Genomic DNA, 115343 nt, shown 5'->3' on the forward strand with positions numbered 1-115343 from the left:
TAACTTTTTTCACTGTCAGCGACATCGACATCAAACAAATGAATTTTTTGATAATCGTTTACCAACTCACCCTGCGGCGAAAATAACAAACTACTGGCAGTAAATTTATCAGCTTGAGCTGATTGTAAAGGGATGGTACCAGCAAGCAGAAAAACATTATATTTTTCGGCTAACTCGGCCAGTCGTTTCTGCATAAAACCTTTGCCTAGCGGCTCTGCAAACTCAATTTGTTTGCCATCTTTTCCGCCAAAGTATAAACAGGCCTCAGGTAATACAACTAAATGCTCATCGGACGTTGGCAATGTCGAAAGAATGGTTTCGATACAGGTTAAGTTCTCGACTACATCAGGAACCGATTGCAGCTGTATAGCTGTTAGTCTAGCCATTTTTAGCATCCTGTTTTTTTTCAGGTAATGCTTTATTTTCAACGTCACTGGATTGCAATTTATTTTCAGCGCCAGTTACACCGGAAGCATCTGCTTCAGATTTTCCTTCAACTGCCTTTGGTTTATCAGGCTTACTTTTTCCGACACTGACATCGCGGCTTTTTCGGTCAACTTCTTTGAAAATAGGTTCATCAACGCTACCGGTTAATTCAAAATTGATCACTGAAATCACTTCAGCTTTTTGTATAGCTTCATCTGCGACCATAATAGCCGCCCCCATTAATGGGTTAACCAGCCAACCGACAATAATAGGAAGACTAGAGGTTACTTTCGGGGCGAATGACATTTTATAATCAAGCTTATTAGTGACAAGGTTAGTATTACCTTTAACCGTAAGGTTACCAGCAGCGCCGTTCATTTTTGTATTATCGGTATAGGCAACGCCATTAACTAAGGTAATTTTACCTTTAATGTCGTCATAGAACATGCCTTCGGAAAATATGTCTCTAAAGTCCAAGGTCAGTTTTCGAACCAATGACTGAAAGCTAAAGATCGATAATAACCGAGCACCTTTGTCACTCACATCGGCTAGATAACCATCATCAAATTTAAAATTGTATTGACCATTTAGGCTGGCTAAATTAAATTCGTGAGGCCCACCTTGCCAGTTAAAATCGTAACTGCTTTTTAAACCACTGTCCTTTATTCCAGATTCCATATCGAATTTATTGATTTCTTTTTCAATATCTTTGGAATTAAAAGCTCCTGAAATAGAAGTTTTGTTCTGTTCATCATCTTTTTGCCAAACGCCAGAAAGGCTTAAATCAGAATTTTTACGTTTCGCTGAAAATGAACGTAAAGTCGCCACGGTAGAACTGGTATTTTCCAATTCAAACAATACTTTGCCAAAGTCCAACTGTTGGTACTTACAACTATCACAATTAAATTTAACCTTAGGAATATCAGCGGGTGAAATTTGTGATGCCGTTTCTTCTTCATCACTTACTTCGTTCGTCTCAGGCACATCAGTTAAATGGATGAAGTCCGCATCAACCTCAAGGCCATTCTGTTGAAAATCATGGAAGAATTTCATTCGACTTCGGGCTTGGTCTGCATTTAACTGTAACAACCACCATTGTTCTTTAGCTAATAAATTGAAATCAACGTCGGTTAAGGTTTGGCCAAACAAGTCGACATTTTTAATATTACCTCTAATTCGTTCAGGAGCTTGTAAAAAAGCCAGTTTTTCTTCCGCCGGTTCAGAGCTAGAGTCAACACCTGAGCCATCAGGTATGGAATTTATGATATCAAAAATAAACTCATGCCATGGCTGATAAACAATACTGTCAAGGTCAGTAGTAATATGAAAACCATCTGTAGGCAGTAACATTTTCTCTTTACCTAACACCAGTTGTGTTCTCAGAAAGGCTATTTTTTGATGATCCAGTTCACCATAAAAACGTAGATTTTCATCTAAGGTAGCTTCTATAGTCGATTTATTAGCACCGCCTTTAGCCGAAGCTTTGAGTAGGGCTTGCTTTTCAGCCGGTTTAAAATACGGCTCAGGTAAGGATAAAATAGCGTTTTCTAGATTCGAATCTAAATTAAAGTCGTAACTGAGCTCACCTTCTTCCGGGATAAACAGTGATAATTTACCCTGCCAATCTAATTGACCATTAACATAAGAGCGTAAGTTTTCAGGTATTTGCGGATCGTAGTGTTGTTTTTGCCAATTAGCGAGCAAATCAATATCCACTTGATAATAGTCATCCTCAATCCGCCCGTCGACGTTCAGGTTTATCGGCATTCCACGCCAATTTAGTGAGATATCTTTAGTTGTTATTAACTCATTATTAAAACTTAATTGGCCATTAACATGGGAAAAATTCATTTCAGGTGCTTGTAAGAACACCTCATTATTAGCAAAATTAATTATTCCTTTGGCGACAACTTTTTCAGTATCACCTAAAGGTAAATCTAACGAGAATGTCCCCTTTACTTGTCCTTTAGGATTTATCAACGTTAATGTCTCGCCAACGCTTTCAGCCATTGGACTTGCGACCATTAAGTTAGTTACGTTAGTTACTTCGGTTGTTACCGGCGTGCGCACGGTGAGTATCGAGTCACCGCTAAGAGATTCGATACCAACAACAACGTCTTTTGTTTGAATCCCCATCAAATCACCATCATAAGCAGTGATCAACATGGAGTCATTGGTGAAATTCAGGTTTAAATGCGCTTTTTCAATTGCAGGCCATGATTGCTCAAATTGATATTTAGCTTGTTCAACGTCGGCATCAACAATAAAAATCCCACTATTATCTGTAAACGGGAATGTCGCGACAGGGCCATTAAATAACACACCGGCCTGTTTCACGTCCCCATGAAATATAGCAGCAGTTAAATACTCAACTAAGCTTTCACTCATTACAGGTAACGGTAAGTAATACTGGGCTTTACTGGCATCGCCTTGCTCTGCATAGGCATAAAGGCTCAACACGCCACTTTGGTCAACTTCCTGTAAAAATTGAACATTGGCTGTTACCGAGAGCTCATCAGAGGATAAGAAAACGTCACTAACGGCTAACTTCCAAAAGCGCTCACTCCAATTGGCATTTACTGTTGCCTTTAAGTCATTAAATGGTATCGGTCTAGAGAATCCACCATCAAAATCGATTTCATTATTTTCAGAAGTAACATCAAGTTGAATTTGGTCATTATCAAATAATAAGCGTCCTGAAATCTGTTCAATTCCCGGAATACCATTAGCAGCATTCCAACCAACATCATCAAGGTTTAACGCTAATTGAAGTTTTTCGGCTGAAGTGCGGATTTGAATATTGGTTAAGTCACCACTTAATTGCAGACTTGAATATTTTTCAAACTCAGGAATATTATCCTTAATGATAGGGAATAATTGCCATAAGTTGTCTAACGAAACTGTCGATATATTGGTCAAAGACTCTGTTGGAGTACTTGTCGCTTGTAATTGAAATTCTGTCCATGGAGCTTCATTAAACAACACTTCAATGTTACTGGTTTGCATGCTGTAATTAGAAGATTGACCGTCTCTGTAGATACTTACATTACCCTCAGGTATTTTAAGAACATGCTGTTGTTCAAAGCTATCCCAAGCAAATGTATTTTCGCCCAAGTTAATGTGAAGATCAGTAAAGTAACCACCAGCTACATTCATCCAAGAACTAAAGTTTACTTCGGTACTAAATTGATCAGCTTTTTCTTTTAAGTGTTTATCAAACCAAGGGGCAAGGTTTATATTATTCCCTTCTATATAGATTTTCCCCTTAAGGTTTTCTCTTTTATCACCTTGTAAGTCAATAAGTAACTTGGCGCTGTTGCTTGAAAATCCTTCAATTTCTAACTTGCCAATACCTTTGTGATTATTGCCGTCGTTGTGCCAAGCCAGTTTGTTCAATAAAATGGTGCGCTCTCGGCGTAAAGTCTTAATTAAAATTTTACTATCGCGAACAGAAAAGCGCTTAAATTGGTTAAGTATTAGATCAGAAAATGCGTCAATATCTGCTTCTTCAGAAGTTTGCTTTTTTGTGCCTGCATCAATAATAACCGTTTGATCAATTTTTATGCTGGCACCAACAAGAGTAAAGTTATTCGCTTTTACTTGTTGAGTTTTTAAGGTTCCCCAAAAATCTAAACCAATGTCAATTTCATCAATTTCAACTTTCAGTGCCTCTGAATCTGACAGGACTACCTGTTTTACCACTAAGGTGGGGCCAAACTTATGCCAACCGGCAGAAAGCTCTCCAATTTCAATTTCACCTTGATAGACACTGTTAATATAGTCTTCAAGATTATTTTTAAAGGTGTGCGCATGTGGTAAAAATATTCGGGCAGAGGTAAGCAACACCGCCATTAACACTAGCAAGACTGCTAGTGTTTTATAGAGGCGATTTAGCCAAGTATTTAAATATGCCCAAAACGTTTTTTTCACTACATCATTACCACGTCAAATTGTTCTTGGTTATACATAGTTTCAGTTTGCACTTTAATATGTTTGCCAATAAATACTTCTAACTCGGCTAAATGATGTAATTCATCGTCATTTAGAGACTCACTAACTTTAGGTGAAGCATATACAATAAATTTATCTGCATCATAGGCGCGGTTCACTCGAACTATTTCACGCAAGATTTCAAAGCAAACAGTTTCAACCGTTTTTAAATTACCCCGACCGTCACAAACAGGGCACTCACCACAAAGAATATGTTCAAGTGATTCACGAGTACGTTTTCGAGTCATTTCGACCAAGCCTAACGATGAAAAGTTACTGATACTGTATTTCACCTTATCTTTGGCCATAGCAACATCTAAAGAGTGCAGCACTCGTTTTTTATGCTCCGCATTAGACATATCGATAAAGTCGACGATTATAATACCACCAAGATTTCTAAGTCTTAACTGACGAGCAATTGCCTGGGTTGCTTCAATATTGGTATTAAATATTGTTTCTTCTAAGTTGCGGTGACCGACAAATGCCCCGGTATTTATATCAACCGTGGTCATCGCTTCAGTTTGATCAATGATTAATGATCCACCCGACTTTAATTCAACTTTACGCTTTAACGCTCTTTGAATTTCATTTTCCACATCGAATAAATCGAAAATTGGTCGTTCACCAGGATAATATTCAATGATAGGTTTAATTTCAGGAACAAACTCATCTGTAAACTCAATAAGCTCATCAAAAGATAAACGCGAATCCACGCGTATTCGTTCAAGTCCGCTACCTACAAAGTCACGAATGATACGACATGCTAAATACAAGTCCTGATATAACGCCAAGTTTGTTTGCTTACGTTGTTTACGCTCAACGACCTTTTTCCAAACACGACGTAAAAACTCAGCGTCATGGGCTAACTCTTCTTCGCCTGCGCCTTCAGCAACGGTTCTAACAATAAACCCGCTTTCATCGTCACAATACGGTACCACTATTTTCTTTAAACGCGCCCGCTCTTGTTCATCTTCAATACGTTGAGAAACACCAGCGTGACTTGAGTTTGGCATCAATACTAAATACCGTGAAGCGATGGTTAAGTCAGTCGTTAAACGAGCACCTTTCGTCCCTAAAGGATCTTTAACAACTTGCACCATAATGTGCTGACCTTCATGAACTAAAGTTCGAATATCAGGAACTTCATTTTCATTTGTATCATTATTGGTAATTAACTTTGTACGAATATCTGACGCGTGAAGAAAGGCAGCTTTATCCAAACCAATATCAACAAAAGCAGCTTGCATGCCAGGTAACACACGGATAACTTTGCCTAAATAAATATTACCAACGATGCCACGCTTTAAATTTCGTTCTACATGAACTTCTTGTAAAGTACCATTTTCGATTAGCGCAACACGGGTTTCACTTGGCGTAACGTTAATTAATAATTCACCGCTCATTTAGCACCTTCGAGAGTTAATTTTTTTGATTGTGCTTTTGCCGTTAACAAAAGCTGCTCGGTTTCATATAAAGGCAAACCTACTACTGAAGAATAGCTGCCTTCGATGCGTTTCACGAATTTTCCTGCAAGTCCTTGAATGCCATAACTACCAGCTTTATCTTGAGGCTCACCCGACTGCCAATAATCCTTTATTTCAACATCAGTAATCGCTCTAAATACAACGTCGGTAACGACGACTTCTGACAATACGGTATCGGCGTTAATCACGGCAATTGCGGTCATTACTTGATGTTTCTTATTCGATAACCCTGACAGCATCTGCAAGCAATCTTCAAAGTCTTTAGGTTTGCCAAGTATATTATTATTGTTAACTACTATTGTATCTGAGCCAAGCACCCAATCTGATGGATTAATTGTTACAACATTTTTCAAACCGGCTTGCGCTTTTTCTATCGCCATTCTCAGCACAAACTTCTCAGCAACTTCATCTTTAAAAGCCACTTCATTTATATCGGCGCTTACGAGTTCAAATTGCTCGGCAATTTGCTTTAGTAATTCTTGTCTTCGAGGTGACTTAGACGCTAAATAAAACATATCAGCGTACCTGCAATTGACGACGAACTTTTCTTAATAACAAAAACACCACCGGCCAAATAGCCGCACTGGTTATTACTGGCTTTAAATAACTAATTGAAAAATCAACATCCAAAATAAAGCGTTGAATCCAGAAAATAATCAAATGATACAGGGCTGTTAGTAAACCGATGATCAGTGACTGTTGCCAGAGAGAAAAGTTACGGATTTTCTGAAAATTATTAACAATCACATAAGCAACCAATGCCGTTGCAAATGCATTAATGCCAAGTACAGAGCCAAGCAATACATCAAGAATAAAACCAACCAGCCAGGCAAATATAACATTAACTCGATTGGGTAGCGCCAAGCTCCAGTATGCAATAACCAACAAAGCCCAGTTAGGCCTAAATGCATCTGCACCAATCGGCATAGGCATAATAGTTAACATTAGAGAAATAATGATGGTAATAAATATCACCAGGTTATTGCTTCTAGCTTTCATTGTTTGCCCCCTTACTTTCAGGAGGTAATGGCTGTAGATTACTGCCTTGCTGGTTAGGCCAAATTAATAGCAAATATCGTAACCGGTTCATTTCAACTAATGGGGTAATTTTAATTCGAGCAAATTCTTTATTTGGGTTTTCCGACACATAAGAAACTTCTGCCACAGGATAACCTTCAGGAAATTTCCCACCTAACCCAGAAGTCACTAATAAGTCTCCAACTTTAATATCAGTTGAATTTGGGATATGGCTGACTTCCATCTGACTGACACTACCTGTACCTTTAGCAATCACCCTAATTCCGTTACGGTGTACTCTTAATGGTATTGCATGGGTAATATCGGTCATTAACAATACTCGTGAATTATTAACACCAACATGCAAAATTTGTCCAACAACCCCTGTTTCATCAATAACAGGTTGACCTTCGTATATACCATCAGATAACCCGCGGTTTATGACGACTTGTTGTGAATAAGGGTCACTATCTACGGCTAGGATCTCCGCAACGATTTTTCGGTAGTCACTTCGCAATGGCGAAGCAAGTAATTTACGTAATCGGTCGTTTTCTTGTTGCAAAATATCGAGTTGTAATAACTTCTCATTCAGCAGTAGTTCATTCATTTTCAAACGTTCGTTATCAACCATTAACTGCTTGCGAGAAACGATGTTTTCAGAAGCGTAGTCCATTACTTTTTTAGGAGTATTTGCTAAATATTGTAATGGGCTAACCAACGACTGGAGGTAACCCCTTGCCACTTCAAAACTTGCTAATTTATGATCGAAATATATGAATACACAAGACAACGCAAGCGCGAATAAAATGCGCCTGTGACTGGAATATCCTTCTAAAAAAATTGGAGTCATAAAAACCGCAAAGGCAGCTTATGCTGCCTGTTGTTTAAGTTATTTAAAAATTTAATTATTCGTAGGCAAATAAGTCGCCGCCGTGCATATCGATCATTTCAAGAGCTTTACCACCACCACGAGCAACACAGGTAAGCGGGTCGTCCGCAACAATTACCGGAATACCTGTTTCTTCTGCTAATAAGCGATCTAAATCTTTAAGTAATGCACCACCACCGGTTAATACCATACCGCGCTCTGAAATATCAGACGCTAACTCTGGTGGTGCTTGTTCAAGTGCAACCATAATTGCACTTACAATGCCTGATAGCGGCTCCTGTAATGCTTCTAAAATTTCGTTGCTGTTTAACGTAAAGCTTCTTGGTACACCTTCAGCAAGGTTACGACCACGAACTTCGATTTCAACGAGTGACTCACCTGGGTAAGCACTGCCAATTTCTTGCTTAATACGCTCAGCTGTCGCTTCACCAATTAAGCTACCAAAGTTACGACGTACATAGTTGATGATTGCATCATCAAATTTGTCACCACCAATTCGAACTGAAGAAGAGTAAACTAGGCCGTTTAAGGAAATAATACCAACTTCAGTGGTACCACCACCAATATCAACAACCATTGAACCAGTCGCGGCAGATACCGGTAGGTCTGCACCAATGGCCGCAGCCATAGGTTCATCAATTAAGTAAACGTCACGAGCACCAGCACCTAATGCTGATTCTTTAATTGCTCTGCGCTCAACTTGAGTTGAACCACAAGGAACACAAACAAGTACACGAGGGCTAGGACGTAAGAAGTTATTTGAGTGCACTTGTTTAATAAAGTGCTGAAGCATTTTTTCAGTAACAAAAAAATTAGCGATAACACCATCTTTCATTGGGCGAATCGCTTCAATGTTTCCTGGTGTACGACCAAGCATTTGTTTTGCCGCGGTACCTACTGCGGCAACGCTTTTGTTACCACCGGCTCTGTCTTGGCGAATGGCAACTACTGAAGGTTCGTCAAGAACAATTCCTTGATCTTTAACATAAATTAGAGTGTTAGCTGTACCTAAATCGATTGATAAATCGTTTGAGAACATGCCACGTAAAAGTTTGAACATTGGGAGAAAGATCCTATCGCTAAATTTTTTATTTTCTTTCAGTGCACCTTACAAATGAACTGATATTTTTCAATTTCTACCAAAAGTCAATTTTGGGGTAAATTATTAGAAGATATAATACCCTAGTAACGACAAAAATGTACCGTGAAAATAATAAAAATGCTCAAAAAAATCTGCTTTTTTGAGAAAAACTTGTTTTTTCAAAGTTATAGGTTAGTTCGACAGAGCAATCACTAATATTATTTGTCTATTTCTCGTTTATTTATGATCCTGCCACTATTGTTATAACGCCCAAAAGTTGCGACTGCAGTAGGATTTTCTGTAAATGTACCATCATTTATTCCTGACCAATCAAATTTGAACCAAGTTGGCACATCATAAGTCACATTCATCTCACCTTGATTACCTACACCAGGTGCGACTATTTGTAAGGATCTATTTTCTCCTTCGGTAAAAGTACTAATGCCTCCGACGACAGAAGTAGGATCAAGAGTCAGACGACTTAAACTCATTAGTGCTTGGTCAACGATGGTGCAATTGCCATTTTCTGCGACAACAAAACTTCCCTCATCGAAGTACTGCAGCTGCATTGGTTGAGTTAAATTGGACGTTTCAGGGCCAAAGCTGTTTTGAATACGCCAACGAGCAAATCTAATTTCGATATCAGTTACTGTCGTATTCTCTACAGAACTGATATCACTGCCACTTAAATCAGTGTAGGTTGTAGAGATGCCATTACTATCTTTAATTTCGTTAACATTAAATTCTAATTCTGCGATGAATGGTGAAACTAACGAATTTTGATCTCGAACATAGACAAAGTCATCCAAGGTAGATAACTGATAATTTACAATGCCAGAGTCTACAGCTTCTGTTTTGGGAACAAACACTCCATTATTCAGTTGAGCACTGACAGCGAGTAATGTATTTTGGCTACCTAGCTGACTTGCATCAGAAGTTGGCGCATCAATATTAACTTCATCGGTAATGTCAGCAGACTGCAATGGAAAAGCCATAAATTCATTTATATAATTTTTGGTTATCACTCCTTGGGCATTTTTTGGCGTAATACGTAGTTCAGGATTTACCAAATAATGAATTGCTCCCAGAGTAGGTGCTGCATTTACCATTTGTCCTGTATAGGCGTATGCATTACACAATGTTGTTAAGGTTCCCTGAACGTTAGGATCAGATATTTGTTCAAAATGATGTGGGGTGAAATCACCTACAGAAATTGCATCACCCGTAATCATCATTCCCTGATAATTTGAATCTCTAAACTCTACCGACAAAGTCCCAACTTCAGAATATATTGCAGCCGAATCAGTAAACTGGCCTAAATTAAAGCTAGCCGGTAAAATTTCAGCACTACGCCAATTATCGGTTGTACTCGCTAGTTGCGTTACATTATTGAAGGTTAGAGTGCCATCACCGCCTAATATGGGATCAATAGGCGCTAAGCGTTTTGAATTTATTTCGATTGAGTTATTTGTTTCTGGAAGATAATTTTCAGTGATACTTCCATCAGCACATTGTGCTTCTACCGACAAATTAAAAGCCAACCCTGATTTTTCGGTGTTACTTCCATCTAAAGGCAAAGCTGAAGACGTTGTTGCAACTGCGGTTAATTTTGCCGGATAAAATAAAATATCCTCGCTGCCATTGAGTACAAGCCCTGACAGGTCACCAGATGATTCAACGTAGTTAGCGTTTAAAGCAAGTAAACCACTATCACGATAATTAAAGTCATTTATGATAGCTGCACTGTTACTATTAAAATTCACTACAAAGCTTTTATCAACGCCAGCAACAGCCATATCAACCCCATTAATAGAGGGCAATGTGGAGCCTGTTATAGGATTACTGTAGTTAAAACTAAAATTGATATTTTTATTACCAACTAACGCGCCAACGCATTGCTTAGTAACTTCATCTTTTTTAACTGCTTTTATTAACACTTGTGTACTCAAACAAGACGTTGCATCTAACGCCTCAAGCACAAAACCAGCATCGGCAAAAGTTAATTGGCAAGAATCTGAATTATCTGATGTATTCAAACAAAGGTAATCATCAGACAAAGATAATATTGCTGGAGTAATAGGGTCGACATGAACAAAACTGGCATTATCACTGATGCCATCTACAATACTCACCGTTTGTCCCACACCGTTAACGGATAAAATTACATCGGTCGTTATTGAAGTATCGATGGTTGTACAAGTTGCATCTGTACAAGCAATAATCTCTATCGGCTCTGCTTCGCACGTTAGGCCTTGTCCATCATGTTTAATTTGATAAATACCGCTTAAAGTGGCAGGCAAAATAGTTATATCACTAATGCCTTCACCTACATTTGCAGCTGAAGAGCCAAATACGACACCTTGAAAGTATCTTGTCACCAAGTCAGGCACAAGCACAGAATCAACTTCTACTTCGGTACTTGATTCACCGATAAAAATATTAAACGTATCCACCCTGCCAATGTAGTGATCATCGACAAGGGCAGTACCATCTTCCGTTCGAAAGTCAAAACTTACAATTTGATCAAATGTTGTACTATTTCCATTTTTATCGACCATAGAGACAGTTAGAGTTGCAGTTTCTCCTTGAGTAACCTCAACACTATCAATAATCAAATAAGGGAAACTAGGATCATCATTGCCATCACCTGGAGAGCTACAACTAGGTGAATTACATACAACTGGTACCCAAAAACCTGTTCCATCACCAATTCGATGGATAGATTTAGTACTATTATCTGATATCGCTAACTTAGGGTAAGGATAAGGGCAATCTGCGACAGGAAACTGATTTAATACGCCATTTACTGTTAAGTAATCAACATCAGCACCGTTTTCATCCAGAAGCCTTAAATCAAAGCCATTAGTGAAATCAACAAGCTCAGCATTATACTCTTGTGGATCTATGCCATCTTCTGCGAGAAATATCCAAGGACAATCATCACAAAGCTTACCGGCGTTCGTTAACGGGATTAACTCACAAGTATTTGTACTATCACAAAGTGATAGCTGCCATGTATTCACTGGAAATGCATCGAGATCTTCACCAATAATCTTAACTTCTATAAAGCCTGTTGTAGGATTATTACCTTGACCTGGTATTCGATAAACTTCATTAATAGTTACTTCACCGATATAAGGTGAACATGTTGCGTATACGTTTTGAATAAGCAACATTAAAGCTAAACCCAAAAAGTAAATGGCAACATTGCTTTTATATTTATTATTAACAACCAAAGTTATAAATTCCTAGCATCTATCTGTAAAGTTCTGCTCGTAGTAATATCGCCACTTGTACATGTTCCTGTGCTTGTGATTGTATAATAACGTGTATCGCCCTCGACAAAATCACTACATTGCAAACTTTCTATTTGGCATTGCTCTAGCCCTGCCACCTGTAGAATAGGAACATTATTAAAATCAACATTAGCACACTCTATAACTCCAGATGAAAGAGGGAATATTTGCTGTAGCCCCCATTGTAAACCTGAATCTGCTGCCGCATATGCTCGTAAGCCAATCACTTCATAAGAAATATTCTCTGTTGAGCTACCAACCATTCTCACCAGAACTGCTGCGAACAAACTAAAAATGACCAGCATGAAAACCGCCATTATTAAACTCGCTCCTTTCTGCTTGGTTAACAGTAATGGGTTTCTAGGGTACATTGGTTATGTGCACTCCATTACTAAAGAATATGGTTTCATTATTACGAGTGAAACTAAGGTCAATTTGCGCGATAGCCTTAGTTGAATTATACGAAAATGGTAAACAACTACCGTTACATACATCAATATGTTCCGCCATTAAAACGCCATCAGTATAAATTGATTGGTTATTCAAAAAGCCTTGATCATCTTTTCTTAATAATCTGCTATTGATAACACAATAACTTACCGGTTCAGCAACAATAAACAACCTATTATTGGGCGAGTCGGCAGCAAATGTCATTGGATTAGCTAGAGTAATATCCCAAGAAAAATCACAATTGGGCTCACAACTGCTTTCATTTGTATCTGTAGTAGTATCAACATTACTAATTAAAGACGATTTACTTACACTTAAGTTATATACGTCATTAGCCTCTATCGGATAAACAACAACCCGATCAGAATTAATAAAAGTGTATGGTGTGCTCGCTTTAACAACTTCAATAGCATCGCTTACAGGGTCGGTAATTGTTGCTAGAGATAAGTAAACATTATTACTTTTAATGGGTACAAACTCCAAGCATTGGCTGGTGCCATTAGCTAAAATCCGTATTGAATTTGGTAAAGCATCTCGTAGCTCTCGGTTCAGTCGTTCTACTGCAAAACGAGCATCTGAAATTAGCTCATCTCGATTTGAAACATTGTTATAAACATTTGAGCCAATATTGATAACACCAATAAAGCCTACAGAAATAATTCCTAAAATAGCAATAACCAAAACCAATTCAATTAGTGTAAAGCCCTTGCATTGTTTATTAGTAACACTAGTCATCATTCAAAGTTAGCCTTATAGGTTGCCAGTGTTATAGGAGTCCCTAAAGGAGTCGTTACCGTTATCGTGATCAATTTTGCTAAAGCAGAATTGTCGATCACGCCACTATAGCTGTCTGATGAGCCACCATCATAATCATTATCATATTGCACACTAACCAGAACAGAAAAATTCCTATAGCGCTCTGAAACATCATTACCTAAAGCATCTTCAATACTTGTAAGACCGTTGTAATCATCGACATCATTAAAGGTAGTCCTGTTTTCACCTTCTTTGCCTAAAACGGTTGAACATGGTTGAAAACCGGTTTCATTACAGCGCAAAAAACCACCGCTTAGATCTGAGTTTTGATCAAACGCTTTTGACGTTATCTCATTCATTAAGGATTGCCCCAGCTCTGCGGCTCTGATCAAATGAATTTGATCGGCACTTTCTTTTTCTTTAGGCAACATGGCCGCCATCATAAAACCAATGGCGACTACCATTACGGTCATACCAATGACTAGCTCAATAAGGGTAAAGCCTTGCTGATATTTAGTTGATTTTAGATTAACAATCATGGATATAGCCCTGACTTTCAATACAGAGTAATGCACTATCATCACTGCTTAATTCAATAATACAACCACTGCCACATTCAGCTACCCTACCTAAAGAATCAAATGTTAACGTGCTTGCGCCAGATAATTGCACAGTGGAATCTATAGGAATAGCAAAGCCGGTATATTCATTCTGCCAATTGGGGATTAATGTGTGAGTTGAACAATTTGATGATGCACCATAGCCATCACTATTAACGATTATTTGATGACATGAGTTGCTATCGGTTTGTTGCATGGCTTGCTGTTGCATTAACCGTAAACTTGAGATCATCTGGTCGCGATAAACGAAGGAGTCAAAACTGCCACTGCCAATCATTTTAGGCACAACAGTAATAGCCAAAATACTGATAATCAGTACGACTACAACGAGTTCAATTAATGTAAAACCACTACCGAAGGATTTACTTTTTTCCAATGTTCAGCCTTAACTGTTTACTACAACAATCACTATCTAGAGAAAGTTTAAAGATTTATAAAAAATATAGTGTTATTAATAATATAGCATAACAAAGATTAAACTTTTTTTATTGGCTATACTGAGGTTATTCGTAATAAAAATAAATTAAAATGTTAAGCCTTTACCCTAGATTCCGTTTCGTATTATTACTGTTTTTTATTTTTGCCATGCACTTCACCCTACTCACACCGGGTGGCTCAGGTTTATATTTACCATTTAATGTAATGAGCTGGATATTTGTATCCATATTAATCGCCCTTGGACTTTGGCAAATTGCTGTTCAGAAAGAGATCCGACTTCACAAATTACACATTTTTATATGCATCGGCTTTGCACTTATGTGCATACCGATGTTTTATGAAGGAGAATTTAGCGATTATGCCATTCCTAGACTGTTAGGCTTATTGACAGGCTTAGTATTTTTAGTTGCGATAAATCAATTTCAACTTTCTCAAAAACAAAACAATGATGTGCTGTTTCTCATTCTAATCGGGGTATCAATATCGGCATTGGTCAGCTTGGTGCAATATTATTTCGTTACAGAGCCTAGCACTTGGCCAGGTTATACACCTGGTGCTACTAGACCAATAGGTTTATTTTTACAGCCCAATGTTATTGCCAGCTTTTTAGCCACAGGGTTAATTTTAGCCGCGTATTTATTTACAACAATTACGCCAACTGAACAAGAAAAATGGCATAAGCCACTTTTAGTGTTTATCTTGTTTTCAACACCTTTATTACTTGTTCTTTTACAGTCTCGAGTAGGTTTTTTAGGTGTGATAGTTGCTCTAATTCTACTACTACCATTTATATGTAAACAAAGCGTCAAAAAAACACTATTGGTATTATTAATCATTATCAGTGGCATAAGCGCAGCATTTATATCAACCACATTTATTGATACTCAAGACAGAGGCGCCGAAATCTATAAAGATGCTGGCGCGCGTTCAGACATATATCGTGTATCTGCTCATATGATATACAACAAACCTTTAACAGGGGTAGGTTACGGTGATTTTGAACGAAAATATAGAGAATTTCATCTTGCCATAATGAACGAAAACCCTGACTTGCTTATGCCGCTCGATAAATTAGACCATCCTCATAATGAAATTTTACTCTGGGGCGTAGAAGGAGGCATTGTCGCAATATTGGGGTTGTTGATATTCGCATTAGGCTATTTTTATTTGTTTGCCAATATTAAGGCTAGAACAGCATTTGCCTATATTGCTCTGCTCACCCCTATATTGTTACATACTCAAACCGAGTACCCTTTTTATCACTCAGTACCACATTGGGTGGTGTTTCTATTGTTGATTAATTTTACTCAACAAGGTTTAACCTCGTTTTCGCTTAAGCCAGTGCCGCAAACGTTTTTAGTTAAATTTATCGCAGTAATCAATTTAGCAATCATCATCCCATTTATGCTAACCACGTTTCATACCGGTTATTTATTAAAGGAATATGCTAAGTCTGAACCCCATGATGAAGCGTTTATTCACAGGATTATTAATCCGCTACCATGGAAAGCTCTGACAGAACGTGTGACCTACAATCACAGGCTAGAGGTTGGCTTTGCTAATCACGACCCACAAGCTTTGATAGATTATATTGAATGGGGTCGAACATTCGTATTGCTAACACCTAGAGAAGAAGTTTATCAGAATATGATCACCGCAATTCAAACGTTGCATAATATTGGTAAGCCAGTAGATGATAACGTATCAATATCATTAATCTTAGACGCTGAAAAATTGTATCCTGAAAAAGAGGTATGGGGCTTGGATGCTGTTAAGAAAGTTGTACTTGAAAATAACCAAGATCAAAAAAGCCTACCGAAGTAGGCTTTATTTCAAGTTCTGGTTTAGGGTATTAACAACCGGTTGTTGTTGCTACAACACCTGGTCGAACTTCTGAATCACTAGTTTCACTGTAAACAACCTGACATTCCGCTAGCGTTTCAGCATCTTCATGTTGGAAAGTTCCTGCTGCACCTGATGCCTCAACAATACCACTGTCAGTACTTAGTTCAATTAACTCACTAATAGAATTATTTGTAGGCCAGCCAAAAGCAAGTGCTATAGAAGCTCCACCAACATCAATGTTACCCGTGTCTGAAGTCTCACCTTCAATTAATGCTTTAGCATGCGCTATATCAGCAGCAGAATTAATCGAACCTTGTACACCTTTGATCACTGATTCACGAGCATCGCCAGTTAAGTCGATAAACTTCGGTGCAGCCGTTGCGGCTAAAATACCTAAAATTACGATTACGATTACTAATTCGATTAGTGTAAAACCTTTATTGTTGTTCATTCAGAACCCCTTGATAAATATTTAAATTCGTTGTTAATTAAGTTAATAGCGCCATTGTAAAAGAAAAGTTAACCCTAAGTTGTACTCAATTGTAACAATAGAGTAACAGCTGGTACTTACCATTAACTAATTTTGGTTTATGTTTATCACTACTGAACTTGTAGCTGGTTGATAAGAAAAATTATTACCAACATTCTCATCGGCAGGTGCTGTGTAGTCGTCACCATTTTTAGCTAGTGTCTCTTTTAAAAAGTATACACAAGAGCTCAGAGGACCCGCACCACCTACTGCAGCGAAGTATTTATAGCTATCAGTATCGACACCATTTAACTCACTTAAGTCACTGGTAAGCAACGGTGGTTGTTGTAAGATGTTGTTCCAAATATCTACACAGTCAGCTAATTCCAAAGAATCATTTGGGTTATTACCATCGGATAAGCCGATAGGATAGCCAGGACGTACGCCATTATTTTGATTTTCAGTTGTTAAAATTAAATTACTACCATCATAATTTACGACATTAAATTGACCATCACTGGTTCGCCCTTCAGCTTCCCATTGGGCGCGGGCAAGTGAGACACCAGTTGCAAAACCACCAGCCATGCCTTCAATATTCGCTTGTTGAGCTTGCTCTGTTAAGTCGATAAATTTAGGTATCGCGGTTACGGCTAATAAACCAAGTAATACCACAACGATAACTAATTCAATTAAGGTGAAACCTTTGTTAAGGTTTAGGCGTTGGTTTAATTTGTAGTTTTTCATAATTCCCTCAAACTATCTGTATAATTCTAACTGTAATAGAGATTGAGTTTAAATCAACATAAATCTCATTAACCTGCTAATTTTTATTGGTTATTTTGCCATTAGAGCTATTGTACTCTATATATATTCGCTCATTTAATTGGTATCTGCAAATTCGTGCTTTTTGCTTTGTATTATTCTTTAGCTCTACAGCAAATAACGGTTTATTCAACACTTTCATTTCAGCACCTGTGACTTTGTTCCAAATTCGTTCACAAGCGTCATGATCCAAAACTAAATCTGGCCAACCAAATTCATTTAAATTAAAAACCTTCGAATCAAACTGTTCACTAGAACCTGGTAACCGCTCTTTAATCGTGACACTGTCTGGCTTGCCGGTCATAAACCATTGCGAATGAATTAACAGTACCTTACTGGTAAATTCAGCTGCTGAAGCTGCCATACTGGTTTTATATAGGTCTTCTTCATTTTTATGAAAATAACTTAAAAATGTCGCCATCAATACAAAAACAATAACCACGATAAGTAATACTTTTATCTGGCTAACATTACGTATTGCCATAGTTAGTTAAGCCTGTATTTCACAATGCATAATCATTTACCCCTGCACCGCCGAGTACATATCCCACATTGGCGTGAAAATGCCCAGTGCAAGTATTAATACCAATCCGGCCATAAAGCTGATTAAAATAGGCTCTATTCGATCGGTTAATGTTTTTAAGTCATAATCAACTTCACGTTCATAATACTCAGCCACTTCTTCAAGTAGTTCATCAATTTTACCGGTTTCTTCACCAACTGAAATCATTTGTAATACTAACGGTGTAAAAAGTTCACTCGACTTAGAAGTGCGCAGTAAAGTTTCTCCAGTTTCAACCTGTTGACGCATTCTTCTAACTTTATCGGTCATAAAACTGTTGCCAATTGCATCTGCGGTTAAGCTCAGTCCGGTGGTAATTGGGATACCAGCCTTTAACACAATTGAAAAACTATGGGAAAATCTCGCTAACAGCGAACGTTCAATAATTTCTCCAACGAGAGGAATACTTAATTTACGTTTATCCCAATTATATAAACCATGCTCAGTCGCAACGTACCGTTTAAAAGAGAATACGCTGATAAACATAACTGCTAAAATCAGCCACCAATAGTTAGTGAAGAAGTTTGAACTGGCAATTAGCCATTGTGTGGCCCAAGGAAGTTCTGTTTGAAATTGCTTAAACATGTCAGCAAAAATAGGAATTACCCAAATATTTAGAATAAACATAGCGATAACAATGGCGATTATAACAAAGCTTGGATAGCGCATTGCTTGTTTTATATTTTTTTTAGTTTCTTCTTCTCGCTCTAAATACTGAGCAAGTTTGGCGAATGACTCATCCAACTGACCTGTGTTTTCACCAACATGAACAACCGACACCATTAACTTACCAAACACTTCTGGATAGTTTGACATTGATGATGACAAGCTGAAGCCTTTTTCTAATTTTTCATGAATGGCAAATAACACATCCTGTAATGCTTTTGATTTTGTCGTATCTGCCAAGCCTCGCATTGCACTTAATATTGGCACGCCTGAACGCATTAATGCATACATTTGCCGACAAAACATGATCATGTCTATAGGAGATACATGCTTTGAAACCAACCAACCAGACAATTTTACAGATGTTGTTGCTGATTCAGTGGTAGCAGCTTTAATAGTGATGGGGATGATACTTTGCTTATTTAATTGTTCAGCCACAGCAGTGCTTGAGCTTGCATCAATAGTGCCCGAAACTTGCTTGCCGTGACTACTGCGGCCAATGTAATGAAATGCTGCCATAAGTTATCTACTAGTTTATATCTATCACTTCTGTTAATCGTAATACTTCGTCTACCGTGGTTACACCTTGTACAGCATAATCGTAGGCTGCAACAGCTAAAGGGCGATACCCTTCACTCTGTTTAGCTACGCGACTAAATTCTACTGTATCTTCATTTTTCAATGCATCCATCATAGGGGTATTTAGCTCTAATAGCTCAAATACACCAATTCGACCTCGGTAACCACTGTAGTTACACGACTGGCAACCGCTGCCTTTATAAAATTTTGCGGTAGGCTTGCCTGCAGTCAAATTTTCTAACCAGATACTTTCTTGCGGCTCTAATTGGTGTTCGATAGTACAACTTGGACAAATTCGACGGACCAATCTTTGCGCAACAATGGCTCTTAATGCACTGCTCACTAAAAATCCTGGAGCCCCCATGTCAATTAACCGAATTGCCGAGGTAATGGCATCATTAGTATGAAGTGTTGAAAGTACCATATGACCAGTTAACGCACCTCGCATACCAATATCGACAGTATCCGAGTCTCGCATTTCACCAACCATCAATACGTCAGGATCCTGGCGTAATGCAGTTCTTAATACCCGAGCAAAACTTAAATCAATTTTTTCACTCACCTGCACTTGATTGATACGTGGTATTCGATACTCAACCGGGTCTTCAACAGTAATAATTTTAGTTTCAGGTTTGTTTAATTCTGCCAGTGCGGCGTAAAGCGTCGTTGTTTTACCGCTACCTGTAGGTCCGGTTACTAAAACCATACCGTTGGAACGAGTTATTTGTAATCTTAAGCGTTTAATTAAGTCGTCAGGTAGACCTGTTTGTTCCAATCTAACTATGCCGCCGGTTTGATCCAGTAAACGCATAACTACAGATTCACCAAACTGTACAGGCATGGTCGACATACGTACGTCTATTTCATGGCCTTTGATACGTAAATGAAAACGCCCATCTTGCGGTAACCGTTTTTCAGAAATGTCCAAGCTTGCCATCAGTTTTAATTTCAATACTAAAGCATTGGCTATTTTTGCCTGATTAATGACGCTTTCTTGCAAAATACCATCAACGCGCTGACGAATACGTAAACGGTCTTTTTCTGGTTCAATATGTACATCTGAGGCCCGCATTTGTACTGCGTCTTCAAAAACCGATTGCAAAAGTTTATCAACGGTTGCATCACTGCCTTCACTTTCTGCTGCAAAATCTACTTCCTTAGCATCTACATACTCTTCTTCAAGTTGGCTGGCAAAAGATTCAATTTCCGCAGTACGTCGATATAAATTATCAAACGCTGTAAATATTTGCGATTCTGCAACCGCAGCAAGCTTTAGCTCTCTTGGTGCAAGGTATATTTCTAATTGATCTAATGCGTTCAGATCTGCTGGGTCGCTCATGCCTAATAAGACTGTATCGTCATCATATTCGAGCACCAAAGCTCTTAAACGACGAGCATGTACTTCTGGTAAAATCTCAACTACATTTGGTGCAATATAGCGCTGAGTAATATCAATGAACGGTAAACTCATCTGCTTCGCTAAAAATTGCAATAATTGCCTTTCACTAATAAAGCCTAATTCAATTAATGAATCACCTAATTTACGATGAGTAGTATTTTGCAGTTTCAGAGCATGGGAAAGTTGATCCTCAGAGATTATATTCTCTTCAACTAACAGATCGCCCAAACGTAATTTTAATTTAGGTGTAGCCATAATTACCCCTCCAACTCAGCAAGTCGTTGTTTGGCAAACTGTAATGAATTACTGGACAGCCTTCCTAAAGCAATTGCTTTTTGATAAGCCGAAGTAGCAGGTTGGTATTGTTCATTACTGTCATAAGAAATCGCTAAAGCAAGCCACCATCTACTTTGCTCTGGGCGCATCACCAAAAGTTTATTGTAGGCATTAATAGCAGCGACATGATGATCGCTTTGTGAAGCCATTGACGCTAACGCCAATTGATACTCTAAAAGCCTACTTGTAGATAGCTCACTTAATACTTTGAATGCTTTTTCATTGTTACCTTCAATCGAATAAATTCGCGCTAACATCATGCGAAAATCTTCATTGTCAGGCATTAACATTACGCCTTGTGATAACAAATTTTTTGCCGGTTGATACGTTTTACGTCCAAACCATAACGCGGCAAGCTCTTTTCGAGCCTCAACATAATAAGGTTGTAAAATAATCGCTTCTTCCAATAGCGTTTCAGCTTTTTTCAACTGGCCATTTTGTAAAGCCCGCATTGCAATATTTAGTTTTTTATCTGCTAACTTGGCCGGAGTTAATTCAACTTTAGAAATCACTAACGATGATGTTTTTGCAACATCCTCTTTAGTCGGTATCGCAGTGGGTACTTCTTTTGATAAATGTGTACTTTGCACAGCTGAAACAGTTACAACCTCTGGGTCAGTTTTTGCTAACACTACAGCCGCAGTTGGCTCTTTCTGCGCAGCTTCTTTCGGCGTAACATTTACATCAGTATTGGTCGCAATTTCACTGGTAGTATTTTTATTATTGTTAGCTGGCACAGTGTCATCTTTTCGTGTTTTAACAATGGCAGGCTTAGCTTGTTTATTTTCAGCATTTAGCGTTTTTTCAACTACAGAGTTATCAACAATTAAGGGGGTTGAAGATATTGTTTGCGCATTAGGGAATAAAAAATACATTGAGGCAATACAAATACTCGCCGTGATCAATATTGCGATTAAAACCATTCCAAAGTTTTTGTTAGTAGCAGTCGCCGGCATACGACTTTGATAATGACCATTAGCAATTGCTTGTTCGTCTGCTTTACGCTTATCCAGATCTTTAAGCATTTCATTGATAACACTCATCGTAAAACCTCGAAATAAACCATACTCATCATAGTTATTATTGCCGATCCGCTTACCAATAAGGGCCAACCAAAGCGGCGGGATTCTTTTACCGACTCAGTATCTTTAATTGCCAGGGCAACATCTTTGGCAGATGCCGCATACTTGCCTTGACCATAACAAAGCATCAAAATTTTATGACAAAGTACATTCACTAATCTTGGTGTACCACAGCTCACTTTGGCAATACGTTTGTATAAGGACTCTGAAAACAAACTTTGCCCTTTATAGCCAGCAATCTTTAATCGATGTTCGATGTAATGCTGTACCTCATTACGATCCATGGTTCTTAATTTATATGCAAACGTAATGCGTTGTTTAAGCTGCCTAAATTTATTCTCATTTAAACGCAGGTCTAACTCTGGTTGTGCAAACAATACAACTTGTAATAATTTACGTGTTTCTGTTTCTAAATTTGTAAATAATCTCAGCGCTTCTAAGCTTTCTTCAGGCAGTGCCTGCGCCTCATCAAGAATCAACACCACAGAATGGCCTTTGCTATGAAGTTCTAACAACCTTTTTTGAATTCGCTCACTAAGTAAGTTTACATTCATCCGTTGCGCTTGCTTAATGCCCAATTCAGTAGCTAAGGCCCGGCGTAACTCATCAGGTTTCAAATATGGATTCGGAATATATGCGGTAACAAAATGCTCCGGTATATCGTTTAATAATTTTCGGCAAATTAAGGTTTTACCCGTTCCAACTTCGCCAATGACTTTAATAAAGCCTTCACCATTTTTTAGCGCAACCAATAAAACATCAAGGGCTTCATCATGTGGTTGAAGCCCTAAATAAAAATTGGTGTTTGGCGTCAGAGTAAAAGGCAACTCTGACAATCCATAATGGTACAAATACATTGTTTACTCGCTTTCAGGAAACCACTTTTGTAACAATGAACGCGCTTCTTTGATTTGATCCTGCCAAGTTTCTTTACCAATAACCACTGGCTTTAACAAGATCACTAATTCTTTTTTCACAATTGATTCGCTGCGATTGGTGAATAACTCACCTAAATATGGAATATCGCCTAAGAATGGTGTTTTTGATTCAATTTCAGATTTAGTCGACTCAATCAAGCCACCTAAGACAATAACTTCACCAGATTTAGCCTTAACTATAGTGTCTGATTCTCTCACTCTAGACTTGGCTAATGGCAGTAAAATATCTTCTTGGCTAAAGGTTAAACTTTTAAGTTGCTCGCTAGTTACCGTTACTGAAGGGTGAACGTGTAAAATCACTTCGCCTGATTCATTAATTTGTGGAGTCACATCTAAGGCAATACCAGAGAAAAACGGTGTTAATTCTATTTCAGGAGTTACCGTTGTGGCGTTGCCCGTTATTGTAGTACTTGAAACTTCTGTAACAAAGTACTCATCTTCACCAACTTTAATCACCGCTTTTTGATTATTCGTTGCGGTTACTCTTGGACTCGATAATACCTGTACTTTACCTTGAGTAGACAACAAGGTTATTAAGCCTGAAAAATCAGTGCCTGATATAGCTAAATTGCCACCACCGCCAATAATGGAAGAGATACCATTACCAGCAATATTACCGTTACTGGTAAAACCAACATTGCCGCTATCCACATCACCAATGGCGGCCCAAGAGATGCCTTGTTGATAATCATCGTTTAGGGTAACTTCTAAGATTTTCGCTTCAATAATAACTTGTCTACGTAAATGCTGTTGCGATTGTTCAATAAAGCTTTCTATCGCTTTAATTTCATTAGGCAGAGCTTTTACAGTAATTAAACCAGCTTGTGGTGAAACGATTACCGTTCGTCCATCTTCAGTGCCGATTAGAGCTTGCAAGGTTTCTTCTAGCTCTGACCAATAATCAGATTCATTCTCCGTAAATATATTGATGCCACTACGCTGAGATTGATTATTGCCCTGGCTGTTGTTATTTGAAGAGCCGTTATTATTCGAGGAGCTATTGTTGTTTGAACCATTACTACCGTTTTGGTTGTTATTACCTGAATTTGGATCGTTGCTGGACACACCACCAGAATTAATGCTGGTAGAAGATAAACCCGACCGTTTTAAAAACAAATAGTCAAGAGCGATTGTTTGAGTTCGCATTCCCGCAGGATATACTTGAATCACCTTATTGGTTTTCTTGATGTCAAAACCGTAAATATCTTGAACGATATCTAAAATTTCAGACAACGTCACTTCTGTTAAGTTTAGCGTTATTTCACCTTCAACCTCTGGATGTATGGCAATTGAATAATCACTGTCACCAACAATTGCAGAAAAGAAATCTTTTGCCGGTATTTGATTCGCAGCAATATCCATGCGTTTTTCAATCATTAGCGAATCACGAGCGGCAGCTAACCCTTGTTGCATAATGTCTTGCTGAACAGCTAACGGAACTTCAGACAGAGGCTTTGTTTTTGCCGGCTTATTACTCTTTATCGAGTCATCCAGTACATCTTTTGGCTCTTCTTGCTTAGCCGTTGTCTCTTTGGGCTGCTCAGCAGTGGATGAACATCCAGACAAGGTCATTGCCGTGGTACAGAATAAACTTAACAACAAATGCTTTTTCATATTATTTCTACTTATTTGGTCAAAGCGTTAGTAAACAAAACCAGCTCAATCGTTTCGGAAGAGCTTTGGAGTACCACTTTTTGTTTTTCTATTTTAATTACTTTAAATTCATCAAGACGGTCACCAACAACCATAGCTTTTTTATTAATAATGGCTTTTCGTGAGTTGCCTGAAATTATAATCGAATACAGTTTCAAGTTTTGCTTTATTGATTCTCTATCAGTAATCGATTTTGAAAATGGTCTTGTTGGATCAAGTTGTTCAGCATTAATGTTAAAAGAGAACAACGTCAGTAAAATAACAAATGAAATTTTAAACACCGATAAACTCCTTCGTCGTACTTAAACTGTACATTTCTATATTCAAGGTCGCTGAAGGGTAATCGTCAACACTATAGTCAAACTCATGCCAATAAAAAGACCAAGAAAGCTGCTCTACATTTTTTAAATAGTCCCGTAATTGAAAATAATTTCCCTGCAAACTAATTCGAATGGTATGGCGATATAAGTCAATCGTGTCAGAAGAGCTGTCTGTTAGTGTTTTTTCAGTATTTAGTTCATCTTTTATTAACGGCTCAGGTGCAACTGCATCAAATGAAATCAACTTAACACCGGGTGACAATTGCAGCATGTCTTGTAATGCACTGCGCATTTTACTTGGCGAAATAAGCTCATTTGTTAACGAGCGCAACTCATTATCTATATCACCTAACTTACTACGATACTGTGCTATTTTCTTATCAAGCTCTTTATTGGGATCTTTAGCTAACTTAACTTGTGCTTTGGCTGATTCAAGGCTGATTTTACTATTTTGACTTTTCAGTTGGGCGATCGAGTTTGTTACTCGTTTACTTTTGTTTTGTGCTGTTTCAAATGCAAACATATTAAACAATAAAAATAATACAATTACACCTGCTAACAATATCATATACTGCTCGCGCACACTTAATTTGGAGAATTTCTCGGAATACACAAACCATTGTTTTTGCATTATTTACCCCCCCCCTTCTTGAGCAAACTTAGAACTAACAATAAAGGATGTATTGCCGTCTTCGTTTACACTTAAATTAAATTGCGCAAAGCTCTTTCCAGCCATAAACGTAGAATTTTGAAATCCTGATAACCAAAGTGGAACGGAATCTGCGTTTCGAGCTAGACCATGCATACTAATGTTATCATCATTAATTTTTACTGCGGTTAAGCTTACTTCACGATTATGATGTTCGGCTATTTCCGACATGATGTCAGCAAAACCACTTAATCTAACCTGAGTTTGATCGGTAAGTTGGCGATGTAAAACCTGTTTGTTTTGAAAGATAAATTTGAGTGTAGATAAGCGGTTTTCTTTTCTAGGATCGACCACGCGAGAGCTTAATATATCTTCGTACTGCTCCAGCTGGTTCGATAATTGCACATTTTTCTTTTTTAGAGCGCTATATTGCTGATTTAATTTTGTTTCATTTACATTGAAATAGGCAGTAATAAGTATGCATATTAAGGCAAAACCTGCCCATACCCGTACCGCATTAGTTAACGTTAACCAATTTTGAACTGCAACCAATTCATCTGTTAATAAATTAATGCGAGCCTTAGTCATTTTCGGCTCCTTTTCTTTCAAACTCAATTAACGCACCAACACTGGCCGCGCAACTGCGCATTTGTTCAAACTGAGCTGGTAAATCTAATTTAGAAACTTGCACATTGGTATTTTTATCTAGGTTTTCAATGATAAAATCTTCATGCTTTACCGGTAGCAATATTTTGATTTCTTTCACCGGCGTTTGTTTTAATAAACGCTCAAAGTAATCCAGTGATTTCTGTACTTCTATGCTTAACGAATCACATACGCCTTTATTAAGCTGCTCAGTCGAAAAGCCACCAATATCGCTAAAACCACGCAATCGCCTCGAAAAGTGGATCTGCCCTTCTTTCACAATAATGATAAACAACTCTTCAAACGGTTGCTGACAAACAAGTAACGTAGAATGTTCGCTAACAGGTAATAAGTTTGCGAAGGCAAATTCGTCAGTAATAATGCCTTCAAGATCTATTTGATAACGCTTAAAACTGTCAGTATATTTTTTTAAACTGGTTAAATGACTGCACACCACATTGATTTTTTGGGTACCAGAGACAATTATCGGAGAATCATAATAGTCAGCGATCATTTCATCAGGATCGATAGGAACAATGTCTTTAACAAGCCATTTTATTGCTGCAGGAATTTCATTATCTGGCAAATCAGGTTTATTTATTTGCACATTGTAGTAATGACTGGCTGAAAGAACTAGATGTCCAGAGCCTTGAAAATCATGAGTTGATAGCAATTCTTCTAACCATTCACCTGCACTTTCACTTGTTTCAGTAAAAAACTCACCAGCTTTTACTTCATTAATTTCGGTTTTATCGAAAGCGTACGAACCTGCTTGGCCTCTGAGTGCGATACCAAATTTGCTATTAGTAGATTTTTTATTAAAAAGTGTTTTTAATCCGTTCAACATCTTATTTTTATTACCTTTACCTGAGTAAAAAAGTCATAATGCCTAAAGCACTACTACCCAAGTCTTAAACCATTATCGCCTATTTACTCTTTGGTGCAAGATATTTATTACATTATCATATACTCAATATATGAAGAAAATCAGTAATTTGCTATGTTTGGAAAAATTAGATGAATTTAAGTCCAGTAAACCAAATTTTTCATCCCCGCTTTAAGGAACACTCGGTAGAGGTGTTTGTTAAACGCGATGATCTAATTCATCCAATTATTTCTGGCAATAAATGGCGCAAACTAAAATACAATTTACTTTCTGCTCAAGAATTAGGTTATCAACAAATTCTAAGTTTTGGCGGAGCCTTTTCAAACCACATTCACGCATTAGCTTTTGCCTGTTCACAACATAATTTGCAAAGTGTAGGCATTATTCGAGGTGAAGAGCAGTATCAGCATAATTTCACCTTAAGTTGGGCAAAACACTGGCAGATGGAGTTGAAATTTGTTGATCGGCTGACTTATAAACAACGTAGTAATACGGAGTACTTAGAACAGCTACAATCTGAATATCCTAATGCATTTATTGTTCCTGAAGGAGGAAGTAATCAATTAGCGCTGCCAGGAATGGGAGAGGTAATTACTGAATTAAATGAACAAATTGAATATGACTATTTATTCACCCCTGTTGGCAGTGGAGGCACTATTGCTGGCTTAGTTAAAGCAGATAAAAATCAGCATAAAATACTTGGCGTGGCCGTTTTAAAACAACAAGGCTATTTAACCGATGAAGTTAATACGTTATTAGAAGATTCAGCCGAGGAATATAACAAATGGCAGATATTGAACCAATTTCATCGTGGCGGTTACGGAAAATACATGCCTGAAGATGCGGCTCGAATAATAGAATTTAGCCAAACTACAGGTGTGCCCTTTGAGCCGGTATATTCAGGTAAAATGGTATTGGCGTTGTTAGATTTATTAGAGCAAGGATATTTTGAGGCCGGCGCAAAAATAATGCTGCTACATACTGGAGGGTTGCAAGGCCTTGGCGGCATGGCTGAACGAGGCTTATTAAACCCCGCTGATTGGCCCGTACCTAAACATGCTCCTTCTCAAAGTAGATAAAAGCAACGATATCAAACTGAGGAACGATATTTATCTTCGTTCCTCGTTTCTATTTTCTCTTACCTATGGTCTACAACATTCCTGATAACGAATTAATCAACCCTTGGCGTAACGGTGGCTCAGCTTCAGCAAACTCTAAATTCGCTTTATTAGCAAGTGACACTATACGAGTTTGATACTTCTTACGATCAACCACTTCTGAGCTGGTTTGTGTTTTCGAACCTGATTCACCTTGTTTCAATACGGCTTTTTCCGACTGATTTACTCTGACCCCGTCTTTAACTTTTTCAGAGATTTGAATGTCTGTGATCATGGTAAACAGATTATCATCAACCATGGCATCAAAAATCACACCTAAACCAGCGCCAGCGACACCAGCTGCTACTTGACCACTACCGCCGCCAAACTGTGCTCCGGCTGCTGCGCCAGCAACTGCTGAGCCAAATGAACCAAATGAATCACCCGCTCTTAAATCAGTACGACCAACTTGTAATACATTAACTTGTAACCAGTAATGAGCAATATCGGGGTTATCAATAATTTGATAGCCCTTTGCCGCAATTGCTGCCCTTACTTCATTTTCATAAGTTAGGCCTTGTTTATCAGATGTATTTCTAAGCTGTAAAAATACTGTTCGTTTTTCAGCAGGTACCGGATCAAGCCAAACCGTTGAGGACATTTTAGTTTGCACATCTAAATTGCGCTTTTTAATAGAGGTGTGCAAAGCGCCACAACCAACAAGCGACAAGGTAAAGAACACCATAAATAAACTGGTAAAGTATCTATTAAATTTTTTCATAAGCAATCCTTATATGGGCCTACTGCCCTATCTTTTATAATATTCCTGACATCGATTGAATTAAACCTTCAAGCAGCTGTTGTTCGGCTTCTTCAAACGTTAAATTTACTTGATTCGCGGTAGACGTAATACGCGTCTGGTATTTTTTTCTATCAACAGTTTCTACGCTTTGTTGAGTTTGCTCACCTGAATCGCCTTGTTTGAGGGTAGCATTATTAGATTCAGTAACATCAACGCCCTGTTTAGCTTTTTCAGATATTTGTAAATCGGTAACCATTACATAAACAATATCGTCTACCATGGCATCGGTGATAATACCTATCAAGCCACCAACGACGGTGGCTGCTAATTGACCATCACCATCACCAAACATCGATCCTATTTTAGCACCTTGAATTGCTGCACCGTAACCTTGATCGGTTTTGCCATTAACCGTTCTCAAGTCTGACTTACCCACTTGTAAAATATTGGCTTGAATCCAAAAGTGTGCTTTTTCAGGGTCTTCTACAATAGTATAGCCCTTAGCCTTAATCGCAGCGGCTACGGGCGTTTGGTAATCTAAACTTTGTTTGTCTGAAGTATTTCGCAGCTGTAGGTAAACCGTTCTTTTATCACTCGTTACCGGATCTAAAACTATCGTAGCTGACATCTTAGTTTCAACGGCCAAATCCTTCTTTTTAACTGACGTACTTAACGCACTGCAACCAGACAAACCTAGCGACAATGCAAAAATTACTGTAATTATTAGTCCATTAAACCGAATCACTAATACTCCTAAAGACATCCTTAATAGTTAAATAATAAAGTATCTATGCGAAAAAGTGTCTGTTTTTATAAAATAAATTGTAAACAATAGTGCCAAACCATTTTAGTAAAAAAAATAATTTAATTTTTCAGTGTTCAATTTGGTAATTTAAGATGACCGGAGAGGTACATTTATATACTATTAGCGTAATAAAATAGTATTTGAGAAATAACATGAAGCGATTAAAGTCGGCCAGTTTAATTACCGCGATAAAAACACCTTATAATCATGAAGGTAATATCGATATTTCTACTTATGACAAGTTAGTAGAGCAACAAATATCAGCAGGTGTAGACGGCATAGTTGTTGGTGGTACCACAGGTGAAGGTCACTTACTTAATTGGGAAGAACATTTAATGCTGATTGGCCACAGTGCCAACAAATTTAGTGACCGATTAATCATTGTTGGTAATACTGGCAGTAATAATACCCGAGAAGCAGTAAATGCCACAGAAAAAGGCTTTGCTATGGGGATGGATGCTGCGCTGCAAATAAACCCATATTACGGCAGAACATCTACCGCTGGTGTACTCGATCATTTTAATCGCGTTCTTGATGTTGGCCCAGCGTTTATTTATAACGTCCCCGGCAGAACAGGCCAAGATTTAACCCCTGATATCATCGAGCCATTATCTACGCATAAAAATTTCATTGGTGTGAAAGAATGTACCGGTAATGAACGTATTAGTTACTATGAAAAACAAGGGATTGCTTGTTGGTCAGGAAATGATGATGAAAGCTTTGCAGGACGTCATCAGTTTGGTTCACATGGTGTTATCTCGGTTAGCTCAAATATCATCCCAGGGTTAATGCGCACCTTAATGGATGAGAATAATGTTGAGCTTAATAACGAATTACAGGGATTAATGAAATGGCTATTCTGTGAGCCAAATCCTATCGCTTTAAATACTGCCTTAATGATGACTAACGCAGTTGAGAAAATATTCCGAGTGCCGTATCACGCTTTAAATCTAGAACAGCGTCAACAAGGCTTTGAACTATTATCTAAACTTGATAGTAAAAACTATGTTGGAGATGGCTTATCGTTATTAGATGATAGTGACTTTATTTATAAAATTTAATCATTGCCATTTGAATAGCGCTTAGCTTGTAAACACAGACTTAATTGCCACCCATGGTGGTTTGCATTGATTCATCCATGTCTTTACAAACCTAATACCGTTTTCAACAGGGACGTTGTATATGCCGAGAGCGCATGGATGCTTAGGAACGGTCCATGGTGGTTTGCATTGATTCATCCATGTCTTTACAAACCTAATACCATCCATGGTGGTTTGCATTGATTCATCCATGTCTTTACAAACCTAATACCATCCATGGTGGTTTGCATTGATTCATCCATGAATCAAAAAAAAAGCCTGCATAAGCAGGCTTTTTTATAATCAAAAATTATTTTTGATTAAGCTTCAGCGATAACAACAACGTTGATAGTTGTGTCTACGTCTGCGTGAAGGTGAATAACGATTTCGTTAGTACCTGTTTCACGGATTGAACCTAAAGGAAGACGAACTTCTGCTTTAGCAACTTCAACACCAGCTTCAGTAATTGCAGTAGCAATATCGTTAGTACCGATAGAACCGAACAATTTACCTTCGTCACCAGCTTTAGAAGCGATAGTAACTTCAGCTAGTTCTACTAATTTAGCAGCACGAGCTTCAGCAGTTGCTAGAACGCCAGCTAATTTAGCTTCAAGTTCAGCACGACGTGCTTCGAAGTGTTCAACGTTAGCTTTTGATGCGATAACTGCTTTACCTTGAGGTAATAAGTAGTTACGAGCATAGCCAGACTTAACTGTTACCTGATCACCCAGGCCGCCTAATTTGGCAATTTTATCAAGAAGAATTACTTGCATTTTAATAGCCCCTTTAGGTTACTTGTGTAAATCAGTATATGGTAATAAAGATAAGTAACGAGCACGCTTGATCGCACGACCAAGTTGACGTTGATACTTAGCTGATGTACCAGTGATACGGCTAGGAACGATTTTACCACTTTCAGTGATATAGTTTTTTAACGTTGCGATATCTTTGTAATCGATCTCAGCAACGCCCTCTGCGCTAAAGCGACAGAATTTACGACGTCTAAAAAAACGTGACATGGATTTCTCCTAATATACGGTGTTACATTCTTAGCACAAAAACGCGCTAATATGTGTTCACCTATTTAATCATTTCAATTTGCGAAGCATGTAACACTAAAATTGGGTTACCATTTCTAGTTTCGTGACGATTAATAAAACCATTCACTCTTACGTTACTGCCCGCTATTAATTCACGAGATATTTTTTGTGACCATTGACCTGTTGCCACTACTTGCATTCTTACGAACACTTGACGGTTTAGTCCATCTTCCATTTGCATTGAGCGATGCTCTAATGAAAACTTAATATGGGCAATCCCCGCGGGGCTAATTGATACATCCGGAGCCTTAACTACCGAGCCTACCAAAGTCAGACAATTTTCAGTCACTAAAATTACTATTCTGCGCTTGCAGCTTCTTCAGCAACTGGTGCTGGTGCAGCTGGAGCTTCTTTAGTAACTTCTTTTTTCTCGCGGCGATCTTCGCGACGGTCATCTTTAGCAGCAGCCATAGGTGATGCTTCAGTTACCGCGCCTTTAGTGCGCATGATCATGTTACGAATAACAACATCGTTATAACGGAAAGAAGTTTCTAACTCATCAATAACTGACTGAGGCGCTTCAATGTTCATAAGAACATAGTGTGCTTTGTGTAGTTTATTGATTGGGTATGCTAATTGACGACGACCCCAGTCTTCAAGACGGTGGATTGTGCCTTCAGCAGCAGTGATCATGTCTGAGTAACGTTGGATCATACCAGTTACTTGTTCACTCTGATCAGGGTGAACCATAAATACGATTTCGTAATGACGCATTACGAGCTCCTTACGGTAGTAGCCTTATAGCTGGCTCAGCCAAACACCAGGTAAGGCAAGGAACAAAAAAGTTCAGGCTGAATTAAGGACGCGTATTGTAGGGAAAATAAGCAACTAAAGCAAGTATCTTTGCCTGTTCGCTTAAATTTAGCTAAAAACCCGCCAAAAGATACAATTAATTACAGGCGAAAACAAAATAATCACAACTCAAAAATGTAGATAACCTTATGATTAATAGATAATAAAAATCTTAAATCAGTTTCTATGTTTACATATCTAAGCAACATTCTTCAGTGCGTTAAATTCAACAATAGTTTTCTGCTCTTCACTGCGTTTCTGTTCTATAGTTTTTCAACGCAAGCCGAAGAAACATTTCACCCCAACTTTAATGGCACCGAAATAAATGAGTTTATCGACATTGTCGGTAAAAATTTACAAAAATCGATGATCATTGATCCAAAAGTAGAGGGCTTGGTGAATGTACGCAGTTATCAACGCCTAAACAAAAAGCAGTACTTTCAGTTTTTTCAAAATGTACTTAATGTTTATGGCTATGCTGCTGTTGCAGAGGGCGACGTGATCAAAGTATTACCTAATAGTGATGCAAAGAAGACCAATGTTCGCATCAGTGACAAAAATAGCCCTGGTAAAGGTGATGAAATTGTTCATCGAATTGTAAAAGTCAAAAACATTACAGTACGAGAATTATCGCCTTTACTGCGCCAATTAAACGATCAATCGGGTAATGGTAATGTCGTCAGTTATGATCCAGCAAATGTTGTGGTGCTAACCGGTAGTGCCAGTTCAGTACAACAATTAACAAAATTAATCGAAAATATTGATAAGTTTGGGGCGACAGGAACAGAAATAATTCAACTGGCGCACGCCTCTGCAAGTGAGTTAGTGGTAATTATTGAAACCACATTAATGAGCCAAAATAAAAAAGCTAACAACGCACTATTGAACACCAAAATTGTCGCAGATAACCGTAGTAACGCTATCGTCGTTTCAGGTCCAGAGCAAAACAGAGTCGCGATCATAAAACTAATAAATCAGTTAGATAAAAAACTGCAACTGGCCGGTAATACCAGAATTTACTATCTAAAGTACGCAAACGCCGAAGAACTAGTAGAAATTTTGCAAGGGGTGAGTAATTCAAGTACTCAAACAACCAGTGATAAACCAGCAAAAGCTAACATAAACATTGATGCTCACCCTGATACTAATGCCTTAATTATTACCGCTAAACAGTCTTTATTTCCCGCACTTGAAACGGTTATTCGAAAATTAGATATTCGCCGTGCACAAGTGTTGGTAGAAGCAATAATCGTCGAAATTCTTGAAACAGATGGCATGGACTTGGGGGTGCAATGGTATGGTGAAAATGGTCTTGTGCAGTTTAACAATGCCCAAGTTCCCATTGGTTCTATAATACATGGCAAAAATAATGATCAGGATGAAGCATCTACCACTTCTGATGATGACGATCTTGCGCAAATGTTAAGCGGTGCTAAAGGTGCCATAGTTGGTATCGGTAATGATGATTGGGGCGCGCTTTTACAGGCCGTGGCGGTAAATACTAATTCTAATATTTTAGCGACACCAAGCATTACCACGGTAGACAATGAAGAAGCATCGTTTTTAGTTGGACAAGAGATCCCAATTATTACCGGCTCTGCAGCAGGAGATAATAATTCCAACCCCTTTCAAACAGTAGAACGCCAAGAAGTAGGCATTAAACTGACCGTGACTCCACAAATTAACGAAGGTACAGCAGTACAGTTGATTATTGCCCAAGAAGTATCATCGGTTAGTGGGACATCGGGTGTCGATGTCAGTTTAAATAAGCGCACCATAAATACTACAGTATTAGCCGAAGATGGCGATACCATTGTGCTTGGCGGCTTAATCGATGAAGACGTGCAAGAGGTAGAACAAAAAGTGCCCTTTTTAGGTGATATTCCTTATTTGGGCAGGTTATTCAGCTCTACCAGTACCACTGTAAGAAAGCGTAATTTAATGGTGTTTATCAAGCCGACAATTTTGCGTCTAGCCAGTGATGCTGATTACATGAGTCAGTTAAAATATCACAGCATCAGAAACAAAAGCCTGGAGCGAAGAGATAAAGGTTTAAGCCTAATGCCAGTAGAAAACATACCGGTATTGCCAAAAATTGAAGAAAGTGAGTAATACCTAATCTATCAAATACAGTTTTAACGACTAAACTAATATATAACTATCTGAAACAACAAATAGCTCATGGTAAACACTTTTAAGTCAATATTACTATTTACTGTAGCGCTCCTCTATTCTAGCGTTAGTTATGCGCATTCCTTTGATATCGCTTTAACTCTTACTGATGGAACAACTGTAGGTGAAGGTGATTATTTTAGTGAAAATAATAATGAAGTAGGCCTGTCTACAACAGCCTATTTAACCATGGCTGAGAATGCGATATTGTTCGGTGCAGAATTTACTACATCCGATAAGCGCGACAGCCAACAATTCAAACTAGGTATAAGTCGTCATTTTCAGCAGAGTCATCAGTTTGCCGTTTATTTACACTCTATAGATGCCGAGGAAAAGTACTTTTTCACCAATCCGGTAATCGATGGCATGCATAGACAAGCATTGACTAATGCTGAATGGGGGCTGTTTGCAAAGATAAAGTATCAATATCAAATACAAAATGTTGGCTTGGGGCTTCTAGCATCTACAGATATAGAAAGCACTCAGTTAATTCAAGATGAATTATCCGCAATTATTGCCTATAAAAAGTCAAACTTCTTTGCCCAAGTTATCGCAGGTGATGAACAACAACAGCTCTCTATCGGGGTTAACTTATCCCTATAGAGAGCTAAATTAAAACCTAAGATGCGAGTCGTTGACGAACAATTTCAAACAAGCAAATACCTGACGCTACCGACACATTTAGGCTGGATACTTCGCCAGCCATTGGCAGCTTTACTAAGTCATCACAAGTTTCGCGAGTTAAGCGGCGCATGCCTTTACCTTCAGCCCCCATTACCAGTGCCATTGGACCTGTTAATTTACAATCATAAAGAGACTGCGTAGCTTCACCGGCTGTGCCAATTATCCAAATACCCATTTCTTGCAGGGCTTTCATCGAACGAGCAAGGTTAGTAACTTGAATTAATGGAATACTTTCAGCAGCGCCTACGGCTACTTTACGCACAGTAGAAGTAATCCGGGCAGCATTGTCTTTAGGTACCACAATAGCTTGAACACCTGCAGCATCAGCATTGCGCAAACAGGCGCCAAGATTATGTGGGTCAGTAACACCATCTAATATTAATAAGAATGGCTGCTCATTTTTAGCCTGTGTTTGCTCTACAATGTCGGTTAAATCATGTTCAGTAAATACTTTACCCGGCTTTACTTTAGCAATAACGCCCTGATGTTGCTCACCTTCACTCTTATCATCCAAGGCTTTGCGGTGCATCATCTGTACAGATACACCATATTTTCTGGCAAGGTTTATAATTGGTAACAAGCGTTCATCTTCACGCCCTTTTAAACACCAAAGTTCAATAAAACGCTCCGGGCTTTTGTTCATTAAAGCCGTTACTGCGTGAATACCAAAAACTAATTCGTCGTGCTTTGCCATGTGTTCTCTTCTTTGGGTTTTATATATTTCAGAAATTTTCATATTTCTGGATTTAACATTTTCGTCTTCCTGAATTTATTTCAGGATCTAGTATTAAATAACATGAGATCCTGAAACTAGTTCAGGAAATGTTGCTAAGAGAGGTGATTTCCTAGCTTTTTGCTTTTTTACGAGCGTTTTTACCTGGGCGGCCTTTGGCTTTTTGCCTCTTTCCTGCTTTAGATTTGCCTTTATCTTTTGTTTTACTCTTACTTTTGCCCGGTTCGAATGGCTTTCGCTCACCAGCTTTGCTTTTAGTTTTGTTTTCAGCTTTATATTGAGTACTTTTAACTTTCTTTTTTTGCTTTTTGTTCAAGTCAGTAACAGAGCTTTCACCTCCTAGGATGAGATCTATTTTCTTTTCCTCAAGGTTAACGGCAGCAACTTGTACTTCAAGAATATCACCAACGTGATATTTCTTTTTCGAATTTTCACCGACCAAGCACATGCGCACTTCATCGTGAGAATAATAATCTTTACCAAGCGAACTAATATGCACTAAACCTTCAATATGAAAATCTTGCAAACGAACAAAGAAACCAAAATTGGTAACTGTCGCAATAACACCAGTGAACGTATCACCAACATGGTCTTGCATAAATTCACATTTTAGCCAATCAGATACTTCACGGGTGGCATCGTCTGCACGGCGTTCTGTCATTGAACAGTGTTCACCCAACTCAGAGGCTTCTTGCTGGTCATATTCATAGAAACCGGCATTAACAGTACTGTTTTCCTGGTTTTCTAATATCGCTTTAATTACCCGATGAATGACTAAATCAGGATAACGTCTAATAGGTGACGTAAAGTGAGAATATGCTGGCAGCGCTAAACCAAAGTGCCCTAAATTCTCACATTGATATACCGCTTGTTTCATTGAACGTAATAGCATGGTTTGGATCAATTCATGATCAGGTCTATCAGCAACTTTCTCTATAATTTCGCCAAAATCGGCAGAGGTTGGCTCATCTTTTTTGGTTAATTCAATACCAAGTTCGGCAAGGTACTTCACTAAATTGTTATATTTCTCTTCATTGGGTTTATCATGTACACGATACAAACCCGGTTTTTCATGTTTAGTAACAAACTCTGCAGTAGCAACATTGGCCAAAATCATACATTCTTCAATGATTTTATGGGCATCATTTCGAATAACAGGCTCAACAGAATCAATTTTTCTATCGGCATTAAAAATAAAACGGACTTCTTCAGTTTCAAACTCAATGGCACCACGACCACGTCTGGCAACAACTAAGCTATGATATAAACGATGCAATTCTTCAAGATCGCCAACACGTTCTTTATATTGCTCTCGAAGGTCAACATCACCTTCTAAAATGGCTGCTACTTTGGTGTAAGTAAAACGCGCATGAGAATTCATTACTGCCGGATAAAATTTAGCATCCTGTAATTTACCATTTGCGCTAATGCTCATTTCTGAAACCATACACAAACGGTCAACGTCAGGGTTTAATGAACATAACCCATTTGATAATACTTCTGGCAGCATAGGAATAACTTGATTAGGGAAATAAACCGAGTTACCACGTTTAATCGCCTCACCATCCAATGCAGTACCAGGGCGAACATAATAACTAACATCGGCAATTGCTACCCATAAACGCCAACCACCATCTTTCTCTGGACGACAATACACTGCATCATCAAAATCACGGGCGTCTTCACCATCAATGGTAACCAATGGTAGTTCACGCAAATCTATACGCCCTTTTTTGGCGTCTTCATCTACTTCAGGGGTAAGTGAACTAATTTCTTTTAATAGCTCTTCAGACCATGAATGGGGTAAATCGTGTTGATGTAAAGCAACCTGTATTTCCATACCCGGCGCCATATGCTCACCAAGTACTTCCGTAATTTTGCCTAAAGGGGTTGTTCGTTTGGTTGGACGTTGAATGATATCAACAATCACCATTTGCCCTTGTCGCGCACCTAAACGTTTGTCACTTGGGATAATTATCTCATGACTAATACGAGCATCTTCAGGAATAACAGTAATTACCGATTTTTCAACAAAAATTCGTCCGATAATTTTATCTTTACGCGGCTGTAAAATATCTAGAATTCGAACTTCTTGACGCCCTTTTGCATCAGAGCTTTCCGTCACTCTTGCTTCAACAACGTCGCCATGAATCAGTTTTCGCATTTCATGATAAGGAATATATAAGTCTTTATCACCTTCGTCCGGTTTTAAAAATCCAAAGCCGTCACGATGACCGATCACCACACCGGTAATTACCGATGATTTACTAGCAATTGCATACTGTTTAAATTTAGTAAATACCAGTTGACCAGCATTTTCCATTGCTCGTAAACGTCGTTTAACACCAACCTTTTGATCTTCATCTTTATAACCAAGCTCTTTGCAAACTTGCACAAACGTCATCGGATGACCTTTTTGCTCTAACAAAGATAAAAGAAATTCACGACTGGCCACAGGGTTATCGTATTTGGCTGATTCACGTTGATGGTGGGGGTCTTTATGCTTCACTGATGCTTTTTATTCCTAGCTAAAATTATTATTAGTGTCCGAATTAACATTAACTCTCACTAATAACCTGAGTATATCTTAGTTATTAACTGAACACCTAACAATCGGTTAGTGTAATACTTGAAAAGCTATTATTAATCATTACAATGCTGATATTCCTTTCAATAATAAAGAACAATTATGAAAAAATTATTACTAAGCACTATTTTATCAATCAGCTTCATCTCATCTGCTTTTGCAGCCCACCCACAATGTGGCGAAACTGAACTTGCCAACATCATGGGCAATATGAAAGACAACATGAAAGCGATTAAAGGCGCAGCTAAAGCCGATGATTTTGAAAAAATCAATGCTATTGCTAAACAATTATTAGTTGATGTTCAAAAGGCTGAGCAATACGTACCTCTCGCTATTAGCGATAAAAAAGAGCTTAACCAAGAGCAACAAAAAGAGTTTGATGATTACAAAAACGGCATTGCCAACCTAGAGAAAGCGGTTACCTCATTAACTACTGCAACAAATATCGAAGAACAAAAAGCGGCACTAGGAAAAATAGGCAAAGCGGCTAAAAAAGGTCATAAAGCATTTAAAATGGATTGTGACGAATAATCGCGATGCAAACAGTTAAAGTTTGGGATAATTTCACCCGAATTTACCATTTAAGCCAGCTAATATTGCTGGCTTTATTATGGTATACCGGTGAAAACGCTGAGTTTGAATGGCATTTTATCTGTGGATTCACTCTCGCAGGTTTATGGCTTACTCGCTTGGCTTGGGGGTTTATCGGTAGTGACACATCCAAGTTTATTCATTTCGTTAAAACGCCGATATCAGTGTTAAAAGCATGGAAAAGCAATTCCATTGCTACTCCACATCATGGTCATAACCCTGTTGGTGGCTATATGGTGATGTTTCTTTTGTTTTGCTTAGGTATGCAACTCATTACTGGGTTATTTGCCAGCGACGATGTTTTAGCAGAAGGGCCTTTATACATGTCTGTTAGCGAATCGTTTGCCGAAACCATGGATTCATTACACCATCAAACATTTAATGTATTGTTAGTATTGGTAGGGCTACACGCGCTTGCTGGCATTTTACATGTGCTTAGAGGTGATAATGTAATTCTTGCAATATTCACAGGTAAAAAGAAAACCAAACAGAGCGTTGAGCCATTAAAACTTAAATCCGCAATGTTCCCTTTAGCTATTTGGACAGTGTTCTCTTATGTTATATACAGTTGGGGCATGACTGCCGCGAGTTTTTAGTTAAGATCCCTAAAGCAGATCCCGGACCAAGTCCGGGACGACGCGAGTGCGTCGGTTAGGAAGATTTAAATCGATTATAGCTGCTTAATTGTATACCCTTTAGCTTTTAGTTGGCTTAACACGCCCTCTTCGCCGACTAAATGCATTGCCCCTACTAATACAAACTCGACTTCCTTAGTGTTAAAATATCCCTCAACTGCAGGCATCCAATTATTATTACGTTCAACTAGAAGTTCATTATACGACTTAGGAAAGCTTTCCTGCCATTCTTTGCCGGCAACATTATAAAGTTCTTCATTATCACCTTTTCGCCAAGCGTCTTTCATTTGCTGCATGACTGTTGGCAATTTTTTCATATCATCAAGCGTGTAATTGATGAGTTCATCTTCATAGCCTTTACCCATATTAGCGAGATAGGAAATTTGCTGTTCCGGTAACTCTAGGTATTTAAATGATTTTTTATCCGCAATACCTTTAGTATTAAAGAATGCATCAACCCCAGTACCACCTAAACCTAGACGCTGAAGCTCTACCATAGTTAATGTAATTGAAAGCATAGAAGGCTTGAACATTTGCAAATTTGCAACAGGAATACCTTTGCTTTCCATATAAGCATTTAACTTTTTAACCGTTTCAGGTTTTAAATCATCAGCATAAGTTCTGCCATCCTGATAAGTCATCTGCTGTAGCATTTGTTGTTGAAACGCCATTGTTTGAGTCAGGCTCATATCCATTTCAAACACTAAAACAGCTGATTGTTGATACGCTTTATCAAATGCAGCGGGCAATGGATAATCACTCTCACTAAGTACATGAACCGTACCGCCAAAAAAAACTGTTTCACCATTTTTACTCACCTGCCAAACAGGTGCATCGGCAAAACTTATAAAACTAATTGCGAGAAGGGTGAATGTTGAGAGGATTTTCCCTAATGTTGACATAATATTTCCTTTATTAAACAAGTAACTCTGTATCATCTTAGACTAAAGAACAAAAAATTGCTCCTGCATTTTTGTCATAAAGTCCATCCATGGCCAAAAACAAAAAATTGCTCCTGCATTTTTGTCATAAAGTCCATCCATGGCGATTTGCATTGATTCATCCTCTTTACAAATCTAATGCCATCCATGGCGATTTGCATTGATTCATCCTCTTTACAAATCTATTGCCATCCATGGCGATTTGCATTGATTCATCCTCTTTACAAATCTAATGCCATCCATGGCGATTTGCATTGATTCATCCTCTTTACAAATCTAATGCCATCCATGGCGATTTGCATTGATTCATCCTTGAATCAAAAAAAAAGGTTAGCCAATGGCTAACCTTATTATATACACCTAACATGTTGGTTTACTTTCTAAAATCAACACCCGCCTGAGCAGCAAAGTAAGCGAAAACTGTATAAACAGCGGTATTTTGCTGTAAATCTTCTGCATTAACTTTGTCTAACGTGTCATTCTCAGTATGGTGAATATCAAAATAGGTTGTACCATCTGGTGAGAAGTTCATTGCCGGTACGCCTTTATCTGTTACTGCGCCCATATCCGATTGACCGCGTGCTTTATTACCTTTGTTATAGGCGACACCTAAAGATTCAAGGTATGTTGCTAATTCAGCAATAGCTGGTACAGAAGCTTCACCTACACCAGATTGCATTGAATAAATTTTACCTAAACCAAAATCCCACTCTGCAGCAATGGTATGGTTTTTAAGTTCGTCTTTATGATCGATAATATATTGCTTAGCACCTAACAAACCAACTTCTTCGCCAGCAAACAAAATAACGCGAATTGTACGTTTAGGACGTTGTGGTAATTTAGCGATATGTGCAGTAGCAGCCATAACCATAGACACACCTAACCCATCATCAATTGCGCCAGTGCCAACATCCCAGCTATCCAAATGTGCGCCTAACGCAACCACTTGCTCAGGTAATTCACTGCCAGTAATTTCACCAATAACATTAGCGCCTTTAGTAGCAACAATCTCATTACGCAGGGCAGTAACCTTTAAGTAAAACTCAACCGGTTTGTTACGTTTAAATATATTTACCATCACATCAGCATCTGGGTTTGATAATGCAACCGCAGGTATACGTTTTACTTCTTCTTTATAGCGAGTAACACCGGTGTGACCTAAACGGTTATTGTCAGTACCAACAGAGCGCATGATAAACCCAATCGCACCTTTTTCTGCAGCAACAGAAGCACCATTAACTCTAGCGCCAACTGCTTTGCCGTAGCCTTTACCAGTTTTAAAACGTTCCATACGATAAGAAACAAATGCAATTTTTCCTGTTAAGCTCCCAGGTTTTGCAGCTTCAAGATCTGCCATTGTTTTAAAGTGAACAACTTCAGCTTGAATGCCTTTTTCGCCAGTACCAACCGACTCGCCTAAAGCGATGGCTTTAATGTCATGAGGAAAAGGAGCAAGCACTTGTGCTTCTACATCACCGCGAATCCACTGATAATGGCCAACTTCTTCGGTCCAAACTTTATCAAAACCCAGCGAATTCATTTTCTCTACTGCCCAGGCAATAGCTCGTTTATCACCTTCAGTACCAATCATACGGGCACCAACTTCAGTGGTTAGTGATTCTTCTATTTGGTAGGCAAGATCTGAACTGAGGGCAGTTTGTTTTAACGTGTTTATTTGTTTTTGCTGTGCTTCATCTAAGTATGCAGCCTGCACAGTAAAGGTAGAAAGCGCTACAACAGATAATACAACGCTTTTTAATGTTGCTTTCAACATGATTAATTCCTAGGACTTGATATGGGAGTTTATTATTTCGAGATTATACTTCTTCATAGACAGGTGCAGCAACCCATTGTTGCTTGGATTTCTTCTCTTGTTTATAGTCTCTTAACGCTAATAAACATGGCGTAAGTACTAAGGTAAGGATTGTGGCGAACGCTAAACCGCCAGCCACAGCTGTTGCCAGTTGTGCCCACCACTGAGTAGAAGGAGAGCCGAAACTGATATCTCGGCTAACAAAATCAATATTCATTTGTAACACCATCGGCATTAAACCCAAAATGGTGGTTATTGTTGTTAATAGCACCGGTCGTAAACGTTGTGCCCCGGTTCTTAAAATAGCTTCTTTGGCATTTAACCCTGTCGCTTTCAACACATTGTAAGTATCAATGAGTACAATATTGTTGTTTACGACAATACCTGCTAACGCAATTACGCCTAATCCAGACATCACTATTCCAAACGGTTTGCCAGCAACTAATAACGCTAAGAACACCCCTACCGTTGAAAACAACACAGCAGAAAGTATCAACATCGCTTGATAAAAACTATTAAATTGAGTGACTAAAATAATCGCCATAACAAATAGCGCTACCGCAAAGGCATTGCCTAAAAAGTCTTCCGACTCTTGTTGATCTTCTGTTTGACCTTTTACATCAACGGTAACTGTGCGCCAATCAATATCGAGTGATTGCATTTGCGCTTGTAACAAAGGTAATTCTGTTGGCAATTGTGCGCCGGGAATTAAATCTGCTTGGATAGTAATAACCCGTTTAGAATCAACACGTTTAATGGTATCAATTTTTTGTGCGGCATTTTTATCCACAAAATTTGTCATTGGTACCAGGCCATCTTTGGTTTTTAAACGCAATTCATCTAGGCGGCTAATACTGCGTTTTTCAGCAGGAAAACGTACTCGAATATCTAATTCGTCATCAACATCATCGGGGCGATACTCACCCAGTTTTAAACCATTAGTCACCATTTGTACCGAAGTACCGACTAGAGTAGCATCGGCATTGAAGGTTGCCGCAAGAGCACGGTTAACTTTAAGTTGCCACTCAATGCCAGGTTTTGAGCCGCCGTCTTCAACATTGGTAAATTTAGGGTTTAGTTGCAATGCTGTTCGTACTTTACGCACCGCATCCTGTAATTTATCAGGAAACCTAGAAGATAACTCGAGGATCAAATCTTTTCCTTGCTGTGGCCCCATTTCATCTTTGCGAACTTCAACCTCTACTCCGGCATAACTATCAAGACGACGATGTAATTCAGTAACGAGTTCATTGGCTGGCGCTCTAAATTGCCAGTTAATTAAATTTATACGTAGTTTGCCAACCAGATCGTTACCACCGGTTTTCGAATACAATGATTTAATGGCTTTTAGGTCTAACACTCGGCGTTCGATTTCTTTCATGATCAAATCTTTTTCATCAATCGATAAATCACCATATGAGCGCACAGTTAAGTTAATGCCCTCTGGTTCAATTTCGGGGAAGAATTCACTGCCTAAACCTGAACCAACATAATTTCCCATCACCGCAATGGCGAAAACCAAAGTGACCAACAACACTTTAACAGGGTGAGTGATCGCAACAGCAAGCATTGAAACATATTTACCCATCAATCCTTTAAGTTTGGTTATATCGCCCTCTTCTGCTTGAATAAGTTGCTGCTTTTCTTGCTCTGTAATTAAACGACTTTTGCCCCACAATGTACCCATGGTAGGCACAAAAATAAGCGCCATAAATAAAGACGCGCTAAGCACGGCAATTAACGTAATAGGCATGAACTTCATAAACTCACCCATCATGCCAGGCCAAAACAGTAATGGCGCAAATGCTGCCAAGGTAGTTGCGGTAGAAGCAATGATAGGCCATGCCATGCGTTTTGCTGCTAGTGAATATGCCTGCTGTTTGGGTACGCCTTCACTCATTTGCCTATCTGCAAATTCTGTCACTACTATCGCGCCGTCTACCAGCATTCCAACGGCCATAATCAAAGCGAATAGCACCACAATATTTACGGTTAAACCAAATATAGACAGGACTAAAATACCAGTAAGAAATGCACCAGGAATTGATAAGCCAACCAGTACAGCAGTTCTAGCCCCTAAGGCAGCAACAATAACAATAACAACAAGCAATACGGCTGAAATAACATTGTTTTGCAAATCACTAAGCATAGTTTTCACTTGCTTGGATTGATCGCCGGTATAATTCACCAGAATATGTTCCGGCCAAAGTTTGCGCTCACTTTCTATCAAGGCTTTTACATTATTTACCGTATCAATAATGTTTTGTCCTGGACGCTTTTTCACTTCAATGGAAATAGCACGCTCACCATTTAAGCGAGCGTAAGTGGTTGGGTCTTTATATGCCCTACGAACTATTGATACATCTTGAAAGGTAACAACCCTTTCACCGTCTACCTTAATCGGTAACTCAAGCAAGTCTTTTACCGTTTCAAATACTGACGGTACTTTAATCGCGAAACGTCCTTTACCGGTATCCATAGTACCAGCAGGTACTAGGCGGTTATTACGCTCAACTAAATTATAGATATCATTTTGATCAAGTCCGTAACTTTCCATCAGCAATGGATCGACGATGATTTCGACCATATCTTCTCGATCGCCGCCAATGTCTACTTCCAGCACTTGTGGCATGCTCGCTATTTTATCTTCTAAATCTCGAGCGATAGTAATTAAGCCGCGCTCACTTACCGGCCCAGATAAAAATACCGTTACTGCGGGTTGTTGATTTGCCATTGTCACCTGTTTAACTTCAGGCTCTTCAGACTCATCTGGGAGTTTTGCTTTTGCTAATATGACTTTATCACGCACCGAAGATAGGGCTTCTTTGGCATCAAAACCCGCGATAAATTCCAAACGAATGCTGGCATGACCTTCGCTGGCCGAGGCATGCATAGCTTTAATACCTTCAATCGATTTAAGTTCATTTTCCATGGGACGAACTAACATGCGCTCAGCATCTTCTGGTGAAATGCCATCATGTACGATAGAAATATAAATTTGCGGAATAGTAATGTCAGGGTTCGACTCTTTCGGAATATTATTGTAGGTAATACCACCGGAGACTAGCAATAAAATAAAGATCATCATAACCGAACGAGTTCGGTATAAAGCTGAGTCGATAAGCGCTAACATACTCGCTTATTGTTCCACTGAAATTGGGTTAACTGTGTCGCCAGGGCGAACGAAGCCTTGTCCCAGAGTGATAATTTGTTCTTTTTCGCCAAGGCCTCTTAACCAAACACCTGACTCGTCACTTTTGACAATATTTATCTGTGTAAATACCACTTTATTATCAACGACCGACTTAACCCCGATATTGCCTTTTTCATCCAACGCAAGTAATGCTGGTGATACCTTAATGGCCGACACCATAGCAAGTGGTAATTCAACTTCAGAACTAATTCCAGCAAAGTAGCGATAATCTTGGTTTTCAATGGCGATTTCGGCTTTAAAGGTATTGGTTTTTTCATTAGCGACGCTGGCGATATATCGCAATTTACCTTTTATTTCACGTTCACCAAGTAAAGTAATCTCTGCAAATTGCCCTTCTTTAATCATGCTGACTTGATTTTCAGTAACATGAGCTCGAATGACTAATGGATCTAAATCGGCGATCATGGCGATATCATCACCGACACCAACGTAATCACCCACTTCAACATAGCGTTCGTTTAAGACACCATCAAAAGGAGCTTTTATTGTGGTATTAGCAATATCCGTCTCTATGCGGGCAAGTTCAGCTTTGGCATCGGTAACATCTGACAATCTTTGCGCTAACGCTGACTCGCCTTGATAGCCGCCCTGCAGTAATTTTTTTGCACCGTAATAATCTACTCGTCGTTGTCTTAATAACTGTTGGAAGTGCTCTAATTTGGCGGGTAAATCGTTAAGGGCAATGGTTGCGATCACATCCCCTTTTTTTACAAAGCTGCCTCGCTGGGCAAACACTTTAGTTATGGCGCCTTTAACCTCTGCTTGCAAGGTAACCAATCGATCGGGCTCGGTACGACCATATAAGGTTACAGTGTTAGCAATTTGCTCGGCAAAAAGTGTTTCCACCTTAACTTTCGGAACAGGAGCTGTTTTTTCAGCAACGACATCGGGGTTTATTTTACTATTAACTAAGCCTGTCGCTAACCAAACGATCAGTAACAAAGAAATAGCTAAAGCAATTACATACGGACGCTGTGCCAGCCATTGGCTGTTTAAACGCATACCTTCCCCAAAATAAAAAAATCTTTTTATGTTATGAAGTTAGTATAAAACGAAGTGAGGGATTTTAGCAGCAATTAATTTACATAATTGCTACTTTTTTTGGCTTTTCGAGGAATTTTAAATAGAAAAAGAAGAGCCACAGCCACAAGTGGTTTCTGCATTTGGATTGTCAACTAAGAAACGACTGCCTTCTAAGCCTTCGATGTAATCAACTGTGCCACCAACAAGATATTGTAAGCTCATTGGATCGACCACCATAGTTACGCCTTCTTTAACGATAGTCATGTCGCCATCATTTACTTTTTCATCAAAAGTAAAACCGTATTGAAAACCAGAACAGCCTCCACCGGTAACGTAAACACGAAGTTTTAATTCCGGGTTTTCTTCTTCGCTAATGAGTACTTTTACTTTATTAGCGGCAGCGTCACTGAATTGAATTGGTAATTGGGTATCTGACATAGGTTACTTCTTAAAAATTACGGCAATAAATCTTGAGCAGATTAGTATCTGCGGATTATCTTAAACCTGAGCAATTTAATCAAGTATTATTGCTAATCATGCCGCTATTAACCAGTTTTAACCGTTTTCCAAGGGTAACTTTCGTCTAAACGATGGGACTTTTGCCACTTACCTGCAGGCAATATTGCTGAAACATCAATTTTTTCAGGGACAAAATCTTTTGGCAAGGCAAACTCGGCCTCAATAACCTGAAAGTATTGAAAGCTAAACGCTAGTGAGTTTTTATCAAGCTCGGTCATTTTAGCAATGTTAATAGTGGCAGGACGATTAACTAAACTGCCGGCAAAAGTAATGTCTACTCGCCCCTTGGCAAAGCGTTTACTTTTCTGTTGTTGTACTAGCACAACGCGAATTCGATAATGATTGTCACTTGCGCTTGGCGTAACCTCTACTTCATCAATAATAATGCCATTCGCCTGTTTTTCAGGAGCCATTATTTTTTCATAAAATGCCAGTTCTTTTTTCAACGAAAAGTGATCATCTTCAATGCTTCTAAGCGCTTGTTGCGCTTTTTGGTTTGCCAGACGTTCAATTTCAAGCTCTACCTGCAAGGTATTAAGTCTACTTTTTGCTTGTTCGTTTTTTTGATACAACTTTTCTAAACGTTCAGATTGCTCTGCGATGAGTTGATTTTGATGTTTTTGATAAAAATTACCGGCCTTATACGAAAGTATAATAACCACAAATAACACTAAGCCACTGGTTATTAGTAATTTAAATGCACCATATCGCTGGTGTAGGTCTGATATTGTTATTTTTTTTAACCAATTCATTTTTAAGGTATTATCTATTTTAAGTATGTTAAACTTGTACAACCAATCTATAAAACCAACAAAAATAATAGTAACAAAGGTAACACATGTCTTTAGTGTCGTTTAGAACCAAATTAGCTAAGCCGGAGCCTTCCTGGCAATTATGCCTGATAGGTATAATTGGCGGCACATTAGCGTCACTATGTATTATTTTATTTCGTTTAAGTGTCGAGTCTTTACAATTATTGTATCTGGAAAATATTGATGACTACACCACTGTATCAGAATTTTACCGATTTATAACCCCTGTTATCGCCGTACTTTTTATTTTAGCCTTGGCTTGGATATCAAAATTTAAGTATTCCAGAATGGGCATACCATTTGTGATACATCGCTTGAAAGCCAATTATGGCTTTATTCCGTTTAAAAATACCCTTACTCAATTTTTTGGCGGTATTTTTGCCCTGGCGGGTGGTTTTTCTGTAGGTCGAGAAGGGCCTGCTGTACATATTGGCGCAGCTTCGAGTAGCTTTTTAGGTAGTAAATTGGCACTACCGCATAATTCCATTAGAACTCTGTGTGCCTGTGGGGTTGCAGCTGGCATATCGGCAAGTTTCAATACGCCTTTAGCGGCAGTTATTTTCGTTATGGAAGTGATATTGCGTGAATACAAATTGCACATATTCATTCCGGTAATTCTAGCGTCTATCATTGGCTCAATGATGACCCATGCGGCGTTTGGCCCTTATCATGAATTTGAGTTTTTTGCCTACATCGTTATCGACTTTTGGCATTACCCTTTGTTGATCATTTTTGGCGTAGGTCTAGGTTTTTTAGCCAAGTTATTTAATACCAGTTTAATCGCAACGTTAAGAGTTTCTTCAAAGTACCATATGGCTAAACGGTTAGTGTTAGCGGCATTAATTATGGGTACTATCGGGTTATTAGTACCGCAAAGTATGGGGGCGAGTTTAAGCGCTATCGGCTCAATGCTCGACCAAAACTCTCACTTACTGATAATAATATCAATATTAGTCGCTAAATTTATCGCTACAGTGGCTGTACTTGGCTTAGGTGTACCGGGTGGGATCATTGGACCAACCTTAGCTATTGGAGCAATTGCCGGCGCCTTAATGGCATTTTTTGTTAGCTTTTTATACCCTGAAGTCAGCTTTGCAGGTGATTATGCGTTAATGGGTATGGCCGGCATGTTAGCAGCAACATTGAATGCACCGCTTGCAGCGTTATTAACCGTAATAGAATTATCTAATCAATTACAATTAGCCTTACCCGCGATGGTGGTTATTACTTCGGCTTATTTAACCTCAGCCCAATTTTTAAAGAATCGTTCGATATTCTTACAACAATTAGAATTTCAAAAGCTGCCCTACCTTGCCTCTCCGGTAGAAAGGGTGTTACAAAAACATGGCGTGTTATCGCAAATGGATACTAATTTCAAAGTTCTTAATGCGCCTGATAGCAATCAAATAAAGTGGTTACTTGCAGGACAAAATCACGGCGAAAAGTTGATCATTAAACCAGATAACAACGAATCCATTTATAAATTAGTACAAATTGACATGAACATTCATCCATTAGATGGTGAAGATCAAGCAATTAAGTCCACCTTTATGCCTGCGATAGACAGCCAAGCAACGTTATCTGAAGCCTATTTTGCACTATACAAACAACGCGAAGGCGCGGTGTATATTTATCACAGGTCAAAGGATAAAATTATTGGTGTGTTAGCATTTGAAAAAATTCGGAAAATATTAACTCAAGGTAACGTTTAAAATGAGCAGTTTATTATGGATTAAAGCCTTACATGTGGCGTTTATGGTTGCCTGGTTCGCCGGTATTTTTTACTTACCAAGACTGTTTGTTTATCATGCCGAGTCTAAAAATAAGGACGTGCATGAGCAATTAAAAATCATGGAACGTCGACTACTGTATTTCGTTACACCGTTTGCTCTATTAACACTAATTTTTGGCTTAATACTTATCTATATGATGGGCAGTAATTGGTTTATCCACAGCACTTGGCTTCACATAAAATTAGTGTTGGTGGCTTTATTATTTGTGTATCACGGCTATTGCTTTAAATTACTTAACGACTTTAAAACCGACCAAAATACTCGCTCGGGCAAGTTTTTTCGACTATTTAATGAACTACCGGTATTTATCTTATTTGCCGTTATCATTTTAGCGATTGTTAAACCGGTCATTTATTAACAAAATAGCGATTCTGTGTTAAAGTTGCGCGCATAATGAACTAGGTAATATTTAAGCTGTATCAACTTACGCTTTACCCTAGTAAATAACCAATATATTTAATAATAATATCAGGCAGTTAACCATGATGAATTTTCAAGGCAGCCATATTTTATCGGTATCACAATTTGATCGTGAATCGGTATCTCGCATTCTTGAAGTTGCGCAAGCAATGATCCCTTATGCCAGCAGACAAAAACGTTGTCATGTGCTTGAAGGGGCGATTTTAAATAATCTTTTTTTTGAACCGAGTACTCGTACTCGTATTTCGTTTGGCACAGCCTTTCAATTGCTCGGCGGCTTTGTTCACGAAACGGTCGGTCAAGAAAGCTCATCATTATCCAAAGGCGAGTCATTATTTGATACTGCACGGGTGATCAGCGGTTATTCTGATGTAATTGCCATGCGCCACCCTGACATGCATTCGGTAGCTGAATTTTCTACCGGCAGCACTGTACCAGTAATTAACGGTGGCGATGGTGCGAACGAACACCCTACTCAAGCGCTATTAGACTTATTCACCATTCAGGCTGAAATGAGCCGTTTTGGTAAAGGCATCGATAACTTAAACATTGTGCTAATGGGCGACTTGAAACACGGACGCACAGTACATTCATTATCAAGATTATTAAGCTTATATAAAAACTTAACCATTACCTTATTGTCGCCAAAAGAATTACAAATGCCAGCCTACATTGTAGATGTATTAACTAATGCAGGCCATAAAGTAAATATTACCGAAACGATGGCGGGCAATTTAGAAAGCGATGTGGTTTATCAAACCCGTATCCAGCAAGAACGATTTGCAAGTATTGCTGAAGCCGAACAATACCGCGGTCACTTTAGCCTAAATAAAAGTGTTTATGAGCAGTACTGTAAAGATCATACGGTGATAATGCACCCGCTACCAAGAGATGCTCGCCCTGAAGCGAACGAACTCGACATAGATTTAAATGACAACAACAATTTAGCAATTTTCCGTCAAGCCCAAAATGGCGTTTTAGTACGCATGGCATTATTTGCCTTAACCCTTGGAGTTGATGAGAAACTTACCCAATATGAAAAAGAAGTAACTTGGTTTACGAATAAATAAGCCAACTATTTAAAAGATCACAAGGCAACCAAATGTCACATTCACAACAATTATTTGAACAAGCTCAACAAACCATTCCAGGCGGTGTTAACTCACCAGTACGTGCTTTCACGGGCGTTGGTGGAACTCCGCTATTTATTGAACGAGCTGAAGGCGCATATACCTTTGATGCTGATGGTAAACAGTACATCGATTATGTAGGTTCTTGGGGACCTATGATCTTAGGTCATAACCACCCGGCCATTCTAGATGCGGTAATTACTACTGCACAAAAAGGTTTAAGTTTTGGTGCACCAACTGAACTTGAAATTACCATGGCAGAAAAAGTACGTGAATTAGTTCCATCAATGGAAAAACTGCGTATGGTAAGCTCAGGTACAGAAGCAACAATGAGTGCTATTCGTTTAGCTCGTGGTTACACTGGACGTGACAAAATTTTGAAATTTGAAGGCTGTTACCACGGCCATGCCGACTCTTTATTGGTTAAAGCAGGCTCGGGCGCATTAACTTTAGGTGTACCAAACTCACCTGGTATTCCAGCTGATTTAGCTCAGCATACGTTAACGGTTAACTACAACGACATTCAGTCAGTAAAAGACGTGTTCAAAGAACTTGGCGATCAAATAGCCTGTATTATTGTTGAACCAGTTGCCGGTAACATGAACTGTATTCCACCAATTGCTGGATTCCTAGAAGGCTTACGCAGTATTTGTGATGAATACAAATCAGTATTTATTATCGACGAAGTAATGACGGGTTTCCGTGTTGCCCTTGGCGGCGCACAAGCGCACTACAATGTTAAGCCTGACTTAACCACACTGGGTAAAGTTATTGGTGGTGGTATGCCAGTTGGTGCATTTGGTGGTAAAGCTGAAATTATGGATTTCATTGCACCTGTTGGCCCGGTTTACCAAGCGGGTACATTATCGGGCAACCCAATTGCAATGGCCGCAGGTCTTGCAGCACTTAATGAGTTAAGTAGCAAAGATTACCACGCTGATTTAACAGCAAAAACAAAGCAGATTGCTGAAGGTTTTAAAGCCGCTGCCGATCGTCAAAATGTTCCATTAGCAATAAACTACGTTGGCGCTATGTTTGGTTTCTTCTTTACCGATCAAGAACAAGTAAACACATTTGCACAAGTGATGAAATGTGATACCGCTAAGTTCAATAAGTTCTTTCATTTAATGCTAGAAGAAGGCGTTTACCTTGCACCTTCAGCGTTTGAAGCAGGTTTCTTATCAACAGCACATTCAGATGCCGACATACAAGCAACGCTTGACGCTGCAGAACGTTGTTTCGCAAAGTTATAACTTAACGACAATTTAAATCCAAAAAGCCCGTGTTTATCACGGGCTTTTTTTTGACCAAATAAGAGTTAATGCAATATATTCTGCCGCTATTAGACCACTAAGACCCTCTCATCTACCAAACAACTTCGGTTGCCTTTTTCCTTCCTTAAAACTACCTCTTTGAATTTTTCAACGAAAACGATATATTGGATTGATTAGTTTTTAGACTGAAAATGTCTGCATGTAGTAGTCTAGGTATTATCACTCTAATAAGCTGTTTTATTTATAGTTGTTTTAGTAACTTTGAATAATCTTTAATTTCACCTAAACCCCTTATTTTACTTGCTTTTTATCCTTTATTACGTTTTAAATAGTACACCACTTTTTTAAACAGCGTGACTACACTGTGTCTACACGTAAAATTACTAAGTCTTTTGTAGACAAGCTTGGATTTCCTGAAACGGGACAAGCTTTTCATCGAGATAACACCTTAAAAGGCTTTGCCATCCGTGTAACTTCGGGCGGAAGTAAGGCTTTCATTCTTGAAAAACGTATCAATCGAAAAGTACGTAGAATAACGTTAGGTCGATATCCTGAAATCACCGTTGAAATGGCTCGTAAAGAAGCCCTTAAATATTTAGGTGAAATTGCGACAGGTGTAGATCCAATTGCAAAAAGGCAACAGCAAGAAGCTGAAACTCTTACCTTATGGCAAGTGTGGCAAGAATATCGAAGAGTTAAATCAAATTTAAAAGATAAAACCTATGTGCAATACGAAATGTACTTTAATGGTGAACTCAAAGATTGGAAAAATAAACGCATTGTAGATATCACTAAAGATATGATTGTTACTCGACACAATCGTTTGTTATCAACTCATAGCCCTTCATATGCTAATACTGCTATGAGAATATTAAGCGCTATTTATAAGTTCGCTAAAGGGCAATACGAAGATAACTCAGGTAATAGTTTATTCCCCCACAACCCTATTGATAGGTTAGGTCAATTAAAAGCGTGGGCAAAAGAGCCAAGACGACAAACTCTTATAAAACCACATCAACTAAAACCTTTATATATCGCATTACAAGATATGAAATTCAATACAGGTGCAGAATCAGATCACGTGGCGGCTGACTATATTTTATTTATTTTATTAACAGGACTTAGAAAAAATGAAGCCGCTACATTGACGTGGGATAATGTCGATCTACAAGAAGGGACAATTCATATTCCCGATACTAAAAATAAAGAGCCTTTAACATTGCCACTTACCGATGTTCTTAGTGCTATTTTAAGTTATCGCTATAGATTTAGAATTAATGACTATGTGTTTTCATCAAGAAAGAAGGGATATTTTGCCTACCCTGAACATTCACTAAAATATTTAGTTGAACAATCAAAAATTAAGTTTACCTTCCACGATCTCCGTAGAACGTTTATAACGGTTGCTGAGTCATTAGATATATCATCTTATGCAATAAAGCGTTTAGTGAACCATAAAAGCGGCTCAGACGTTACTGAGGGCTATATTATTTCAAATCATGATAGGTTAAGAGCTCCTATGCAACGCATTACGGATTTTTTTAAGGTGCAATGTGAAATAAACAAGGATGATATTAATGGAAACTGAGCTAACTGATTTAGCACAAGCATTAACACAGTCAGAAAAACAAAAACGTATAGAATTGATAAAAGAAGTTATTAACGACTCTAGTGCACTATTTAATAATTTAAATGACCATATTGATATATCACACTTTCAAAAACTGTTCGCTATCGTTAATAGCACGATATCTGATGATAATTTATTAAGCCAAAGTATAACGAAATCATTTTGGGTATTAGAACTACTGTTAGCCGCCAATACCAATCAACCTAACTATCATGGCAAACTATTGTTCGAGTACATGGACATTTTTGACATAAGTCCAAAAGAGTCATTATCACTTAGTTGGTCAACCATCTTTGCTATTACTGCAATTGATAGATTATGTGAATTATGTGCTTCGTTTGACAATGAAGTGAACCTAGAAAAAGCGCTTGCACATCAAGCGAAGCAAAGTGCAGAAAGACTTCATTTAGATGCAATTGATTGTGGGTCAAAAGCAATGGTTTTCACCAAGCTTATCGATGAGAATTGGGCGAGTTCATATTTAAGTAAATTACAAACAGCTAAAAGAGTAGCTAAAACGGACAAGCTTAAAGGAATCGTACTAATTCGTTATATTCGAGAGCATACCGATGTAGATGTTACGTCTGCTGCAAATGCTATAGAAAGCCAGTTAGTTTCAGAAAATTGTCCTGAACTTTCTTCATTAAGATCAGAAGCTAGAAGAGCAAAAACATTCGCCGAATGGATCAATAAACATAAAGAAGGTGAACTTAAAATCCCTATTTTTTAGCTGTCCGTTATCAGGATAACGGGACGCTAGTCCTCTAATTCTCTTTTAATTCATTCAAATTTCCTCCAACATAATAAGCGACTTTATGGTCATTAACTTTTAAATTTAACCGCCGCTGTGAAGCGTAAGTGAATAACATGATAAACAAACTATTAAATACAAAAGAAACCGCTGAAATTTTAAATGTCAGTGAAGCGTTTTTAGAACGTGACCGTTGGGCTGGTGCTCGAATTCCATTTATCAAAGTGGGCGCACGAGCTATCCGTTATCGTTCGCAAGATATAGAAAAATACCTCGAAGACAATTTATGTTACTCCACCAGTGAAGGGGTTGCATAATGAAAATCACTCCCTCTATTAGTCCATGCTTAAAATGGTTTTTGAACGGGCATCATTTAGATTTTTGCGTAGACGTTTGTGGTCAATTTGGTCATACCTTACCTTCCGTACCTGATGGAAATTTCATCAAGAAGGGTAACCTTAGGGATTTGCAAGCGAAGGGTTATATTACTAAAGAAAACACATACATATTTGGAGTTCAATATTCGCGATTCACTATAACTGAGTTTGCTAAAAAGTTTTTTAAAGGTAATGTAAATGATTTCACAAGATAGCGAGATTAATCATGAACTAAACAAGCGAGCACCAGTTTTTCGTGACTATGATTTTTTAACTGCGGAGTGGCATAAATGCCCTGCTGACAGAGCTGATGTAGAGTTTATTTTTCATCATCTGTCTAAACTGCCGGATCAGTTAAAAAGATTAGTGCTTAACAATGCTTTAAAGATAGAAAGTAGACGAGATAGAAATTTATATATTCTAAATACCACTAAAAGAATAGTGGATTTTCTACCTGCAAAACTTCGTTATTCATTAACGGTTGATGATGAAGAAATTAGAAAAATTGCGGAAGAGTCTGCGGATAGGTGCAGAAGGTTAGCAACCCTTCATAATGTTAAGTTTCGCTATAGTGCATCAATGCCTCAATCCGTTAAAGGGTTTGATAATAGCGTTACGAAAGGCACAAATCCGTTAAGGAGTAATCACATTAATAGAAATCCCGTTAACGTAACGGGGAGTAATAGCCCGTTAACGGAAATTTCCGTAACGGACACATCCGAAACTTACCGAGTATTGACAGAGTACATTGAAACTTTTCGAATTGATCCTATTGCTGTTACGAGTCATGGCGTAACGGAGCTAGGTGCAATTAAGCGCATGTGCAATAAAAATTGGTGGATTCGAAGATTACGTAAAATCTTTAACCAAGCGTATGAACAAGCCGCCATAGAGTTAATTTTGGTGAATAAATATAAGCAGATATACGCCAGTGATTTAACCGTAACGAAAAGGAAACAACAACTTTTCCGTAACGAACAAATCATGAGTTCAATGCTTGTTATAAATGATATTGGTCAACAATATTCATTAAAGGATTTGTCTGACTTAAACGTTTCCAATCCTCAAGTGCGAAAAGCTGAGTTAATGGTTCGTATGCGTGGCTTTGAAGAACTGTCTCAAGAGCATGGTCATAAAGGTATATTCATTACCATTACCTGCCCTTCAAAATATCATGCTACCTACGCAAAATCAGGTCAGAGGAACGTGAAATATGAGAACTTAACCCCTTATCAGGGAAATCAATATTTATGCTCTGTATGGTCTCGTATTCGCGCAGAATGGAATCGACAAGAGATTAAGCCTTACGGTTTTAGGGTTGCTGAACCCCAACATGACGGAACACCACATTGGCACATATTACTTTTTGTTGAAGAAAAACATATTACAACTGTGAAAAACGTTGTTAGCCATTATGGCTTGCAAGAAGATGGAGACGAAAAAGGGGCGTTAGAGAATCGATGTGATTTTAAATTGATAGACCCCAAAAAAGGTAGCGCGACTGGCTATATTGCTAAATATGTATCAAAAAACATTGACGGAAAAGGGCTAGACGTTGGTGTTTATGGTGAAGACCCAATCACTGCTGCACAACGAGTAGATGCTTGGTCCTCATGTTGGTGTATACGTCAGTTTCAACAAATTGGTGGCGCATCAGTATCCGTATGGAGAGAATTAAGGCGTTTAAAGCAGTCAATGGGTAAAGACACATTAATAGAAAAAGCAAGACAAGCTGCTGATGAAAGCAAATGGAATGATTATATTAATGTTATGGGTGGCGTCTTTGTTAAAAGAAAAGACCAACCACTAACGCTTGCGTATGAGCTTGCATCGAATATAGAAACAGGCGAATGCAAACTCGGTTATTACGATGGTAATTTTATTAAAAACATTAAAGGTATACTTTACAAAGGGCAGATGATTATCACGCGATTCTTTAGTTGGAGAATGGAAAAGACAGGAACTGACTTTTCTAACTTGGAGTTCTGTAAATAACTGTACTAAAGAAATGAAATTAATAAAAAAAGCAATTAAAAACCATGAAAAAACAAAATATAACAGGGTTGTTTGTGAGGGCGTGACCGTCTCAAAAGTGCCATTAGCTGCCTATTAGGAGCTTCTAATATAACTAGGTTATTGGTTAAGCTGAATTTGATAATCAATAAACACGGTTACTTGTTTATCGTTTTTTTGCCTAACTATTACAGGGTTCTCTATGCCAGAAATTGACACTTTGTATTCGGTTCCCAGAACTTCCTTAGTGGAATTGATTTCAGCTTTAATTTTGTTAAGCAATTGACTTCTGTATTGCTCTGGGGAGGCTAACGCTAGAGAAGTATTACCAAGTCTCAAGTTAGTGTCTTCTGGAATTTCTATCTGAGAAATAAAGTTATAAATTTCTTGGGTAGCACTGTATATATCTTTTGAATCATCTAGCTTAGCTAATATATAAAACTTAGATTCAGAATTTCGACCGTAAGACCTTGAAATTGAAAAAGAAGATTTTTCTCTTGGAGATAGTGAAATTACGCCCTGTTGAAAGTCTATGTTAGTTGCTTGAGATGCCTTTGAATTGATTATATTTTGGAGTTTGTTAATTAACTTAGCTCTTTCAGCAGGCATTTTAGCATCAGCGGTAATTGTAACCGATAACGCTACAAAGTCTGCATCAACGTCTATCGAGCTATTAACTGGAACATCACCTGTCCCATACGCAATGACTACTTTTAACAGTCCAGCATTAGCACTAACTGAAATTACTAGCAAAAAAACACCAAGAAGTTTATACATCCTAATTCCTTTTAAATTATTTTTATTAGCCTTTATAACTATTCGTTTGTCACAGATATCTTCCGTCAGCAATTCGCTCTTAACCGCCGCTGGGTAAGTTAATTATTTGTAAACCTACAATACATGATGTTATTGTAATTACACAAGTTTTTTAGCAGCAGTTACAGTCCGTTATGAGCGAAACAACGGACGTGAAAACTCAATAACCTGATGCTCTCCTACAAGCTCATATAAGTAGTTTCTTATTTAAACATATATAACTAAGTATTTAACCAATCTTACAGACATATTAAATATGTCCTTTTACATGGTAATTTGAATATAACATTAGGGAAGATCATGAAAATAGATGTAAGCGACGAAAAAATAAATAAATTTAGAGAGTTAGTTAACGATAATTCTAGCTTTGTTTGCAAACAATATAAAAACAAAAACGGTAAAAATTTATGGCACCCAATTTGTTCTTGTATGGATTGGATAACGGTCTCAATTAGATTTCTTCAGGATGCACCTGAATTAAGCGATAACATTGATGTTAGAGTTATGCAGATGTATTCATTTATTTCTGCCATTGATATTGTCGCTGAATCAATCACGCAACTTCACCGTGTTTTTATTAGCCACAAAAATTTACCCTTTAAAGGTGATGAATCTATTTTTAAATACAAGCTGTTTGAAAATGACGATAACGATTATTTTAAACAAATTAGAGCTTGCTATGGTGCTCACCCTGTAAATTTAAACCCTCATAATTCGAACCAGCAAAGATACTTTGCAAGTTGGCCCTTTGATGGTTTTAATACTGGAAAAACAGATCTTGATGTTCGCTTATATAGTAACAGTCCTGAAGAAGAAGATTTAACACTTTCATTAAAATCAGATGAACTTATCTCTTTTCTTAAAAGTAGATATGAGTATTTAGATGTGATTTTTGATGAAATTAATAAACAGTTTTTAGACTTTAAAGAAGATCAAAGCAAAAAATCAATAACTGCTAATGGTTCACCGCTGGAAGTTCTTCATGAGCTTTCTAAAGAGTCCTCTATTCGTCTTGATAATGACTACTATCAAGGAATGATAAACGATTTAATTATTATCTTCAGAACAACATTAGATGATGAATATCAAATTGAAGAAGTTGAATTTAAAGAAAGCTTGCTCCCATTAATTGAGGAAATAAAAGTAAACTTACAAGCAGTTGAAATCAAAGATTTAGAACTTCATTCACTGGTATATATTGACTCAACTATTGATTCAGAATTAAGTTATGAATTACCTAAGTTTTATTCTTGGCTTTACCGTGGGGAATATGATCCCCTATTAGATTACTATATCAGAAAGCTAAACAAGGTATCAGATAACAAATATAAATTTAGTGAATCAGATGGTTGTGATAAATCATTTTTAAAATTAAAGCTTATGCTTAAAATGCATTCAACTAGATTGTAGTAAACGACTATATCTGTCACAAATTTGACGTTAACTATCTGAAAAGGTTAATGTCTCATAAGAGCAATTAATCGACACTTTGTTTGACTAGCAAGCTAAAATTTATGAAGTCCAAGGATTTGTGATGAAACATATTTTAACCATTCTTACTGCTCTATTTTTAATTAGTTGTAGTGAAAGAACTGATTATTCTCAACCACATGAATACATTAAACCTTTATCATACGGAGGTGGTTATGTCTCTTTAGAAGGTAATGATTATCAGTATTCAGGTATAGGTGTAATACCTAAAACCAATAGGTTTCCTATAAATGAAGGAAAGTGCGAGTCGTATATAAAAAACATTAAGAAAAAGAAAGTAGACTTATCAATTCAAGGCTTTAACTATTATATAAGAACCGATCACTTAAACGATAAATTTGTTAGGCACGCTAAATTTGTATGTGTGCAATATAAAGGTGAAAAAAAAGGTTGCAGAGAACATTATCAAAAGGAAACTCAGAGGTATATAAAAGAAAATAAATTAACAGGTGCTGAAGCGGCACGAGCAATACTGTTAATTGATATGGAAACATACTCTCGTTGCAGAAATGAAGAGGTCATAGGGGAAACTGAGATGTTCCATACGTATGGTTATGAAGATGATTCATATATAGATTAAGATATTTAGGTCGCTCAATCCAATCTAACAAAATGATGATTTAATAAACACAATCTAACAATATATACTAAGCTTTCGTTGCTCTCGGTCATATTCAGGGTCGATATTAGTGAGTAGCACTTAATAACTCGACTTCCGCTATTGGCACTTATGAGACGGTCAGAACTGAAAAAAAGATTTTATGTTTTTATTGATTTGAATGACTACATAAGGTCTACATTTTAAAGTGGTATATCGACAACCTATTGATTTTAAAGATGTTGGTGTGATTTAAATGATAATAAGCTGTTATGTTCATTGGCGAATTGCGGAGAATATATTATGAGCAAACCAGAACGTGCTTCAGATATTCCATATGCGGTAGAGGTCGAATCAGGCAAGAATTATTTTTGGTGTTCTTGCGGAAAAAGTGACACCCAGCCCTTTTGTGATGGCTCTCATAAAGGCTCAGAATTTACACCTGTAAAGTTCACGGCTACAGAATCTTGTAAAGTGTTCTTTTGTGGCTGTAAGTCAACAAGAACTAAGCCGGTATGTGACGGTAGTCATAAACAAACATAACATCTTTTCAAGCTGGAATTTTTGTTAATTAGTAAAATGGACATCATCCATTTTTCGAGAAAGATCGATAAAAAGGACGTTATGATCATCAATAATCTAAAAAAAATACTGTCTGATGAAGTTAAACTGTTGACCTTCAGAGCGATTAAGCTAGATTTTGCAATGTTTAATTGGTATTTGGCTTTTGGGATTTTCTTTACTTGGTTGTGTGGAATAGGAAGATATTGGGATAACCCTAAAGCCGAGTTGTGGCAGTATCTTGGTTTGGGTTCAGTCGCTTATATTTTTATTTTGGCATTTATACTTTGGGTCGTTATTGCTCCGCTAAAACCTAATAACTGGAGCTACAAAAATGTTCTTCTTTTTATTTCTTTAACATCACCACCAGCTATTTTATATGCGATACCAGTTGAACAATTTATGTCGTTAAAGTCAGCTCAGAGCGCGAATGTATGGTTTCTTGCCATTGTTGCTATATGGCGAGTTGCTTTGCTACTTAAATACCTTAAAGATGTTGCAGGTTTGTCCGGCTTTTGTGTTTTAGTCGCCACCCTTTTGCCATTAACACTTATCGTAAGTGGGTTAACCGCTCTTAACTTAGAGCATGTTGTTTTCAAAATCATGGCAGGTTTGGAAGAACATGAAAAATCAGCTAACGACAACGCTTATTTTGTGCTTATATTAATAACAACATTTTCTGTTGTAGCTTCACCGGTATTATTAAGTATGTACGGATGGTTTGTTTATGAAAAGCGTGTCAAAAACATCTAATAAGAATTTCAACTAAGCTACAAAAAGTTTGCTCAGTTTCTCTTCACATTCTCGCAAACTATTATCAACCAATTAATTGGGCGTAATGCCTCAGTAGGGTTATGATGAATTTATCTGACGATCAAAGATTAGAAATAATAAAAATAGAAATGGGACTTATACAGTCTACTTTGGATAAATATGATGACTTGATTTTTAGAAATAGAAATTGGTTTATTACACTTTGGATGGGAACTATGGGGGCAACATTTACAATCAAAGAACCATTATTCCCTCTATTTGCTACTATGTTAGCCTTACTCTACTGGTTTACCGAAGGAATGATGCGTCACCAATATTGGTATAAGTATGTATTGAGATATCGAACTCTTAGAGAGAACTTTAATTCTAAAAGTGCCATTATTTCAAATATATCACTTTATGATTTAACAAATCGCTATATGGATGAGCACGGAACTTCCAATGAAAGACTCAAAAAGTCCTTTTTTAAATTAGAGCCTTCTGTAATCTATGGTCTCATGGCTTTATGCTCGTTAATTATTTGGCTATTACTAATAAATGGTACTGTAGTGTTCAGTACAAACGAATGACAAATAATAGTTGGTTTTTCCCCTTTAATAGGTGTTAGAGCACACTCAGGCTATGTATTTATATCCACATAACAATCAATGGAAATTTGAGTTTGAACATGAAAAAGACTCCATTATTTCTAACTATGAAGGGAAAATTGATATTTTTCATATTGGCTCTACAGCAATAAAGGGCCTGTATGCAAAAGATTGCATTGACCTTCTGGGGGTTGTAAGAGATATATCTGAGGTTTCAATTTTAAAGCAGAACCTTATTGATCTTGGCTATGATTATAAAGGTGAATACGGTATTTCTGGCCGGGAGTACTTCTCGAAAAAACAAAGAAAAGTTCATTTTCATATTTTCCAGTCTGGAGATTTGAATATAGAAAAACACTTAAATTTTGTTAAAGTCATGCAAGGTAACTCAGAATTGATTGCTGAATTAAATCAGATCAAACAACAGTTGCAGGCAAAGTACCCAAAGGATAAAAACTACTATCAAAGTGAGAAAGAATTTTTTTATAATCGAATCAATAAAGAGAAGTAACAAGGGGAATTGTAAAAGAAACAAATGCAATTGATATAGAGTTAAAAACAGCTGTAAACAACACTACAGCCAGAAGTCTTTATAAATCTATGAATTTTCAAATAGATGCTGATAATATTTATTACAGAGTTCCATGTTAATTAGCGAAAAAGGCTCCCTTAATAGTCAAAACAGTAGGTTTTAATGAGTATATCAATGCGACAACAACTGAAAGAAGCGTTTAATTTAGAAATGGATAAAGCGGCTCATCTATATGAGAAAAATGAGTTTGACTCTGCATTTGTTCACCTAGAGCGAGCTCATATTCTGGGGCAGTCTTATATTATTCCTCATACAAAATCCCACTGGTGGATGCTAAAGATTGGCTTTAAAAAGCATAAATTTAGAGACGTTTTAGGTCAGATAACAAGAATTATAGCGTCCATATTGTTTTCCAGGATTTGGGTTCCTTTAGGTAATACTGGAGGGACAAATGTTAACCCATTGAAGCCTATGCCAATTCCTGAGGATCTAAAAAACATTTTGGATGAACGACCAAAAACGTGATCGTATCAGTAGTATATCTATTTCAGAAAAACGCCCTCTGATAGATGCCACAGGAAATGTGTAACAAACGAATTTAAATCGCGGAACATTATGGCAATAACGGAGTAGTAATATGGAAGAAGTTACAGATTTTATATCGAGTATTGATAACGAAACCCGAAAATTAGACTCAATCGCTTTGCTAGCTATTCTGGAAAAAGTGTCAGGGTATAAGCCTTATTTAAGTGGCAGTATTATTGGTTTTGGCAGCTACCACTATAAATATGATAGTGGGCGAGAAGGAGACTCAGCAGTCATCGCATTCTCACCGAGAAAGCAAAATTTAGTAGTTTATATAATGCCCGGCTTTGAAAAGCTAGAAAGTTTATTACAAGATTTGGGGAAACATAAACTGGGTAAATCCTGCTTGTACATTAATAAACTTTCCGATCTCAACCTTGATATACTCGAACAGATTGCAAAATTATCAGTGCAATTTATGCAACAAAAATATAAATGTATAAATACTTAACAAGGCATTCAAATTTACTAAATTCATTTGATTATTAGGTAAATTATGTGTTCATAAATTTTTGGAAATTAAATGAATAGTAAACTAATCGTAGTACTTTCTGTTTTTGCCGTGTTGACTTTATTAGCAGGTAATACCCACCGGTATTTATCTGCTTCTTCAGATCCTTGCCAACAAGATATTTCGCATCTAAATCATGTAAATGAGTTACCTATGTTTCACTGTATAGGTCACACAGAGTTTGCCGTTGCTCCAGGTAAAAGTGGCTTGCTTCGTGTTGCTAAATGGGATCATATTCACCCTTGGATGACTCTTGACTGGCATTTAGAGCAAGGGTTTAACAAAGAGCATGCGTTAGAGTTGATTTCACATCAATAGCAGATAATGCATCTCTAAATTTTTCAAAATAGGTTAGCTAAGGATTTAAATTGAGCAGAACTTTAATTGCAAGTACAAGCCCCTACGCATCTAAATTGGGCTTTTCCAGAGCTGTAAAAGTGGGTAATTTTATCTGTATTGGCGGCACGGCTCCTATTGATGAAAATGGAAATACCGTAGGCGTTAATGATCCTACAGCGCAAACAAGACAATGCTTTAAAACCATTATTGCCGCGTTAGAAGAAGCTGGCGCATCATTAAATGATGTTGTTAGAACGCGAATGCTACTTACGAATATTGATATTTGGAAAGAAGTTGCCGAAGTTAGAGGCGAATACTTTAAAGACATACGCCCGGTAGATACGGTAATGGAAGTTAGCCAATTTATAAATCCAGAATGGCTCATTGAAATAGAAGTCGATGCGGTTGTAGACGATTAATTTAAACGTTGAAAACGGATTTATCAGACACGTAATTTATGAAGTGATGAATCAATGCAGTATTAGCTATAGTAAAGTCTTACAATCAACTAAACAGGAATTGAAATGTCATTAGGAATGAGTGCGGCATGGCGTTCAATGCAACCAAAGAAAAAGCGCTGTAAGAGATGTGGCCTTTTCTACACTAAAGCATTAGGGAAATGTAATAACTGCTCACATCTGAATGAGTCACAATTGGCTCAGCTTAAAAAACAACACCAGAAGAGTCTATCTGCAAACTCTGCCTTAGGTAAAACTATGCTACTGTGTGCCGTCATTATTGGCTTACTTTTATTAGCAAGTTTTTTATAAGCATTAAAACCTAACACCAATTACTGCTCAAGGAAGTGTCATATTAGTATTATTATTGTTTCAGATGTGTTCGGAAAAACGCCGGCACTTATTAATCTGAGTGAACAGTTAAAAGCAGACGTTATTGTCGACCCTTACGGAGGTATAGACATGGAGTTTAACAGTGAAACCGAAGCGTATTCTCATTTTATCAAAAACGTCGGACTTGATGCGTATTTGGCAAAATTACTCAATGTGATTGAAACAGAAGCGTCTATCTGCACGTTAATTGGATTCAGTGTTGGTGCTTCCATAGTTTGGAAAATATCTGAACAAGTTTCAACAAATAGTGTTAAACAGGCAGTTTGTTATTATGGCTCGCAAATTAGGCACTTCTCAGGTGTAAAACCACGGTTTAAAATAGAATTAGTATTTCCAAAAAGTGAGCCTGGCTTTAATGTTTCTGCACTGCAAGCAGAGCTTGCTAAAAAGCATAATGTAAAAGCATTTAACGTCGATTACTTACATGGTTTTATGAATTATCATTCAAACAATTACAATCATTCAGCGTATCAAGAACAAATACGTAGGCTGAATGATAGCCAATAAAAATAGTAAGTTAATTAACGAATTTGAACCAGTACCTACTAATCGCTATCTAATCCAAACAGTTTTTCTAACCAATTTGGTGGGTCTTTACGTTTTTCTAGACATTGATCTGAATAGAAAACGCCATCACTAATTGCCGGAAAATCTGCAACATTAGCGCAATCACCAATTACCGCGTTACCTGTTGCCAATTCAAACGTGGTAAATTCTACGCCGTCCGGCACTAAATCGAAGCGACTATTGCTACCTTGCTTTTTAAGATAATTAGCAAAAACAGTTAACGCGCCACTGCTACCGGTTAATCCGGTAGGTAAATTATCATCACGGCCTACCCAGGTTGTTACAACACTTTCTCTATCGTAACCTACAAACCATGAATCACGGGAATCATTGCTAGTACCTGTTTTTCCGGCGAGAATTTGTTCTGGGAAGCGCCAAGCCAATGATTTAGCGGTCCCTTCTTGAGCGACCTTGGCTAAGGCATAGTCAATTAAATAAGCGCCTTGTTGCGATAACCTGACATCAACAACATTCGCTTTACTCCACAATACATCACCTTGCGAAGACACTACTTTTATAATGGCATAAGACTTGTTATATAAGCCGCCATTGGCAATGGTGTTATACCATTGGTTCACTTCAAGGGCAGACATGTTTATTGCGCCAAGTAACATACTAGGCACTTTCGGCACCTTCCCCTTAAAACCAAGTGTGGCAAGCGTAATAGCGACATTATCAACGCCAACTTTTAGCCCTAAATTTACTGTAGGTACGTTTAATGATTTTACTAAGCCGTCAAGTAATGGCACTTGCCCTCTAAACTTACCATCGTAATTTTTCGGCTGCCATAGCTTCCCTTTTGAGCTCTTCAATGAGATAGGTTCATCTTTTAATGGCGTTGCCAGGTTATACTGTTCAAAACGTTCAAGTGCAGCTAGATAAACTACCGGTTTAATTAACGAGCCTATCGGGCGCTTAGCATCTAATGCACGATTAAAGCCTGAATATTTGACTTCTTTGCCACCCACTACCGCTTGAATTTCGCCGGTACGAATGTCGCTCACCAGCACCGATGCTTCAAGCTGATCATTGTCTTTAGCTTTTTCAAGGGTTGTAAGTTGTTCAATTACGGCACGTTCCGCATGAGTTTGGCGCTGTAAATCAAAACCAGTAAAAATACGAATGCCAGATTGCATAGCACTGTTAGCACCCATATTTTTCAATTCACGGCGTACCAATTGCATATAACCTGGGTAGGTTTGCTTGGCAAAGCGGCGATCTGGTCGGATATTTAATGGCGTCGATAGCGCTTGCTTGTATTGTTCGGTATCAATACTGTGGTTTTCAAACATCACTCTTAGTACTAGATCTCGACGCTGGATGGCACGCTCTGGTTTGCGCCATGGATCATAAAACGATGGTCCTTTAATTTGCGCGACTAATAGGGCAACTTCAGCATTGTCTAATTGCTTTATCGGCTTACCAAAATAAAATTGAGAGGCTAAACCGACACCGTGAATACCATTAGCATAGTGCTGGCCTAAATATACTTCATTCAAGTACGCTTCTAAAATTTGATCTTTTGAATAACGTATTTCAAGAATGATAGACATAATTGCTTCATTCACTTTTCGCCATAAAGTTTTATGACGAGTTAAGTACATATTTTTAGCGAGTTGTTGAGTTAAGGTACTGCCACCTTGTACTGTTTGACCAGCGAGTAAATTTTTCCAAAATGCGCGTAATATCCCCGTTGGAGACAAGCCATGGTGGTGATAAAAATCTTTATCTTCAATCAGTAATAACGTATCTATAACTTGCTGTGGGATTTGGTCTAACGGAATAACCACCCTATCTTCACCTTCAGCCGACAAAATACGATCAATTAAAATCGGCTCAAGTTTAACTTGATGAACAGGTTGATTATCTTGAACTAAGCGGAATACTTCACCACTTTTTTTCTCTATGGTAATTAATGAGGCCGGCTCTAACCCTGAGCCAAAATCAAATTCACGTCGATAAATAATCAGTTTTGTTGATTTTCGGGTAAATTCACCTGGAGATTTAACAATCGATACGCGTTTATAATTGAGGTGCTTTAATTCTTCTTCAAGAAAATCAAAATTAACTTTTTGATCATTAAAAATTGTTGGGACTCGAGCAAACACCTGAGCAGGAACTTGCCAGCGTTGCCCTTCAAACGTTTGTCTGACTTTACCATCTAAATAAATACTGTATAAACCAATGCTAACAATGAAAATGATGGAAAGCTTAATTGATGTAATCGCACACCAATGAGCAAAGCCTTTATTTGGAGCTTTATTGCTTTTAGCTTTACCTTTGGTAAAACCCTTTTCTTGTTTTTTTATTATTTTTCTAGTTGCCATCGTCGGTATGTATTATTGCCGCTTAATTATTTATTGGTTAAATGCTTTTTCAATTTTGTTGTTGCTTGCGCATTAGCCGGATCGTCAGGCCAAAAATGTTTCGGGTAGTTGGCTTTCATATCTTTTTGCACATCCTTGTAGCTACCCTGCCAAAACCTTGCTAAGTCTTGCGTTACCTGTATTGGCCTTTTAGCCGGGGAGAGTAATTCTAATAATACCGCAACTTGCCCATTAGCAACATAGGGTGAGCTACTTAAACCATACACTTGTTGCATAGGTAAAGCCAACTTTGGCTGAGGTTGTTCACTATACTGATAAGTGAATTCTCTGCCTACCGGGCTAGTGTAGCTTTTAGGTGCCCATTGTTTAACTAAATTTTGCTGTTCAAAATCTAATGAATTATTCAATATTTCTTTAAAATCAAGTTTTTGCAATGCCGATAACTTCTTTACATCAAACACATAAGGAGCAAGCCATGCTTCTAATGCATCTGTTAAGCCTTGCTCAGAAAAGTCAGGCAGATTCAGCTCACTGCAATAGCTGTTAAGCCAGCGTACGCGGGTAATGAAGTTTTCGGTGTAGTTATTAAATTTTAATACGGACAAACCTTTTTGACGAATAAAGTCGCACCATAATGCAGTTAACGTTTCGCTATTTATCGCCGTTTTTGTCCGCTCTTGTTTGAGCGTTAAGTTAAATAGACGGGTTTGTTTTTCACTGGAAATTTTTTGTTGTTTATCATCATAATTCAGCACATCAATAGTAGCAATATGCGAATTAAAATACTGATAAATATACTGTTCTTCAATTGTTGAAGCTAATGTGATTTGTAACTTCTGTTGATAGCTATGCAGCTTGGCACACACTAGGTACGGTTCACCATTTAATTTATCATTATTAGCTAACTCAGCGCCTTTGCCATTAGCACACAAATAACTGCCTAAGGATTTTCGAGCCATCGCTATTCGCTCAGGATAGGCAAACGCGAGTAATAATCCACAGAACTCCATGGGCCAGTCGTTCTCATTTACACTCAATGAAAACTTAGTTGCGCTAATATTGTTCAACTTTTTAGCCAGGCTTTGTGCTTGTTTAATAATGCGATATTCAATGCCTGTCGGCTTATTTTTGCTGCTATTAGAAAGTTGATATAAGCGAGCTTGAATATCACAGTGTTCATTAGCTCTGTCGCGGTTGAAAATATCACGCTCTTCAAGCATCGCTGCCAATATACACGCCAGCGATAAGCAGTGCTTAGCGTGAGTATTATCTGCAACGACATCTAATGCTTTAATCATCATATGGGCAAACCTTGGGTGGCAAGGAAAATTCGCCACCAATTGCCCATGTTTCGTTAACCTATTTTTGCTATCGACGATGTCCAGCGCTTGCAACGATTGCCAGTTTTGTTGCTCTCGCGAATTAACCGGCAATTCAAGAAAGCTCAATTGTTTAAATTGACTTACCCCCCAATTCGCCACATCTATGGTTAATGGTAATAAATCCGCTTGGCTTATCTCACTGGCTGCGTGTTCAGATCGGCGTTGAAAATCATCATTTGCATATAGTCGTATACATTTGCCCGCTTGTACACGACCCGCTCGGCCCGCTCGCTGTATTGCCGATGCTTTGCTAATTTTTTGCATCGTTAATTCATTAATTAAACTGTCATGATTAAAGCGTGCGACCTTTTCATAACCGCTATCAATCACCATTGAAATACCATCTATGGTTAACGACGTTTCGGCAATATTGGTTGCCAACACCAATTTTCGCCGCCCAGATATTGCCGGATTAATTGCTTGTTGTTGTTGCTTAATATCTAAGTCGCCATACAAGGCAAACAAATCGACATCGGCAGGTAGCTGTTCAATTAAGGCATTGTAAATAAAGCGAATATCTGCAGTGCCTGGCAAGAAAACTAAAATAGAGCCGACTTCATTGACAGTATGTTGACGTATTACACTTATTGCATGTTGGCGCCAATTACGTTCAATATTTGGCGCTTGATAGCTCACTTCAATTGGAAAACTGCGGCCTTCACAACCAAGTACTTTAGCATCAGGTAAAAATCGAGCGAGGTAGTCATTATCTAACGTGGCAGACATTAACAACAGCTGTAAATCGTCACGAAGACCTTGTTGAATATCTAATGCTAAGGCAAAGGCTAAATCAGCATGAATTGAGCGTTCATGAAACTCATCAAAAATAATCAAGCCAACATCAGCAAGTTCATTATCAGCTTGAATGAGTCGAGTCAGTATACCTTCGGTCACCACTTCTAACCGAGTATGTTTAGATACCTTGGTATCATTACGCATACGATACCCTACAGTTTCTCCAACGTTCTCATCTAGTTGTCCAGCCAACCGATTTGCCACTGATTTAGCTGCAATGCGGCGCGGTTGCAGCATAATGATTTTTTTCTGTTTGAATAAATCAGCTTCTAATAGCCATAAAGGCAGTTGCGTTGATTTGCCTGCTCCGGGCGGAGCAGACAATATGATAGCCGGATAAGTTTCTAGTGCCGTTAGCATTGGAGATTTTACGGTTTGAATCGGTAATACTGTATTCATATTAGGCTAATATACAAGAGCTAGGCTCTGGTATATTTTGATAAAACGTAAATTATTAATGCGTTATTTATACCACAGTTTTCATTGCTAATTCAGCAGTATTTCCAACTTCACTGTCCAGTGGTTGCTTATCCTTATTGAACACAATGTATAAAGAAGGCAAAACTAATAAGCAGACAATAGTTGTGAATAAAATCCCAAAACCTAACGACACGGCCATTGGCACAACAAATTGCGCTTGTCGTGAGGTTTCAAATACCATAGGAGCTAAACCACCAAATGTAGTCAATGTGGTAAGGATTATCGGTCGAAAGCGACGCTGACACGCAAGAGTGATTGCCTGCAAGGAACTAACTCCTTGTGCCGTTTTTTTATTGGCATACTCAACTAAAATCAAACTGTCGTTAACAACAACCCCGGCAAGTGCCAGCATGCCCATTAAACTAACCACACTCAAACTAAGCCCTAAAACCATATGACCTAATATGGCGCCTATCGCACCAAAGGGGATAACAGCCATAATGAGTAACGGTTGGGCATAACTTTTAAACGCAATAGCCAATAAAATATATATCGCAGCTAATGCAAAACCAGTACCTAACTCTAAACTCGACACGCTTTCTGCTATTTGTTCTTGGTTACCACCAAAATGAACTGTTAAGCCTGGGTAGCGACCTTCTAACTCGGTTACTAAATGCGCGTGAACAGCTTGTGTTACCGCAGGTATGGCCTCTTCAGGTAACACTTCGGCGCCAACGGTTTCGATACGTTGTCCTTTGCGTCGATTTATTCTTGAAGGTGCTAATACTTTTTCAATGGTCGCGACACTCCCTAAAGGCGCATAACCGCCACCTTTAGTATGTATAAGCAAACTTTCAATGTTGTTAGCAACCTCTCGTTCCTCTCTAGGTAAGCGTACCAAGGTAGTTACTTCGTTTCTCAGGCGGTGTTGTCTTTGCGCTCTTGCACCATATAGTGATGCGCGCATTTGTGCCGCTAAATCAGCTGCATCTAATCCTAACGAACGTCCATTTTCATTGAGTTTTAATTTCCATTCTGGCTTACCTTCTTCCATGGAGTTGACGGTAGCAACAACATTGTCTATCCCTTCAAAAAATAAAGCAGCATCTTGCGTTGCAGCAAGTAACACATCGGCGTCACTATGACGCAACTCTATGGTTACCGAAGTAGCGGCTACTGCGCTACTACCACGACGAGCACCACTAAAGCGTAACTTACCTTTTTTATTAAGTTCGGCAGAGCTTTCTCGCCACCACATGCGAACCTGCTCGGTACTAACGTCTCGTTCTTCACTCTCAACCAACAGTAAGCTCACTTCTACCCCAGTATCGATGATAATACTGCGAGTGCTAACCAATATATCTTCCGCGTCATGCCGTTTTAGCATTTCTTGGCTGCTTCTTTCTAATATATCCCTCAGTTTTATTGCTTGTTCAAGAGGTTCACTCTCTGATATTTCAAAGCTGGCTTTAACCCAGCGACCATCCATTTTAGGGTATAAACCAAAGCCCATTTTGCCACTAAATGCATAAGCCATAACTAACACAAAACATAAAACAGCAATGGCTAACGTTAAACTTGGCCAAGCTAAACACTTCTTTAATAACGGCGTATAATAATGAGAAATGAGCTTTTGTAAGCCTTTATCACAGTGCTTTTGCAGCGCCTTAAATTTGGCGGTAATTACATTGGGTTTCTTTTCTTTTATGTTTGCAAGATGCGCCGGCAAAATAAATAACGCTTCAACCCAAGAAACAACAAAACAAAGCACGACCACTACCGGTATTGCCCCGAACAATAACTTCATAAAACCAGGCAATAACAACAAGGGCAAGAAGGCAACAATGTTGGTTAAAATGGCAAAGGTTAAGGGTTTAGCAACTTCTTTGGCGCCCAGAATGGCAGCATCGGAATAGGACATTCCCTCTTCCATATGGGCATAAATATTTTCACCGGCAATAATAGCGTCATCAACCACAATACCGAGTGCAATAATAAAACCAAACATCGACACCATATTGATCGAAACATCAAAACTCGGCATTAATAAAATAGCACCTAAAAAAGCGCTTGGTATACCTGCAACAACCCAAAAGGCTAATTTGAACTCTAAAAATAGGCTCATTAAAATTAGAACTAGCAATAGTCCCATAAACGCATTATTAAGTAATAATCCCAAACGCTTTTGATAATTTGTCGCATCATCATCAACAATAGAAAGGCCAGCATTAGGGGGGAGCATAGCCTCGAGTTCAGGCCACATACTTTTTACTGAATCAGCAATGTCGCTAGGGCTTTGATCACCTACGCGGTAAATATTTAATCTCGCCGATAACTGTTTATTATATGTGACTAAATAGCGCTCATCCGCAAAGCCTTCGCTAACTTGTGCGATATCACCTAGTACTAATTGGTCACCCTGCTCTGATGATAATAAAGGCATTTTTTCGAGTTCGTCAGCCCAATAAGTCCGTTCATCAATAGATAATAAAATATCACCATTATCCGCTTTAATTTTTCCTGCTGATTGCTCAATAACGCCACGTTTAATTTTAGATGACACTTGCGATAGCGTTAAATTATAGGCTTGCAGTGTACTTTGCGGTATTTCAACATGTATCTCTTCACGAGGAATACCACTTAATTTAACTTGAGAAATATAAGGAGATTGTAAAATACGATCGCGTATTTGTTCAGCCACTCTCTTAACATTGAATTTATCAAGATCAGCATGGACAACAATCTCCATCACATCGATGATGCGTTTTCCTAAATTTACTTTAGGACGTTCCATTCCCGATGGAAACGATGAAATACGATTTACCGCCTGCTGTGCGTCTTGATACACTTGTTGAGCGTCTGCACCAGCCTCAAGCTCGCCCTTAATTCGAACCCATCCTGCGAATATTGAGGTTCGTATACTTCGTATACCCGATAAGCTATCAAGGGAGTCTTCAATGGGGACAGCAATAGAATTTTCCATTTCACTGGGCGAGGCACCTGGATAAGCAACAGTAACAGATATGCTATCAAGGGTAGTTTCTGGCATATATTCTTTGCGAATAACTACCGACATAACCAGGCCACCAAGCAACAACGCAAACATTAATAAATTAGGAGCAATACCGTGGCGGATCATCCATGTCATTGGATTAAAGCTCATTAAAATTTACCTCTTTCACGGCGCTGTTGCTTTTTTTTATCAATTAAATCATGTTCATTTGTAGATACTTGTTTTATTTTTCTGGGTTTATTTATATTTATTGGTCTAACTTCTAACCCGACACTGGCAATGCCTGGTTTTTCGCTTAATGCTCTGTCACCTTTAATAAAGTCAGCTCTGATATAAATAGAATCTCGGCTTTTGAATAACACGTCGACAAAGCGTTTTTGCAGTGTATTAGCTCTATCAACGACCCAAATAGAATCATCTGCTTGTAGCCAATTACTTTTAATAACCCAAGCATCATTAATAGCCTCACCCTGTAATTCAATACTCAAAAAGTCATTGATAAATATTGGCGGTTTATTAGCATCAACTATATTGTCTGCATTTAATGATAAAGGGTTATCAATCGCTAATAATACTTTGACCTGACGGTCTCGAGTATCCAACTCAGGTAACACTGACACAAACTTTGCGGTTCGGGTTACGTCTTCACCCCAAAGTTTAGGTTGCGTTATCACGGCAGCTTTTGTGCTATCAAACAGCCCAAGAAAGGTACGTGGGATCTTCACTTCAACCCAGAAAGTATCAACATTTACAATTTTAAATAAATTACTGTTTTGTCCGACTCTGCTGCCTCGGCCAATCGACTTACTCACTATTTTGCCTTTGAATGGCATAACTATATTCGTGCGTTGTAAGGCAATTTCTGCTTTTTCTACATTTGCTTTAGCAATATCTAATTTTGCTTGCGCCATTAATAATTGTGGTTCGCGTAAGACGAGTGCGGTTTCTAAGCTATTTTGGTCAACACCTTCTAATAAAGCTAATTCTTCCTTAGCCAATATTTGATCGCCACGTTCTAATTCTAAGCTCGCCTGAGCCTGCACTAATTGGCTTTGCTGAGAGCGCAACGCTAATACATAGTCTATGTCATCAACTTTAGCTAACAACTCACCACGCTCTAACAAGGCACCCGGTCTGGCGATAGCGTTAACCTGAGTGACTTTACCCGAGACTTGAGCCAAAACGTTAACGGTTTCATTAGCTTTAACCATACCTGAAGACTGCCACTTAGGTATAACCGATCCTTTTTGCAAATCAACAACTCGTACTATTCGCTGTTTTGGCTTACCTCCCTTTTTCCATTGTGGTTTTTCCATTTTTCCAGAATCTAAAAGATACATTGCCAGAGGGATGCTGATGATTACGAGAGCTAACGGTATTGATTTTTTCAGCAGAGGGGTAATTTTATTCATTAGGTATTTTCATCGATTATTGTTTTAGCAGAAAAGTCTGTCTGTTTTTCTTTATCACTTTCTTGAGCAAAGTCGCCATGACTTAATTCTCGATATAAAGAAATTCGATTATTTATTAAGGTAAATTGCGCATCAACAACTTGTCGCTCAAGATTCAGACTGGTTTCTTGCGCTTTTAGTAGATTTAAGTAATTAGATTTACCATTTAAATATTTCATCGATATAACCCGCTCTGTTTTTTTAGCAAGGCCCATTTGAAGTGAAATATTATCTGCCACTTTGGCTAATTGTTGCTCAGTAATAAGTGACTTTTCAACGTCAAAAATTGCATCAAACCAAGTTTGTTTATAGTCAGCAAATGATGCTTCAAGTTGGTATTCTTGCTGCTTAATTTTTGACTGTATTGCACCAGCATCAAATATTGGCATAGCAAGGGATGAAATAAGCGAGCCACTCCAATCATCAAATAGATCCTTAACGCTATTTTTATTGGTTGAATAGTTTGCTCTCAGCGATAACCTTGGAAATCGCTCTGTTGATGCTGCAGCTAAACTTGCATTAGATGCTTGTAAGTTAGCGTATGCTTGTTGAATATCCGGTCTAAATTGCAATATTTGTATCGGCAAACCCATTTTAGGTAAACCTGAAATTTGTGGCAAAGAGGCTTTGGTTAATTGTGGTAAATCGGAATTTTTAACACCAGCCCATAAAGCTAATTGTTTACGATATATCGCTAAGCGTGCATCATTCACAGCCTGCTGAGCAACAATTGATTCTAACAATCGTTGTTGCTGCCAAATGTCAGTAATTGAATTCTTTCCCAAAGCAAAACGACGATTGATGACTTTTAAAGCAGAACTGGTACGTTTGTGTTGATCAGCAAATAAACGCTGTTTATCAACTTCGGCAAGCCAACCAAACCACGCGGTGCTAATGGCGCCGGCAACGCTGTTTGCGCGAGCCTTGTATAATGCTTTTTTGGCTTCTAAGTCCCACGTTGCTTTTTGTTCAAGCGCTGCTATTTGTCCCCAAACATCCAATTCCCAACTGGTTGTAAAGCCGACATAAGCAGTATCTGCACCATCTAACTTTTCAATATCGGTATTAGTACCGGCCGTAAGATTTAGGTCGGGATATTTTTTTGACTGGCTAATGCCAAGGCTGGCTTTAGCGCGATTAACATTGGCAAGTGACGCGCGTAATGATTGATTTTGCTGTAGCCCCAGCGCGATTAATTCATTAAGCTGTTCGTCTTCAAATGCAAGCCACCACTGTGCTGACTGGGCAAGTTCTCCTTCACTAAAGAATGACTCATCAATATCAGGGGATAAATTAAGTGGCTTAGTTTGTACGCTACAAGATTGAACAATTATGATCAGCGCAAAATAGCCAAGATACTTAAACAATATTTTACTTACTTCCATAAAAACTTAACGGTAAACCTTTGTATCAACGGACAAAAAAACTATCAATGTTATATCATGTTACAGAGTCTTATTGACATTCTTTACAAAAGATTTACGTTGTACTTCATTCACTTTTGGCAATAATTATGCAAGTTTATAACCTATGAAGTCGGCACTTAAATTGCCAACATATAGAGACTTGGACATTGTATGAAACCAACTAAAAACTCTTCTGCTGTTAAACAGCTCATTATATTATTTTTTACTTTTTCACTAATGGCATGCGGTGGTAGTGGTAGTTCGGACTCGAGTAAAGATGTACAAGTGCCTCCCCCTGTTTCTACGCCAGATCCGACTCCCGATCCTGCTCCTGAACCGACTCCAGAGCCCGATGGTTATCAGGAAAATCCTGATTTAAATGAAACCGAATCGGGAATGCTCAATGCTGTTTTAGTCAATAGAAACCCAGATTGCAGAGTTTACGCTGTTGATAAAAATGACGGTGATTATAGTTCTGCAGGAATGAGCGATAAGTCTAATGCTGCCGATGGTGCGCCTTACTTTCCAGGTACTAATACCAAAAGTAAGGTCAACATAGATTTAGTCATCGTTAGTGGTGATTATATCCAAGACCCCGATAACCCGCATATAGCCGGGGGATGGAATTACGAAAACGTAGAGCCAACCTCAGATCCTGAACTGGCTACGCATTGTCGTATGACACATAACATGATCCCGAACCATGATTTTGGTTGGGGGGTAGGCGCGCCTAATCAAATCAATGTTTGGGTAACTGAAATCGATCATGACGATATGCAGATTACTTATATTCCTGTACACCCGAAAATGTCTGAGCCATTAGTGGCAGACGATACCGACAGAAATCCTACCAACTTTATGGATTATGATGGTATTTTGCTAAATGGTATTGGCATTGCCATGGATTCTGGCTTTTGTTACAACCCAGATCATCCTAGGGTAAACGCAGCGGGTAATGCAACAGGCTGTGGACCTGGCTCGGTTTGGTTTGAAATTCCAGCTTATACATTACAAGAGCCTGAAGCAGAAAATATGGCGGCGATTTTCGATGAATATTACGGCCATGGTTTTGAAGGGACCTATCATTATCATGCGATGACCCATCCACTGCAAGACGACAGTGAACATGAACACGCTCCTTCACCGCAAGGCTCTCCGTTAATTGGCTACGCTAAAGATGGCTTTCCAATTTATGGCCAATGGTTTGTCAATCAAGCGGGAGAGTTAGTGAAAGCAAAATCGGGTTATGTGCTTAAGAATTGGGGATTAAACCCTGATCTTAATGGCTTTGGTCAATCTCGTGTTCCCTATACTGACACGCCTCCATTTAAAGAACACGGTACACCACCTACACCTTGGGATGTCATTAATAGACCAACAGATTTTGATTTCAGCTTTACCAATGAACCGTTTGGTGTGCCGTTAGGCCGTTACATAGACGATTGGGAATTTGATAATGGCAATACGGGTAATTTGGATGAATGTAACGGCGCTACTGATATAAATGGTGTTTATGGCTATTACATTACCGACACATACCCATACGGACCAATCTGTACCTTTGGCGTTCATGAACCTTCATTTGGTAAAGTACCGCCACTAAGATGGGATGACGAACTTGCCTCGCCATCAGATACCTTGGATGAAAATGGTGCTCTCATTAATGGCCATTAGAACTGCATCTAAAAAATAACTAAAGTTAAATTATTATAAGCACACTATTACTGGAGGAGGTACCGGATGTCGCTTGAGCTCGATAATTGCTCCTGCATTATTCTACCTACGTGCATCCTTGCACTAGTCCTCCGGCATGACAGAGTATTTTTCTAGCTTTGCGCCTGTAACTCAATGGCGCTTAACATTGACTCTGATATAGCTTGGCGTTTATTTACCACTTCACCAACAATAATAAGCGCAGGGCCTTTGAAATCATAAAATTTCATATCGTTAGCAATGTTAGTTAAATCACTACAACACACCTGCTGATCACTTAACGTACCTTGGTCAATGATGGCAATTGGCATGGTCTCCGGCATACCATGCTTTATTAATCTTTCGCTAATTTGCGCTACTTTATTCAGGCCCATGTAAAATACTAAAGTATCTTTTTCATTAGCAATATTGCGCCAATTGGCTTCAGCATCACTGTCTTTTAGAGAAGCGGTAACAAATCTTACTGATTGCGCACAATCACGATGCGTTAGCGGGATGCCTGAGTAGGCAGCACAACCACTAGCTGCTGTTATTCCTGGAATTATCGCAAATGGGATTTGGTGCTTGGTCAGAATTTCGGTTTCTTCGGCTAAACGACCAAAAATGCTTGGGTCGCCGCCTTTTAAACGAATAACGGTGTTTCCGGCTTGTGCATGCGCTAACATTGTTTGACATATTTCATCCTGGTGCATACTGTGTTTGCCACATTTTTTTCCAACGAATTCAACTTGTGCTTGTTTAGGAAAGTATTGGTACATGTCTGGATTTACTAACCAATCAACCATAATAATATCGGCTGACTGTAGAATGCGATGAGCTTTCATAGTCAGTAATTCAGGATCACCACAGCCACCACCAATTAAATAGACTTGCCCTTGACGGTTAGTATTATTCGACAGAGTGTTATAGTCAGCACCGCTGTTATTTAAGTTGCTTATGCTCATTTTTACAAAACGAGTAAAGCTGTAAAATGGGTTAAATAAACTCGAGCTATTCATAACATGCGTTCCTAAACTATTTACTTTTTAAAACTAAACCAATACTTGTACTTGGCCTTGTTCAATACGAGTGGCATAACTGGTTACAGACAGTGATTCATCGTCTAAACAACGACCATCACTTAACGCAAAGCGCTCTTTGTATAACGGCGAGGCGACAAAAACTTCGCCATTTTCATCTCCGATCAAACCACGATAAAGCACATTAGCATTACCGGCTGGATCCCAATTGCTAATAGTAAAAGCACTGTCATCATCAATTAGAAAAATTGCGACTTGCTGTTCATTATCTAACAGTGCGCAAACACCTGAATGTTTTACTAAATCATCTTTTTGACACAGCGTTTGCCAATTTGTGTTGCTACGAGTTATTACAGTCATTATTTTATTCCTAATAAACCTAAAGTGGTTAAGCGGGCTCTACCGCAGTAACATCTACTGTTTCAATAAGCAGGCCATTTGCTGCTTTTTCAGTAAGTGTTGCCGGGCGAATTTGCTCACGTTCGGTGACAAATTGAATGTTTTCATCTTGCTTGTCAGAGTTAACAAACTGACGGAAACGTTTTAATTTTTCAGGACTTTCTACGGTTGTTTTCCACTCACATTGATAAGTGGCGACAACGGCATCCATTTGACGTTCAAGCTCATCGTTAATGCCTAAATGATCATCCTTAACGACCTTTTGCATGTACTCTAACCCGCCTTCCAGGCTTTCCAACCATACTGAAGTACGTTGTAACCTGTCAGCCATACGGACATAAAACATTAAGTAACGATCGATGTATTTAATCAATGTGGCATCATCTAAGTCGGTAGCAAATAAATCACCATGGCGCGGTTTCATGCCACCATTACCACTCACGTATAAGTTCCAGCCATTTTCAGTGGCTATTACACCAATATCTTTGCTTTGTGCTTCAGCACACTCACGGGTACAACCCGATACAGCAAATTTGATTTTGTGTGGTGAACGTAAACCTTTGTAGCGTTCTTCTAAGAAAATGGCCATCGACATACTGTCTTGTACGCCATAACGACACCAGGTACTACCAACACAAGATTTTACCGTACGCAATGACTTACCATAGGCATGACCTGTTTCCATACCAGCATCGATTAAGCGCTTCCAAATTGCGGGTAATTGGTCAACGCGAGCACCAAATAAATCGATGCGCTGACCGCCAGTTACTTTGGTATATAAGTTGTATTCTTTCGCGACTTCACCAATAACAATAAGTTTTTCTGGCGTTACTTCGCCGCCAGGCATACGCGGTACTACTGAATAAGTACCATCTTTTTGCATATTACCTAAGTAAGTATCGTTAGTATCTTGCAGGTGCAAGTGGTCGTCTTGCAGGATGTAATCGTTATACACTGAGGCTAAAATTGACCCTACTGCCGGCTTACAAATCTCACAGCCCATGCCTTTACCGTGTTTAGCAATTAAGGTATCAAAGTTTTTAATTTTTTCAGCTTTAATGATATGAAACAATTCAGTTCGGCTATAAACAAAGTGACTACAGATGTCCTTTTTAACTTCAAGGCCACGTTTGGCAAACTCATTTTCAGCAACGTTTTTAAGCAGCGCCGAACAACCACCACAACCGGTGCTAGCTTTAGTCACGCTTTTGATAGCACCAACATCGGTAGCACCAGCATCAACGGCAGCAACAATATCGCCTTTGGTTACGTTTAAACATGAACAAATAGTTGCAGTATCAGGTAATGAATCTACCCCTAAAGTAGGTTTTTCACCACCATTGCTTGGTAAAATTAACGCGTCAGGGTTTTCCGGCAATTCAATGCCATTTAATGCGTATTGCAATAACGAATCATATTCACTGGTGTCCCCTACAAGTACGGCACCTAATAAGGTTTTGCCATCTTGGCTTACTACCATTTTTTTATAAACATTATCGCGTTCATTTTGATAAGTGTAAGATTGAGCACCCGGTGTGCGAGCATGGGCATCACCAATAGAGCCAACTTCAACGCCCATCAGTTTTAATTTTGTACTCATGTCTGCGCCAGTGAACGACTCTTCACCGCCATCAATATGACTTGCGGCAACTTTTGCCATGGTATAACCAGGGGCGACCAAACCAAATATAAAGTTATTCCATAATGCACATTCGCCTATGGCGTAAATATCCTCATCTGACGTTTGGCACTGATTGTTCACTACAATGCCGCCTCGCTCACCAACGGCTAAATCAAATTCACGAGCTAAATTATCATAAGGACGAATACCCGCTGAAAATAAAATTAAATCAGTTTCAAGGTGAGTGCCGTCGGCAAATTCCATTTTATGAACACTTGATTCACCATCAGTAATTACGTTAGTGGCTTTTTCGGTATGAACGGTAACACCAAGCTCTTCGATCATTTTACGCAACTGTTGCCCGCCAGCTTGGTCAAGCTGAACGCCCATTAACTGCGGAGCAAATTCCACTACATGAGTATCTAGACCTAATTCTTTTAATGCATTTGCCGCTTCTAAGCCAAGTAAACCACCGCCAACAACGACACCAGTTTTACCGGTATTGGCAGACGCTTGAATCGCATCTAAATCATCAATGGTACGATACACTAGACAGTGCTCGCGTTCTTTGCCTGGAATTGGCGGAACAAATGGATACGAGCCAGTAGCAAGCACAAGCTTGTCATAACTATATGACTCTCCTTGCTCGGTAGTCACCACTTTTCGGCTTTTGTCGATAGTAGTAACCTTGGCATCAAGGTAAAAGTTAACGCCAAGCTGTTGATAAACCTCAGGTGTTGTTAGAGCTAAATCGTCAGCAGTTTTGCCAGAAAAATACTCAGATAAGTGCACTCGGTCGTAAGCTAAACGTGATTCTGCTGACAACACGGTAATGTTGTAATTTGAATTTTGGCTAAGCTGCTCAACAAAGTGATGGCCAACCATGCCATTTCCGACGACGACAATATTTTGTGTACTTTGAGTATCTGCGCTCATAGTTCTTTCCTAGTTCATTAAAAATCGCTATGTAGCGATTTCGATTAAATAACCGATATATAAACTAGATAGAGCAAACACAGTGCCAATATTAAATGTGCTGCAATAACAATGAGTTATATAATATGAATGTTGCATTGAATTTTTCATTGCCCTAGGTTGAACAGCAAAGCGCACTAAACAAGTGCGCCTTAAACGCAACAACTTTTCTATAAAAAGCTGCCTTTGTAAAACGACTATTCATAAGAGGTACTCTTCGATTAGGCTCGGATAATCGTTAATACATTGTTTTACAGTCAAAAAATTTAACTCTGCTAGACTATAAGTATCTTTCACATTTTACTGTCAGCTGCGTTTATGAACCTAAATATCGATAAATTAAACAAGCCGGTCTTCGTAGTATCTTCACTGTTCATTCTTGCGTTAATCATTTATACCGTTCTAGACCCTAGCACTGCTGGGAGCAACTTTTCGTATTTACAAAATACTATTGTCACTAACGGCAGCTGGTTCTATGTGTTAACCGTAACGATAATACTTGTATTTGCTATATATATGAGTATCTCAAGTATCAGTGCAATAAAGCTTGGGCCTGATCACGCAAGTCCTGATTACAGTTTCAGTACTTGGCTTGCAATGTTATTTGCTGCGGGTATGGGTATTGGATTAATGTTCTTTGGCGTGGCTGAGCCGGTTATGCATTATCTGTCTCCACCAACGGCTGAAAAAAACACCTTGGAAGCTGCACGGGAAGCGATGAAAATAACCTTTTTTCATTGGGGATTACACGCTTGGGCAATTTATGCCATTGTCGCGTTAATTCTATCCTATTTTTGTTATCGCCATAAGCTGCCTTTAACCCTGCGATCGGCCCTTCACCCTATTATTGGTGATAAAATTTATGGTTGGCCGGGTCATTTAGTTGATATTTTTGCTGTGGTCAGTACCGTATTTGGGGTTGCCACATCTTTAGGCTTAGGAGCGACGCAAGTTAATTCAGGACTAAATTACCTACTTGGTATTGATGTTAGCACCCAAAATCAAATTTTCATTATGATTGCTATAACGGCTCTCGCTTCTGTGTCTGTAGCAACCGGACTAGACAAGGGTATTAAAATTTTATCGCAAACCAATATGTTGCTGGCTATTGCGCTATTAGCATTAGTATTTGTGCTTGGGCCTAGTGTGTTTTTACTCAAAGTTTATGTACAAAATATTGGCGCCTACTTGTCTGATTTAGTCCATACCTCATTTAACTTATTCGCTTATGATAAAAAAGATTGGATCGGTGGATGGACAATATTTTATTGGGGGTGGTGGCTTGCCTGGGCGCCATTCGTAGGATTATTTATTGCGCGTATTTCTCGAGGCCGAACCATAAGAGAATTTATTTTAGGGGTAATGTTAGTACCTACTGCATTCACTCTGTTATGGATGACAATTTTTGGTAACACCGCTATTTCTATGGTTACTGACGGTACTAGTGCAAACTTGGCACAAATGGTTGGAGAAAATAGCTCGGTAGCCTTATTTGTGTTTTTGGAAAATTTCCCATTTACAACGGCATTAACCATTTTATCAGTAGTAATGATCGTTATTTTCTTTGTCACTTCATGTGACTCTGGCGCGATGGTTATCGATATGTTGTGCTCTAACGGTAGAAATGACACGCCATTATGGCAACGTTTATTTTGGGCGATTAGTGTAGGTTTAGTTGCAGCGATACTTTCTGTTGCCGGAGGTTTAAGTGCCTTGCAAACCATGACTATAGCCAGTGCCTTGCCGTTTTCTATTGTATTGCTGTTTGCTATTTTTGGCTTAATGCGGGCGTTACAAATAGAGAGTGTTAAAAAAGAAAGTTTATTAGTTAATGCCATGCCGACCAATTATTATCAAGATGCCGAACAGTGGCGAGAAAAACTGGATAACCTGGTGTCTCACCCCGATAAAAAAAATGCCACCAAGTATATCGAAGTGAAAGTTTTTAAAGCGTTTAGCAAATTAAAAGAACAATTTGAACTTAATGGTATTAATGCTGAAATAGAACAATCTAAAAATGGCATCAAGATTTTAGTAAACCATGGTACTGAATATGACTTTGCCTATGGTGTGCACAAGAAAATGCACACTCAACCTGACTTTGCCAGCGATGATGATAGTAACGACGATGACATGTATTATCGGGCGGAAGTGCATTTAATGGAAGGCGGTCAAGATTACGATATTATGGGTTGGTCTGAAATTGCAATAATTAACGATGTGATTGATCAATACCAGAAGCATACCCACTTCTTGCATCTACTAAGAGAGTAACTCGAATACTTCAAACAGAACATATTAATTAGGGGGAAGCAGTTATGCTTCCCCCTATTTATTAATCGCCGTCTTTATCATCAACCCAGTGCAGTACATCTTTTATGATTGACCAACGAGGTTGTTTAGGCACCGCATTTTCACCTAAAATCCAATAACCATATAACTTTTCAATATGACCCGATGATTCCTGAATGGTAAGCCAGCTGTTTAAAAAGGTTTGCAATGAAATATTGTCTCGAGCAACAGCATAAGACATTGGGAAAGATTTAATGTCATCGCGGTTATAAATCGCAACGTATTCAGGGTATAAAATAGTCCAAGCTTGACCTGCTTCTAAACTAATAATTAAGCCATCCCACTTACCGCTTTTATCATCAAAAAATTCTTTATCTGATTCTATTCGTTGTATTTCAACGTTCGGATACATCTTGATCAACTGTGATGATATTGAATACTCTCCAACCGATGCTAAGGTGATTTTTTCAGCCGTTTTTAAATAATCACTATTTAAAAATTCATCAGCTCGATGATCTTTCACCACGATAGAATAATGCAGTGTCAGCGCTGGATTGGTGAAGTTTAACATTTGAATACGTTTTGTAGTCATTTGCAGCCCTGAAATGGCAATATCAAATTGACCTCTGTTTAATGCTTTCACGGCATTAACGTCATCGTAAGGTATGAAAACCAATTTAACATCCAATTCAGACGCGAGTTTTTTCATCATTTCAATATCAAAGCCAACCAGTTCTTGATTAGCATTAAAATATGAGAAAGGCACTTGTCTAGGGTTATAGCCAACATTTAAATAGCCATTCTTCTTTATATCTGCAATCGATCTTGGCGATATGGTTGGCGCTAAATCATCCCAAAGGTAAGTTTTAACTTCTTCAGGCAGTTCGTTTGCTGTTTCCATTTTTGTAACGACTTCATCCATAACATATTCAGTGTCAACGAAACTGCTTAACAACATATTTGTCAGTGAAAAAATAACCACAAAAACCACCGGCGTTAATGCGCTGTACACCGCCAAACGTTTCATACTTATTTTGGCAATGCCTGCCAACATAGCGGTACCACCCACGGCAAGAATGAAAATATTCATTGCCGCTAAAAGCGATGTGAAACGACTGGTAAATAAGCTGGATACCATAAACAATTGAAATAAATCAGAAGAAAGCTCTAATGAATCCAATAACATAGGTATGGTTAAATACACACTACCAAACAAGCTAATAAGCCCATTGATAGACATAGGTAGGTAGGTGAAAAAATCCAGCTCTCTGCCAGAGAACCAAGCGGCAAATAATACGAATACTATGGTTAATAATTTACCCAGATTAGGAAAACTAAACACTACAGGAATAATGATATTTGAATAGTTGTCAGTGTTTTCGTCACCTAAATTATATTTATGAAACAGCTCTTTAGTACGTTCAATTAATAACGGCAAAATGATAAATATATTACCGGCAGCAAATGCAGTGATCATCGCATCTTTGGCAATACCTGTAATATCACGATAGGAAAACGGGGTAATCGTCGCTAAAATTGCCGGCAACACCCAATAAGTTAAAATAATAGTCATTACTATATGAGCGACAAAGTACACCTGCAACTTTTGAAACTCAGCTAAGTCCATCGTTCCTGCAGTTGCTGCGGTCATCGCAAAAATACCAATTGGCATCATTTTTACAATATATTGAGTCACTTTATTAAACGCAGCGCCTAATAACTCCATAGGCTTCATTAATGACTCTTTCTCATCCACCGAAATAAGCGCGATACCTGTGGCAACACAAAACACAACGATGGCCGGAATATAGCTGTTTGATAACGAATAAAATGGATTTGCCGGTATATATAAATCAAGTAAATCAATAGATTCAGGATCGGTTAACGCGGTTAAACTGAAAAACGAACCCGACTGCCATTCTGGAAAGGTAAATTTAATTAAATACATGACTAATAAGCCGATGATCCAGATGACAAGCATCAATTTACCTACTTTGACTCCTAACGAACGAGCCTGTTCATAGGACAAGTTACCTAAGCTGGAAATTAATGAAACGATTATGTATGGAATAATGGTCATCTGTAATAGCTTAATAAAAGCATCACCAATGATCCCCATCCAAGCTAACATTTCACCAAAAAACAATCCAAAAATAATGCCTAACGCAAAGGAGAGTAGCACCATGGTTGACATGCTCATTTTATTTTTTTTATCAAACATACTTTTTCCTATTGTTGTTGTCTTTTAGGAAATTCAATTAATTTTGCCTGGCGTTTTGAAATTGCTCTCTCATAACACTGCACATATTCAGCAATTTTGTCTGACCAACAAAAATTCTGCTCAGCTCTTTTTCGGCCATAAGCGCCCATTCTTTGCTGTAATTGGGAATCACTTAATACATCAATTATATCTTTAGCCATTGCAAGGATGTCGTTTGGCTCTGACATAAAACCACTCTTCCCTTGCTCTACGACTTCTGGAATACCATCTGCATTACTGGTAACGGTAGGCACTCCGCACGCCATCGCCTCTAGTGCCACCATGCTAAATGACTCGTGATAACTGGGTTGAAATACACAGTCGGCATTAGGAAGAATATTTTCTACATGCATAACGTCGCCTAAAAACGTGACTTTTTCAGCAATACCCAATTGCTCGCACAGTAATTTTATTTTATTTAAATCTGGCCCATTGCCGAGTAACACCAAACGAGCATTCACCTTAGCTTGCACCATATGAAATGCCTCAATTACTGCTTCAGTATTTTTTACCGGACGAAAGTTTGAAATATGCATTAATATTTTTTCGTCATCACTGGCTAACATACGTCTTCGTTCTAAACTTGCGTGTTTAGGAGAAAAAATTTCAAGGTCTATAAAATTGTAAATGACCTCAATCGATTTACTGATCTCAAATTGTTCTTTGGTATAGCGCCGCTGGAAATTAGAAACGGTAGTAACCACTGTGCTTTTGTTAATACTGAATCTATTTAGTGGATAAAGCGGTTTGTCTTGCCCAACAACGGTAACATCCGTGCCATGAATAGTAGTAACGGTTGGAAACTTCTTATGGGTAATTTCTGAGGCAAGGTATGCACATAACGAATGTGGAATAGAATAATGCGCATGCACTAAATCTAAATCGTAAGTATTCGCTACTTCAACTATTTTCGCCGTTAAGGCAAAGGTATAAAGCGGATCATCAAACAAGGGGTAGTCTATGCCTTCGACACAATGAAAAAATATGCCCTTTTCATCGACTAATTTAAAAGGTCGAGCATGAGAAATGAAATGAACTTCATAGCCTATTCGAGCTAGCCCTATACCAAGTTGAGTGGCAATTAAGCCAGAGCCTCCAATTGTAGGGTGGCAAACTATACCAATGCGCATATAAGGTGAACCTCGTAAAGTAAATTCATGTTTACCAACCAATAATGTAACGACTGCGATGTTTTAACGCTTTCTTAAAAAGCTTAGCAATAAGGTACGAAATGGCAATTACGCCCATAGTAACCAACAGCGTTGTTAGAATATTTCCCTGTCCCTGCATGTTAAAAACATCTGGACTGTTATAAATCATCCACCAAGGCGTAGTTATCCAAGGGTGGATAAAGTAAATAGCAAAGCTTACTTCGGCTAACTTCTGTAAAAAACCAATGCTGATATGTTCAAACTTATTTAAAACTGCCAGTAAGGCGAAGGTTAAAAGTAGTTTTTGTGGCAGCATCAAATCTAATACCGTTAACTCAAAGGCATGCTTGTTCAATACGCCAGCACCAAAGAAGAAAGCTTGCCCTATGGCTAAACCAATAGCACCTAGCAGCATTACAAACCAAAGCTTATCTATTACAGGGAATATTTTGTCTCTCTCTACCGAAGTCCAAACGCCGATTAGATATACAGGTAAAAAATAGATCAGAGATTGAATAGCATTTAAATTAGAAATGGGTCGGTGCATCAACATGGCAAGTATTGCCAAAGGAATAGCAAACTGTAGCAGTGACTTTCGCGCAATTAAGCCCATCACCCAAGGAGAAAGGGCAAATAACATCATTCCCATTGGAATATACCAATATGCGGTCAATGCCCTACCGGTTAATACATACCAGGTTGCTGCAGTAGAAGTATCACTAATGTTGGCATGTAGGACATGCAATGAAGGCTCAGGTCCAGCAAGTAAGTGCCATACAATCCAAGGTAAAGATAATAAGAAATAAGGTACAAATACGTACTTGGTTTTATTCTTCATATACTTTTCATAATCCCAACGATTATAAAAAACATGGTGAAATAAAAAGCCTGAAATAAAGACGAAAAATACGGTGCCATTCATCATCAGGTTAAACCAAAACTTATCCGCAAGCGTTTCAATTTGCCAACCCGCTGGACGATAGCAATGCGCCATAACAATAAATATTATGGCGATACCTCTAAAGTGATTGATACTATTGAGGAATTTCTTTTTCGCGGGTTTATCTTGTTGGTTTACAGCTTCAGATGTCATGCTTAGTTAGGCCTTTTACGTTAATACTTAAAAGTAACCTAAATAAATTACAAAGTATTAGAGTCTGCTGACCTTTCAACAGACCTTAGTATCTAACCTTAAAGAATAGCTTATATTTCAAAGTGTAAAGGTTAAACACTAAACTTTTTTATTTTCTCTATGAACTCCCGTTGCCTATGAAAAAAAGACTTAAAAAAAATGATTATCTTGTTTTCATCATTAAGGCAGAAGTACGCGAGTAAATAAAATGCACAAGGTGATATATCAAAGCAGATACAAGGCCAACGACTATGGCAAATACGGTAGGCAGCACCGCGCCGAATACAAATGACATACTAAGGATAACAGCTAGTACGCACTCTTCTTTATAAAGTTTAAAAAATATCGCTAAAACCAAAACCCAAGGAAACATAATTGACGTTATAGTAGAAAAACCGTAGGCAAAGCTTGCCGAAAATACTGTCCCGTAAACTAACGCCGCAGTAAATCCAATAATTACTGATCTTGGATACGTTTGTTCGTTGTTATGCTCAGGAGAATCAATAATACGTTTATGAATTCGCCCCAGTAGAAACCATGATAGCCCTGGTAATAACACTGCGCCCCACCAATTTGAAATTCCTGGCATATCAGCTCTATGCAAAATGTGATGGACTGGCACGCCACCGTTAAAATACTGCCAAACTAATAGCACCGAAATTATTATTGTCACTGCGCCAGTAAAGTAAATGCGGAATTGTTTAAGTTGTTGCTCGCTCATGTAAATGCCTTGTGTATATATTGTAAATTCCATTCACTTAAAGCAACATACATACCAACTACAAACCCCTTATAAACAAAGGTCTGTAAGGAGGTTAAAACAAACAATAAAATTAAAACTAGTGATATTTACCAAATACTGAATTTTTTGACTACGCGTAAATATGGCTTGGTATACTCATAATGAATACAAATCACTGTCTGACATTTTATGCATTTCACCATGCTCAACAAGTCGATCAACGGCAGTTTGAACTTGCTCAATATTGTGCGCCACACTTTCGTTAGCTAACCAACGTGAGCAAATATCTTCTACTGGCGCAGAGGCATCAGGGTGAATTGAAAGGTAATTTAAAATACCGGCTTGAATTTCTGTGTGTATATGTGACATTTTCATAACGCTTACCATAGATGATTTGGGTTTTAAGGCATGGTTCGTATAATAAGCATAGTTTAAGACTATCAGTTTTTCCTCAACCTTTACTTAACAAAGCATCTAACCAATGGCTTGGTAATAGGCGCTTTAGCACGGTAAATAATTTAGTTGGGAACGTTATGCGATATCGAATTTTTGGGCGTTTACTTTCCAAAGCATGAATTAAACAACGAGTTACCGCGCTTGCTTGTAAGGTAAAGCCGCTGGCTGGCTCTGTACTTGCCAAACGATCAATTTGTTTTTGATAATTATCACTATGAATACTATGTTGCCAATCAATATTTTGCTTAAACGCCTGCAGCGCATTTTGTCTAAAATGCGTATCGATAGGCCCCGGTTGTAAAATGCTAATGTGAATATTAGTATTTTTTAATTCTAACCTGAGCGTATCGGTTAGACCTTCGATAGCAAATTTTGAAGCGTTATAGGCACCTCTGTAAGGCATACAAACAAAGCCTAATACTGAGCTGTTTTGAACAATACGACCATGCCCTTGAGCGCGCATAATTTTGAGTACTTGAATGGTTAATTCATGCCAACCAAACACGTTAGCTTCAAATTGTTGGCGTAATACCTCGGTAGGAAGATCTTCAACAGCACCCGGTTGCCCATAAGCGCCATTGTTAAATAAATAATCTAGCGTACCACCGGTTATTTCGAGTACCTGCGCCAGCGCTTGTTCAATCGAATTTTGCTCACATAGGTCTAAGCGTATTGCTTGCAAACCTTGGGCAGTTAAGTTGTCGACATCGGTTTGCTTTCTTGCGGTAGCAAGTACTTGATAGCCCCGTGCCATTAATGTTTTTGCCGAATCTAAGCCAATACCAGACGAACAGCCGGTGATTAGTATCGATTTCTTATTCATAAATGTTCCATTGATTTGCTAACTAGCTAGCAACATTATGAATAGAAAACAGCAGGGTTATCAACCTATTTGTGGCGCCTCTGTCCTTGGTTGCCATTTCCACCATTGTTGTTGACCTTCACTTTGCTGTTGCGAATCTTGTTCTTTCGTTTGATAAATATCCCAGGTAACCAAGTAATCTGGGTTAGTGATTTTCACCCCAGATTGACTGGTATGAAAATCGCCTTTTGGGGCGATAAACCAGCAGACTAAGTTAGCCGGAATGATAAAGTTTGCTGGCTTTTCCGTACCTGTATTTTTATCTGCAGTCGTTAATAACGAAACGGTGATACCCATTTCTTTATCGACTGCCGTAACCGTTCCGGCCAGCATACTTTGTTTCAGTAAATTATGCTCAACATCAAAGTAGCTTAAGCCAATTAAGCAGGTTTTGTTGATGGTTTGTTCTAACGTTAGATTCATAATTAATGCGCCAAAGGTGCTACACCGGTAGTTGGGTTATCTGCCAAGCCTATCTCACGAGCATGTTCTTCAAAGCCTTTGTTTTTCCAGAAGAATGCTCCTGGCATAGTGGTAGGGATCACTAATATATAAAATAATGCGCGACCAACCATCGCAGTAAAACAGTTTAATAAGGCCAATAGTGACCACAAAACTAATACCTGCGTAGTTACGCCTGCAAATAATGAATAGGCCAATAAAACACAAGTTAGCACAATGTTGATACCTAGCAAATAATTGCGCAATAAGTAGGTTTTACCAAAGGTAGTACATTGTACATAGTGCGCTGCGCCGCCTTCATTCTCATTACGGTTTAAATCATAGTTATGACGAATTAACCCAAGTGCTTCAATAACCATACCTAATAAAAATGCGCCGCCAATTACCGCTAATGCTTGCTTAACGACTGTAACTTCTGAAGATTGCATCAGCAATGTTGCAATCACCACGACACCACTAACAAAAGCCCCCAAAGATAAGCTGTTACCACTAAACGATGTCACTGTTTGCCAGTGATTCCAAAATGGACGCGCTTTAATTTGATAACATTTATTCATGTAATAAATACCAGTAAAGCCAGCTAACAAAGCAAATATTCCAGACCCTGTTTGTAATGATTTAAGTGGTAATTGCTCGGTTAACGTAACTAAGTTTACACCTAAAAGTGTATTAACCAGCTGCGTTATCCAGTCATTGCTTGGTAGTGAGAACAACACAGTTAAACCACAACCAGCACTGAATAATGCCAAGCCTAGCCCTTCTCGACTCATTGGTGAATAACGTAAGTTGTTAAAACCACGATAAAAGCGCATAGGTTTACCTAAATGGGTAACACTCATAAATAAACCAAAACTGGTAAATATCAATGCTAATACCGCTAATGGCACAAACATATCTGATGTTAAAAAGCCTTCAAATGCCTCAGCGCCGAACAGTGCCGCTAAAAATGGAATAACAAATGTACCAAATGCCGCTTGGGCGAATAAGGTAAACAATACCAATGGATTTTCTCTGCTGTTTAAACGAGAAAAGTTCCAATGCTTTGCCTTGCCATGTTTTTGATCAACCACTGGTTTGTAGTCACCATTTTTGTCTTTATGATATTTTACCGGCATTGAATCAGTACGACTCATTTCAACCGGCATAGATTTAGTTTGTTGAAAGCGAATATTTGGGTGAGTAATTTCAGGATCAGGGAAGCCCGGAATACTGGTTTTACATTGTTCACGATTCTCAGGGGTATTTTCTATCACACCAAAATCTAGTGCATTACCGACACAGGCAGATACACACGCTGGTTTTAAGCCAACTTCTAAACGGTCAACACACATATTACATTTTGATACTCGCCCCTTAACCGGATCAAGTTGCGGAGCATTGTATGGGCAAACCCAAGTACAGTAACCACAACCAAAACAGGTTTCAGGATCTTGCAGTACCGCGCCGTATTCTGCATGTTTAGTATAAGCCTTAGTTGGACAACCTTTTAAACATACCGGATCATCACAATGGTTACAGGCCATGGAAATATTCATGCGCTTGTAATCTGGGTATGAGCCACCTTCTACATAACCCACCGAACGAAACGATAAATGCGCCGGGTTATCATTTTTTTCAGAACAAGCAGATTCACAGGCATGACAACCAATACAGTTGTCGGCAGTAAAGAAGAAACCGTGTTGCTTATTTCGATTAAGATTGCTGCCAACTTCTGGGTTCTCGTTGATAAACATTGATCTATCTTTAGGTAAACCAGAAATATCGACACAATCAATAAGTTGACCATAGCGATTTTTATCTTTTATTGGTTGCTCTGGTAAATACGCATAGTCTTGCTCTTCGGTACGAACTTCCCAATGATTTGAACGACCTTCTTGCTCTTTGCCTACTTCAGGCTTTATCCTAGCTGAAGTTTTAGTTTCGACACTCATGGTTTTCGGGTCAAAACTTTGTACCGATTCTTGTAGTACAGGCTCTATTGATTGCAGTTCAGGACTGTTTTTAAGTGATTGATTCATAGTCTTTTACCTTTCTACAAAAATTAAAATGCACGACGTTCAACATTTAACCGGGCGGCTTCTACTTGATCGACAGTTTCAATTTGCACAGCACACTGCTTAAACGCAGGCTGGCGAGAATGCGGGTCTAATAAACCTAACGTTAAGCGATTTACACAGTCAAAAAAGTGGAACGGAATAAATACCATATTGCGTGGCACTCGCTGAGTTAGCTGCACCATAACCACAGCGTCACCGCGACGACTGGTAAGGCGCACATAACTTTGGTGGGTAATGCCAAGTTCATTGGCCGCATCCGGGTTCATTTCCATATAGGCTGTTGGGCTAAATTTATTACAGTTGCCTATTTTTCCGGTTCGAGTACGAGTATGAAAATGCTCAACTACACGACCACTGTTTAACCAAAATGGAAAGTCTTGGCACGGTTGTTCGTTGTTATTAAAAAACTTAATCGGCAGTAAGTTCGCTTTACCAGATTTGGTTTGAAATTTACCATCGGTATATAAACGCGGATCGCCTTTTAGGCTTTCCGGGGCTTCATTGTCTTGTTCACAGTTCTCTTCACGGCTCTTTTCACGATAAGGCCATTGAATGCCTTTAGCTTTAACCAGTTTTTCATAAGTCATGCCAGAAATATCCAGCGTTCTATCCTTACCTTTAGATAATTGTTTCATTTCATTGAACGCACCTTCAGGTGTATCTGGGAAATCAATAACCTTGCCATTATCAAAACGCTTTGCCACCTGGTTAAAAATCCAAAAATCAGGTTTTGAATTTGCATAAGGAGGTAAGACATTACTAATTAAATTTACCCGACGCTCAGTATTGGTATGACAGCCTTCTTTTTCAGCCCATACCGAAGCAGGAAAATACACATGTGAATATTGATTTGTTTCTACGTCTTCATAAACATCTTGAATCACTAAAAAATCTAGTTTTTCCAGAGCCTTGCGAATACGAGCAGTATTAGGCATTGAGGTCATAGGATTCGTTGCCACTATCCACATGCCTTTAATTTCGCCAGTTTCAATGGCTGGGAAAATATCAGTTTCTGCCAAGCCGCGTTTTTTAGGGAAAAACTCTGGGTCAATCCCCCAAAAATCTGCTATCTCTTGTCTATCATCAGCATTTTCTAAGTAGCGGTATCCCGGTAAACCAGAGCACGATGACCACTCACGGGTGCCCATGGCATTACACTGACCAGTGATCGATAAACTTGTACCACCCGGCTTACCAATATTGCCAGTGATCAGGTTTAAATTATTGATGTTCGCTACACCATCTGAGCCATGTGTAGACTGGTTAATGCCCATCGTCCAAATGCTCATTGCCGCAGGTGCTTTGGCGTAAATACGCGCCACATTACGAATGGTATCTTCATCAATTCCACAAATGTGCTGAGCTGATTTAGGATCATAATCTTGTACTAAGGCTTTTACTTCATCAAAGCCTTGGGTATGAGCATCAATGTAGGATTGATCTTGTAAGCCTTCATTGATAATGACAAACATCATGGCATTAATTAACACACAGTCAGTACCAGGTGTAATGGGTAAATGAATATCAGCAAATTGCGCCAACATAGTGACTCGTGGGTCAACCACTATGAGTGGGAACTTTCTTTTTTCTAGTGCCTCTTTTAAGCGCCAGTAAATTATTGGATGTTGCTCTGGTAAGTTTGAACCAAACGCCATAAAGCAATGAGTGTGCTCAAAATCATCATAACAACCTGGTGGGCCATCAGAGCCAAATGAGCGCTTATAACCACTAACAGCTGACGCCATACAAAGCGTGGTATTACCATCATAGTTATTAGTGCCAATACAACCTCGGGCTAATTTTCCAAGGGTGTAGAATTCTTCAGTCATTAGCTGGCCACTTGAAACAATGGCGAAAGAATCTTTACCGTATTGCGCTTGAATAGATTTTATTTTTTGCGCAGTTACATCTAACGCGTTATCCCATGAAGTTTTTTCAAAGGCTTCATAATGTTTGTCACGAATAAGTGGTTCACTGCCTCGACCTGGGCTGTCAAAAAGCTCATGTTCTAAAATACCTTTAATACATAACTTACCACGGTTAACATCCGCGCCAGCATGGCCGCGAGTAGTAACCACTTTTTTATCAGCGTCTAAACCAATTTCAATAGAACAACCGGTAGAACAATAGTTACACGTGGTGTATTTCCATTGTTCAACCTTTTTACTAGGAATAGAGATAGGCTTTCTGTTTTTACGCCCAAACAACATAGATGAATCCTGAGAATGAATAGCTTTGCATTAATAGTGCAGTTGCAATATTCAAACCAAGAATAAAAACCAGGTTAAACAACAAGTTATGGTTGATGATTTAAGGATGGCTGTACGATAAGAGTGCCGATGCCCTAAAAGAGTGCGCACCTAACTGGTGATTTAAAGCGATTAATACTGTAAACCAATAATGCTTCGCACTTCATCCAGAGTATTAATTAACAGTTGGCTAAATTTAAAGCTCATAATATTGCTTTCAGTTTTCCCTTGTCGTAATAACTCATTAATATGCTCAATTTCATAGCTATAACCATTAGTGCAATAATCGAAATCAAACACCTTTTCATCATTGTTGGCAATAACCGTTACCGTTGTAGGTCCGTGAAAGGGGCTGTTAAGTTTAATAACGCCTGTTTCACAATAAAATATTGCTTGATTAGACGTTTGCTCTAACAAGGTACTTTCAAGAAGAGCTGTGGCATGATCATATTCAAATACCATTGCACAAGATGAGTCTGCGCCATTGGCAAAATAACTCGCCTTTGCATTTATGGACTTCGGTTTGCCAAGAGTTGAAAGGGCTGCAAATATTGGGTAAATACCTATATCTAGAAGGCTACCTCCGCCGAGTGATTTATTAAATAATCGAGACTCGTCATTAAATTCACGAACAAAACCAAAGTTTGCTTCCAGTTTTAAAATATTGCCATAGGTTTTATTGGCCAGCTCTTTTAACACAAATTGATAATGGGGAAGAAAATATGTCCAGAGCGCTTCCATTAGCAATGTGTTATTTTTTTGTGCACAAGCAATCATGGTATTTACTTGCTGACTATTCATGGCAAACGGCTTTTCACATAAAACCGCTTTGCCATGCTCTAAACATAATAAGGTATTGTCTTGGTGTAATGCATGCGGGGTGGCAATATAAATGGCATCAACATGTTCGTCTTTAACCAGTTGCTCGTAGCTGTTATAGGCAACACTCGCATTATATTGATTAGAAAAAGCTTCTGCTTTATCCGTTGAACGTGACGCTACGGCATAAAGCTCGCCACCTTTAACTTTGACAAGGTCGCTAGCAAATTTATGAGCAATACTACCAAGCCCGATAATGCCCCAACGGATGTTTCTGTCTTTAATTGATTTCATACTTTGCTAAGTTTTTTAGAGTTTTATCAATACAGTTTATAGCGAAAATAATAATATAATACCAATTCCATTAATTATTTTGCAGCCGTGGAGCAGAAAAGCCTTGGCTTTGTATTTGTTCCAATTTCTTTAGTAAGTCATTAGCCTTTTCAGGATGTTTTTCGATAATATTATTACGCTGCCCTGCATCGCTTTTCATATCAAACAACTGTCCTTTGTCATTATCATCAGTCACATAACCATGCTTTTTTTGCCAAGCCGAATAATTAAATCGCTGCATGCGTCTATTTTGATTACCTGATTTAGCATCAATCAATGTCCAGCCTTCACTTCTGATAGCGTAATCGTCTTTGAACGTATTATGGACAAGTGATCGTCTGCTGCCTTTACTTGATTCGCCTGTCCATAAAGGTAATAAATTATATGAATCCTCTGCAGCATTGTCTGGCAAATCAAAGCCAACAACATTTGCGATGGTTGCCATAAAATCAATTTGAGACATTAGTTCGTTAGTCTGTGTATTTTTTGGTACATGATCAGGCCAACGCACAATAGTTGGTACACGATGCCCACCTTCATAGATATCACGCTTTAATCCTCGAAAATCACCAGATGACCAATGGTCAAATTTTTCATCTCGCAAGTAAGCATAATGTTCAGGACCATTGTCTGAGCTAAATATCACGAGGGTAGTATCTTCAATGCCTGCGGCTTTTATTGCGGCTAATAATTTGCCAATTGAGTCATCGGTTTCTACGATTAAATCACCATAAGGGCCAGCTTTAGAGGTATTGTCAAATTCATCATTAGGAATAATTGGCGCATGAGGTGACGGGTAAGCAAAGTAAAGAAAGAACGGCTTATCTTGCTTCGCTTTTTCAGTAATGTACTCAATGCCCTTTTGTGTTGTCGTTGGAATATTTTCGTATGGATCCCACCCTGTGATCATCGGCCCCTTTCGATACTCCATTTTTCCTTCTTTGTTTTTCCACAAAGTTTCATCAACCATAGTGTCAGGTACTTGCAATACTTTGTCATTTTCAATCCAAACATAAGGAGGAAAATTAATAACTGTATCGCCAAAGTAGTAGTCAAAACCATGAGCAGTAGGACCATCAGGGATTGGTTTTGACCAGTCAAAATCATCAGGGCCGACACCATCTTGTGCTCGATTAGGTTTTCGAATAGCATCCCAATCCCAACCTAAATGCCATTTACCAATGGCGGCTGTGGTGTAACCTTTTTTCTGTAGCATTTCAGGTAGAGTTAAACGTTTGGCATCAAAAACAGACGGTTCAAACGACTTTACAATACCGTGAAATTTTCGCCAATGGTAACGACCAGTTAGTAGCGCATAACGTGACGGTGTGCAGATGGCAGAAGAAGAGTGTGCATCAGTAAAACTCAAACCTTGCGTTGCAAGCTGATCTAAATTTGGCGTAGGAATTTTAGATTTATTAGCTGAGTTTTTATTAAAACTACCCAAATCTCCCATGCCTAAATCATCAGCATATAAAATAACGATATTAGGTTGTTTATCCGCCGCCAAAGATAGCGAAGTATAAAAAAGTACACTTAATGTAAATATTAATTTGATGAGTAACGTCATCTATCTCTCTTATTTTAGTTCTTATAATTTTCGACAATCAACATATTTATCATCGAAAGGAATATCGGCTTTTTACCGGCTACTTGCCGACTTTTTTTCATTATTACCTTAATCAGTATTCTTTTTAAGTGTTAGTTGAGAAATGATCACACTAGCAACTTTTTCGCCCTGAGACTTTCTACCTAATTCGTTGTAATGAACGTTACCAGCATCAGCCCACCACTTTTGGTGATGAGGTTTGGTAAATTGATATAAATCGTTAATGATCACCTCTGGGTGATCTTTGAGTACGTTTAATGCGGCTTCATTATATTTAACTGCGTCTCCTACAATGCGTCCGGGCTCTCCTGCTGGAATAGGCGTGGTTGTGGCAAATATTAACTTGGCTGATGGCGCCATTGTTTTCAGGTATTTAATGATATTGCGAAGGTTATTTTCATATTCTGCAATTGAGCTAACTTGCTTACCATTGGCTTTATCGAGCTTTCTATCTTTGGTGTATTTCAGATCATGCAAACCGACATTAAAGTGGATTACATCCCATTGAAATGTCCAGGCATCTTTTAGATCTGGATTTTGCATAATGGTATGCATTTTTCTCATTTTTTTAATAAATGAAGAAGAGTCACCACCATTTAAATACAAACGATAAACATTGGCTTTACTTGCAAGTTCGGCGCGAACTGCTTGTGTGTAGTGAATAGAAATTGAATCACCGTAAATAAGAACATTAGGAAGCTCTGGATTATTTTCAACAAAAGCAAACTCTGCTCGTGTACTAAATTGCTCAGAAACAAGTTCACGCCATGCATCCTTTGCAGAATCAGCATAAGTAAGCGAGCTAAAGAAGCTAGCAAATATTATGCAAATAAAGCTCAATGATGAGTGTTTAACATTTAATTTCATTTAAATTGCAACGACCTTCCTTTAGATACAGCCGTGGGGCTGTTACCTGCGAAAGAGCACTTAATAAATAGTATGTTTAATATTAAAAAAAACAGCTTAAATATTTTCATTTTATCTTCTCTTCTTTTCTCTTGTGATGGCGTTTCTATCTGGTAAACAGTTTATTTTTGTAATCTATTCAACGGAGATTTTCTTTTGAATTGGCCATTCATCAACAGATTTAAATTTTACTTGGTAGTCATCACCGTTATGGCTAGCTTTCGCTGAAAGAATGAACTGTTTAAGTTGTTCTATCATTGCATTAACCCGCTTAGGATGATTTTTGGCGATATTGGTTGTTTCACCTCTATCTAATGTTAAATTATACAGTTCTAATTCGGCTAAATTATTCGCCAAAGCATTGGTGTTAGTCACCAATTTATAGTTACCATCAAGCAGTGACAATTTATCTTTAGCAATAAATGGGATGGCTTTATTTCGCTTCTCATTTATTTCTATGCCTTGTAAAATTGGCAGAATACTTGTGCCATCTATAGGCCTATCATCAGGCATTTTATAACCGACAATTTCATTAATTGTTGGTAAATAATCTAATGTTGAAGCTGGAATATTAATGACACTGCCTGCTGCGATTTTTTCTGGCCACAATGCCAGAGTAGGTACTCGAACACCGCCTTCATAGAGGGAACGTTTACGTCCCTTCAAATTATCAGTGCTGCCAGCTAAACGCCCTTCTGCCCCTGGATTTCTTGCTCGTATATTTGCGCTTTCAGGACCATTGTCACTGGTAAAAGTGATTAAGGTATTTTTATCTACGCCTAAATACTTTAACTTATCTCGAAGCCGACCAATTTGTTCATCCATTTCTGAGATCACACCGTAATAATGAGCCGCCTCACCATACTCTTTATATCGTGCAAGATACTCAGGTCCTGCGACCACATCTTGATGTGGGGCATGAAACCAAATGACCGTGAAGAATGGTTGTTTATTTTTAACCGAATTTTCAATAAAAGGTAAAGCCCTATCCATAACAACTTTACTTGCTCCTCCTTGTAAACTTGCATCGTTAGGTTCAAGTGCAACACCATCCAGCCAAAAAGGATTGTTAACCGCTCTTTTACCAAGAGCAGGATCCCAAAGTTGAATTGCAGATTCAGTAACAAAGGAAGTATCGTAACCATGCCACGAAGGCGGTGAATAGTTTTCAAGCGGCTTACGTTTATCCCCCTTAGCTGAAAAATCTTTACTTAATGTTCCTAAATGCCACTTGCCGAAATGCCCTGTGCTATAGCCCTGTTCTTTAAGGATTTCAGCAAGGGTAATTTCTTCTTTAGGTAAATGGCCAACGTTCGCCCAAAAGACACCGTAGCGATGATGATGACGACCTGTTAAAAATGTGCCTCTTGTTGGCGAACAAACCGAACCGCCAGCATGGAAGTTAGCCATTACAGCTCCCTCTTGCGCCATTGTATCAAGACTTGGTGTTTTGATTATTTTGTTGCCGGTAAAGCCGGTATCACCGTAACCAAGGTCATCCGCCATAATAAGAATAATATTCGGTTTTTCTTCCGCAAATACTGAAAAGCTACACGCGAAAGTTAACAACAAAAATAAATTTTTCATATTTTTAACTCTGTATAAAAAAGTTGATTTATTTTTTCAATGTACCCTGTGGCAGACCTGATGCTCTAATTTCAGGTACAATAGAAACAGAGTCGTATTTCTTGGCAAAGCTTTCAGCCGCAGCCATCGTTTTAATGACATCTAATCCGTATGGCATCCAGTCACTACCAGGAATCCAGCCAGCATCTTTATAATCATAAGCACCACGATAACTCCCTAATGAAGTAACTTCTTGGTTAGAAAATTGTTCGGTTTGAGCAATACCATTGCTTATGCTGGCATTCTTTGGCAGTAGATTCAGCTCGGATAAATTACCATTAATAAAAATATCTCGGTGCTCTCCAGTAAGGTTACCCTGAATAAAACCTCTATCAACAATAGGAAAATTACCCTGTTTATTTCGTGCCTTATGAACTAAGCCTTTTTTCATTTGTGCTCTTAATAAACTTTTCTCTCTAGGCCCCACTCTGTCATCTATGCCATCACTGATATTATTCAGTACATTCCAGTCACTAATAGGAGGAAAAGTTTTGTCAAGGCTAGCTTGGGTTTGTCGTCCATGATTTAACACATTTCGAGTGAGTGCGCTGGCCACATGGTTATGCACATCAGTATTGTTATAAATATTAAACTCACCATACCCTTCCACATTAATACCCCTTTTAGACGACCAAAATACATTGTGATGCAAGTTAAGCTGACTTCCAGCTAAGTCGAGACGATAAGCATTACCATTAATATTATGGATCCAGTTATGATGCACATTGGCGTATTCTTGAGGACCCATTGGCATATATATCCCAGAGACGTCACTATTGTATTTTCCGGCATTAAATATATTGTTGTAAGCAACTTCTGGTTTAACAGTTAATGGTGATTTAGGTTTAATTCGAATATATATAGCATCTGAATGGTTATTGAAAAAAGTATTACGAGTTATACGATAACTCCCCTTAGCCTCAATAACTACGGATCTGCTTTCAAAATTCGCATGGCGATTATTTTCAAGAAAAACTGAATTATCTATTATTAATTCACTTCCTACTAATTTAAGTGCCGTATTTTTTGCGCCAGCAAATAAACTTTTTTCGACGGTAATATTAGTACCTGCCAACTCGATAGGTTTATTAATAGCGTTACCTTTGACTCGATCGACAAAAAGTAGTTCTTCGCCAATATAGCTAAAGTGCGCATTAGAGAAGGTGATATCATTATTAGCGGTGTTATTCAGCTTTACCGAGCAGCCAAAAAAATCAATACCTTGAATAACAACATCATTTAATTCCGATTGCTGATTAATACAGTAATCACTTGTTTTGGTCAGTATTTCTGCTTTATTTGGATTAACCCCATTTAATGGCATTAAATATAATGTTCCATTATCTACGAACCACTCGCCCGGCGCATCAAGTAAATCTAAATCTCCGGCGAGAAAGAATTTTGATTTATTTGGATGCCATGGGTGACTCTTTTTCAATGTTTTCAGCGCCTCGATTGACCCTCTCCGCCCGTCTTCACCGGTAAATTTCTGACTATAGAAATTGTCATCATTCCATTTCAGCGTTTCACCATCAAAGGACTCTATTTTACGACTGTAATTGCTATTACCTTTTCCATAACGAATAAATGCGTAAGCCCCGGTTAAATCAAGTTCGGCAATCTCTTTAAATGCTTTAGAGGTAAGTGCGCCAGGGCCAGTTCCTGTCGATGCTTTCGCCCACTTTTTATCTTCTATCCAATTGTCCTGCCACTCTAAATTAGGCCATTGTGCCCAGGTCATCGGGTGATCATTAAAGAACAATTGCTTAACTTCATGCTCAACACTGGCTTGATAAAAACCATTTGTCTGATCGTCTTTGTTTATTTTCTCAAATTTAGCCTTTAGTTTTTCTAGGCCGCTAAAAACAACACCTCGCGGGTTTTTAGCGCGAATAGTAATACCTGACTTTAACGCTAAGGTACCGGTATAAAGCCCATCAAGAACAATTAATGTATCTCCAGAAGACATTTGTTCAACGGCATGTTGTACCTTTTTAAATGGCTGCTGTTCTGACTTTCCAGAGTTACTGTCGTTTCCCATAGGTGAAACATATAAAGTAGTGCCTTTTATGATACGGTTTTGACCGCTTGTTTGTTCAGGGTTTTCGAGTGAACTCCCACAAGCTGACAATAGTAAAACCCCACTAAGCAACATTGCTGTTGTTATTGGTATGCACTTCATTTTACTCATAATTTACTCATTTTTATTTATTACTTAATTCAATCTCTTATCATTTTTACGCCAAGGTATAATGGCATAACCTGCCTTTTTAAAACTCTGTGCAGGCGCGTTAAAATCAAGCGGATCATCAAGCTCTTTCATTAGATCAATCAGTTTGCTTTGTAACATTACAAGCTGTTCGTGGTAGTTAGGATCTGCAGCCAAGTTATTTAATTCTTCAGGATCATTTTTCAAATCAAACAACTGTGTTTGTTTAATCATCGGGTAATAAATCAACTTAAAATCATCCGTTCTGACCATGCGTTGATAATGGCGATAACTGCCGTAGATATAATCATATAAGCCACTTTTTTGGTCAGACATTCCTTGTTCCGAAAGTAACGGAACTATGCTTTTCGCCTGAACCGTAGCTGGTACTTCAATTCCTGCTAGCTCTGCGGTAGTAGGAAATAGACTATTTAAGTAAAAGTTACCTTTACTCACTTTACCTTGTTCTATGCCTTTACCTGCGATAATGAAGGGGGCTCTGATACTATGATCATATTGGTTCTGTTTGCCTAACAAACCATGTTTGCCAACCGCTAAACCATGATCAGAAGTAAAAACAACAATGGTATTATCAGCATAAGGTGAGCTTTCTAAACTATCGAGAATTCTACCAATTTGAGCATCCATATGAGTGATCATGGCGTAGTATTCACCAATAAATTGCTTTACTGGCTCTTCTTTTCTCGGAATTGGTAGAAGTATTTCGTCACGCACCCAAAAATCCCCTTGGTCGACGGTATTTTGCTTCAGGTATGACTTGGGTAAATTAATATTTTTTCCAGGATACATATCCACATAGCTTTGTGGTGACTGTCTAGCATCATGAGGGGCTAAAAAACCGACATACATTAAAAAAGGGGCATCATTACGTTTAGGTTTTTGTTGTAAATAATCTACAGCAGCATCAGCAATTAACTCACTAGTGTGTTTTTTCGATGGGTAAGGCGCTGATAGCTGATGCGTTTTTTCATCAAGGTTTACCATAGTGGCATTATAATGATCATAGGTCATACCGCCTTCATGAATAGCCTTACCACTGGTAAAACTACGTAATAAGGCTTGACGACTAACATGCCACTTACCGGTCATAAAAGTATCATAGCCAGCATTTTTGAAGGTCTCTCCCCATAAAGGGTGCTCTGGCCTTGCTTGCGTCGCAATGCTTTTATCCTTCATACCCGTGTGATATAAATTTCGTCCGGTATTGATCATAGCTCGACTGGGTGCACATACTGCGGGGGACCAAGACCCCTGATTAAACACATGGGTAAACTTCGTTCCGCTTGCTGCTAATTGGTCTAAATTAGGTGTTTTAATTTGATGATTACCTGCATTGCCCATAGCGGTATAAGCCTGATCATCGGTTAAAATAAACAGAAAGTTGGGTTTATCTTGATTATTACTCGCAAAGGCGGAGTTGGTCAGGATTAAAAATGAAATAACCAAGTGGATAACATTTTTAATTTTTAAAGTTTTTATATATGAGTTTTTCATTTATTATTCCAATTCTACAATGAGTTCTGCGGGGTCAGTGCCTTCTTTACTGCTGTAATCCAGTGCACTGCTGTTTTGCGTGGTGGTTAGTGCAATAGACCAGCGACCACCGCCTTTAATATAACTACTCAGATCGATGTCATACCAAGTTTCAGCCTGAAGATTGTTGACTGTGGTAATAGCATCGCCAACTTGAGGATTATTGCTGCCTGTTATCGTTGCTTCGTCCCAGCTGGTATCAGCCACTTTCCAAACGGTTAAATCACTGATTGGGGTATTTTTAGTTTTTACCCGTAAGGTCACCTTAGTAATGGTTGACTGAGATTGATCGCCCAGATTAAATTTAAGATAAGAAAGTCTGGAGCCTGCGGTTTGATACCCGCGCGTGCGCAAAGTAGCGGTAGCGCCGTAATTAGCCGTATTACCCTCAAAAACCCAGGCATCATGTTCTGGGTTTATTGTTAGCGTGGTTCCACCTGTAGCAGGAGCCAGAACCGATAAGCTCCATACGTTTCCTGTTACGGTTCCTGATGAAGTAACCGTATCAATTCGCCAGTATCTGTCGCCACCTGTAGTGCCATAATCCGGGGTATAAATATTATTTGTTTGCCTGCCTTGGTACACATCAGACGTAGCAGTGGCAGTTTGAACAGTATTGAAATCATCACCGAAATAAATATCGTAAGAGGTGCCATTCAGGCCGCCAAGCCATATCAGTTGACGATCTCTCATTTGAAGGGTTGCACCATCTGTTGGGATCGGCTGGGAAGCGGTGGTCAGTTGACGACCAGGTATCCAGTAATTCAGCTCGCCTGATTCGTATGCGCCTATATCCGGAGCTATTCCCACAAAGCCGCCGGTAATGCCCGCAACCTGCATTCCACCGTCAACGGCTGGAGAAGTCGCTTTAGGCCGAAAATCTCTTTGGCTAACATCTATCAGTTCATCATCAGGGTTTACACCCGTCACATTGCTGTTGATATTATTGCTATGCTGCCCAGGAGGGGCTACATAACCACTCCGGGTACCGGAAATAGCGCCAATATTATTGCGCGTAATGGTGCCTGACCACTCTAGCACATCATTAGCAATCACTATGTCATTGTTGCTACTACCAAAGCCTGTGCTGTTATAAAATTGATGATCAACACCTTTGACCATGGCCAGATCAGTTAACCCTCCCCACCCTACATTATGGTGTGCTAACGCATCCGCTCCCCAATTTGTCGCAGGAACAGGAGCATCAAAGCGCACTCCATGCTCATCAGAGTTGTACATCCAGTTATAGCGAAGTTCGGAACCCGGTTGGGTAGGAATGGTCATCTGGAATGCGGCACCATCGGAAGACAATAATCCAAACTCTGAAATATCATTCAGTTCTCCCAAAAAGCCTGTTCCACGGATCGAAATAGCCTGAGATGCGCCTGATACGCGCATAGTATTGCGCCTGAATACATTGTTATCCCCCCCCATCTCAACGGTCGCCATTAGCGCGTTTAGTTCGGATGCACTCCAGTCGTTGTACTCAAACAGACTGTTTTCTATCACATCGCCTAAGCCAGACATAATAATAGCTTCGCCTTCTGCGAACTTGAAAGTGGTGTTATAAACTTTTGAATAAGATGGCGTACTTTTGCTCGCTTGTTTTATGCTATTACGCAAGGGAGCAGCGTTAGAGCCAAGCATACGTTTTGCTGCACTGGGGTATAAAAAGTCGGAGTCGCTGATCAGTGTGTAAGGTGAATCGGTAAAGTTGACCGCCACACCGAAGAAATCCAGACCAATCAGTTGCACGCTGTGAGAGTTGCTCACATCAAAAGCATAATCTTTAGTTTTTGCCTGAATATTTCCACTAGGCACATTGCCATCAGGCGCCCATAAATAAAGGGTTTTAGTGGTTTTATCAAAAAACCATTCTTTGGCAGCATCCAACAATGCAAGTTTGCTATCGATAAAGTAGGTTTGATGTTTGGCCAAGTGTAAAGGCACAGGATCGAAGCTAAAAGAACTTTGTCCAGCACCGTGACTGATGATTTCACGCGTCCATGCCTTCCAGCTACCGATATTCATCACCGCCATAGCGCCCGTCATATCAATGCCGCTGGCGGCCAAATCGATACCACTATGAGGATCGTCCTTAAGCACACCACTAGTAACCGTGTTATCACCATGGGCGCGTTTTTCTTCATTCCAAATAGAGCCATCATCAAAATTCGCATTCGGCCAACGTGCCGGAATCATCATTTCCGAATCCACCCAAAGTTGCCAAATATCGGTGTTGAGCACGGTTTTGTAAATATTGCCGCTGTGTTGTGTCCAGCCTGTAGAACCCAGGTCAGTAATGGATTGAGCTCCGGTAAAGGTAACCACTTCATCTTGGTAGTTTCTAAATATTGCCGGATAGTTTTCACTGGCTTGCAGGTTATCAATGGTGACGGTTTCAAAATAAGTGCCGCCGCGAATATAAGTGGTATCCCCTTCTGTCATCACATCTACCGCTTTTTGAACTGTGGCAAACGGGTTATCAAAGGTTCCTGCATTGCTGTCATCACCAGTGGGTGAAACATAGTAATTATGTGGGTTTACAGGTGGCAGGGGTGAAGATGTTTTGGTTAATATCAGCGCATTAATATGCACATTACCAAAGCCATTGGTTATATGGCCTAACGACTGACTGGTTCCCGAAGCGGTGAACGTACCTGTTGCAAACTGCCCCCAACCCGAGCCAGCAGAGCTAATATCGACGGTATTGGCACTGGATTCGTTATCACTATAGGTCATGGTGCGGGGTGTCGAGCGCTGATCGTTATAGAAAACCTGAATTTTGTAACTGGCACCGTCAACAAGGGCAGTTAATACTTGAGTTCCCGACGTAATACCAACCTGGCTATCGGCCATCGATTTAATCAAGTCATCAAAATTAGTATCACCTGTACTGGCTGCTCCTTCTGAAACATCTGCCGTGACACGCACTCCTGGCGTTGGCGTGAAATTTAAATCCGTATAATCAATACCAGTAAAGGTATAACTGCTGGTGCCGCTAGCACCACCATTGCTGATTATTATAGACGGTGTTGAACTGGCGTTCTGAGCGAGTATTACCTCCCCTTCAATTAGCTGGGACTTATCTATTGTATTAGCCGCAGCCTCCCAGATTATTGAATTCGTGAATGCAGAACCCGAAAACACCATGGCAAATAATGCAAGTATTGGTACTAACATTTGCTTTGCTAATTTTATATTTTTATTCAGCATAACTATCACCTCACCTATTTTTTAAAGGTAGCTTCAGCACTTGGCTTCTGTTACCCAACAATAAAGCACATTATTTCCATTTAACTGGCCTGCCAATCAGGCTGATTCTTTAACATCAATACTTATACCCGTAATAGCTACCATTGAGCATCACACTTTAGACGTTTATAACTTATTTCATTAAAAAAAAGCCACAGTATTCATGCTGTGGCTTTTGCTATATAGGTAACTATTTAATTAAAAGTTTCCACGTAAGACTAAACGATAGGTAGAGCCGGTCACTCTATATGACGCTAGACGGTTTTCATAAGCATCACCGTCTAGTGGGTTACCATCCCAAGAATTGGTATGATAACGATAAGGACGTTCATCCGTTATATTTACCGCTTGAAAACCTAAACTAATGTTCTCAGTAACTTGATAGTTAGCAGCGAAATCTAACTGGCCGTAGGAATCGTTCCACACCATATCCGTAAGCTCACCCGTTGGGCGATACAATGAATCCGTACGATAGTTGTAGCTCAGACGAATTGAGTGCTTATCTCTTTCCCAAAAAATACTGCTATTAACGGTATGCTCTGACTGACCAATAAATGGCATAGATACTTCTACTTCTTCACCATCAGCATCTGTTGCTGCATACGTGGTATCAGAATCTGCATAAGTGTAGTTTACCGATGCCCCAAGCCCTGACCAAATACCAGGTAACATAGTGAACGTTTGCTGATAATTGAGCTCTACCCCTGAAATTGATGCACTACCACCATTCACTGGTTTTTTCGAATAGTAAGGTTTTATTGGACGGACATCTGGAAATTCATCATCGCCATAATTACCTTCATACGGTTCACCACTACCATCAAGCATCACTTCGTCTACTAGTACCGTTCGGCTGTATATAAAGTCTTCAATGTCTTTATGAAATAACCCGGCTGAAAGAATGCCGCCTTCTTGGAAGTACCACTCTAGTGATAAATCGTACTGCCATGCGGTATACGGATTTAAATAGGTATCGCCTTCGGTACGCTTGGCACTGTCAGGATTTCCAGTGTTGACTTTATCGATAGCAAATGGCGCTACTTCAAACGGTGAAGGACGTGCCATTACCCGACCAACAGCAGCATGAGAAAAGACTTCTTCGCTTAATTGATAGCGGAAATTCGCACTCGGTAAATATTCAGTATAGTCGTGTTTTTCATCAATCTGACGATACGAGTTAACACAATCTTCCATCACAAAATCGTCATCTCGTGTACATACAGTCGCATCTACAGTGCCACCACCATAACCTTGAGTATCTAGTTCTGTGCGCACGGCACGTACACCAATATCACCGACTAAAGCGCCATCTAAGGTGTCTACATTAAGTTGTAAATAACCGGCTAAATAAGTCTGCTCTACTTGATAACTTGGACGTAAATCTAGTGTATAAGGTAGCTGGCTGGTATGGGTTAAGTTAGTACCATGTAGCGCATTGTAACTATCTAAAACCGCATTACCTGTGGCAGCAAAGTCGGTATAAGTCCACTCTGTTACTGTACCTTGATAAGGGCCAGAAGATGAGCCTTCGCCGTCAAGGAAATCATCAACAGGAAATGGCGCAATCAGATCATCTTCACCAAGAAGAATATCACCCCTAGGTAAGCCTAAATCGTTTTGAGTGTGTACTCTATTTTGTGAATGATAACGGTCGGTTTTACGGTCGGTATATTTAAAACCAAATTCAATTGAGTGCCAATTGTCTGAATCTAAGAAATACTCAAAATCAACTTGAGCCGTCACTGACTCGTCCTCAAGCTCACGCTCATCGTTCCATACCTGAAAGACATTGGCATGTTCAGCCATTGGAGAATAATAGTTAATGCCATCAGCGGTGATATCTGCCAAAGCACCTGCACGTTGGCCAGAGGGTAATGCCGCAAGCTCTTCTGCTGTCTCTGGATACAAAGGTATAGATTTACCATTATTTAGTGCGTTTGCCCAAATCAACTCAGGTACCTTAGAGTCTTCAGCAATGGAATAGCCACCTAAAGTGCCGCCACCACCAATATTAAAACGGGCATTTTCTGGGTAAGATTCATCCGTAAGTGAGTAGCCCAAACTTGTATGAATGCGCCAATCATCCAGGACATAATCTGCCCCTAAATTCACAACCGTCATTTTAGTTTCTTTTTTAGTTTCTCGCGGCAGCATAGAACGGCTACCTTTAAGGTTAACCGCAGTAATGACAGTTTGTGAGTTAGGATCTATGTCTGCGGCTAAGTTAGGTCGATTTTGACCACCACCATTAAAGTTACGACGAAACATAGAAAAATCATCTTCAATCTCTAAAGATGTATGGGTAACATCTAAATAACTATTAAATTCTTCAGTTGGTTGATATTGCAAAGTAAAGTTGATGCCTTTACGCTCACGTTCTTGATTAGAGTGTTTTGAATATAGGTGACGCATAAAGTAAGCGCGTTGCGCCGTTTCAGTTAAATCGGCAATATCGACACCTGAGGCGGCGTTACCATAGGCATCAAATACTTCACCATTATCAGCGACACGATAAACATTGCCACTGGCATCTTCTGAATATTTACGACCGGCAATATCTTGCTTAAAGTTAGCGGCTCCCCAACCGTATGTTTGAATAGAATCTTCTCTAACATTACGATTTTCATAGTTCAAGCCTACAGCTAAACCAATCTTATTATCCATAAACTGGTCAATATAATTGAATTGAGCCGAAGGGTCAGTTTCTTCACTAAATTCATTGTGATTAGCTGTTATAGAGGCATTGAATGATCTTTTTTGTCTATCCAACGGTTTTATGGTTTTCAGGTTAACTTGTGCGCCTAAACTACCTTCTTCATGTTTGGCACTTGGTGTTTTTATAACATCAATGGCGCTAAGCATATTGGCAGACATCACATTTAAACCAACTGCATCAGAGCCATTTTGAGTACCAGCATCACCACCACTATTCACTATTTGGCCATTTACAGAAATATTATTTAAATTACCACCCATACCACGAACGCTGATCGTGGTACCTTCACCACCTTCGCGATTAATAGAAACACCTGTAATACGCTGTAAAGATTCTGCAACATTAGCATCAGCCATTTTACCGATATCTTCAGCAATTACGGAATCAACAATATTTTTTGATTCCTTTTTCTTATCTAGGCCTTTTTGTAATGATGCTCGATAACCGGTAACTTCTATTACTTCGGTTTCATCAGTTACGTTAGACTCAACCTCTTTGGTTTCTTCAGCAGCTTGTGCTGTCAGGCTCGTTGCGAATAAGAGTGAACAAAGAGCAGCCGAGACAGCGGTTGCCAATTTATTTACTTGGAACTTGGTATTCATAGACATGTTAATCCCCGATTTGTTTCTTATTGTATGTGAACTTTATGTTAAGTTCTTTTACATATAATAAACACACAACATTGGTGATGTCTACAAAATATACGATTTATTTTCGACTTAATGAAATCTTTTATATAAAATTATACACAAAATAAAACCTATCACTTATTAGGTGATAGGTTTTATTAGCAGTTGAATACAAACTGAAACACTAGTCGTGTTTAAAAAGGGCGTTGCAGGCCTTTATAAACTTACTTCTAAGGCATAACCTATGGTTTGATTAACTAAATTTGGTAATTTTATTGCGACAGCGTCCGAAGCATTTTTCCATGTAACTTCTCCTTCTTGTCCTAACACCTTTATATTTTTAATATCCAAACCTTTTAAAGATTTTACAGAAATATTGTTAGCTTCTGGTTTTTTAAACGACACAACATATAGCTTGTTTTCTTTTTGGGTAAACCAAAAATCATTTTCTTTAAAGTCAAACGTCACTTTATTTTCAGAGCGATGCTTAGTGCCCTTCATGCTAATTTTTGTCGGACCTTCGTGGCCAACCTTCCAAGGTTTAGAGTCATAAATGGCTTCACCATTAACCGTTAACCACTGACCGACTTGTTTTAAAATATCCGCAGACTCTTTTGGTATAACACCATCGCTATCAGGGCCAACATTTAGTAAGAAGTTACCGCCTTTACTGACATTGGCAATTAGCCAATAAAGCGTTTCTTTAGGGCTCTTCCAGTCGGTATCGTATGATTTAAACCCCCAAGAATGGTTTGTGGTTGCAATCCCTTCCCATGTATTGCTGCTTGCTTTATCTGGGATAACATTATCACCCGGAGTACCAATATCTCCAAAGCCATTGCCAATTCGAGCATTTACTAAAATCTCTGGGTTCGCCTCATACACAGTTTGGTAAAATTCCATACTGTGTTTAGGTGGAATATATATAGGTGTATCAAACCAAATTTGACTTAAATCATAGTTAGCTAATAACTCTTTGACCTGTGGCAACGACTTATTCTTTATATAATCGTCGTAGCTTACAGGTGATGGATCGAAGTTGTTAACAAATAAAGCGCGTCTTGCTTTTATACCTGGTGCTGGACCATAATCTTTCAAACCACTATCACCACCACTGCGCCAATCTAGTGCATTTGAATAGTAAACACCAAAATCAAGGCCGGCTTTTTTAGCTGCAATTTCCATTTCTTTTATGGCATCACGACCAAATGGGGTTGCATCAACAATATTAAAGTCACTCACCTTGGAATCAAACATCGCAAAACCTTCATGGTGCTTTGAGCCCATAACGATGTATTTCATACCTGCGGCTTTGGCAATAGCCACCCATTCATCGGCATTAAATTTTTGTGGGTTAAAGTTTTTCGCATGTTTTTCATATTCAGCGCGAGGGATTTCTTTACGGCGCATGATCCATTCAGCAACTCTTGGTCCTGTGCCGCCATCCTCCATTTTCTCGCCTTTATAAACACCACCAAAGGTTGAATACAGTCCCCAATGAATAAACATGCCGTACTTATTTTTATTAAATCGGTCTCGGCCTTTTTGTTTAGCTGCAGAGCTATTCAGCTCTTTCCACTCTTGGGTTAGCGTTTTCATTTCAGTTGAACACGGAATTCCTGAACCTTCAAAGCCGTAAAACTTTTGTTTTCCAACTTCTGACAAAGCATCATGCGCAGCCAATTCTTCAGCACTGCAACCCTCTGAGTTTTGTTGTCCTGCCATTGATATGAGAGGTAAGCACAATAATGCCCCTGCAATAGCATTTGCGATTAATTTTTTATTCATAATTTTCTCTTGTTTCTGTTTTTATTTTTTGTGTATCAATCAATTTAGATTCTTTCGGCATAAATAAAGAAAGCAGCTAATGGTTTATCTTTACCTTTCGCGTTTTCATCACTTGTCTGTGAATTACTAAACCAAGCTTTAATATCTACATCTTGCTTATCAATTGGTAGCTCAAAGTCAACATAGGTAGCACCTTGAGTAACTTTTTGCACATAAGGCTTACCGTTAATCGTTAAGTGGGCGAATTGTTTCGGGATAACTTCATTTGCCGGCTTATCGTGATACAAAACCCTAAACTTATATAATCCCTTTTCAGCTGTTTTTACTTTCCAAGGAGAGATTGGATACTTTTTCTCTTTACCCAACCAGCCCCTTTTCGACCATTTATCATTGCCAAATCCTACGGTATGAGCAACCTGTTGAGTATTCGGGGCTAGCCAATCCATGCTAGTTAATCGTGCAGGATTTTCATGAGCAGAACCAATAATTGATCGATTCGTCTCTAGTCCGCCTTGAGTATTATGTTGCCACCATTGTTTATATTGCTCAGCCATTTGCTTAGCAATTTCAGGATGTTTATCAATAATATTATTTGTTTGACCAGGATCGTTCGCTAAGTTAAACAACTCAAAAACGTCTTTATTGCCATCAGCTTTAACATAACGCCATTTGCCCTGCATAACAGCAAACGGCCTGTTAGGATCAGGGTTTAAAACACGCTGAGTAGTTACGGTTAAGGTTCTGTCAGGAATTGCTTTACCTTCTGTCAATGCGCTCTTAAGGCTGATACCGTCTACATCAAGGTTTTCAGTACTTACACCAATTAAGTCTAATAGCGTTGGCAACACATCAAAGTGGGCCGACAAGCCATCGACACTGCCCGGTTCAATCAAGCCACCATTTGGCCAAGATAGATAAAATGGTACACGATGGCCACCTTCATATGCTGAGTTTTTAGCGCCGCGCATATCAAAATTTAACGTCGTTATTTTTTGACCTAATTTTTTCTCAATTAACGCTTTTGTTTCTCCTTGGATTAATTTGGCCGACTTGCCAGCTATGACCGAACCATTATCAGTCATGAAAATAAAAATGGTATCGTCGGTAATGCCATTTTTATCCATTGCTTTTTGTAAACGGCCAACGTTTTCATCGACACTGGTGATCATTGCATAAAATAGAGCTAACTCTTCAGGCAAACCTAATTGGCGATATGGCTCGATATACTCTTCTGGCGCACGAAATGGAGCATGTGGAGCATTCGTTACTAGATATAAGAAAAATGGCTTGGCTTTATTAGCATTGTTATCGATAAAGTCGATGGCTTCGTCAAACCAAATATCAGTCGCGTAGCCATTGTATTTTTTCGGTTCACCATTAAGAAAATAAGTATCGTTAAATTGAGTATTCCCCCAATA

The 115343-nt window shown here is 38.7% G+C and carries 96 protein-coding genes (2 of these 96 only partly in view); 30 read left to right on the top strand and 66 right to left on the bottom strand.

From position 1 onward, the window contains the following. From RI845_RS16540 to RI845_RS16595, 12 genes are all read right to left on the bottom strand, one after another. Positions 1-386, bottom strand: the 5' end (the start) of a protein-coding gene (locus tag RI845_RS16540) for a carbon-nitrogen hydrolase family protein (protein WP_348387278.1). The gene continues 445 nt to the left of window position 1, outside the view; 386 of the gene's 831 nt are visible here — the first part of the coding sequence; its start codon is at positions 384-386; its stop codon lies beyond the left edge, outside the window. Next, positions 379-4356, bottom strand: a complete 3978-nt coding sequence (locus RI845_RS16545; RefSeq protein WP_348387279.1) for a YhdP family protein — start codon at positions 4354-4356, stop codon at positions 379-381. The genes RI845_RS16540 and RI845_RS16545 overlap by 8 nt, the downstream gene beginning before the upstream one ends. Next, a complete protein-coding gene (gene rng, locus RI845_RS16550; RefSeq protein ID WP_348387280.1) occupies positions 4356-5819 on the bottom strand; it encodes a ribonuclease G in 1464 nt (487 codons plus the stop codon). The genes RI845_RS16545 and rng overlap by 1 nt, the downstream gene beginning before the upstream one ends. Further along, entirely contained in the window at positions 5816-6415 is a 600-nt protein-coding gene (locus RI845_RS16555; protein ID WP_348387281.1) for a Maf family protein, read from the bottom strand. Before RI845_RS16555 ends, rng begins: the two co-directional genes overlap by 4 nt. 1 nt (position 6416) lies before the next feature. Continuing rightward, positions 6417-6899 (bottom strand): rod shape-determining protein MreD, encoded by a 483-nt coding sequence (gene mreD / locus RI845_RS16560; RefSeq protein ID WP_348387282.1) that lies wholly within the window; start codon positions 6897-6899, stop codon positions 6417-6419. Further along, positions 6889-7767, bottom strand: a complete 879-nt coding sequence (mreC, locus tag RI845_RS16565) for a rod shape-determining protein MreC (protein WP_348387283.1) — start codon at positions 7765-7767, stop codon at positions 6889-6891. Before mreC ends, mreD begins: the two co-directional genes overlap by 11 nt. Before the next feature lie 55 nt (positions 7768-7822). After that, positions 7823-8866: a rod shape-determining protein gene (locus RI845_RS16570; protein ID WP_348387284.1), complete on the bottom strand. Its 1044-nt coding sequence runs from the start codon at positions 8864-8866 to the stop codon at positions 7823-7825. A gap of 239 nt (positions 8867-9105) precedes the next feature. Then, complete coding sequence (locus tag RI845_RS16575) at positions 9106-12123, bottom strand: DUF6701 domain-containing protein (protein WP_348387285.1); 3018 nt, start codon at positions 12121-12123, stop codon at positions 9106-9108. Positions 12124-12125: 2 nt separating this feature from the next. Continuing rightward, entirely contained in the window at positions 12126-12554 is a 429-nt protein-coding gene (locus RI845_RS16580) for a pilus assembly PilX N-terminal domain-containing protein (RefSeq protein ID WP_348387286.1), read from the bottom strand. Continuing rightward, on the bottom strand, positions 12544-13371 hold the full coding sequence (locus RI845_RS16585; RefSeq protein ID WP_348387287.1) for a type II secretion system protein: 828 nt from the start codon (positions 13369-13371) through the stop codon (positions 12544-12546). Before RI845_RS16585 ends, RI845_RS16580 begins: the two co-directional genes overlap by 11 nt. Continuing rightward, a complete protein-coding gene (locus RI845_RS16590) occupies positions 13368-13928 on the bottom strand; it encodes a prepilin-type N-terminal cleavage/methylation domain-containing protein (protein WP_348387288.1) in 561 nt (186 codons plus the stop codon). Before RI845_RS16590 ends, RI845_RS16585 begins: the two co-directional genes overlap by 4 nt. Further along, complete coding sequence (locus RI845_RS16595; RefSeq protein WP_348387289.1) at positions 13918-14385, bottom strand: type II secretion system protein; 468 nt, start codon at positions 14383-14385, stop codon at positions 13918-13920. Before RI845_RS16595 ends, RI845_RS16590 begins: the two co-directional genes overlap by 11 nt. A gap of 152 nt (positions 14386-14537) precedes the next feature. Between RI845_RS16595 and RI845_RS16600 the strand changes: the two genes are divergently transcribed. After that, positions 14538-16271, top strand: coding sequence for a PglL family O-oligosaccharyltransferase (locus RI845_RS16600; RefSeq protein WP_348387290.1), 1734 nt, complete (start codon positions 14538-14540; stop codon positions 16269-16271). 28 nt (positions 16272-16299) lie between these two features. Here the strand turns inward: RI845_RS16600 and RI845_RS16605 are convergent, their stop codons facing one another. From RI845_RS16605 to RI845_RS16660, 12 genes are all read right to left on the bottom strand, one after another. After that, entirely contained in the window at positions 16300-16743 is a 444-nt protein-coding gene (locus tag RI845_RS16605) for a type II secretion system protein (protein ID WP_348387291.1), read from the bottom strand. Between the two features lie 126 nt (positions 16744-16869). Further along, the gene (locus RI845_RS16610) at positions 16870-17505 is read right to left on the bottom strand and encodes a prepilin-type N-terminal cleavage/methylation domain-containing protein (RefSeq protein ID WP_348387292.1); all 636 of its coding nucleotides are present in this window, start codon (positions 17503-17505) and stop codon (positions 16870-16872) included. A gap of 76 nt (positions 17506-17581) precedes the next feature. Beyond that, positions 17582-18067 (bottom strand): hypothetical protein, encoded by a 486-nt coding sequence (locus RI845_RS16615; RefSeq protein ID WP_348387293.1) that lies wholly within the window; start codon positions 18065-18067, stop codon positions 17582-17584. 36 nt (positions 18068-18103) lie between these two features. Further along, the gene (locus tag RI845_RS16620; RefSeq protein ID WP_348387294.1) at positions 18104-19330 is read right to left on the bottom strand and encodes a type II secretion system F family protein; all 1227 of its coding nucleotides are present in this window, start codon (positions 19328-19330) and stop codon (positions 18104-18106) included. 10 nt (positions 19331-19340) lie between these two features. Further along, positions 19341-21044, bottom strand: a complete 1704-nt coding sequence (locus RI845_RS16625; RefSeq protein WP_348387295.1) for a GspE/PulE family protein — start codon at positions 21042-21044, stop codon at positions 19341-19343. 2 nt (positions 21045-21046) lie between these two features. Beyond that, positions 21047-22168, bottom strand: a complete 1122-nt coding sequence (locus tag RI845_RS16630) for a tetratricopeptide repeat protein (protein WP_348387296.1) — start codon at positions 22166-22168, stop codon at positions 21047-21049. Next, a complete protein-coding gene (locus RI845_RS16635; RefSeq protein WP_348387297.1) occupies positions 22165-23064 on the bottom strand; it encodes an ExeA family protein in 900 nt (299 codons plus the stop codon). The genes RI845_RS16630 and RI845_RS16635 overlap by 4 nt, the downstream gene beginning before the upstream one ends. A gap of 3 nt (positions 23065-23067) precedes the next feature. Further along, positions 23068-24759, bottom strand: coding sequence for a pilus (MSHA type) biogenesis protein MshL (mshL, locus tag RI845_RS16640; protein ID WP_348387298.1), 1692 nt, complete (start codon positions 24757-24759; stop codon positions 23068-23070). A gap of 11 nt (positions 24760-24770) precedes the next feature. Next, on the bottom strand, positions 24771-25079 hold the full coding sequence (locus RI845_RS16645) for a hypothetical protein (RefSeq protein ID WP_348387299.1): 309 nt from the start codon (positions 25077-25079) through the stop codon (positions 24771-24773). Further along, positions 25072-25749 carry a hypothetical protein gene (locus RI845_RS16650; RefSeq protein WP_348387300.1) on the bottom strand — a complete coding sequence of 226 codons (678 nt, stop codon included), beginning with the start codon at positions 25747-25749 and terminating at the stop codon, positions 25072-25074. Before RI845_RS16650 ends, RI845_RS16645 begins: the two co-directional genes overlap by 8 nt. Positions 25750-25752: 3 nt before the next feature. Then, a complete protein-coding gene (locus RI845_RS16655; protein ID WP_348387301.1) occupies positions 25753-26355 on the bottom strand; it encodes a hypothetical protein in 603 nt (200 codons plus the stop codon). Then, complete coding sequence (locus tag RI845_RS16660) at positions 26348-27259, bottom strand: hypothetical protein (protein WP_348387302.1); 912 nt, start codon at positions 27257-27259, stop codon at positions 26348-26350. The genes RI845_RS16655 and RI845_RS16660 overlap by 8 nt, the downstream gene beginning before the upstream one ends. Before the next feature lie 170 nt (positions 27260-27429). Between RI845_RS16660 and RI845_RS16665 the strand changes: the two genes are divergently transcribed. After that, positions 27430-28377, top strand: a complete 948-nt coding sequence (locus tag RI845_RS16665; protein ID WP_348387303.1) for a 1-aminocyclopropane-1-carboxylate deaminase/D-cysteine desulfhydrase — start codon at positions 27430-27432, stop codon at positions 28375-28377. A gap of 70 nt (positions 28378-28447) precedes the next feature. On the opposite strand, the gene RI845_RS16670 is transcribed toward RI845_RS16665, so the two are convergent. Then, positions 28448-29176 (bottom strand): complement resistance protein TraT, encoded by a 729-nt coding sequence (locus RI845_RS16670; protein WP_348387304.1) that lies wholly within the window; start codon positions 29174-29176, stop codon positions 28448-28450. A gap of 34 nt (positions 29177-29210) precedes the next feature. After that, a complete protein-coding gene (locus RI845_RS16675; protein ID WP_348387305.1) occupies positions 29211-29942 on the bottom strand; it encodes a complement resistance protein TraT in 732 nt (243 codons plus the stop codon). 212 nt (positions 29943-30154) lie between these two features. Between RI845_RS16675 and dapA the strand changes: the two genes are divergently transcribed. Continuing rightward, positions 30155-31063 (top strand): 4-hydroxy-tetrahydrodipicolinate synthase, encoded by a 909-nt coding sequence (gene dapA, locus RI845_RS16680; RefSeq protein ID WP_348387306.1) that lies wholly within the window; start codon positions 30155-30157, stop codon positions 31061-31063. 338 nt (positions 31064-31401) lie between these two features. Here the strand turns inward: dapA and rplI are convergent, their stop codons facing one another. The 4 genes from rplI to rpsF all read right to left on the bottom strand — a co-directional run bounded on the left by rplI (position 31402) and on the right by rpsF (position 32895). Then, positions 31402-31854, bottom strand: a complete 453-nt coding sequence (gene rplI / locus RI845_RS16685; protein WP_348387307.1) for a 50S ribosomal protein L9 — start codon at positions 31852-31854, stop codon at positions 31402-31404. A gap of 18 nt (positions 31855-31872) precedes the next feature. Beyond that, positions 31873-32100: a 30S ribosomal protein S18 gene (gene rpsR / locus RI845_RS16690; RefSeq protein ID WP_068544971.1), complete on the bottom strand. Its 228-nt coding sequence runs from the start codon at positions 32098-32100 to the stop codon at positions 31873-31875. 61 nt (positions 32101-32161) lie between these two features. Continuing rightward, entirely contained in the window at positions 32162-32470 is a 309-nt protein-coding gene (gene priB, locus RI845_RS16695) for a primosomal replication protein N (RefSeq protein WP_348387308.1), read from the bottom strand. Between the two features lie 8 nt (positions 32471-32478). After that, positions 32479-32895 carry a 30S ribosomal protein S6 gene (gene rpsF, locus RI845_RS16700; protein WP_348387309.1) on the bottom strand — a complete coding sequence of 139 codons (417 nt, stop codon included), beginning with the start codon at positions 32893-32895 and terminating at the stop codon, positions 32479-32481. Positions 32896-33159: 264 nt separating this feature from the next. Between rpsF and gspD the strand changes: the two genes are divergently transcribed. Together gspD and RI845_RS16710 are read left to right on the top strand one after the other, a co-directional pair. Further along, positions 33160-35085, top strand: coding sequence for a type II secretion system secretin GspD (gene gspD, locus RI845_RS16705; RefSeq protein ID WP_348387310.1), 1926 nt, complete (start codon positions 33160-33162; stop codon positions 35083-35085). A gap of 69 nt (positions 35086-35154) precedes the next feature. Next, positions 35155-35748, top strand: a complete 594-nt coding sequence (locus RI845_RS16710) for a hypothetical protein (protein WP_348387311.1) — start codon at positions 35155-35157, stop codon at positions 35746-35748. A gap of 16 nt (positions 35749-35764) precedes the next feature. Here RI845_RS16710 and rlmB read toward each other — a convergent pair whose 3' ends face one another. Continuing rightward, positions 35765-36523: a 23S rRNA (guanosine(2251)-2'-O)-methyltransferase RlmB gene (gene rlmB / locus RI845_RS16715; protein ID WP_348387312.1), complete on the bottom strand. Its 759-nt coding sequence runs from the start codon at positions 36521-36523 to the stop codon at positions 35765-35767. A gap of 151 nt (positions 36524-36674) precedes the next feature. Further along, on the bottom strand, positions 36675-39071 hold the full coding sequence (gene rnr, locus RI845_RS16720) for a ribonuclease R (protein ID WP_348387313.1): 2397 nt from the start codon (positions 39069-39071) through the stop codon (positions 36675-36677). A gap of 180 nt (positions 39072-39251) precedes the next feature. Here rnr and RI845_RS16725 point away from each other — a divergent pair, with 180 nt between their 5' ends. After that, positions 39252-39680, top strand: a complete 429-nt coding sequence (locus RI845_RS16725; protein WP_348387314.1) for a cytochrome b562 — start codon at positions 39252-39254, stop codon at positions 39678-39680. Positions 39681-39685: 5 nt separating this feature from the next. Beyond that, positions 39686-40336, top strand: coding sequence for a cytochrome b/b6 domain-containing protein (locus RI845_RS16730; RefSeq protein ID WP_348387315.1), 651 nt, complete (start codon positions 39686-39688; stop codon positions 40334-40336). A gap of 74 nt (positions 40337-40410) precedes the next feature. Here the strand turns inward: RI845_RS16730 and RI845_RS16735 are convergent, their stop codons facing one another. The 6 genes from RI845_RS16735 to RI845_RS16760 form a co-directional block, all read right to left on the bottom strand. Beyond that, positions 40411-41277, bottom strand: coding sequence for a TraB/GumN family protein (locus RI845_RS16735; RefSeq protein ID WP_348387316.1), 867 nt, complete (start codon positions 41275-41277; stop codon positions 40411-40413). A 412-nt stretch (positions 41278-41689) separates the two neighbouring features. Beyond that, complete coding sequence (locus tag RI845_RS16740; protein ID WP_348387317.1) at positions 41690-43090, bottom strand: M20/M25/M40 family metallo-hydrolase; 1401 nt, start codon at positions 43088-43090, stop codon at positions 41690-41692. 43 nt (positions 43091-43133) lie between these two features. After that, positions 43134-46262 (bottom strand): efflux RND transporter permease subunit, encoded by a 3129-nt coding sequence (locus tag RI845_RS16745; protein ID WP_348387318.1) that lies wholly within the window; start codon positions 46260-46262, stop codon positions 43134-43136. Between the two features lie 6 nt (positions 46263-46268). Continuing rightward, a complete protein-coding gene (locus RI845_RS16750) occupies positions 46269-47345 on the bottom strand; it encodes an efflux RND transporter periplasmic adaptor subunit (protein ID WP_348387319.1) in 1077 nt (358 codons plus the stop codon). A 117-nt stretch (positions 47346-47462) separates the two neighbouring features. Then, on the bottom strand, positions 47463-47804 hold the full coding sequence (erpA, locus tag RI845_RS16755; RefSeq protein WP_348387320.1) for an iron-sulfur cluster insertion protein ErpA: 342 nt from the start codon (positions 47802-47804) through the stop codon (positions 47463-47465). Positions 47805-47911: 107 nt separating this feature from the next. Next, on the bottom strand, positions 47912-48637 hold the full coding sequence (locus tag RI845_RS16760; RefSeq protein WP_348387321.1) for a DUF6776 family protein: 726 nt from the start codon (positions 48635-48637) through the stop codon (positions 47912-47914). A gap of 86 nt (positions 48638-48723) precedes the next feature. Between RI845_RS16760 and RI845_RS16765 the strand changes: the two genes are divergently transcribed. From RI845_RS16765 to RI845_RS16805, 9 genes are all read left to right on the top strand, one after another. Beyond that, the gene (locus RI845_RS16765; protein ID WP_348387322.1) at positions 48724-50409 is read left to right on the top strand and encodes a chloride channel protein; all 1686 of its coding nucleotides are present in this window, start codon (positions 48724-48726) and stop codon (positions 50407-50409) included. Position 50410: 1 nt separating this feature from the next. After that, positions 50411-50848: a protoporphyrinogen oxidase HemJ gene (gene hemJ / locus RI845_RS16770; RefSeq protein ID WP_348387323.1), complete on the top strand. Its 438-nt coding sequence runs from the start codon at positions 50411-50413 to the stop codon at positions 50846-50848. Between the two features lie 124 nt (positions 50849-50972). Beyond that, positions 50973-51980 carry an aspartate carbamoyltransferase gene (locus RI845_RS16775; RefSeq protein ID WP_348387324.1) on the top strand — a complete coding sequence of 336 codons (1008 nt, stop codon included), beginning with the start codon at positions 50973-50975 and terminating at the stop codon, positions 51978-51980. Positions 51981-52012: 32 nt separating this feature from the next. Continuing rightward, a complete protein-coding gene (gene hemL, locus RI845_RS16780; protein ID WP_348387325.1) occupies positions 52013-53293 on the top strand; it encodes a glutamate-1-semialdehyde 2,1-aminomutase in 1281 nt (426 codons plus the stop codon). Between the two features lie 385 nt (positions 53294-53678). Continuing rightward, complete coding sequence (locus RI845_RS16785) at positions 53679-54902, top strand: tyrosine-type recombinase/integrase (RefSeq protein ID WP_348387326.1); 1224 nt, start codon at positions 53679-53681, stop codon at positions 54900-54902. After that, positions 54892-55674, top strand: coding sequence for a hypothetical protein (locus RI845_RS16790; protein ID WP_348387327.1), 783 nt, complete (start codon positions 54892-54894; stop codon positions 55672-55674). The genes RI845_RS16785 and RI845_RS16790 overlap by 11 nt, the downstream gene beginning before the upstream one ends. A gap of 137 nt (positions 55675-55811) precedes the next feature. After that, entirely contained in the window at positions 55812-56012 is a 201-nt protein-coding gene (locus RI845_RS16795; protein WP_348387328.1) for a helix-turn-helix transcriptional regulator, read from the top strand. Next, positions 56012-56287, top strand: coding sequence for a hypothetical protein (locus RI845_RS16800; RefSeq protein ID WP_348387329.1), 276 nt, complete (start codon positions 56012-56014; stop codon positions 56285-56287). The genes RI845_RS16795 and RI845_RS16800 overlap by 1 nt, the downstream gene beginning before the upstream one ends. Beyond that, positions 56271-58067 (top strand): replication endonuclease, encoded by a 1797-nt coding sequence (locus RI845_RS16805; protein ID WP_348387330.1) that lies wholly within the window; start codon positions 56271-56273, stop codon positions 58065-58067. Before RI845_RS16800 ends, RI845_RS16805 begins: the two co-directional genes overlap by 17 nt. 138 nt (positions 58068-58205) lie before the next feature. On the opposite strand, the gene RI845_RS16810 is transcribed toward RI845_RS16805, so the two are convergent. Next, positions 58206-58862 (bottom strand): hypothetical protein, encoded by a 657-nt coding sequence (locus tag RI845_RS16810; protein ID WP_348387331.1) that lies wholly within the window; start codon positions 58860-58862, stop codon positions 58206-58208. 339 nt (positions 58863-59201) lie between these two features. Here RI845_RS16810 and RI845_RS16815 point away from each other — a divergent pair, with 339 nt between their 5' ends. The 12 genes from RI845_RS16815 to RI845_RS16870 all read left to right on the top strand — a co-directional run bounded on the left by RI845_RS16815 (position 59202) and on the right by RI845_RS16870 (position 66237). Further along, positions 59202-60311 carry a hypothetical protein gene (locus tag RI845_RS16815; RefSeq protein WP_348387332.1) on the top strand — a complete coding sequence of 370 codons (1110 nt, stop codon included), beginning with the start codon at positions 59202-59204 and terminating at the stop codon, positions 60309-60311. A gap of 124 nt (positions 60312-60435) precedes the next feature. Continuing rightward, positions 60436-60972: a hypothetical protein gene (locus RI845_RS16820; RefSeq protein WP_348387333.1), complete on the top strand. Its 537-nt coding sequence runs from the start codon at positions 60436-60438 to the stop codon at positions 60970-60972. A 321-nt stretch (positions 60973-61293) separates the two neighbouring features. After that, the gene (locus RI845_RS16825) at positions 61294-61533 is read left to right on the top strand and encodes a CDGSH iron-sulfur domain-containing protein (RefSeq protein WP_348387334.1); all 240 of its coding nucleotides are present in this window, start codon (positions 61294-61296) and stop codon (positions 61531-61533) included. Between the two features lie 81 nt (positions 61534-61614). Further along, positions 61615-62304, top strand: coding sequence for a hypothetical protein (locus RI845_RS16830; protein WP_348387335.1), 690 nt, complete (start codon positions 61615-61617; stop codon positions 62302-62304). A gap of 101 nt (positions 62305-62405) precedes the next feature. After that, entirely contained in the window at positions 62406-62894 is a 489-nt protein-coding gene (locus RI845_RS16835) for a hypothetical protein (protein WP_348387336.1), read from the top strand. Between the two features lie 52 nt (positions 62895-62946). Then, complete coding sequence (locus RI845_RS16840; protein WP_348387337.1) at positions 62947-63423, top strand: GrpB family protein; 477 nt, start codon at positions 62947-62949, stop codon at positions 63421-63423. 183 nt (positions 63424-63606) lie between these two features. After that, positions 63607-63969, top strand: a complete 363-nt coding sequence (locus tag RI845_RS16845; protein ID WP_348387338.1) for a DUF3703 domain-containing protein — start codon at positions 63607-63609, stop codon at positions 63967-63969. Between the two features lie 112 nt (positions 63970-64081). Continuing rightward, on the top strand, positions 64082-64480 hold the full coding sequence (locus tag RI845_RS16850; protein WP_348387339.1) for a DUF1801 domain-containing protein: 399 nt from the start codon (positions 64082-64084) through the stop codon (positions 64478-64480). 72 nt (positions 64481-64552) lie between these two features. After that, positions 64553-64858, top strand: a complete 306-nt coding sequence (locus tag RI845_RS16855) for a hypothetical protein (RefSeq protein ID WP_348387340.1) — start codon at positions 64553-64555, stop codon at positions 64856-64858. Between the two features lie 50 nt (positions 64859-64908). Next, on the top strand, positions 64909-65298 hold the full coding sequence (locus RI845_RS16860; protein WP_348387341.1) for a RidA family protein: 390 nt from the start codon (positions 64909-64911) through the stop codon (positions 65296-65298). A gap of 105 nt (positions 65299-65403) precedes the next feature. Further along, positions 65404-65649 (top strand): hypothetical protein, encoded by a 246-nt coding sequence (locus tag RI845_RS16865; protein WP_348387342.1) that lies wholly within the window; start codon positions 65404-65406, stop codon positions 65647-65649. A gap of 66 nt (positions 65650-65715) precedes the next feature. Beyond that, a complete protein-coding gene (locus RI845_RS16870) occupies positions 65716-66237 on the top strand; it encodes a dienelactone hydrolase family protein (RefSeq protein WP_348387343.1) in 522 nt (173 codons plus the stop codon). 38 nt (positions 66238-66275) lie between these two features. Here the strand turns inward: RI845_RS16870 and mrcB are convergent, their stop codons facing one another. The 5 genes from mrcB to RI845_RS16895 form a co-directional block, all read right to left on the bottom strand. After that, positions 66276-68624 carry a penicillin-binding protein 1B gene (gene mrcB / locus RI845_RS16875; protein WP_348387344.1) on the bottom strand — a complete coding sequence of 783 codons (2349 nt, stop codon included), beginning with the start codon at positions 68622-68624 and terminating at the stop codon, positions 66276-66278. A 26-nt stretch (positions 68625-68650) separates the two neighbouring features. Beyond that, entirely contained in the window at positions 68651-71200 is a 2550-nt protein-coding gene (hrpB, locus tag RI845_RS16880) for an ATP-dependent helicase HrpB (protein WP_348387345.1), read from the bottom strand. 67 nt (positions 71201-71267) lie between these two features. Beyond that, positions 71268-74384 carry an efflux RND transporter permease subunit gene (locus RI845_RS16885; protein WP_348387346.1) on the bottom strand — a complete coding sequence of 1039 codons (3117 nt, stop codon included), beginning with the start codon at positions 74382-74384 and terminating at the stop codon, positions 71268-71270. Further along, positions 74384-75646 carry an efflux RND transporter periplasmic adaptor subunit gene (locus tag RI845_RS16890; RefSeq protein ID WP_348387347.1) on the bottom strand — a complete coding sequence of 421 codons (1263 nt, stop codon included), beginning with the start codon at positions 75644-75646 and terminating at the stop codon, positions 74384-74386. The genes RI845_RS16885 and RI845_RS16890 overlap by 1 nt, the downstream gene beginning before the upstream one ends. After that, a complete protein-coding gene (locus RI845_RS16895; protein WP_348387348.1) occupies positions 75646-77070 on the bottom strand; it encodes a TolC family protein in 1425 nt (474 codons plus the stop codon). Before RI845_RS16895 ends, RI845_RS16890 begins: the two co-directional genes overlap by 1 nt. A gap of 192 nt (positions 77071-77262) precedes the next feature. Here RI845_RS16895 and RI845_RS16900 point away from each other — a divergent pair, with 192 nt between their 5' ends. Further along, complete coding sequence (locus RI845_RS16900; protein ID WP_348387349.1) at positions 77263-78765, top strand: YHYH protein; 1503 nt, start codon at positions 77263-77265, stop codon at positions 78763-78765. A gap of 152 nt (positions 78766-78917) precedes the next feature. On the opposite strand, the gene cobA is transcribed toward RI845_RS16900, so the two are convergent. From cobA to nirB, 3 genes are read right to left on the bottom strand one after another with little or no spacing between them, the layout of a single operon-like run. Then, positions 78918-79802: a uroporphyrinogen-III C-methyltransferase gene (gene cobA, locus RI845_RS16905; protein ID WP_348387350.1), complete on the bottom strand. Its 885-nt coding sequence runs from the start codon at positions 79800-79802 to the stop codon at positions 78918-78920. Positions 79803-79835: 33 nt separating this feature from the next. Beyond that, positions 79836-80183, bottom strand: a complete 348-nt coding sequence (nirD, locus tag RI845_RS16910; protein WP_348387351.1) for a nitrite reductase small subunit NirD — start codon at positions 80181-80183, stop codon at positions 79836-79838. A gap of 28 nt (positions 80184-80211) precedes the next feature. Next, the gene (gene nirB, locus RI845_RS16915) at positions 80212-82779 is read right to left on the bottom strand and encodes a nitrite reductase large subunit NirB (protein ID WP_348387352.1); all 2568 of its coding nucleotides are present in this window, start codon (positions 82777-82779) and stop codon (positions 80212-80214) included. Between the two features lie 357 nt (positions 82780-83136). Between nirB and RI845_RS16920 the strand changes: the two genes are divergently transcribed. Continuing rightward, on the top strand, positions 83137-85092 hold the full coding sequence (locus RI845_RS16920) for a BCCT family transporter (protein ID WP_348387353.1): 1956 nt from the start codon (positions 83137-83139) through the stop codon (positions 85090-85092). A 61-nt stretch (positions 85093-85153) separates the two neighbouring features. Here the strand turns inward: RI845_RS16920 and RI845_RS16925 are convergent, their stop codons facing one another. From RI845_RS16925 to RI845_RS17015, 19 genes are all read right to left on the bottom strand, one after another. Further along, positions 85154-87331: a cation:dicarboxylate symporter family transporter gene (locus RI845_RS16925; protein WP_348387354.1), complete on the bottom strand. Its 2178-nt coding sequence runs from the start codon at positions 87329-87331 to the stop codon at positions 85154-85156. 8 nt (positions 87332-87339) lie between these two features. Then, positions 87340-88500, bottom strand: coding sequence for an N-acetyl-alpha-D-glucosaminyl L-malate synthase BshA (gene bshA / locus RI845_RS16930; RefSeq protein ID WP_348387355.1), 1161 nt, complete (start codon positions 88498-88500; stop codon positions 87340-87342). 31 nt (positions 88501-88531) lie between these two features. Then, positions 88532-89614 (bottom strand): acyltransferase family protein, encoded by a 1083-nt coding sequence (locus tag RI845_RS16935; RefSeq protein ID WP_348387356.1) that lies wholly within the window; start codon positions 89612-89614, stop codon positions 88532-88534. A gap of 202 nt (positions 89615-89816) precedes the next feature. Then, a complete protein-coding gene (locus RI845_RS16940) occupies positions 89817-90374 on the bottom strand; it encodes a hypothetical protein (protein ID WP_348387357.1) in 558 nt (185 codons plus the stop codon). Positions 90375-90551: 177 nt separating this feature from the next. Next, positions 90552-90770: a hypothetical protein gene (locus tag RI845_RS16945; protein ID WP_348387358.1), complete on the bottom strand. Its 219-nt coding sequence runs from the start codon at positions 90768-90770 to the stop codon at positions 90552-90554. A 76-nt stretch (positions 90771-90846) separates the two neighbouring features. Continuing rightward, positions 90847-91674, bottom strand: coding sequence for an SDR family oxidoreductase (locus RI845_RS16950; RefSeq protein ID WP_348387359.1), 828 nt, complete (start codon positions 91672-91674; stop codon positions 90847-90849). A gap of 60 nt (positions 91675-91734) precedes the next feature. Further along, on the bottom strand, positions 91735-92136 hold the full coding sequence (locus RI845_RS16955) for a hypothetical protein (RefSeq protein ID WP_348387360.1): 402 nt from the start codon (positions 92134-92136) through the stop codon (positions 91735-91737). A gap of 2 nt (positions 92137-92138) precedes the next feature. Continuing rightward, positions 92139-94106 (bottom strand): DmsC/YnfH family molybdoenzyme membrane anchor subunit, encoded by a 1968-nt coding sequence (locus tag RI845_RS16960; protein ID WP_348389555.1) that lies wholly within the window; start codon positions 94104-94106, stop codon positions 92139-92141. A 110-nt stretch (positions 94107-94216) separates the two neighbouring features. Next, on the bottom strand, positions 94217-96442 hold the full coding sequence (locus RI845_RS16965; protein WP_348387361.1) for a molybdopterin oxidoreductase family protein: 2226 nt from the start codon (positions 96440-96442) through the stop codon (positions 94217-94219). Positions 96443-96613: 171 nt separating this feature from the next. Next, positions 96614-97594, bottom strand: coding sequence for a Gfo/Idh/MocA family protein (locus RI845_RS16970; protein WP_348387362.1), 981 nt, complete (start codon positions 97592-97594; stop codon positions 96614-96616). A gap of 70 nt (positions 97595-97664) precedes the next feature. Beyond that, positions 97665-99203 carry a sulfatase family protein gene (locus RI845_RS16975; RefSeq protein ID WP_348387363.1) on the bottom strand — a complete coding sequence of 513 codons (1539 nt, stop codon included), beginning with the start codon at positions 99201-99203 and terminating at the stop codon, positions 97665-97667. Positions 99204-99311: 108 nt separating this feature from the next. After that, positions 99312-100109, bottom strand: a complete 798-nt coding sequence (locus RI845_RS16980; RefSeq protein WP_348387364.1) for an SGNH/GDSL hydrolase family protein — start codon at positions 100107-100109, stop codon at positions 99312-99314. Positions 100110-100283: 174 nt separating this feature from the next. Next, complete coding sequence (locus RI845_RS16985; protein WP_348387365.1) at positions 100284-101735, bottom strand: sulfatase family protein; 1452 nt, start codon at positions 101733-101735, stop codon at positions 100284-100286. Between the two features lie 28 nt (positions 101736-101763). Next, on the bottom strand, positions 101764-103965 hold the full coding sequence (locus tag RI845_RS16990) for a right-handed parallel beta-helix repeat-containing protein (protein ID WP_348387366.1): 2202 nt from the start codon (positions 103963-103965) through the stop codon (positions 101764-101766). A 24-nt stretch (positions 103966-103989) separates the two neighbouring features. Beyond that, on the bottom strand, positions 103990-105498 hold the full coding sequence (locus tag RI845_RS16995) for a sulfatase-like hydrolase/transferase (RefSeq protein ID WP_348387367.1): 1509 nt from the start codon (positions 105496-105498) through the stop codon (positions 103990-103992). A gap of 3 nt (positions 105499-105501) precedes the next feature. After that, the gene (locus RI845_RS17000) at positions 105502-108753 is read right to left on the bottom strand and encodes a CBM96 family carbohydrate-binding protein (RefSeq protein ID WP_348387368.1); all 3252 of its coding nucleotides are present in this window, start codon (positions 108751-108753) and stop codon (positions 105502-105504) included. A 237-nt stretch (positions 108754-108990) separates the two neighbouring features. Continuing rightward, the gene (locus RI845_RS17005) at positions 108991-112116 is read right to left on the bottom strand and encodes a TonB-dependent receptor (RefSeq protein WP_348387369.1); all 3126 of its coding nucleotides are present in this window, start codon (positions 112114-112116) and stop codon (positions 108991-108993) included. 237 nt (positions 112117-112353) lie between these two features. After that, on the bottom strand, positions 112354-113925 hold the full coding sequence (locus RI845_RS17010) for an alpha-L-fucosidase (protein ID WP_348387370.1): 1572 nt from the start codon (positions 113923-113925) through the stop codon (positions 112354-112356). A 44-nt stretch (positions 113926-113969) separates the two neighbouring features. Beyond that, positions 113970-115343, bottom strand: partial view of an arylsulfatase gene (locus RI845_RS17015; protein WP_348387371.1) — the 3' portion only. The gene runs 519 nt beyond the window's last position; only the last 1374 of its 1893 coding nucleotides appear in the window; the start codon falls outside the window, past its right edge — the gene reads right to left on this strand; it ends in the stop codon at positions 113970-113972.

Origin of the sequence: Thalassotalea nanhaiensis, assembly GCF_031583575.1 — a bacterium.
GTDB classification, from domain to species: Bacteria; Pseudomonadota; Gammaproteobacteria; order Enterobacterales; family Alteromonadaceae; genus Thalassotalea_A; species Thalassotalea_A nanhaiensis.

Excerpts from the sequence above, each read along its gene's own strand:
- RI845_RS16635 (WP_348387297.1), bottom strand. The coding sequence starts at position 23,064 with ATGTATTTGTACCATTATGGATTGTCAGAGTTGCCTTTTACTCTGACG.
- nirD (WP_348387351.1), bottom strand. The coding sequence starts at position 80,183 with ATGACTGTAATAACTCGTAGCAACACAAATTGGCAAACGCTGTGTCAA.
- RI845_RS16730 (WP_348387315.1), top strand. The coding sequence starts at position 39,686 with ATGCAAACAGTTAAAGTTTGGGATAATTTCACCCGAATTTACCATTTA.
- RI845_RS16985 (WP_348387365.1), bottom strand. The coding sequence starts at position 101,735 with ATGAAAAATTTATTTTTGTTGTTAACTTTCGCGTGTAGCTTTTCAGTA.
- RI845_RS16855 (WP_348387340.1), top strand. The coding sequence starts at position 64,553 with ATGAATAGTAAACTAATCGTAGTACTTTCTGTTTTTGCCGTGTTGACT.
- RI845_RS16925 (WP_348387354.1), bottom strand. The coding sequence starts at position 87,331 with ATGTTTGATAAAAAAAATAAAATGAGCATGTCAACCATGGTGCTACTC.
- RI845_RS16830 (WP_348387335.1), top strand. The coding sequence starts at position 61,615 with ATGATCATCAATAATCTAAAAAAAATACTGTCTGATGAAGTTAAACTG.
- erpA (WP_348387320.1), bottom strand. The coding sequence starts at position 47,804 with ATGTCAGATACCCAATTACCAATTCAATTCAGTGACGCTGCCGCTAAT.
- RI845_RS16600 (WP_348387290.1), top strand. The coding sequence starts at position 14,538 with ATGTTAAGCCTTTACCCTAGATTCCGTTTCGTATTATTACTGTTTTTT.
- RI845_RS16710 (WP_348387311.1), top strand. The coding sequence starts at position 35,155 with ATGGTAAACACTTTTAAGTCAATATTACTATTTACTGTAGCGCTCCTC.
- mrcB (WP_348387344.1), bottom strand. The coding sequence starts at position 68,624 with ATGGCAACTAGAAAAATAATAAAAAAACAAGAAAAGGGTTTTACCAAA.
- RI845_RS16670 (WP_348387304.1), bottom strand. The coding sequence starts at position 29,176 with ATGAAAAAATTTAATAGATACTTTACCAGTTTATTTATGGTGTTCTTT.
- RI845_RS16660 (WP_348387302.1), bottom strand. The coding sequence starts at position 27,259 with ATGTTGAACGGATTAAAAACACTTTTTAATAAAAAATCTACTAATAGC.
- RI845_RS16975 (WP_348387363.1), bottom strand. The coding sequence starts at position 99,203 with ATGACGTTACTCATCAAATTAATATTTACATTAAGTGTACTTTTTTAT.
- RI845_RS17010 (WP_348387370.1), bottom strand. The coding sequence starts at position 113,925 with ATGAATAAAAAATTAATCGCAAATGCTATTGCAGGGGCATTATTGTGC.
- RI845_RS16750 (WP_348387319.1), bottom strand. The coding sequence starts at position 47,345 with ATGCGTTTAAACAGCCAATGGCTGGCACAGCGTCCGTATGTAATTGCT.
- RI845_RS16890 (WP_348387347.1), bottom strand. The coding sequence starts at position 75,646 with ATGAATAAAATTACCCCTCTGCTGAAAAAATCAATACCGTTAGCTCTC.
- RI845_RS16935 (WP_348387356.1), bottom strand. The coding sequence starts at position 89,614 with ATGACATCTGAAGCTGTAAACCAACAAGATAAACCCGCGAAAAAGAAA.
- RI845_RS16990 (WP_348387366.1), bottom strand. The coding sequence starts at position 103,965 with ATGAGTAAAATGAAGTGCATACCAATAACAACAGCAATGTTGCTTAGT.
- RI845_RS16570 (WP_348387284.1), bottom strand. The coding sequence starts at position 8,866 with ATGTTCAAACTTTTACGTGGCATGTTCTCAAACGATTTATCAATCGAT.
- RI845_RS16585 (WP_348387287.1), bottom strand. The coding sequence starts at position 13,371 with ATGATGACTAGTGTTACTAATAAACAATGCAAGGGCTTTACACTAATT.
- nirB (WP_348387352.1), bottom strand. The coding sequence starts at position 82,779 with ATGAGCGCAGATACTCAAAGTACACAAAATATTGTCGTCGTCGGAAAT.
- RI845_RS16885 (WP_348387346.1), bottom strand. The coding sequence starts at position 74,384 with ATGAGCTTTAATCCAATGACATGGATGATCCGCCACGGTATTGCTCCT.
- RI845_RS16955 (WP_348387360.1), bottom strand. The coding sequence starts at position 92,136 with ATGAATCTAACGTTAGAACAAACCATCAACAAAACCTGCTTAATTGGC.
- RI845_RS17000 (WP_348387368.1), bottom strand. The coding sequence starts at position 108,753 with ATGCTGAATAAAAATATAAAATTAGCAAAGCAAATGTTAGTACCAATA.
- RI845_RS16790 (WP_348387327.1), top strand. The coding sequence starts at position 54,892 with ATGGAAACTGAGCTAACTGATTTAGCACAAGCATTAACACAGTCAGAA.
- RI845_RS16655 (WP_348387301.1), bottom strand. The coding sequence starts at position 26,355 with ATGACTAAGGCTCGCATTAATTTATTAACAGATGAATTGGTTGCAGTT.
- RI845_RS16920 (WP_348387353.1), top strand. The coding sequence starts at position 83,137 with ATGAACCTAAATATCGATAAATTAAACAAGCCGGTCTTCGTAGTATCT.
- RI845_RS16740 (WP_348387317.1), bottom strand. The coding sequence starts at position 43,090 with ATGTTGAAAGCAACATTAAAAAGCGTTGTATTATCTGTTGTAGCGCTT.
- RI845_RS16625 (WP_348387295.1), bottom strand. The coding sequence starts at position 21,044 with ATGGCTACACCTAAATTAAAATTACGTTTGGGCGATCTGTTAGTTGAA.
- rng (WP_348387280.1), bottom strand. The coding sequence starts at position 5,819 with ATGAGCGGTGAATTATTAATTAACGTTACGCCAAGTGAAACCCGTGTT.
- RI845_RS16895 (WP_348387348.1), bottom strand. The coding sequence starts at position 77,070 with ATGGAAGTAAGTAAAATATTGTTTAAGTATCTTGGCTATTTTGCGCTG.
- RI845_RS17005 (WP_348387369.1), bottom strand. The coding sequence starts at position 112,116 with ATGTCTATGAATACCAAGTTCCAAGTAAATAAATTGGCAACCGCTGTC.
- RI845_RS16795 (WP_348387328.1), top strand. The coding sequence starts at position 55,812 with ATGATAAACAAACTATTAAATACAAAAGAAACCGCTGAAATTTTAAAT.
- RI845_RS16865 (WP_348387342.1), top strand. The coding sequence starts at position 65,404 with ATGTCATTAGGAATGAGTGCGGCATGGCGTTCAATGCAACCAAAGAAA.
- RI845_RS16835 (WP_348387336.1), top strand. The coding sequence starts at position 62,406 with ATGATGAATTTATCTGACGATCAAAGATTAGAAATAATAAAAATAGAA.
- RI845_RS16900 (WP_348387349.1), top strand. The coding sequence starts at position 77,263 with ATGAAACCAACTAAAAACTCTTCTGCTGTTAAACAGCTCATTATATTA.
- RI845_RS16725 (WP_348387314.1), top strand. The coding sequence starts at position 39,252 with ATGAAAAAATTATTACTAAGCACTATTTTATCAATCAGCTTCATCTCA.
- RI845_RS16970 (WP_348387362.1), bottom strand. The coding sequence starts at position 97,594 with ATGAAATCAATTAAAGACAGAAACATCCGTTGGGGCATTATCGGGCTT.
- RI845_RS16630 (WP_348387296.1), bottom strand. The coding sequence starts at position 22,168 with ATGAGTGTTATCAATGAAATGCTTAAAGATCTGGATAAGCGTAAAGCA.
- hemL (WP_348387325.1), top strand. The coding sequence starts at position 52,013 with ATGTCACATTCACAACAATTATTTGAACAAGCTCAACAAACCATTCCA.
- RI845_RS16775 (WP_348387324.1), top strand. The coding sequence starts at position 50,973 with ATGATGAATTTTCAAGGCAGCCATATTTTATCGGTATCACAATTTGAT.
- RI845_RS16615 (WP_348387293.1), bottom strand. The coding sequence starts at position 18,067 with ATGGCAATACGTAATGTTAGCCAGATAAAAGTATTACTTATCGTGGTT.
- dapA (WP_348387306.1), top strand. The coding sequence starts at position 30,155 with ATGAAGCGATTAAAGTCGGCCAGTTTAATTACCGCGATAAAAACACCT.
- RI845_RS16745 (WP_348387318.1), bottom strand. The coding sequence starts at position 46,262 with ATGTTAGCGCTTATCGACTCAGCTTTATACCGAACTCGTTCGGTTATG.
- RI845_RS16610 (WP_348387292.1), bottom strand. The coding sequence starts at position 17,505 with ATGAAAAACTACAAATTAAACCAACGCCTAAACCTTAACAAAGGTTTC.
- RI845_RS16845 (WP_348387338.1), top strand. The coding sequence starts at position 63,607 with ATGAGTATATCAATGCGACAACAACTGAAAGAAGCGTTTAATTTAGAA.
- RI845_RS16650 (WP_348387300.1), bottom strand. The coding sequence starts at position 25,749 with ATGCAAAAACAATGGTTTGTGTATTCCGAGAAATTCTCCAAATTAAGT.
- RI845_RS16805 (WP_348387330.1), top strand. The coding sequence starts at position 56,271 with ATGATTTCACAAGATAGCGAGATTAATCATGAACTAAACAAGCGAGCA.
- RI845_RS16765 (WP_348387322.1), top strand. The coding sequence starts at position 48,724 with ATGTCTTTAGTGTCGTTTAGAACCAAATTAGCTAAGCCGGAGCCTTCC.
- RI845_RS16950 (WP_348387359.1), bottom strand. The coding sequence starts at position 91,674 with ATGAATAAGAAATCGATACTAATCACCGGCTGTTCGTCTGGTATTGGC.
- RI845_RS16820 (WP_348387333.1), top strand. The coding sequence starts at position 60,436 with ATGAAACATATTTTAACCATTCTTACTGCTCTATTTTTAATTAGTTGT.
- mreD (WP_348387282.1), bottom strand. The coding sequence starts at position 6,899 with ATGAAAGCTAGAAGCAATAACCTGGTGATATTTATTACCATCATTATT.
- RI845_RS16980 (WP_348387364.1), bottom strand. The coding sequence starts at position 100,109 with ATGAAATTAAATGTTAAACACTCATCATTGAGCTTTATTTGCATAATA.
- mreC (WP_348387283.1), bottom strand. The coding sequence starts at position 7,767 with ATGACTCCAATTTTTTTAGAAGGATATTCCAGTCACAGGCGCATTTTA.
- RI845_RS16800 (WP_348387329.1), top strand. The coding sequence starts at position 56,012 with ATGAAAATCACTCCCTCTATTAGTCCATGCTTAAAATGGTTTTTGAAC.
- RI845_RS16945 (WP_348387358.1), bottom strand. The coding sequence starts at position 90,770 with ATGAAAATGTCACATATACACACAGAAATTCAAGCCGGTATTTTAAAT.
- RI845_RS16940 (WP_348387357.1), bottom strand. The coding sequence starts at position 90,374 with ATGAGCGAGCAACAACTTAAACAATTCCGCATTTACTTTACTGGCGCA.
- rplI (WP_348387307.1), bottom strand. The coding sequence starts at position 31,854 with ATGCAAGTAATTCTTCTTGATAAAATTGCCAAATTAGGCGGCCTGGGT.
- cobA (WP_348387350.1), bottom strand. The coding sequence starts at position 79,802 with ATGAATAGCTCGAGTTTATTTAACCCATTTTACAGCTTTACTCGTTTT.
- RI845_RS16840 (WP_348387337.1), top strand. The coding sequence starts at position 62,947 with ATGTATTTATATCCACATAACAATCAATGGAAATTTGAGTTTGAACAT.
- RI845_RS16590 (WP_348387288.1), bottom strand. The coding sequence starts at position 13,928 with ATGATTGTTAATCTAAAATCAACTAAATATCAGCAAGGCTTTACCCTT.
- RI845_RS16620 (WP_348387294.1), bottom strand. The coding sequence starts at position 19,330 with ATGGCAGCATTTCATTACATTGGCCGCAGTAGTCACGGCAAGCAAGTT.
- bshA (WP_348387355.1), bottom strand. The coding sequence starts at position 88,500 with ATGCGCATTGGTATAGTTTGCCACCCTACAATTGGAGGCTCTGGCTTA.
- RI845_RS16810 (WP_348387331.1), bottom strand. The coding sequence starts at position 58,862 with ATGTATAAACTTCTTGGTGTTTTTTTGCTAGTAATTTCAGTTAGTGCT.
- RI845_RS16735 (WP_348387316.1), bottom strand. The coding sequence starts at position 41,277 with ATGTCAACATTAGGGAAAATCCTCTCAACATTCACCCTTCTCGCAATT.
- hrpB (WP_348387345.1), bottom strand. The coding sequence starts at position 71,200 with ATGAATACAGTATTACCGATTCAAACCGTAAAATCTCCAATGCTAACG.
- rlmB (WP_348387312.1), bottom strand. The coding sequence starts at position 36,523 with ATGGCAAAGCACGACGAATTAGTTTTTGGTATTCACGCAGTAACGGCT.
- mshL (WP_348387298.1), bottom strand. The coding sequence starts at position 24,759 with ATGAAAAAGCATTTGTTGTTAAGTTTATTCTGTACCACGGCAATGACC.
- hemJ (WP_348387323.1), top strand. The coding sequence starts at position 50,411 with ATGAGCAGTTTATTATGGATTAAAGCCTTACATGTGGCGTTTATGGTT.
- RI845_RS16815 (WP_348387332.1), top strand. The coding sequence starts at position 59,202 with ATGAAAATAGATGTAAGCGACGAAAAAATAAATAAATTTAGAGAGTTA.
- RI845_RS16995 (WP_348387367.1), bottom strand. The coding sequence starts at position 105,498 with ATGAAAAACTCATATATAAAAACTTTAAAAATTAAAAATGTTATCCAC.
- RI845_RS16555 (WP_348387281.1), bottom strand. The coding sequence starts at position 6,415 with ATGTTTTATTTAGCGTCTAAGTCACCTCGAAGACAAGAATTACTAAAG.
- RI845_RS16965 (WP_348387361.1), bottom strand. The coding sequence starts at position 96,442 with ATGTTGTTTGGGCGTAAAAACAGAAAGCCTATCTCTATTCCTAGTAAA.
- rpsF (WP_348387309.1), bottom strand. The coding sequence starts at position 32,895 with ATGCGTCATTACGAAATCGTATTTATGGTTCACCCTGATCAGAGTGAA.
- RI845_RS16605 (WP_348387291.1), bottom strand. The coding sequence starts at position 16,743 with ATGAACAACAATAAAGGTTTTACACTAATCGAATTAGTAATCGTAATC.
- RI845_RS16580 (WP_348387286.1), bottom strand. The coding sequence starts at position 12,554 with ATGTACCCTAGAAACCCATTACTGTTAACCAAGCAGAAAGGAGCGAGT.
- RI845_RS16960 (WP_348389555.1), bottom strand. The coding sequence starts at position 94,106 with ATGAGTGTCGAAACTAAAACTTCAGCTAGGATAAAGCCTGAAGTAGGC.
- RI845_RS16760 (WP_348387321.1), bottom strand. The coding sequence starts at position 48,637 with ATGAATTGGTTAAAAAAAATAACAATATCAGACCTACACCAGCGATAT.
- RI845_RS16825 (WP_348387334.1), top strand. The coding sequence starts at position 61,294 with ATGAGCAAACCAGAACGTGCTTCAGATATTCCATATGCGGTAGAGGTC.
- rpsR (WP_068544971.1), bottom strand. The coding sequence starts at position 32,100 with ATGTCACGTTTTTTTAGACGTCGTAAATTCTGTCGCTTTAGCGCAGAG.
- RI845_RS16850 (WP_348387339.1), top strand. The coding sequence starts at position 64,082 with ATGGAAGAAGTTACAGATTTTATATCGAGTATTGATAACGAAACCCGA.
- gspD (WP_348387310.1), top strand. The coding sequence starts at position 33,160 with ATGTTTACATATCTAAGCAACATTCTTCAGTGCGTTAAATTCAACAAT.
- RI845_RS16665 (WP_348387303.1), top strand. The coding sequence starts at position 27,430 with ATGAATTTAAGTCCAGTAAACCAAATTTTTCATCCCCGCTTTAAGGAA.